A 115343-nucleotide genomic window follows, 5' to 3' on the forward strand; every position below is an offset into this window, starting at 1 on the left:
AATACTGCTGCTGCTCCGGAAAAGACTCCGCTTACGCCGTACGGTGTAAATGGTACCCAGTTCTCTGGTTTTACGTAGAATACACCAACTGCAATAAATAAGACAACAATACCAATTTTAATTAATACCATTGCGTTATTTACGCGTTTACTTTCTTTCGTACCACGTGATAATAACCAAGTTATTATTAATGTAATAACCACCGCCGGCAAGTTCACAATACCACCTTGTGATGGAATCGTTAACAGTGCTTTTGGAATTTCTAATCCAAATCCACTTATCAGGTTATGGAAGTAACCTGTCCATCCGCCAGCTACCGCTGCCGTTGTTAAAACATATACTGATAGTAACGTCCATCCCATTAAATGGGCTACAAACTCCCCGATTGTTGCATAAGAATATGTGTACACACTACCTGAAACGGGCAGTGTAGATGCCACCTCTGCGTAACATAGCGCTGCAAATCCACAAACAATTGCCGCAATCATAAATGAAAAAATAACTGCTGGACCAGCATCTCTTGCTGCTACTAATCCAGTTAATACAAGAACTCCTGTACCGATTATCGCACCAATCCCTAGCATTGTTAGGTCAAATGCCCCTAGCGTTTTCGTCAAAGTTTTACTTTTACTTTCCCCTAACAATTGCGTAACGGATTTCTTTTTAAATAGGTTGGCCACGATGTATGCCCCCTTCGACTAAGAAGAGCTAAGAGGTCTTCTCTCTTAGCTCTTATCATGTTGTATGAAATATTGTTCGATTGTTATTTAGTAAAATGCTGCTATTAGCAAGATACTGTTTCTGCTTCTAATAATTCTTTTGCACCTTTGTATTCTACACCGTGAGCTTCTGCAACTGCTTCGAATGTTACATAGCCGTCTAATGTGTTAATACCTTTTAATAATGCAGAGTTGCCTAGGCAAGCTTCTTTATAGCCTTTGTTTGCAATTTGTACTGCATATGGCACTGTTACGTTTGTTAATGCAAGAGTTGATGTACGTGGAACCGCACCAGGCATGTTTGCAACTGCATAATGAACAACGCCGTGTTTTTCATAAGTTGGGTTATCATGAGTTGTAATGCGGTCAGTTGTTTCGAAAATACCACCTTGGTCAATTGCGATATCTACTACAACAGAACCTGGTTCCATTGATTTAATCATTTCTTCTGTTACAAGTTTTGGTGCTTTTGCACCTGGAATTAATACTGCACCGATTACAAGATCAGATTCTTTTACAGCTTGTGCAATATTGTAAGGATTAGACATTAAAGTTTTCACTTGGTTACCGAAAATGTCATCTAATTGACGAAGACGTTCTGCACTTAAGTCGATGATTGTTACATCCGCACCTAGTCCAACTGCAATTTTAGCAGCATTTGTACCAGCTTGTCCACCACCGATAATTGTTACTTTGCCACGTTTTACCCCTGGAACGCCTGCAAGTAAGATACCTTTGCCGCCTTTGTTTTTCTCAAGGAATTGTGCACCAATTTGTGCAGACATACGACCAGCTACTTCACTCATAGGTGCAAGTAATGGTAAAGAACGGTTTTCTAATTGTACTGTTTCATAAGCGATAGAAACAACTTTCTTTTCAATTAATGCTTTTGTTAATTCTGGTTCTGGAGCTAAGTGTAAGTATGTGAATAAGATTAAACCTTCGCTAAAGTGTTTGTATTCACTTTCAATTGGTTCCTTAACTTTCATTACCATATCCATGTTCCAAGCTTCTTCAGCTGTATCAACGATTTTTGCACCTGCTTCAACGTACTCAGCATCTGTAAAACCAGATCCTATACCTGCACCCTTTTGAATGAATACTTCGTGATTGTTACGAACTAAATGTACAACACCAGCTGGTGTCATTGCCACACGGTTTTCGTTGTTTTTAATTTCTGTTGGTACCCCAATACGCATAATGAAATGCCCCCTTATAATTAACAGAAAAAAGGAATTCTTTTTTCTTTTTTAAATAATTAATAACTTATGTCCTTATTCTAGCATAACTTAAAAGCTATGAAAACGCTAACATACTAATTTAAAAGAAGTTTTTATATTGGGAATAGTGTAAATATAAAGAACTTTATTTTACAAGGGGTCTTCATGTTTTTTTATTATCTATCATTCTTTTCTTATGATCTATCATTCTATTTTCATTATAACCACGGAAACTACACATTCCTTATTTATTATTTGACAATAATATAACAATGTGAAAAAACAATACAAATCGCATACATATGCAATTAAAATCCCCTGTAACATTTTAGAAGTATATTCTTTTTTATATAAATCCATTTTAAATTTTCAACATATAAATGACTGCTATGAAGAGAAGAAGTTGACTTTACACTCGGTTGTTCTTGGCATGGGATAGGAAAAGAATTTGACCGCTTCTATGCACGGTCGGATGCTCTCGTCCACTTAAAAAGAAAGGTTTTATATCAGTTTTTCTATTTGCACTTATATAGTAAAAAACAGCTACCGATATTTAACCGGCAGCTGGATAACCTATGAATAACTTTGAAAATAAATCTTCCGTTGTTTCTGTAATTTTATCAAACATATCTGTTTCACTTTCTTCTTGCTCTTTCATCATTTTAATGGTTTTTTGTGCATCCACAGGATAGTCTGTAATAATCCCATCGACATTAAGCTTATAATATTTTTTAAAGCTTTCCATATCATTTACAGTCCATACATAAATGGGTTTATTTAATTTTCTTGCTGCTTTTACTAGGCGTTTATTTAACATATATTCTTCTGCCACATAGAAATCAGCCTGAACATATTTTAAATCCGCTCTGCTTGCATATAATATATATCCTACCTTTATATCTGGGTTTGCACGCTTAAATTCTTTAATGAGCGGATAGTGCAATGTTTGAATGACACATTGCTTTTCAAAGTCGTTTTCCTTAATTGTTTTTAATACTTTCTTTACAAAATCCTTTTCATTTCCATGTAGTTTCACTTCTATATTCAGTTTTATCTTGTTTTTTGCAAGCTTAATCATCTCATCAAGTGTACTAATTTTACCCGTAAATCCATCTTGGCTGAGAGTCAGTTTTTGAAGCTCATCCATCGTTAAATCTGATACTTGTACATTCGCATTCGCAAGACGCTTTAATTTCAAATCATGTATTACGGCCAATTGACCATCTTTTGTTTGTAATACATCAATTTCAGCATACTCTGCTTTTGCATCAATCGCACCTTGTAGGGCCTCTTTCGTATTCTCTACTCCTTTGGAAACATATCCACGATGTGCCATAATAACTGGCTCTTTATATGAATTCGTAATAAACGTCACAATAAAAGCAACAACCATGCCCACGGTGAAAACACCAACAATATATACACCAATAAACTTCAAACGATGCTTTTTAAAAAAACATTTATTCGCTTTTGTTTTGGAATAATCTAAGCCTTCTTCTAATAAAACATCTACAACTGGAACCTTTTGTAAATAAAGTCTTGTCAATGCCATAATATAAAACGGAGTTACAATAAAGCTAAATAAATACAATGTACTCGTCAAAAATACAGATAGAGTAGATTCTGCTAAGAGGGCAAATGTCCCTTTTGGATTCGTAAATTCATATACACCCCATAAAACTAATAAGTACATTCCCATTAATAAAACAAATACAATCCCGATCGAGATAAAAAATCCAATTAAAAAGAACAAGACTTTAAAAAAGCTTCCTTTTACCAAATTTGCACTTTTACGTGCAGCCGTACGAAATGTTTTTTCTTCTAAAACAATAATAGGTAAAACAAAGATCCACCTAAGATTCAAGTATGCAACTACAGCAAAGAAAGCATAGTAACCGACTTGTCCCATTGTCGTTTTAAACAATTCTCCTGTAATAAAATTAGGAATTTGAATTTCAGGAATTAGTGCAGATTTATACCCCATGCTTAACAGAGGTAACAATACAACCGCATACAAAACAAATCCAGGTAAGCAATATGTAAACAGAGAAGGCAAATACGTTACCGTTTTATATAAAATAGGTCGTAATTTCACCTTTTGTCGTTTATGTGCAAAATATGAAATAATAATAAGCACTGCAAACTCCGTAAAAATGAGAAAAAGTGCTAATATCGATAAAATGAAAATAGTTGCGATACCATATGGAGTTTTCAAAAAAGCTAGCAATTCATCGTTTGTCGCATTTGCATAGCCACCAAAATACAACAATTTATTAAAAATAATACCGAATAGCGGTATAAATACAATGGCTGCTAATAATTTATAAACAAGCTGAAACGCCAACACATTCCAAAAAGCAAATTGCACTGTTTGAAAGGAATGTTTCATGACTCCTGGTATAGATAGTCTTTTACGGTGTAGCATAAATCCCTCCAAATTCTAACGCTATATTTGAGATGGATTCCATATTTCTATTTCAAATCCATCTTTTTTATAATAATATATTCCGCTTAATATGAACACTCTTATACATCCCAAAAAGAGTGACAGGCACAACCCCATCACTCTTTCTCATTTTTACCACACTATTGACGGGCAGTAAGACCCCCCACTGATTAAAATTTCACCTTATTTTTTCCCTAATCCTTGTCCAAATGCTTTTAAAAAGCTAAATCCAAAGGTAATCGCTCTATTGATATCAGGATCTTTTAATACTTTAAAGAAGTCCATAACCTTTGTTTTCTTACCCTTTTTTAATTCGTCTGTTGCAAATTGTAATCCTGTAACTAAACTCGATGTCACCTGTTTTGTTACTTCTGGATCAACAGAAGATAGCGCTTCTCCTGCCCCCATCATATTATTTAATGCATTTTTTACCGGTTCACGATTTAATTGCTGGGCAGCAATTTTAGAAACATCTTCTTTTGCAGCAAGCAAACTAATTGCTGCATCTAATATGCCAGCTTGTTGCAACTGTGCTAACAATTGCATCGTCTCTTCTACCGCTTCACGATTCTCAGCTAATTGGGTTAGCAGTTCATCTGATAACTGTTGTTTCTTTTCTGCTTCTGTAATGACCTTTTTCTGAATCAATGTAATTTCTTTTGCCACGTTCTTCGCCCCCTAGTTCTGATCCACAAGTGATACGTACTGCTTTCTCTGCCATTTCTGCTGAATTTCAACACCATTTTGCGGATGACGCTTTTTATCTCTTGGGTTTGAAGCAGGAAGTGGACGATTTCCTTTTTCACGTAGTACACGCATTTTCACCATCGTTTGTTTATAAGCCGGTGTACACGTATATAGGTCTGTCGCTGTTCCTGTTAAAATATTAATCGCTTCTTCATTTACTGTCGCATGCATCGGTAAATATAACTCGTTTCCAGTCACACGATCTGTAATAAGTGCCTGTACTTTGATTTTCCCAAACGGTGATGTCAGTTCTACAAGGCCACCATCTTTCACATTCCGCTCAGTAGCAAGCTCAGGTGAAATCTCAACAAACACCTCAGAAATTTTGGATAGAATCCCCACTGATTTATTTGTCATATTTCCTTCATGGAAATGTTCTAACATACGACCATTATTTAATAATAAATCGTAGTCTTCTGGCGCTACAACTGGCGGCACCCATTCATCTAGTGAAAGACGGGCTTTTTTATCAGGGAAATTAAAACCATCGACATATAATAACGGTGTATCACTACCGTCATGACTTCCCCAGCATAAACTGTTCCATCCTTCTAAACGATCATATGTTGCTTGTGAATAGAGCGGCGCAAGTGATGCAATTTCATCCATAATTTCACTTGGGTTCTCATAATTCCAATCCCCACCAAGTGCACGTGCTACTTTTTGTAAAATCCACCAGTCTGGTTTAGAATCACCAAGCGGTTTAATAACTTCATATAAACGTTGAATACGGCGCTCTGTATTTGTAAATGTTCCCTCTTTTTCTAAACTTGGTGCTGCTGGTAAAATAACATCCGCAAAGCGCGCTGTTTTTGATAAGAACATATCTTGAACAACAAGAAAATCAAGATTTGCTAAAATATGCTGTACATGATTTGCATTTGAATCTACTAAAGCCATTTCTTCTCCCATAACATACATACCACGCAATTTTCCTTCTTCTGCTGCAAGTAGCATCGCAATGTTATTTAGCCCTGGCTCTTTCGGAATCGTAGTTCCATATGCTTTTTCAAATTTCGCACGCATTGCATCATCCGATACCGCTTGATAACCTGGAAGCCAGTTTGGTAATGTTGCCATATCACAAGCACCTTGTACGTTATTATGTCCGCGGAGTGGATATGCACCTGCACCCGGGCGACGATAGTTACCTGTTACAAGAAGTAAGTTTGAAATCGCTGCAGATGTTGTACTTCCTCCTGTATTTTGTGTAACACCCATACCCCAAAGTATACAAGTACCATCTGCTTCATATACCATACGAGCCATTTCTTTTAATGTATCTTTAGAAATACCTGTAATACTTTCCGTATAATCAAGTGTATATTTTTCTAACATCTTGCTATATTCATCAAAATTCTTCACATTTTCATCTAAGAATTTTTTATCATACCAATCTTGATCAATAATATATTTTGTCACACCAGCAAGCCATACATAGTCAGTTCCTTGGCGCGGATGAACAAACAGATCAGCACGCTCTGCCATTTCATGTTTGCGAAGGTCCGCTACAATTAGTTTTTGTTCATGTAGCTTGTGAGCACGTTTTACACGTGTTGCAAGTACTGGATGTCCCTCTGTCGGGTTTGCACCGACAACAATGACTAGTCCTGCCTCAGCAATATCTTTCACTGTCCCAGCGTCACCGCCCATACCAACAGTTTTAAATAAACCATCTGTTGCTGGCGATTGGCAGTAACGAGAACAGTTATCCACATTATTTGTTCCATATATTTGACGAGCTAACTTTTGCATTAAATAATTTTCTTCATTCGTTACTTTCGAAGAAGAAATAAAGCCAAATGCATCGCTACCATGTTCCGATTTAATATGTTGCATATTGGACGCAACAACCTCTAAAGCTTCTTCCCATGATGCTTCAACGAACATATCCCCTTGACGAATCAACGGTTTCGTAATACGGTCTTCACTGTTTACAAAGTCCCATCCGAACTTTCCTTTCACACATGTAGAAATTCCGTTTACTGGTGCGTCTGATACAGGTTGTACTTTTAAAATTTGACGATCTTTCGTCCATACTTCGAACGAACAACCTACACCGCAAAATGTACACACTGTTTTCGTTTTATTAATCTTCGTTTCACGCATTGCAGATTCAACTTCTGAAACTGCTAAAATACTACTATATCCAGGCTCTACATCCTTTACAAAATCAATCATCGGATCTAACACATCCGGTTTCAACCCCGTCATAAATCCTGCTTCCCCAAGCATAGATTTTTCCATTAATGCGTTACAAGGACAAACTGTTACACATTGTCCACAACTAACACAAGATGAATCGTTAATACTCACGCCATTATCCCAAATAACACGCGGACGATCTAAGGTCCAATCAATTGATAACGTTTCGTTTACTTGTAAGTTCTGACATACTTCTACACACTGCCCACAAGCGATACATTGGTTTGGATCATAACGGTAAAATGGATGAGTCATGTCCACTTCTTTTGCACTAACTTTCGGTTCATATGGATATTTCTGTTCTTCAATTCCCATCATATGTACCGTATTATGAACTTTACAATTACCGTTATTATTATCACATACTGTACAATACAATAAATGGTTCTCTAATATTCTATCCATTGCTTCCGTTTGTGCTTCTTTAGCACGTGGTGAATTTCTTTCGATATGCATACCATCTTCCAATTTCGTTGAACAAGCACGCAATAGCTTTCCATCTACTTCCACAATACACGTATCACAAGTTTGAATTGGATCCACCTCTGGTACATGACAAATTTGTGGATGTTCTAAATTACTTTCGTTAAATAATTGCAGTATCGTTTCTTCACCAGATGAAAGAAATTCTTTTCCATCTATGGTTACACGAACTGTTTTTTCTGCCATAGTTTCCCCTCTCCTTACAACCAACTGTACAACACAGTTTTGAATCCGTTTTCAAAACTGTGTTGTTATACATATTTTTTGAAACACTCTGTTGAAATCCTATCTTAGAAGTCGATTCTTGATGCTATAAGGTATAAAAAATGACACTATTCTACTACTCTATTATATCTTACATATACAATAATAACCAAATAATATATAGAAACTGAAAAATAAACATAAAACCTGTCTTTTTAGGTGGGAGAGAGCATCCGGCCGTGCATAGAAGCAGTCAGTTCCTTTTCCTGCCCCATGCCAAGTGAAAACAAAGAGAGAAAACAAGTAGCGGTCATCTTTTCTCTTCCTAGCAGCGACTTATATGTCGAAAAATCAAAATGGATTTATATAGATAACAGATGCTTTTATTTTTTCAATGTTTTATGATAAATAGGAAGAAAAATACATATGAAGGGAAAAATACTATGGGGTCTGTCCAAGAAACATGTAAAATGGTACGTTATCAAGCTGGAATATTCCTCGAACAAGAAGATGAAATTGTCACGGAATATCCTGTAACGATTAAATTAAACGGGGAAGAATATGTAACAGTTGTATGCACTCCAAATTATATTGAAGATATGGTAATAGGTTTTTTAATTTCTGAAGGAATTATTGCTTCTTATGAGAACATTGATGAGTTATGGATACAGAAAGACAAAGGGGTTGTCCATGTAAAAACATCACAAATCAATCCACTCTATCAAACGCTATATAACAAACGATATGTCACTTCTTGTTGCGGCAAAAGTAGACAAGGATTTGTTTTTGTAAATGATGCAGCAAAAGCAAAAACTTTACATGATATACATGTAACAATTACTCCAGAAGAATGCTTTCATTTAATGAACTCCTTACAGCAATCTTCCACTACGTTTCGTCAAACAGGCGGGGTTCATAATACCGCCCTGTGCGATCGAAATACCGTTCTCATATCAAGAATGGATATTGGACGACACAACGCATTGGATAAAATATATGGCCATTGTTTACGCAATCATATCCCCATTAAAGGGAAAATTATTGTATTTAGTGGCCGAATCTCATCTGAAATTTTGCTGAAAGTTTCTAAAATCGGTTGCGAAATTGTTCTTTCTAAATCAGCTCCAACAAAATTAGCATTACAGCTCGCTCATGATTTAGGCATTACGGTAGTTGGGTTTATTCGTAATGACTCCTGTAATATTTACACTCATCCAGAACGAGTTGAAGGATATATAATAGAAACAAAATGATTCCTGCTAAAGGAATCATTTTTTAGTTATAAAAATGTACTATATTTATTTGTTGAATAGTTAATAAAGTTAATATATAATTTCATTACATAAAGTGAATCATAAAAAATGCCTGAAGACACATGTCTTCCTCGCATATATCTACTTATTCTTTTACAAATTAAGAAAGAATAAGTACAAAATATGTTTATGAATACACAGTAGATGTTCTATCAATATAATCATCAGACTCTTACGGATTACAATCTCCTGCTTTACATAATAAAGCCGAGGATCTATTTCCCTATAGAGTGAGATAAACTGAGGAGGTTACAGCTATGGAAATTCGCTTATTAACAAAAGAGGATGCAAAAATTTATTTAAAAGTTTGTATGGAAGGATTAAAACAAAATCCAGAAGCCTTTAGTTCTTCTTATGAAGATGTGCTAAAACATGAGGATCCAGTTGCTGCAATGGCAAAACGTTTATCTAATCCTGATAAATATACCCTTGGTGTCTTTAAAGATAACGATTTGATTGGACTCGCGACTTTAGAAACAAAACCATTTATTAAACAAGAACATAAAGCAAAAATCGGCTCTGTTTACGTCTCTCCAAAAGCTCGCGGTCTTGGGGCTGGACGTGCATTAATAAAAGCCATTATTGAAAATGCTCATAAATTACATGTAGAACAACTCATGCTTGATGTTGTCGTTGGAAATGTAGCTGCAAAAAAATTATACGAGTCACTTGGCTTTCAAACATATGGTGTACAAGAACGTTCTTTAAAACACAATGGACAGTATTGGGATGAGGAACATATGGTTTTATTTTTGAATAACTAATCATACAACATATATAAATACAAATTGAAAAACCGACATAAAACCTGTCTTTTTAGATGGAAGAGGGCATCCGCCCATGCCAAGTAAAAGCAAAGAGAGAAAATCACCTTTTGTTCTTTATAATCGTGACTTATATGTTGAAAAACCAAAATATATTTATATAACTTTTCACAAAAGTACCTTTTGTGATAAAGGTGCTTTTTTCTTACAACAATGTAATGTTCCCGTCATCTTATTGAATGGTTCTATTCCCTCCTCTTCGCTATACTAAAAGTACGAAATCACAGCCAAAAGACATGAGAGATGAAAAAATAATAGAAGTAATAGAATGAAATCAGTAATTGGAGGAATAACAGATATGAAACAGCACAAACATCTTATTTTGTTCATTTGTGGTACAATAATCGTCACTTCAGGATTAGCAATTCTTCCTTGGTTTATTGTATAAAGCTTCCGTCATTTTTTGGTTCCTTCCTATACAAAAATCCCCTGTACATAGCATACAGGGGATTTTTACGTACAAATAAAAAAGCTTATTGTTTCTCAAAATAAAACAATGAGCTTTTACATTTATTATAGAATTCCGAAAAATTTATTAGTACATGTCACAATGATTAGCATAGATACGGCAATACACATCACAATAGCATTGCGCTCTTGTTTATCTTTTTGTAAACGTTCTTCTTTTTTACTCACGTGTATAGTCCCCTTTATAACAATAAAAAAAGTGTGAGATAGGAGATTTTCCTTATCCGATGCGAGGTGAATACGAAATTTCTCACTATCTCACATACACAATAGAATGGAATTGTCATTTTATAAATAAAATGACATGACGTTATGTCGCAACATAGGGTATTTTGTGTCGCTACGCTTTCTATTATAAAAAAGAGTTGTGCAAAAGTAGTGCATTTTTTATGTCAATTGCCTTAGTAGAAAAAATACACTACAATTCAATCACGTAAACAGAGTTTTTTATTATTTTCATGTAAACTATACAAAGTAGAATGAATGTTTTGAGGTGCACAAGACTATGATTAAAATCTTATTAGTAGACGATGAAGAACGCATGTTACGATTGTTAGATTTATTTTTGAGCCCACGTGGTTATTTTTGTATGAAAGCCAATTCAGGTATAGAAGCTCTTGAACTAATTCAACAAAAGAACTTCGATATCATTTTATTAGATGTGATGATGCCCAATATGGATGGATGGGATACATGTTATCAAATCCGTCAAATCAGCAATGTTCCAATCATAATGTTAACAGCTCGTAATCAAAACTACGATATGGTAAAAGGACTTACAATGGGAGCCGATGATTATATTACAAAACCTTTTGACGAACAAGTACTAGTTGCACGAATTGAAGCTATACTGCGCCGAACAAAAAAGGATGGTTTTATAAGCTTCAATGGTATTGAATGGGATAAAACCAAACATACTGTCACTGTTTACAACGAGAAAATCCCCCTTACACCTATCGAATTTTCATTACTAGGACTGTTTTTACAAAATACGAACCGAGCATATAGCCGTGATGATTTAATTGAAAAAATATGGGGATATCAAACGGATATTGAATATCGTACTGTCGACTCACATATCCGCAATATCCGTGATAAATTACGAAAAAAAGACTTTCCTGTTGAAAAATACTTAGAAACCATCTATAAAGTGGGATACAAGTGGAAAAGTGAATAAAAACAAATAGTATAGTGAAACTTTGATTAGCAAACATTTTTTATCCCCCTATTCGCTGTACTTTAAGGTAGGGGGCTTACCGTCCGAGAATAGGGGGATAAAAATTTGATAAGTGGTGAGATACCTCCCTCTAGCTATTAATGTGAAATAAAGGTGTGGTAAAAATGAATAAACTTTCCCTCAAGATCGGTACATACTTTTTAATATTAGCTCTATGTATTGAAACAATTGCTTTTGTATCTTTTTATACAAGTTTGTCGAACATGCGTATCGAGGAAGAAAAAGCCGCTCTTTTAGAAAAAGGGAAGCGCTATAGTAATTTTATTTCAAAACGTTATGGTCCACGAGCTTTTGAACATGCTGCAGCAATGGAATCACATTCTAATTCAGATACAAAGTTAGTCATAACAGACACCAATGGGCAAATCCTTTCTTCTTCTGATCCGATAACACCAGAAATGAAAAAGCAACTTGCTTACAAAATACATTGCACTTCAATAGATGGAACTTTGGTTGAGAAAAATTGGAAAACATCGAAATTTATTTCAACAGCAACGCCAATTATCATTCATAAACAAATTACTGGATATGTACATATGTTTTTAGATACCGCATTTTTAGAAAAAATGATTCTTCGCTTAGCACATCAATTTATTATTATCGGTATATTAACTCTTGTTTTAACAACAATTTCTGTATTTATCTTTTCTCGTGTCATTACCGATCCTCTTATAAAAATGAAACGTGCAACAGAAAAAATGTCAAAGCTAAATAAACCGATTAAATTAGGAATTAAACGCAATGATGAACTCGGTAGTTTGGCCAAAACCATTGAAGAATTATCTAGTGAATTAGCCTACATGAAAAAAGAACGAAATGAATTTCTTGCAAGTGTAGCCCACGAACTGCTCACACCTCTCACGTATATGAAAGGTTATGCAAAAGTGGCTAAAAGAGATTCTCTCTCTAAAGAAGAGCGTGAAGAATATTTACAAATTATTGAAGATGAGACAGATAGTGTAACAGAACTCGTTCAAGATTTATTCGATCTTGTTCAGCTAGAACAACATCAATTTATTATAAAAAAACAAAAGATTCCTTTACAGCCTTTTCTAGAACGCATGATTGAAAAAACCAAACCAGCACTTGCTAAAAAGCAAATAAAAATTAAATTTCACTGCACAGATAACCCTAATGTCTGTATGGATGAACGCCGAATGGAACAAGTGATGCTAAATTTATTACACAACGCCTATCAGCATTCTTATGAACAGTCAGTTATTACTGTACAAGCATCGCAAAATGGGAATACTTTTTCTATAAGTGTGCAAGATGAAGGAGAAGGTATTCCACGAGAAGATATTCCGCATATTTTTGATCGTTTTTATCGAGTTGATAAATCAAGAACTCGAGCTACGGGTGGTAAAGGAATCGGCCTAGCTGTTGCAAAAGAAATTGTTGAGTTACACAGCGGCTCCATTCAAGTAAAAAGTGAATTAGGAATGGGCACCGAATTTATTATTAAATTACCAATTGAATAATCTATACGTTAAATCACCAGTAGTATTCTTACTTCAAAACTGCTGGTGATATTATGTTAATAGCTAATATGTATTCGCAAATTATTAGTAAACCCATTAAAATGCTAATGGTACAAGCTGACCTTTTGAAATTATTCTTATTTCAATATAAAATGGAAATACAACTGTGAAAGATTCGGAGGGTGATATAATTGGAAATCCATGTATTAACAAAGCAAGAGGCAGAAATTTACTTAGAACTTCGTGTAGAAGGATTAAAACAAAATCCTGAGGCTTTTAGTTCTTCTTATGAAGATATTATTAATAAAGAATGTCCGATTGAGTATAAAGCACAAAAATTAGCACAGGATGAAAACTATACACTAGGTGCATTTAAAGACGGAAAATTAATCGGAGTTGCAACCCTGGAAACGAAACCATACGTAAAACAAGAGCACAAAGCGAAAATTGGTTCCGTATATGTATCTCCAAAAGCGCGCGGACTTGGAGCTGGAAAAGCACTTATTAAAGAGTGTATTGAACTTGCCAAAACACTAGAAATAGAACAAATTATGCTTGATGTTGTTGTCGGAAACGATGGTGCCAAAAAGCTTTACGAATCATTAGGATTTAAAACCTTCGGTGTACAAGAGCGTTCTTTAAAATATAACGGTCAGTACTGGGATGAAGAGCATATGGTTTTATTCTTAGATGAAGAAAAATAATAAAAAATCCTCACGTATATGAGGATTTTTTTATTATTTTTTACGATAAAAACCATGCTTTATATAACAATTGAATTGCCTCTTCAATCTCTGCCTCTGATAAAATAGCACCCCCAAGTAAAACTGTATTTTTTGGGGCGCTTCCTTCTTCATAGTACGTAGAAACCGGATATATTTTTATATCCTTATCAGATGCCCTCTTTATTAATTCTTCTTCGAACATTCCATTTCGAACCTTTAATAAGATATGTAGGCCAGAATCTTCTCCTATCACTTCCACCTTATTAGAAAAGTACCTTTCTATCGCTGAGACAAGAGCATCCCTCTTTTTTCGATAAACAACTCGCATCTTATGAATATGCTTTTCCCAATGTCCTTCGTTTAAAAACCTTCTAATGATTTCTTATAGTACAAAATGTCAAAAGAGGTCATACTAAACTTATGACCTCTTTTTATGAATTAAAAGGAATTGTCCTGTCTTCTAGCAAATACAATTACACTAACTATGAAAAATAGGAGTGTGGCAAGATGAAAAAAATTGGAACCGTGCTACTTTTCTCCTGTATCATCACTGGCTGTACCTCACTAGGGCAAAATTCCAAGGAACCGATAAAAGAAATAACCGAAATCTCTAAACCTCAAAATAATGCACCTACCTTTTTTCACCTTAGCGTCTTAAAAGATGTTTACTGGCAAGAAAGTCCATCCTTTGTAGAAGGAAAGATGCCGTTAAAAGGCATTGAAGGAAAGATTGCAGTTGCGGATAGTCCTTTCATTGCCAATGAGAAAAATAAACAGATGTGGTTCTTCCTCGATCCGCAAATGCCATCTGGAAAATTATCTATTATTGCTTTAAAACAAGGATCTACAGCACCCACTCCCGTACTCTTTCAAGATGAAACTTCCGAACAAACTTGGACCACTCCTACTCCCATTCATTCAAGTATAAAAGAATTACCTCTTCTTATGTCACTGCCTTCTCCTGGATTATGGGTATTAAATGCGTATATTGACGAGAAATATTATGAACAAATCGTTATTCATGTAGAAGAAAGTGACAAAGCTTAATTTCTTCCTTACAACAATGTAATTCTTATGTCATCTACTTCGATAGTTGTATCTCCCTCTCTCTCTTATACTAAAAATAAGAAATGCAACAACAAACAAGGAGAGATGAGAGATGAAAAAAGTGATGGATGTTGTAGTGGCAATGGTAGAGGTTTTCGTAAATGGAAAGCAAGTTGCAATGGAGTTGAATAAATAATGCAGAGCGAAATATTTATTACTAATAATATAAAACAATAAGCGGGAGTACGATTTCTTTATTGTTTAGATCTCTTATCTCACTAAAAAAGCAGCGCCCTTCTAAGAAGATGGCACTGCTTTTTTATTATTATTTCGAATAACTTGGCATTTTTGTAATTTGCGCTACTCCTGATTCAATTGCTGCTTTTGCTACTGCAGCTGCAACACTTGGGACAACTCTTTTATCTAGCGGATTCGGAATTACATAGTTTTCATTACGTTCTTCATCAGTAATGATGTTAGCGATCCCATATGCTGCAGCTAATTTCATTTCCTCTGTAACATCTGTTGCACGTACATCTAATGCCCCACGGAATATACCAGGAAATGCTAGCACATTATTTACTTGGTTTGGATAATCAGAACGCCCTGTTCCAACTACAGCAGCACCAGCCTTTAGTGCATCCTCTGGGTATATTTCTGGGATTGGATTCGCCATTGCAAACACAATTGGTTTTTCACTCATTGTCTGTACAAGTTCTGTTGTTAACACATTAGGAGCAGATACACCGATAAAAATGTCTGCTTCATGAATCGCTTCTTTTAATGTTCCACGTACATATTCGCGATTTGTTTTCTTTGCAATCTCTATTTGTGCCGGATTCATCCATGATTCATCCTCACAAACAATTCCTTCTAAACTTACTAATGTAATATGCTGCGCTCCAGCTTGTAACAGTAATTTAGCAATTGCTATCCCTGCCGAACCAGCACCATTAATGACAATTTTCACTGCATCCATCTGTTTATTTACAACTTTTAACGCATTAATAATCGCAGCTAAAACAACAATTGCTGTTCCGTGTTGGTCATCATGGAACACCGGAATATTTGTTTCTTCTTTTAAGCGCTTTTCAATTTCAAAACAGCGCGGCGCTGCAATATCTTCTAAATTAATACCTGCAAATGTAGGTTCTAAATTTTTAACAATGGTTACGATTTCATCTACATCAGTCGTTCCAAGACAAAGCGGAAATGCATCTACATTCGCAAACTTTTTAAATAAAATACTTTTTCCTTCCATAACAGGCATAGCTGCTTTCGGGCCAATATCACCTAATCCAAGTACTGCTGTTCCATCTGAAACAACTGCAACCATATTACCGCGCGCTGTATAGTCATAAGCTGTTTCTTCATCTGCAGCGATCGCTTTACAAGACTCAGCCACTCCTGGTGTATATGTCAAACTTAAATCATCTGCTGAATTCACTTCTACTTTACTTGTAATTTCAATTTTCCCTACCAATTCTTTATGAAGTAATAATGAACGTTCATTAATTTGACTTTCTAACATATAAATAAGCTCCTCCTAATTTGACAAGCTAGCTACGTTTTTACATAGCTAGCTTGTATGATAATAATTTACGAAAACATTTTTAATAAAATTGTTGCTGTTACGACCATTGCAGCACCGCCCAAACGCGTTGAAATTTGCGCAAATGGCATTAATTCCATACGATTTGAAGCTGATAAAATCGCAACGTCTCCAGTTCCTCCTAATCCGCTATGGCATCCTGTTACAATCGCAGATTCAACTGGGTACATTTTCATGACTTTCCCAACAAGGAAACCAGTCGTGATCATTGTTAATACTACTGATGCACACACCACAACATATCCAACTGAAAGAACAGCTGCTACATCTTTTAATGGAATATATAACAATCCTAAACCAACCATTAATGGCCACGTTAAGCTTGTCGAAATAAATTTATATAAGTGATATGCACCTTGCTCCATTTTTGCTGGCATTAATTTAAAGTATTTTACAAGTGCTGCTGAAAAGATCATAATGATTGCCCCTGGAATACCAATAAATTTAGAAGCAAATCCACCGAAAATAAAGAACGTACATGCAATTAATAAACCTGCTCCCATTAATGAGAAGTCAATTGGTTTTTCTGTATTTTGTTCTTTTAATAATTCATCTTGATCACCTGTTTTTACCAATGCACCATTACCGCTAAGCTCTGGTTTTTTCTCACCTAAGCGCTTCATGTATCCAGCGCTTACAATCGCAAACATATTTCCGATAACCGCTGCTGGAACAAGCTGAGATACAAATGTTGCTGATGATTGATTTAAAATGTCACTGTAAGCTAAGGAAAGTGGTAAAATACCTTCTCCGATACCACCGCTTACAATTGGTACAATGATAAAGAAGAACGTTCGCTTCATTTCAAATCCAAATAATGATCCAACTAATAATCCAACTGCAATAGAAGCGAGTGTTCCTACAACTAATGGAATAAACATGCGAACAAACCCTTGTACTAACACTTTACGGTTCATTCCTAAAACACTTCCGACTACTAAACAAGAAATATATAAATATAAAAAGTTCGATTTTTTCATTAGCATCGTCGCTGCTTCCATTGAAGCTGGATTCATCCAATTAAAAAACACTAGTAAAGATGGAATAAATAATGAAAGAATTGCTGGTCCACCAATATTTTTTAAAATCGGAATCCTCATCCCAATATCACCTAAGAAAATCCCCATGATCATAATGACTGCAAATCCACCAATCATATCAGCAGGTAACTTGTTATATACAGATGCTCCATAAATAATAGCTGCTAATACGATATATAACGGTAAAGGTATAACACCAATTTTAATATTCATGATTTTTGAAACAAAAGATTTTTGTTCCACCTCTGCTGCTTCCACGGATGATACCGCTTCCACCTTTTTTTGAATCCCCATATAGGCACCCCCTTATATTCTTATCTACAATATTAAAACGCTTTCAATAGTAAAAATAGTTTTTGTAAGTTTTGTAAGTAGTTTTGTAATTAAAAAAAGTATAAGCAGCTTATATAAGCCGCTTATACATACAAACGTATTTTGTTTTCATCGATGCACTTTAATTTACTTACTGGTCTTCCCACATGTTGATAAACCATTTTATTTTCTAAAACTCCAATTTCAGTTAAAAACATTACATACTTTCGAATAGACACCCTTGAAATTCCAACTAATTGAGCCATTTCATCTGTTGTAAATGCTTGTCCATGAAGTGATTCTATTTGCTTCCAAATTAACTGTAATGTTTGTCTTGTTAGCCCTTTTGGCAGCTCTTTATTCACATGAGTTTCTACTTTTTCTTTTTGTAAAATCAACGTATCTAATTCAGACTGGCTAATTTTTTGCTGTTCTTTCATAAAGATAAATTTTTCTCGATATGCGGTTAATGCTTCCTTAAACCTTTCAAATGTAAATGGTTTAATCAAATAATCAACAACCCCATATTGAAGTGCTTTTTTAATACTTCCCATATCATGCACAGCTGAAATCATGATAACATCAATTTCTTTTTCTTGATTCCGAATATGCAGTAGCAATTCAAATCCTGTATCTACAGGCATAAAAATATCAAGCAATATGAAATCTATAGACGATTCCTTTAATATCTCTACTGCTTCTTTCACAGAATTAGCTATATGAACAAGTTCAAACCCTCCTACTTGCTCTAAATAATGCTTATTTAACATCGCTACCATTGGATCATCTTCTACAATCAAAACTTTGATCATGTCCCTATCTCATCCCTACTTTTGTATGGTATTTCAATGGTTATAGTCGTTCCCTTCCCTAACAAAGACTCTACCTGTATATCCCCATTTATTCGCTTTAAACTATCCTTTACAAGATATAAACCATATCCTCGATTTTCTCCTTTTGAGGAATACCCTTTGACAAATAATTTGTCAATTTCTTCTTGCCGGATTCCAACTCCTGTATCTTTGACTGTGATAATCATCTTATCCTGATATTGAATAGAAATATCTACTCGCTTATATTGACAATTTATCACCGCATCTAATGCATTATCAATTAAATTTCCTACAATTGTAATGAGTTCATGAATAATACTTTCATCATATGGCTCTGGTAAGTAAGAATTTTCGCTTACAATGAGTTGTATACTCTTTTCCCTTGCGTAACTAAGTTTACCAAGCATAAATCCTGCAAATACAGGATTTTTTATTTTTCGCATCACACCACCAATTTCATATTGATGCTCCGAGACCATGTTACTAATATAGGTCTCTAATTGTTCATAATGCTTCATATGTGTAAGCCCTAATACAACATGCATCTTATTCATAAACTCATGAGATTGTGCCCTGAGCGCTTCTGCATAAAGTTGAATATCCGTTAATTGTTCTGCTAATTGCCTAATCTCTGTTTTATCACGAAATGTTGCAATAGCACCAACAATTTCTCCTTTAACATATAAAGGAACTCTGTTTGTAACAATGGTAATTCCATAAAGATTTTGTTCCTCATACAATTGTGCTTTCCCCGTTTGTAACACTTCTTTTATACATGAGTTGGGCATATACTTCTCAACATCTTTACCAATAAAATCTTCTTCGAGACCACTTTTCTTAAATAACCGTTTCGCTTCGTTATTAATTAAAGTAACTCTCGCATCTTTATCGACAGCAATAATTCCTTCTTTAACAGATTGTAACATCGTATTCCGTTCTTCTAAAATTTTTGCGATTTCGCTAGGTTCAAGATCAAATAAAATTTTCTTAATATGTCTAGCTAATAAAATAGCACCTATAATTCCAACTAAGATTCCAACACCGATACCGATATAAATAATGTATCTACTCTCTTTTATCCTCTCATGCACATTATCAGCTGAAATTCCGACAGCAACAACCCCCATTTGTTCTCTCGTTTCAGAAAAAACAGGTACAAACACTCGCATAGAGATTCCCAATGTTCCTTCTGCCATTGATACATGTTCTTTTCCTTTTAAGGCTATCCCTTCATCTCCCCCTACAAAGTGATGGCCGATTTTTTGAGGATTTGGGTGAGATTTGCGAATGCCATTCATATCCATGACCACGATAAATTGAACATCTGTATTTTTTAACAACCGATTTGTATACGTTTGAATTTCAGATATATCTTTTCTTCCTGCTAAAGCATCTATTACAAGTGGTGAATTTGCTACAATACGCGCGATTGTTTTTGCTTTTTCAGCTTGACTTTCTTCCGTCGTACGTTCGACATTATGACTAATTAATATATCTGTTACAAGTAAAGAAAGTAAAATAACAGTACACACCAGCAACGTAATCGTTTTCCATAAACTTAACAATTTTTTTCTTTTTCTCATCCCTTTATTGTCTCCCTTATTTCCTCTTTACTACACGCGAAATCTATCTTACTTATTCTTTTTTATGAATACAACACTGAACTTTAATCATGCCTCAGCAAACGGAATTTTACGAGGATTTTATCTCCCACCTATTTTTCTTTATTTTTACTGAATCTTGAGATGAGAATATTACTGTTCGCAAATAGTTAAATAAATTAATAATAAAACGAGAAATATTCATCATTGTTTTTCTCTCCTATCTCCCGATGTATAACGAAACAAAAACAAGAGAAATTCAGTATAAGAAATTATGCTGAGTTCCTCTTGTTTTTGTTAAATATAATCATCACTTTCTCTTCTTAACCCCATTTCTGTCCCATTCACTTTGAATTTTGCACATAACTAATAGCTTGACTTCCCATCTGTACCCATGCCTGTTCAAAGCTTTCGCGTGGAACACTTACACTTGCAGTATCACTAAGCGGATCATGAATATAAACTAACTCCTTATCATAACCAATAAGAAGAATACAATGTTCATTGTACGTAATAGAGACATTACCTGCATCTGTTTCCCATGTATCAAATTCATTTTCATCCAAAGGAGCATATGTTGCATTTGTAATCATAACAACTGGCTTGCCCTCTTTTACAGTTTTATAAATTTCATTTATATTTTCACCTGTTAAATCAACAACTTGATTTGGCAAGTATTTATTTGCTAACTGAAAAAGCGGTTCATGATACACACCATATCCTGATTCAGAAAAAGTATAAATATTCCCTACAAACCCTTCATGTGGATTACCGCGTACACCATCATTTGAAAAGGCAACTTTCTGTATTTCATCTGCCAGCGTCATCTTACCTACAGAAACACCTGCGTACTGTAACATCATGGCTAAGCTAGTTACTTCGCAGCCTCTATCTAACTCTGGTAACTGCTGGATAAAAGGTACATTTTGCAATAATACTTTTTCTTCATCTGCATTCCCCAGCGTCTTTTTCTTTTTTTCTTGCGCAACTGGAATGACAAGCTGATTCTTACCGCTTTCCTTTTGGACAAATTTGTTTGAGACGATTCTCTTTACATTTTCTACACGTTTAGTAACAGGCATTATGCCGCTCCTTTTCATATATACACTACTGATAAATATCCCTAATACAATCAAACATATATACACCTTCCACTTTCGTATCATTCTTCTATCTTCACGTCCTTTTTAATTCGTTAAATACGAATAAAATGCATCCGCATCTGTTTGAACCATAGGTAAAAAGACAAGTTCCTTTCCCTTTTCAGGTTGTTCCTTTTTTATTTTCTCTGTTAACTGCTCGATATTTGTATTTGTACTATCTATGCCAAGATCGTCTGCAATTTGTATTACTTTCTGCTCATTTATTTCTCTTAGCACTTGGTAAATATCTTTACCATATAAATCAATATGAAGTTCTTTTGCTTCGGCCTGAATTTTCCCCTCGTATACTTCTTGTGCCAAATCTTCTATACCTTTTCCTTTTTGAGAAATTCCAAGCTTTTCCGCTTCTTCTTTTACCTTTGTTCCATAAACCTCTTCAGCAACTTCATCTATTTTTTTTCCTTCTTTTGAAACACCGAGTTTATCTGCTTCATCATTTATTTTGATTGTATTAATTTGATTGACTAAATCGACAATGGATGTATTTTCGATCGGTATTCCTAATTTTTTTGCTTCTTGTTTTATTTTTGTTTCATAGATTTCTTCTGAAAGAGCTCCTACATCTTTTCCCTCAGTAGAGATTCCTAACTGTGTCGCTTCTTGATCAACTTCTGTTTCATGAATCTCCTTTTCTAACGTAAGCTGCTCTTTTCCATCCGTTTCAATTCCTAGTTTTTGCGCTTTCTCCTCTGTATAGGCCACATGCGTTTCTCCGTTATTCAGTTGTTCATTACTGCACTGCGAAAAGTTAGTTTTACCTTTTGACGTTGTAGAAGCAGACGCCCCTCCCATTACGCTTAAACTCATCATGCCAATAACAAATAATGACACTATCTTTTTCTTTTCCAAATTCCTTCTCCTCCTTTATGTTTTTCGTACGATCTGCCTTCCATTTTTTCCATATTATCGTAAAAGATACGCTCAATTCGGCTCGTATTAAAATCACTCATGAATATAACTATCTATCCGCAAAAAGAATACAAAGTGATTACTTTTTCTCTCTTTTGTCCTTCTCATTCTGTGTAAACTCTATTATGAAAAATATTTCTTAACTTTCCCTTAACAAAAAGACGACCTTGTAAAAACAAGATCGTCTCTAATTTCTTTATATTCTTTGATTTTTAGGTAAAATTACTTCAAAACAAGTACCTTCATTCATTTTACTCTCTACTTTTATTTTCCCATGATGTTTTTCTACAATCCAGCTGGCAATTGAAAGGCCTAAGCCAGCACCTTCTGCTTTCGTTCTTGCCTTATCTCCTTGATAAAAACGATCAAATAACTTTGGAATCTCTTCTTCTTTTATTCCAATTCCATTGTCTTTTACCTGAATCGTAATTGAACTATTGGTTTGCATGCATGCTACTTGAATCGTTCCACCCACATCAGTATATTTCATCGCATTGTCTAATAAAATTACCACCATTTGATGAATTCGTTCTCTATCACCAATAAAAGATACTTTAGATTCGATTTCCAATGTCATCTTTTTCTCTTGATACGCAGCAATCTCTGCATAAGGCTCTACTACTTCTGTTAATAATTCATCTAATGCAAATTTCTTTTTATCCATTTCAATTTGATTTGAATCCGAACGAGCTAATAATAATAAATTGGCAACGAGCTTCGATAACCTTCTACACTCCTTTGAAATTGTAGAAATATCAATTGCCTTTTCCTCTATCGTAGCGGAAGGAGACTGAAATAGTACATCCGTTTTAGATTGAATGACCGCTAGTGGCGTTCTTAATTCATGAGATGCATCAGAAACAAACTGTTGTTGCTTTTCCCAAGAATTACGAATTGGTACAAGAGCTTTTCCAGCTAAGAAAAATCCCATCCCAATTGCGCATAAACTTCCTATACTGCATCCCGCTATAAGAATTAGTAATAACGTATGCAACATATCCCTTTCTGCTGTTGTATCGCGTACAAATTGAACCGTCATTTGTCCAAATTCAGTATTACGCTGAAAAGCCAACGCTCGAAAACTCTTCCCATTGATTTCAATATCCTGAAAACCCTCTAATTGTTCTGGGAAAAACGCTAAAGCATTTTCTTCAAAAACAGGATCAACAAATTTAGGATTCTTATCTATTAGGGCTACTTTTTTTCCATGCCATAACAGTACAGTAATCCTCGGATCTCCAATACGAATATCCTTAACGGACCCTTTTGGATTAGACTTAGAATGTTTCTTCTCTTTTGCTTTAAACATTTCTAGCGAATTATCTACTCCACTATAAATACGATTATATGTATAGCCATAGATAATACTCCCTAGAACTCCAATTAATATAATAAACACTAATGAATTTAAAATTGTAAGGCGAATGCGGGTTCTTTGAAACATACTCTTATTTTTCATTGTTCTTTTAACATATATCCAATCCCGCGAACGGTTTGAATATCTTTTTGATAACCAAATGGCTCCAACTTTTTTCGTAAATGATGAACATACACTTCAACAATGGCTACCGTTGTATCTGAATCGAATCCCCAAACGCGATCAAAGATTTGTTCACGCATTAAAATCTTTCCACTATTTTGAATGAGGTACTCTAAAAGTTCATATTGCTTTAATGTTAATTTAATTGCTTCTCCATCCACTTGAATATCCTTGTCCTTTCCGAACAACTCGATTCCACGGTAGTTAATGGTTTGCTTTGTTGTTAAATTACCACTTCTTCGTAATAAAGCTCGAATTCTCGCTTTCAGCTCGGGAGCTTGAAATGGCTTTATTAAATAATCATCCCCTCCAAAATCTAATCCTTTCACACGGTCTTCCAAAGAATCTTTAGCAGTCAAAAATAAGACAGGTGTTTCAATTTTGTCATTCCGTATTCTTTGAATTACTTCAAAACCATCTATCACCGGTAACATTACATCAAGAAGTATTACATCATAAATATTTTGTAACGCCAAAAACAAACCGTCTTCTCCATTCATTGCTGTATCAACTTCAAACTCATCACATAAAATTTGTGTAATTGATTCCAATAAAGGTGCATGATCTTCTACAACTAATAAGCGCATCCCACTTTCTCACCTTTCATCAAATATAAAGTGAAACTTTAATCGGTAGTGATTTTCTTCATCCATCACTGATTATTAGTAGCCCGCGAATAGCGGGATAAATAATTACTGTTACCATTTTTCATAATAACAAAAGAGAGCAGCACAACATACTTATCCTTACTTCCAAACGATTTCCAGTCTTGTATCCGAATACTTCACCTTGCCTTGCTCCCTCTAAATCCTACGTACTTATAATAATTATATATCATTGTCTATGTAGACCTGTCATAACATGAATCATTTTCTTGCTCATTTACCATCCGTTTATATATGTACTTTATTATGAAAGCTATTCCTTAACTTTCCCTTAACAAAAGAAGTTTCAAAAAGGAGAATTTGTACCCTTACAACACCGTAATCCTCATGTCACCTAATTCGATAGTTACAAGACTTGCTACCCGCTATACTTAAAGTAAGAAATGAGACAACAAGCAAAGGAAAGATAGGAAAGCCGTATCTTTTTTACAGATACGGCTTTCTTTTATTTTTGATTTGTACGGTTCGAAATACTAATTGCCCGATCTGTTGTTTTTGCTGCTTCATCTAATGCTTCTTTACTATTTTTTCCATCATACATTGCTTCTAGCGCTTTTACAACTGCATCGCGGGATTCAGGAAATACACTAATAAGTGCACCTTGTGTTGCAACAGATGGTTTTGTTGCTTGTAACTGTTCTACCGTTACTTTTAACTGTGGATATTTTTCATATTGTTGTTTTACTAAAGGCTCATTATATGCATCTGGGTTAATAGAGAAATAACCTGTTTCCGTATGCCATTTTGCTTGTACATCTGCTTTTGTTAAGTATTTCATAAAGTCCCAAGCACCTTTTTGTGTTTCTTCTGCGACCATATTCGTCATCCATAGTGATGCACCGCCAATAACAACTCCGTTTTGTTTCACATCTTCTGGATATGGGATATATGCTACTCCTACATTAAATTTAGACGAATCAATCACATTACGAACACCTGCTGAAGAATCTAAATACATCGCAACTTGTCCAGATTGGAATGCGGCACGAACATCATCCCAACTCGCCCCATACTTTCCTAATGTACCAGCTTTATTCAGTTCATCTAATAAACCAAATACTTTTTGTCCTTCTTTTCCGTTAAATACAGCTTTTTTCGCTGCACCTTTACGCCCATTTTCTTTATCAACATATAACCCACCTTGTGTTGCCAAAAGCTCTTCAAAGAACCATCCGTAATTTAACATTGAAAAACCGTACTGTTTTACGCTTTCGCCTTCTTTAACAGTTAATTTTTTTGCTGCTTCTTTTAATTCAGCGTATGTTTTCGGTGCTTTTTCCGGATCGAGCCCCGCTTTTGTAAAGGCATCTTTATTATAAATTAATACTGGTGTAGATGAATTAAATGGCATGGAATACATTTTCCCATCAACTGAATAGTAATTCGTAATCGCTTTTTCTAATTTCGATATATCATATTTATCCTTTTTAATCCAGCTATCAATCGGCGTAATCTTTTTACTATCAATCATATATTTCGTTGTAATTTCGCTAGATTGAACGAGAGCTGGTGATTCTTTTGAAGCTGTTATATTTTTAAACTTCGTTAAAGATTCTTCATAGGAACCTTGAAATTCAGCTTTCACCTCATATTTATTTTGTGACTTATTATAATCTGCAACAATTCCATCCAACACACCTTGCGTTTTTCCACCCATTGCATGCCAAAAGCGAATAACTGTTTTATCTCCATTCTTTTCTGCGGGAGCTACTTTTTCCTTTGCTTCAGATTTCCCCTCTGTTTTACTACTTGAACAAGCTGCAGCTGATAAAGCCATCGTTGCTGCCATTATAATAACAGCACCTTTTTTCCAAAATCTCATCTCAATCCCACCTTTTCATATGTATATTTATTTAATTGCCCCTTTTGTTAAACCTTGTTGCAACTGCCTCTGACCTAAAAATAATAAAATTAAAGTCGGAATCACAATAACTGTAACTCCTGCCATCACACTGCCCCAATCTGTTGCAACTTCCTGAGATTGAAGTTGTTTCACCCCAATTTGTACGGTTCTAATTTTCTCATCATTCGTAACTAGGAGGGGCCATAAATACATATTCCATGTTGTTAAAAAGCTATATACACCTAGTGTTATAAAACTTGTTTTACAATAAGGAATGACAACACGGAATAAAAACTTCACATGGCCAATCCCCTCGATAAAGGCAGCTTCTTTTAACTCATTTGGAAGCGTCATAAAATGCTGACGTAATAAAAAGATTCCAAAAGCAGTTGCAAAGAACGGAACCGTCATTCCAGTAAATGTGTTAATCCATCCAAATTGTTGTACCGTTAAAAAGTTCGGTACCATCGTTGCTTCCCATGGGATAAGCATCGTTGAAATAAACAGAAAGAAAATAAAATTTCGTCCTTTAAAATTTAAAAATACAAATGCATAAGCAGCTAAACTTGATACAACAAGCTGCCCAATCATCACTGCTGTTGAAACTATCAGACTATTGTATAAATAAGAAAACAGCGGTACTTTCTGAAAAATATGTACAAAATTATCGAATGTAAATTGTGTCGGGAACACCCTTCTCATTTGAATGTCTTCTGGCGTCATGAACCCTAGCAAAAATGCGTATAGAACTGGAAAAAAGACCATCACTGCGCTTATGGTAAGCAGTATGTATAAAAGAATATGTTGTTTCCACTTATTCGTAATCATTTATAATGCACCTTTCTCTCTGCAAACTTAAATTGAAGTAATGTGGCAAGAAAAATGAAAATAAATAATACCATTGCCTGTGCACTCGCTGTACCAAATTGATGATTCGCAAAAGCTTCTTTATAAATAGAGTACACAATTAAGTTTGTTGCATCGTTCGGTCCACCGTGCGTTAAAATATCAATCTGTCCAAAGCTTTGAAATGCACTAATTAAAGTAACTGTTATAATAAAAAATAATGTAGGAGATAGCATCGGTAATGTAACGCGCCGAAGTTTATGTAAATAGCTAGCACCATCAATAGATGCACTCTCGTATAGAGTCGTATCAATATTTTGCAAACCACCTAATATAACTAAAAATGCAAACCCGGTATTTACCCAAACTGTTGTAACTGATACAGAAAATAATGCCCAATCTGGACTTGTTAGCCATGCAATTGCAGGAAGATTCATCGAACCAAGTATATTATTGAATAAACCGACACTCGGATGGAATAAAAATAACCAGATTACTGCGCTAGCTGCTACTGAAATTCCCATTGTTGAGGAGAATAAAACTCGAAACAAGCCTATTCCTTTTATTTTTTCGTTTGCAATTAAAGCAAGAAACAGTGCAAACAAAATACTAGTTGGAACTGTATATAATACAAAGAGTAAAGTAGATTTTATACTTTTATAAAAAGTTGGATCAGACAATAAATATTGATAGTTTTCCAGTCCTACGAAAAGATTTGCCTCACCATGAACATCTGTTAAATAAAAACTATAATAGATAGTACGAAATAATGGATAAAACAAAAAAATTGTAAATAATATGATGGAAGGCGCCAAGAATAACAAGCCTGTGCGCAAATCTTTCGTACGGCCCCATAATGCCTTTTTTCTTGAAACTTCTGTTTGAACAGGTAAATTTTCTACCTCAATCATTATTTCGCCACCGCCTTCAACTCTTCTTCGGCAACGAATCGAATCCTTTCATTTGTATCGTTATGAAAGAAACATAGTTTCTGTACTGGAAATTGCAATTTAGCTTTATCACCTTTTTTCAAAATAAGTTGTCCGATTACTTTTGCACTCCATGTTTTTTCATTTACTATAAAATTTAAAATTGTTTCATTTCCTAATACTTCTACAGATTGCAGTGTAACTTCTTGGCCATCTTCAGCTAATACGATGTGTTCTGGACGAATTCCTAAGCGCACCTTTTGTTCTGAAAACTGTTGTAAATGCCCCGAAGACAACGGGATTTGTAATCCATCAACATGTAATCCCCCCATACCTTTATCTACGATTCCATTACCAATATTCATGGATGGTGAACCGATAAAGCCTGCAACAAATTCATTTGCAGGATAGTTATATATATCGAGCGGTGTGCCTACCTGTTGTATACTCCCTTTGTTTAACACCATAATGCGATCCCCCATTGTCATTGCCTCAATTTGATCATGGGTCACATAAATCATCGTAATACCTAGTCGCTGCTGGATCTCTCTAATTTCAATGCGCATTTGTGCACGCAACTTTGCATCCAAGTTAGAAAGGGGTTCATCCATTAAACAAATTGGCGCTTGACTTACAATTGCTCGCGCCAGTGCAACACGTTGTCTTTGTCCACCTGATAATTGACCTGGTTTCGACTTTGTATATTCCGTAAGCCCTACCATTTCTACTGCTTCTATCAATCGTTTTTGTCGTTCCTCTTTTGGAATTTTCCGTATTTTTAATCCAAATAAAATATTTTCTTCCACCGTCAAATGTGGATATAAAGCGTAATTTTGGAATACCATTGATAGATTTCGATTTTTCGGTTCTAAATCATTTGCAACATTTTCGTTAATAAGTAACGCCCCAGAAGTAATTTCTTCTAAACCTGCAATCATTCGCAATAATGTACTTTTCCCACACCCAGAAGGACCAACTAGAACAAAAAATTCACCTTTTTGAATCTGCACCGACACATTTTCAACTGCTATTTCCTTTGAATTCTTATAAACTTTTGACACATCTCTTAGTTCAATCATCAGTTTGCGCTCCTTTTTTGTTCTTGTAACCATACTTCACAACGGCTTATTAACCTGCTTTACCTGCAATCTCCGCCTCTTCTTACGTTTGAATGAAGCTTCCTGCAATAATAGGAAAAGCCACCTTCTCTACTAGTTATTTTATAAAGGAAGGGTTCCTGAAATATTGATTTCCCTCAGCTTTTTACGTATTTCTAATATGCATGCAGGCAAATTTAAAACACCAATCTACATAGAACAACCTTCTTCTCGCTTAACCCCTATAAACTAGAGTAAATGTAAGAAATATAAATAGATTGTTATATGTAAGCAGGTGTTCTCAAATGTTCTCTACCCTAGTTACGTTGTTACCTTTACTATATTACTTATTTATTAAGTTAGTTTTGATGATTTGTTAACAAGATGTTAATCACATGTTAATATTTTTTTGTTTTTTTTTACAATTTTCACCACATTAATTATTTATTTCTCACTATAAAGTTAGTTATTTCTTTTCTTACAGCGACACAAATTAAATAGAAATAATTTATAAAAATACTAAATTTCCCAAAAATACTTTTTTCCATATTTTTTCTATAATAATATATAATATGATAGAATTTTATAAATTTATGAAAAGATTAAGAGGCGATATGGGATGAAAAGGTATATTAAAATAAAAGGTATTGGTGTATATGTTCCAAAACGAAAAGTAGATTCTTTTGAAATAGATCGTATGTTAGGAGTCTATGAAGGCTGGACTTTAAAAAAAGCTGGAGTGAAAACGAGATACTTTGTCGATGAGGAAACTTCTTCTTATATGGGAGCTGAAGCTGCAAAAAAAGCTGTAGCAGATGCGAATTTAACATGGAAAGATATCGATTGTATCATCTGTGGAAGCGGAACAATCCAGCAGGCAATTCCTTCTACTGCATCACTTATTCAAGAACAACTTGGGCTACAGCATTCTGGTATTCCATGTTTTGATATTAACTCAACATGCTTAAGTTTCGTAACAGCACTTGATACAATTTCTTACGCAATTGAATGCGGGAGATACAAAAATGTGGTTATCATTTCTTCTGAAATTTCTTCTGTAGGATTAAATTGGGGACAAAATGAAAGTAGCATTTTATTCGGCGATGGCGCAGCGGCCGTTGTTGTAACCAAAAGTGATCACACTTCTTCCATTATAGCTTCTCATATGGAAACGTATAGCTCTGGCGCACATCTATCGGAAATTCGCGGCGGGGGAACGATGATTCATCCTAGAGAATATAGCGAAGAACGAAAAGAGGATTTTTTATTCGATATGAATGGCAGAGCTATTTTCAAATTGTCCTCTAAATATATGTTAGATTTTATCGAAAAACTACTTATGCATACAGGTTATTCGTTAAATGATATCAATTTAATTGTTCCACACCAAGCAAGTGGACCAGCTATGAAACTAATTCGTAAAAAGCTAGGTGTCGATGAGGATCGCTTTATGACTATTTTTGAAGACTATGGGAATATGATTTCTGCATCCATTCCGATCGCTCTTTTCGAAGCAATTAAACAAAAGAAAGTGCAACGCGGAGATAAAATATTATTACTAGGTACTTCTGCTGGGCTTTCTATCGGAGGCATTCTCCTTGAGTACTAAGAAAACAGTATTAATTACTGGCGCACGCGCACCAGCAGCATTGCATTTATGCAGGCTGCTTAAGAAAAACGGACATACCGTCATTATTGCAGATAGTATTCCTTATCCATTAAGCAAAGTTTCAACGAGCACTGATCATTTTTATGAAATTCCTTCTCCAAAATGGAAAACAGATGAATGTATCTCTGCACTACAATTAATTATTCAAAGTCATGATGTAGATTTACTTATTCCTACTTGTGAAGAAATATTTTATATATCCAAACATAAAGAGAAATTAAGCCGATTTTGTCATATATTTGTAGACGAATTTCAAAAACTTGCATTACTTCATAATAAGTGGGAATTTATTCAGTTCGTAACGAAATTAGGTTGGCCAGTTCCTGCAACATATAGAACAAATAACGAACAAATCATACAGGAAATGATTCAACAAACATCACCCGCCACTCCTTTTGTGTTAAAGCCTATTTTCTCTCGTTTTTCTGACAAAGTAGCGTTTATTACAAAAGAAGATATTGAAAAAGGCATCACGATGGACAAGCAAAATTATATCATTCAAGAGTTTATAAAAGGAACGCAGCATTGCTCCTACAGTATTGTACAATCTGGGAAGGTATTAGCTCACTCTGTTTACAAAACGGAATTCACGGCGGGCTTAGGTGCTACTATTGCTTTCGAGCATATTAACCATCCAAAAATTGACCAATTTGTTGAACATATCGTAAAGGAGCTAAATTTCTCTGGGCAAATCGCCTTTGATTTTATCATTCCAGAAGATGGAGACGCTATTCCGATTGAATGTAATCCACGTACCACAAGTGGATTACATTTATTCGACGAAGAAGTAGTATCCGCTTTTTTTGCTAAAAAGGTGAACAATATGCGCATTCCTAAGCACAACTCCCAATGTGCAATTCGATTAGCAATGCTTTTATACGGAATTCCTTACTTAAAAAGCAAACAAACACGTAAACGATGGTGGAAAGTCCTATGTTCCTATCCAGATATTATTTATAGTCGCTCTGATAGAAAAACATTTTTTTATCAGTTTTATAGCATGTATAAATTATGGCATGAAAGCTATAAACATGGACGGACTATTTTGGAGCAAACAACATATGACATATCATGGGACGGTGAAAATTTATGAAAACGCTAGTAACTGGAGGAACTGGTTTTCTGGGACAAAAACTTGCTTTTCGATTAGCGAGTATGGGTTATGAAGTAACAGCAACCGGGAGAAATAAGACAATCGGAAAATTATTAGAGCGAAATGGAATTGAGTTTGTCTATTGCCCTCTTGAAGACAGGCATAGTGTTCTACAAGTTTGTAAAGATAAAGACTATATCTTTCATAGCGGTGCCCTTTCTTCTCCTTGGGGCAAATATAAAGATTTTTACAATGCGAATGTATTAGGAACAAAGCATATTATTGAAGGAAGTCAAAAATCTGGTATAAAACGCCTCATCCATGTATCAACACCGAGTATTTATTTCTATTATGATGAACGACAAGATGTAGTAGAAAATGCGAAACTTCCTGATACATTTGTAAACCATTATGCGAAAACAAAGTACTTAGCTGAGCAATCTATTGATCAAGCATTCAATCATGGTTTACCTGTTATCACGATACGCCCACGTGCTTTATTTGGTCCAGGAGATAACGCCATTCTCCCGCGCCTTATTAAAGTATGTGAAAAAGGCGCTCTACCAAGAATCGGTACAGAAGATGTACTCGTCGATATTACCTATATCGATAATGTTGTAGATGCCTTACTTCTTTGTATGCATTCACCTAAACATACATTAGGTCAAAAATATAATATAACAAATGGTGAACGTGTAAATTTATATGAAGTAATTGAGAATGTGATGAAACGCCTTGGTAAAGAGGTTCAATATAAAAAGATTTCCTACAAAACCGCTTTTACAATTGCCGCTATACTAGAAGGTATTTCAAAAACCATTTTACTTGGAAAAGAACCTATTCTCACAAAATATACGGTTAGTGTACTTTCAAAAAGTCAGACTTTAAGCATTGATAAAGCTCAAAAAGAACTAGGCTATGCTCCGAATATCAGCATAGAAGAAGGAATCACAAAATTTGTAGAATGGTGGAAAACACAATGAAAATCAAATCTTTAAAGCTATACGATACAGGATATTGTACACACCCTGAAAAAGTTGCATATTCCAAGGGAAGTTGGAGACAAATTCGCTTTCCAGCTACAGTGGGGTTACTTCAACATCCAAGCTTAGGTTATATCTTGTTTGATACCGGATATGCTCGGCACTTTAAAGAAGCAACAAGAAAATTTCCTTACTCTGTATACGCTAAACTTACCCCTGTTCATTTTACAGAGGAGCAATCTATTAAACAGCAACTACTTCTTGATGGCATCCAGCCAGAAGAAATTAAATATATTATTCTTTCTCACTTTCACGGTGACCATACAGCAGGGCTACCTGACTTTCCGAAAGCAAAAATACTAACCTTCGCGAAAGCTTATGAAGATATAAAAAAGAGAAGTAAATTTGGTGCTCTATTAAAAGGTTGCTTAAAAGACACATTACCAATTGATTTAGAACAACGGCTGACATTCATTGATCAAATCCCGCCATCAAGCTTACCTCCTACATATGGAAAATTTGAAGAGGCTTATGACGTGTTTGGTGATGGTTCATTGCTCGCTGTTGATTTAACGGGACATGCAATTGGACAATTTGGTGTATTCGTCCATTTACATAGTAATAAAATTGTTTTTCTTTGTGCAGATGCAGTGTGGCTAAGTAAAACGTATGAAAACCTTGTATTTCCAAGTAAGATCGCCAATCTTTTAACTGGGGATGCAAAATCTTATCGTCTCAACATTGAAAAATTACATCATTTATCGCAAATATCACCTGAAATTGAAATTCTTCCAACTCATTGCGAACGCACATGGAATCAAATTAAAGCAGGGGTGTACTATGAATAAATTACGAATTCTCCAGCAATATTTGAAAACAAAATATCGCTTACGATTTTCAAATCGCGAACAATTGGAACAATTTCATAAACAACAAATAAAAAAACAACTTTTGTTCACTCTAGAGATGTCTCCTTTCTATCGCCAGTTATATACACCTTTTTCAAAAGAAATCGAAAAAGGGAACTTGGCTGCACTCCCTCTCATTAATAAAGAGGTAATGATGGAAAATTTTGATACATTAAATACAGTTTCTATTTCAAAGAAAGAAGCCTTTCATGTGGCATTTGAGGCTGAAAAGACCCGGAATTTTTCTCCGACTATTCGCAATATAACTGTTGGGCTATCATCAGGCACTAGTGGAAATCGCGGAGTTTTTCTCGTTTCTGAGGAAGAACAAACGATGTGGGCTGGTTCTATTATCGGTAAAGTACTTCCTTCTAGCATTCTACATAAACACACTATCGCTTTTTTCCTACGAGCGAACAGCAATTTATATGAAGCGACAAAAAATAAGCGAATCTCATTTCATTTTTTTGATTTACTAGATTCGTTTCAGCAACATATCGCTCGACTAAATGAAGTAAATCCATCTATTTTAATTGCACCTCCTTCTATGTTGCGAAAAATCGCTCATTGGCAACAAGAGGGACTTATTATGATTTGTCCCAAAAAAATTATCTCTGTAGCAGAAGTACTTGAAGATATTGATGGAGAGTTTATCAGTACAATTTTTCAACAAACAGTACACCAAATTTACCAATGTACAGAAGGCTTTCTTGCTACAACATGTAAACATGGTACATTACATATCAATGAAGACCTCGTTCATATTGAAAAAGAATACCTAGATCAGGAAAGAGGGATATTCGTTCCTATTATTACTGATTTCATGAGGAAAACACAGCCTATAATCCGCTACCGTCTCAATGACATATTAATTGAGAAAAAAACAACATGCGCCTGCGGCTCTCCCTTCTTAGCCTTAGAACGAATTGATGGTCGATGTGATGATATATTTATTGGGATAAGTGAATTGGATAAGAGTGAGATATCTATTTTTCCTGATTTCATCCGAAGAGCAATTATGTTTGCATCTAATGAAATTCAAGAATTTAAAGTGATTCAGCACAGCACAGACAAAATTGAGATTAAACTTAAAGTACCACCTGAACATTTCAAATCATGTAAATCTATCGTAATACAGGAGCTACATACACTATGGGACACTAAAAAATGTGTTGTACCACACTTTTTCTTTTCACATTATGATATTCAGTTATATGATAAAAAATTAAAAAGAATAGAAAACCTTATAAAGCATGGTGAGAATATATGATTAAGCTACATGATATTCATTCTCTACACAGCATTGACTGGACCACAAAACGAGATGGAGCATATGTAAGAGACAGCTTCCTACCACTCTTACAAAATGGCATTACAGCATTTATTGAAAATGTTAATACTCAACTTTTTCTATTAGAAATTGATGATCTTGTATTACCAGTTACTGTTAATCATGAGGAGTTTGATAATTCATATGTATGTTCTCCTTATACACATTACATATCCTATGCGCTAGAAGAGTTATGGGAATTAAAAAAACCGTGGTTAGAGAAGTTACTAACCTACCCAATTCATCTTATCGGAAGCTGGCTACGACGAACGAATATTAATAAAGTAATTATAGTAAATAATTGGATGCTATCAACAAATCTTTACCATTCTATCAATAAACAACAAATCGAACAGATTACGAATTTACTTATTGAGAAATTTCCAGAGCATACAATTTTATTCCGTTCTTTAAATAGCGAATTATACCCTACAATTACACAAGCATTGTCTACTGTAGGTTACAATAAAATTATGTCTCGTTCTATATATTTATTTAATCCAAAAGACTATAAAAAAATGAACCGAAAAGCACGAAAAGACTTATTAAATGATAAAAGTTTATTAAAGAAAAGTAATTATGAAATAATTACGAATGAGGAGTTAACAAAAGAGGATATTTTACAGATTTCCGAGTTATACAATCAACTATATATCGAGAAATATTCCGATCATAATCCAATGTTTACACCAGCTTATTTATGGAATGCACTTCAGCATCATTTATTTGAGATAAAAGTTATAAAAAAAGAGGGGATAATTGATGGTGTCATTGCTTACTTTATTAGAGATGGAGTTATGACAACTCCTATACTTGGCTATGATACAAACTCTGGTCAGCAACAAGGCTTATATCGTATTCTTTCCCTCCTTATTACAATGGATTCTATCGAAAAAAATTTAATTTGTCATTGTAGCGCTGGGGCTGGAGAGTTCAAACGAAATCGTGGTGCAAAACAGCAGATTGAATACAGCTATATATATAATGACCATTTGCCACATAAACAACAAAAAGTCTGGAGAATCTTAAGTTGGATATTAAATACATGTATAGAACCGATGGCAAAAAAACATCAGTTTTAAACACAAAAAAGAGATAAGATTTCCTCCTTATCTCTTTTTTCACAATCTATATAAATCCATTTTGATTTTTCAACATATAAGTCACGGCGACGAAAAACAAAAGATGACCGCTACTTGTTTTCTCTCTTTGTTTTTACTTGGCATGGGGCAGGAAAAGGACCTGACCGCTTCTATGCATGGCTGGATGCTCTCTCCCACCTAAAAAGAAGGGTTTTATGTCGGTTTTTCAATTTGTATTTATATATATTATTCTGTAGGTTGCTTGATAATTTCATTTGCTCCTGCTACCCTTAGCATATTTGCGATTTCTTTAAAACCTCGATTTTCCGCATGCTCTAGTGGCGTAACGCCGTTTCGATCTGCCATATTTACATCTGCCCCATGATCAATGAGTAACTGAACAATTTGTTTATGATTTTCACTGCCATTTCCAAGAACAATTGCTTCTAGTAATGCCGTCCAACCAAGATCATTCCTATAATTCACATCGATATCCGTGCGACCTACTAGCTCTTTTACAACTTCCACATGCCCTCTTTCAGCCGCTGGAATGAGTGCTGTTCCACCATGACGATTCGTTTCTCTAATATTCGTGCCTGCATCAATTGTTAGTTTTACAATATCAACATAGCCCTCTTTGCTCGCATAAAGGAATGGATTTTCTTTATTTTCATCTGGAAATTCAATGTCTGCACCTGCATCGATCAATGCTTTCACTGTCTCAACATGATTATGATATGTCGCTGCCATTACAGGTGTTTCTCCTTTATCCCCTGATACATTTATGTTAGCTCCATCTTTTATTAATTTCATAACTGTTTCTGTATCGCCTAGTGTTGCAGAAAGTAATAATTGCTTATCCATTAAATTCATATTCTTTTTCTCTTTGTTCTCTTCTTCCTCTTTATGCGTCTTCTCTTGTTTTTTTTCATTTTTCACTTGAACCGGTTTAGATTCAACCTCTTCTTGCTTCTCACAAGCTACTATCATAATGAAAAGCCCTAATAACATAAATAATAAAAAATTTTGTTTCCTCACAACTACAGCTCCTATGAAAGATAATGTTTTTTTAACCATCCCTTCATCACATGTAACAACTCTTCTTCAATAGATTTATCCATAAGCCCCTTATATTCCTTCATTAATCGAATCATTGTATGCTTATGTTCATAATTTCTTAAAATATGGTTCATGTTCGGAATGATATGCCACTCTGCTTCACCATTAACATATGAAGCAATCAGTTTAGCATGCTCGGGTGGCACTTGTATATCACTGTCTCCCGTAATTGCTAAAACAGGACATGATACTTGCTCTAAATATGTAACTACATTATATTGTAACTGTTCTCTTAGCCATTTTGCATTCACTTTCGTACCTTTTATCCATATAACAGCTTTTGTTGAATGTTGTACCTTTTTCACCAGTACTTCATTTTGCTTTCTCATACGCCGCGGGATTTTCAACATTTTAGATAAACATCCTCTGAATCCTGACGCTATTTCTAACTCGTTAGCAACTTTATCTATTTGTCTTTCTAAGAGCGATTTAGATGGTTCTGCTGCACCAGCAAGTAATATTAATCCCGCAACTGATTCTCTTACGTAGACAGCTGGTGCAAGCAAAGCTCCCTCACTATGCCCCGCGATAATAACGCGTTTCGGATCTATTTGCGGATGATCCTTTAAAAATCTAATCCATAAAGCAGCATCATCAATAAAATCTGTTACCCCTGCTTTATAGTAATTCCCCTTACTTTTATGAGTACCACGTTTATCATAACGAAGCACTGCAAATCCTAAAGAGGTAAAATAATCAGCTAATTCCTTATATAAGTTTAACTGTAAACGACCTGTATTTCCATCACGATTTTCCTTCCCAGTACCACCAATCAACATAATAACTGGATATGTTTCTGAATAATATGTAGGAATTGTTAATGTTCCTTGAAGTGTAAAAGTACTTTCAATTGTCACAAACAGTTCTTTCCCCATTTCTATTCGCCTCTCATTCTTTTTCAGGAATGATAATCGTTGCAATCGCTCTTCTTTCCTACTATATTCTATGCCTATATTATCAAAAGTAAGAACAGGTATATAATCCAAACAGCTGTTGAATCATTTTCAACAGCTGTTTGGATTATATGAAAAAAATCTATTTTATTACTTACGATGAAGCTGCAATAATTGTAATATCAAGTTTTCCGTATTTCCATCATCTCTTATTTCTTGTGTAACCTTTCCATCTTCCATAAAGAGAATCACATCTCCAATATCTGCTGCTACATCCATCATATGTGTAGAAAAAACAATGATTGTACCACTTCTCTTTATATCTTTTAATAATGTAACAAATTCATTTACCCAATATGGATCTAAACCATTTGTTGGTTCATCTAATAGTAGTAATTTAGGCTTGGCGAGCCACGCTTGTCCAAATAAAAGCCTTTGTCTCATTCCTTTTGATAGTCTGTGTAAACACTCGCTTTGCTTCTCTTCTAATCCAAGTAATGCAATTACTTCCTGAACTCTCTCTTTTCCAACCTTTCGAAAAGCTGCATAGAATGATAGAAACTCTTGTACAGTCATAGATTGTTGCGCATGAAAATCATCTGGCATATAACCAATTTCAGCTACATATCGCCTTCTATTTTTATGCAATTCTATGTCCTGTAACCTTACTGTTCCAGATGTAGGTGAAGAGATTCCTGCTAATATATTAAGGATCGTACTTTTCCCCGCTCCGTTTCCACCGCATAGTACAATACATTCTCCATCTCTACCGTATAGCGAAGTAGGAAATAATGCCGTTTTCTTTTTATACTGCTTACAAATTCCATCAATTTGCAATACCGTCATTGGTTTCTTCTCCTTTCTAGTCGCCAAACAGCTAATAATAAGAAGATTACTGTATAGATCACACTATACATAAAAAGAATGATAACTACTGTCCCACTCTGAAAAAACATCACAAGCTGATCATAGGATTGTCCAAATACTGCCCCTCCCCCTAATTGAATAACAAATATGATTCTTAGCAGTTCAGCCGGATTACAAAACACAAAAACTTTTATAAGCGACGCTATCATCGTATATGGAACAAGATTAAGAATACTAATTACTGCCGTAGGCCACATCATAATGAGTAAAAACCAAACTGCAATTGAAATTGCTAACGCTTGCCACCTTGTCAAAGAAAATGCACCAATTGTTATACCTAAAACTATAAAAAAGAATATGAGAATAATAGAAAATAAGTAAATTGCTAGTATCCAGCTACTTTTAAACATACTTCCACTTAATAATCCAATCATTACACTACTTCCAAAGCTAAGTGTAAAAAGAATAATTTGCGCTATAAATTGACCAGCAATCTTTCCTATTACATATGAGGATGTAGTTAAAGGATATGTACACAGAAGCCGCCATTGTCCATTTTCCATCTCATTTGCAATTGAAAATGATCCTGCGATTAACATAAATAAAGGGATAATGTATAAAATTAAGTTTAAAATTGTTCCCATTGTGTTCGTATATCCCGCTAAGGATGGTACATTCCGTTCCATCAAAAATAATAAAGAAAGTATTACAATCCAAAGTAATAAAAATGTATACGAAGACTTTTCTCTTACTGTTCTACGCCACTCTGAATAGCATATATTCCACATATCATCACCCTTTTTATAGAAAAAGACAACCGCCTAAGGTTGTCTTTTATCCAGCTATTTGTAGGCTATAAAGCCTCTTTCCATTTTATTTTATATTAATGGGAGTGCCCTGAGTTATTCTCTTTCCCATGTTCCTTCTTCATTTTCCCCATCATTTCTTTATTCATTTCCCATTTATGATCCGTTAACTCTTTATATGAAAAGACTTTTCCAGCATGTTTAGATACAAAGTTTTCAGCATCTTTTTTCTCTTTAAAAGAAATTACATTGTATGCCATTGGCGTTTTAATTGTTTTATCATACACATAAGTAGCTTTATCTAATGAAATCCAATCCTTTGTATGATAATCTCGAACAAATTTTTCTTGTGTTTTTTCATTTTTATGTTCGTCCATCCATTTATACATACAACCAATGTCATCAAATTTTAGCGCTTTACCATTTTCTAAAATAACTTCCGTTGCGAATTGATTATCCATTACTGCCATATTACAAACATCACACTTATCATTTTTTTCATCGACCGCGACTGGCTCTGCGCCCTTCTTTCCACACCCTACCACTGCAAATACTAGGCACATACACATAACAAATACAACATGTTTTATTTTCATCAATATTTCCTCCCTAAAAAGAATAATATACTCCCCATAAGCAACATACTTACACTAATAATCCAAGCTTCAAATTGACTTTCTGTACCTCTTTCTATCTTCGAAAACTGCATACTCATACTTGGTTTATAATCAATTAACATCGATTCATCTGGAATTTTGATTAAATTTTGTAAAACAAGCATCCCAGGCGAATGAAAAAACAACTGGTATTCAGGAATATCCTGCGTTAAAACTAAAAAAAAAGAATCAGCCTTATAAGGTAATGCACTAATACCTGTATGATTTAAATCTACTTTTAAAGCACCATCCCAATAATTACGATGAATTACATTATTCGTGCTTTTCGTAGCTTGTGATCCATTGATATTACTTAAAAAGGTATTCTCAGCTATTTCATTTTCATTTGCATTTTTTAATTGCACTCCAATAAAGTTATTTGTAACGATGTTTTTTATAATTCGATTATCTTTCGCCTTTTCAACATACATTCCCACTCTATTGTTAGTAACTTGATTCTGCATAACTTCCGTTTCTATCGAATCGTACAAAAGTAATCCTTGCGCATGAACATTTCTTCTATTATTGATAAATTGATTTCCCTTTACAGTCGTTCTTTTCGTACCCATAATCATCGCACCAGTTATATTATATTGTGATATATTATTGCTCACATTCGTACCATCAGAATACATAAGGTGAATACCATAACGAGATTGCCTAATGGAATTTCTTAATATTTGATTATTATCACTTTGCTCTAAATAAATCCCATCCCTTACATTTTTCATTCGAACATTTTCAATTTGATTCCAATGGGACTTCCATAAATCAATTCCATTACCGTTAGCTTCTCCTAGAATACTGCTATTCTGGATTTTCGTATTTTGAGTACCTTCCAACTTCATCCCAATTTGCTGTGTACGAATTTCTAAATCAGTGAAATTATGCCCGGTTCCTGCAACATATACAGCGGCTGTTCCCTCTCTTTTCTTACACTGCTCTATTTTTAGTCGTTTAACAGTAACATTTTCCCCATTCACCTTAATAACAGGTTTATTACCACAAAAACGAATCTTCGTATTTTTCTCTCCTTCCAACGTAATAGGTTTTGATATTTCAATCGTTTCATTATACATACCATTTTTTAGCTTTACAGTTCCGTACGCAGGAGTATCATCAATTTGTGATTGAATTGTTGCTTCAGCATGAATACGAAATGGGATACAAAGTAATACAAAAAATAAGAGAAAAGAAAATCGAATCATTTTCATATGTAATTCCTTTCTCTATCAAATTCTATTCACTTACTCATTTAGGAGAATACCAAAGATTTGTGTGAAATTTGTGTGAGATTTGTGAAAAAACAATGCATCTTTTGTAATAAATGGAATTTCCACTAATAAAAAAAGATGTGCAGCAATTTCTACACATCTTCTATCATTCGCAGCCAGTAATCAATAAATCATCTTCTAACTTAAGTAACAATGTATCCATATCAATTTCCTGACCAACCTCTATATTTACAGATCGTATATGACCACTAATTCCCACTGCTACTTTCTCCAGTGTTCCGTCATTTTTTCGAATCGTCATTAATTTTTCCCATTCATATACGTAAGAGGATTCATCAACGAAAATCTCTTCAACTCTTCCTTTATATGAACTATAAATCTCTTCAATCATTGCTTTCATTCAAAATCTACTCCCTACTTCACGCTTCTCTATTTTCTCATCTATTCTATCACTCCTGCAATAAACGCATTATATTTTTAAAAATTCAAAATAAAACTCATGAATAAAATGAACAAAATAACGATTATGCGTTTAATAACGTTATTTTCCTAATTATTTACCATACATACTCCCTTTCTTCATCACTACTATCTCCCTGATTCAGCCAATAATCCCCATCCACTAAATCAAACATTTCAATAGCAGTTATTTCCTGACAATTAGCATGTTGCAATACCATTTTCATCGGCTGTAAATCATCATCCCAATTAAAATGTAATACAAAAGCATGTAACAATTCCGGCGTATTTAATTGAGTCAAATAAGCATTTACTTCAGCAGGTTCTCCTTACAAATAACCTTTTTTACAGAAAATACTGATATCTACAAATAGATTAAGCTCTTTATCAGTAAAAAAGGATACCTCACAAAGATCAATTAAGCTTATTCAAATGTTAAAAGCTAAGTAAAACTAACATATTTATTGTACTCGTATATCTACTTCCTACACAAGAAATCCCAACTGAAATGCTGTATTACGTTATCTAATTCTATACTTCCTTCAAGCCGGTTCTCTTATCTCTTTTTCTTATTTACAGCATCCCATATAAATACAAACGCTAAATTTTATTTATTATAAAATACCAAGTAAAATAGAAAGACACGGTTATAAGAAAGTAGGGCGAAAAATGGAGTCAAAAGAACTTTTATTACAGGAAATCGCAATCATTGAAAAATGGGAGAAAGAACAGGAAGATCTTTGGTTCTTTGAAAAGTGGGGGAAAATCCCATTTACTATTCTTGATAAGTTAACTCCAAAGTTTATCCATAAAAAAATTAATATTTTACTAGATGAGCTCATTCAATATCTCAATTCTGGAAGTAAATATTTAATTCATCCACAAACAACAATAAAGAAATTTGAAAACGCAGCTTCTTTAGCAGATGTTCAAAAATCCCTTTTAAGTGAGATGGATACAATCGTTGATAAAATTATCGAAAATAGAAAATCTGTCGCAACTGCACAAGGGGCCACAACTGGTTTTGGTGGCATTTTCACCCTCGCAATTGATATTCCAGCTGTTTTAAGCATGTCACTAAACATTTTGCAAGAAATTGCAATTTGCTACGGTTATAATCCTGAAGATATTCAAGAGAGATTATTTATCGTAAAATGCTTACAATTTTCCTCGTCTGATATTGTAGGGAAACAAACCATTCTTCATGAATTAAAACATTTTGATGCTCGTGTCAATCACGACAATAGTATGTCCCAAATTAAATCATGGCGCGAAGTGTTTACTGTATATCGTGACAATTACGGTTGGAAGAAGCTATTTCAGATGATTCCCATTGCTGGTATGGTTTTTGGTGCTTATTTAAATCGAAAAACGATTGAGGAAATTGCTGAAGTAGGTAAGATGCTTTATAAGAAAAGAAGGGTACTAGATAGACTAGAAGGAATGAAATACATTTCTAAATAGTGTCTAAAAAGGTTGGCTGGTGCAAAGATAAAATAAAAGGGAATATACTATAATTGGAAATATTAACGGTATAAAAAACACTAAAGTAACTGAAAGAAAATAAGATATTATTTCCTTTCAGATGTTTCACCTTTCTAATTTTATAAAAAAGAAAAAGCACCTCACTCTTAACAAGGTGCTTTAGCAATTATACTTTTTATCCCGCATTAACGGGCAGTAAGACCCTTCGGAAAAAGCAAAGAAGTTAGGTGAGAGCTGAACTGCCCGTAAAAATCCGATTGGTGAGGGATGATAATCAGTGAGGGGATGAAGACCCCCCACTGATTAAAGTTTCACTTTTTTATACACGTACAGCTGTACCACTTACAGCAACCATTAACATTCCATCACGAACGACCTCGTAGTCTACATCAATACCAACAATTGCATTTGCACCTTTTTGCTTCGCAAGTTGTTTCATTTCTTCCATTGCAATATCACGTGCTTCTTTCAATTTACTTTCATATGCACCAGCACGGCCACCAACAACGTCACGAACAGAAGCAAATAGATCACGTACGATATTTGCCCCCATAATTGCTTCACCGTTTACAATATCGATATACTCAATAATTTCTTTTCCTTGAATAGTTGAAGTTGTTGTTATAATCATCACTGACACTCTCCTATAATATCTAAAAATTTACTAGTATTTCTTATACCTTTATTATCACATTGAAATAATAAATGGACTATCTAATAACCTTACATAAAGATGACAGTTTTGTAAGATTACATGGGTGAGGACTGATAATCAGTGGCAAACTCTTCATCCCCACTGATTATCAGTCCTCACCAACCAGAATTTCACAGGCAGTAATACCCCACTCTTTATTTTTAGGCAGGAGTATTACTGTCCGCGTAAATAAAGAGATACACTTAACTTTTATTAATTGTTACCGCACGTAGCTTTCAAATATGCATAGGTCGCTAAGTTTTCTAGATGAGTTAGAACATCTACTAGTAAGATTAACTTCATCATAGCTAACAAATCTTTCATTTTTCTCTCATAAATGTTACAAAAGTCTTTCAACCGTATTATTTCTTTTCTGATGCAATGGGAAGAGTAAACCAAAATTCACATCCCTGTTTCCCATCTGAACGATCTTGAACACCAATTTCTCCTTTGTGTATTTCAACTAGTGATTTCGCAATGGCGAGTCCAAGTCCAGACCCTCCAGATTGTGAACTTCTTGATGGGTCTGTTCTGAAAAAACGTTCAAATATACGTAATTGATCATCGTAAGAAATCCCTTCCCCTTCATCACGCAAGGTGAATGTAACTTGCTGTTTCTGTTTATTTCCCTCTACAATTAACTCGATTGTTCCAAATGTAGGGGAATGCCGAATCGCATTATGTAACAAATTACTAATAACCCGCACTATTTTACATGGCATAATCCAAAGTCGTGGCAATGTATCCGAAACGTGCAATTGCAAATCGATACTTTTGTCCTTCAATAAGATCGCATGGGAATCTAGTACTTCTAATAGAATGCTGTCCACATGTGTTAAACTGGGGTGAAAGGCTCCTTGTCCAAGTTCTAACTTAGAAAGCTCAAACAAATTATTAATTAATCCACTTAATCTTTGAATTTCGTTTAGGATTGTCGTTAGATACTGCATTTTCATATTAGGATCTTCAATTAAACCATCTTGTAACGCCTCTATCATCAATTGTATGCTAGCCATAGGGGTTCGTAAGTCATGGGAAATATTCGCAATTAGTTCTGTACGTGCTTTTTCTCCTTGTTCTAACTTAGTAAAGCTTTCTTCTAATTTTTTAGCCATTTGTTGAAAAGCTGTCGCTAATTCTTTAAACTCTTCTGGTTCTTTCCCGATTATATACATCGTTTCAAAGTGTCTATCACTAAATTGTTTCGTTAATGCAATTAAATTTTGAATAGATCTCATAATAGGACGTGTCATTAACCAGTAAATAATCGTTGAAAGAATCATTGCTACCATCACAATTCCTATTAATAATTTTGTTTGTTCCGGTCTAAGTAACATTCGCCTTTCACTGTACCAAATAAAAATTAACATGATACTTGTACTTAATAGATTCATCAATAACAATTGATTACGTAATTTCATGCTTGACTTCCTTCCTCTGGCTCAAAACGATAACCAATACCCCAAACTGTATGAATCCAACGGTTCTTTGTTGTATGCTTCTCCAATTTTTCACGTAGACGACTCATTAATACAGTTACTGCATTTGTGCACCCTTCATACTCAAAATTCCATATCTGTTCCAAAAGTTGAGATCGTGAAAATACTTGTTTTGGATGTTTTGCCATTAGATAAAGCACCTCAAATTCTTTCACTGTTAACTCAATTTCATGTCCACAAACAAATACACGTCTTTTCGTTGGATCAATCTTCAAATCTAGGAACTCTATCATTTCTGATACAGGTTCTTTCTCTTGTATCGTTGCTTGATTTCCTCTTCTTAATATAATTTGCACCCTTAATACTAATTCACGAGGTGAAAACGGCTTTGTCACATAATCATCCGCGCCCATTGTTAATCCTAAAATCCGATCTCTTTCTTCTCCTCTAGCGGTTAACATAATAATAGGGACATTAGAGTATTGGCGAATTTCCTCACATAATTCCCAGCCATCCTTTTTCGGCATCATCAAATCTAAAATAATTAAATCTGGTTGATATTGCTGAAATGCATTCCAACCTTCTGTTCCGTTTACAGCGGTGTATACTTCATATCCTTCTCTTTCCAAGTACCGTTTACATATTTCTCGGATATTATCTTCATCTTCTATGATTACAATTCTTTTTTTCATACATTAACTCTCCTCTGTTCCTTATAAAAACTGCGATAACAGCACACTAAATAAAGTGAAACTTTAATCAGTGGGGGATCTTACTGCCCGTTAATGCGGGATAAAAATACATGATTTTTATTATACTTTTACGAAATAATGCTGATATAAATAGCCTTCCTAAGATATTTCTCGCTTCTTACCATCTTTAAAGAATGTTAAAAATAAAAATGGAGTTGCACATAATTTTTATATCACATTAACAATTCTGTTTATATAACTATAAAAATCATCTGAGTTACGCTATACACAACAGTCCATCCTATTTGTAATCTCACTTGAATAGAAGTAGCTTTTTCAAACGCTATATGAAGTTCAAATTCCCATATTAAATTAATTCCGTTTCTCTAACGCTATTTTCAATCCTTTTTGAAATTGTTCGATATCAGGATTAATTCAAAATACTTCCTCCATTGAAATGAGCTTGTTTAGTAAAATATTAATCTTTCCATACTTGTATATCTTTGCTTTCAATTTCCTCATCTTTCTAATCCTCCTAATGTTCCTGTAGCAAGTTGTGTAACGAATTATAATTAAACACATTTTAATGTAGTTTAACACACAATCATTTCTCCATTAATCTAAATTTACTTTATTTCAATTAAATTTAACACATTGAAAGAAATAACATAATTGTATGCAACAGAAAAGATATCTTTAGCCTTGATATTATTCAATTTCTTTATTTTTAGGAATCGATCTTGTTGTTCCTATAATGTCTTTTTATATGAATACGTTACAATTAATTACTGATATAATGAAATATTGCTACATTTACATTTACTCAATTACTAACACCTCCTATCACCGGAATATATATACAGATAGGCAGATAGATTCAATCAAAAATTGATTATACTGGGGTTATCTCTTTGTTCTTCATCTGAATCTTTATTTGAATTTACCAATCATATATGGGGATTATTTCTTTCCAAAGCATTAGGTGGCATGAGTGCGGCATGTATGATGCTAGCGAGATTCTGGTGCGAGAAATTTATAAAGCCTTGACATACTGATACTATCAATCTAAAAAAGGACATGATCAGTATGAAAAAGAAAAATTGATTTACAGAATCAACCTGTCCAAACTAGAAAGAATTCATCCATCAATTGTTTGCACTTATATCATCAAATATAATTCCGCTAGAAATATATGCGCTATTTTCGCTTTGCATTAGAGCCTAAAAAGGCCCCTAATACTAGAGGCCTTCCTTCGTTATTTTTCACTTTTCTCGTTTTCTTCCACTACTTGCACAACAGGCTTCTCAATCACCGCCTGCTGCACAGCACCTTTTCCAGCAAAACTTTCTAATAGTTCTTTTAAATCAATACCAGAAGAAGCTTTTAATGTTTCTTGCATCGTTGCCATTAGATCAGTCGCATATCCTGCCACTTTTCCAGCTCCGCTGTTTTTGCCACCGCCGCCTGTATCCACAACAGTAATCTTATCAATGTTACTAAGTGGGCTTGCAATTTCTTTTGCGTAGCTTGGAAGCATTTTAAGAACCATATCCATAATTGCCGCTTGCCCATATAATTCGAACGCTTCCGCAATTTTTTGCTTCGCTTCCGCTTCTGCTAAACCTTTTAACCTAATAACATCCGCTTCCGCTGTACCTTGCGCTTTTTGAACTTCTGCTTTTGCTTGCCCTTGTGCCTTTTCAATTTCGGCTTTTGCTAAACCTTCTACACGCACCTCTTCCGCACGTGCTCTTGCCTCTGCTTCAATCTTATATTGATCTGCATCTGCTTTTTTTATTTGTTTTACTTTTTCCGCTTCCGCTGATTGTTCAACTGCATAACGATCTGCATCTGCTTTCTTCTTTACTTCCGCGTCGTATTGTTTTTCACGACGCGCAATTTCTTTTTCTTCTAATTCAATTTGCTTTTCACGCTCAATGATTTTAACGCGCATTTGCTCTTCTGTAACACCTTGTTGTGCTTTTGCTTGTTGTAATTCATAAGAAAGGTCCGCATCGGCACGTGCTTGCTCTTGCTCTCTCTTATATGATTGTACTTTTAATTCTTTATGCTTTTCAGCCTCAGCAATTTGTGCATCACGTTGATATTCAGCTTCTTTTGCTTCTTTCTCCGCACGAGCTTTTTCAATACGTGCTTCTTTTTCACGCTCTGCATTCGCAATTGTTGCATCACGTTTCACTGTTGCGATTTGCGGTTGACCTAAAGCATCTAAATAACCATTTTTATCCATGATTTCTTTAATCGTAAAGGAGACAATACGAAGCCCCATTTTCTTCAAATCTGTCGAAGCAACTTCATGTACTTTTTGTGCAAATTGCTCTCTATTACTATAAGCATCCTCCACTGTCATTGAAGATAAGATAGCACGTAAATGGCCTTCTAATACTTCTTTCGCTTCAACTTTTAACTCTTCCGTTTCTTTCCCTAAATATTGTTCAGCTGCTGTAGATACTTCTTCAATTGTTGAACCTACTTTAATAATAGAAACACCATTTACCGTAACTGGCACCCCTTGCTTTGTATACGTATCACGTGTTCCAACTTCTAATTTATAGTTTAATAAACTAAGAAGTTCTGCTCGTTGCATAATTGGTACAACAAACGTACCGCCACCACGAATAATTTTAATTTTTTTACCATCATCTGTTGTGACAACGTTTTTCCCGTCACCAAGCCAGTTCCCTGTTACAATCAGCGCCTCATCAGGACCAACTGTACGATATTTTGTGATAAACACCAAAATAAGTAAAAGTAAGATTGCAAGTAATATACCACCGATAATTAATGGAATCATTCAAATTCCCCCTTATAACTTTGGTTTTTTTAAAGAATAAGCGATGTTCTGTACAAGCAAAACACCATCTTGAACTTCCTCAATCATGACCTCGGTTCCTTGTAAAATATCTTTCTTTCCAATTGTCTTAGCTGGTATCGCATTACTTCCAAATTGTGAAGAAACTAATACTTCTCCAAATCCTTCTTTCGGGATGGTAATAATCACTTCTCCTTTGCATCCAACAAATTCATCCATACGTTGCACTGTATTTTGTTCAGCTTCTGCAATTGGTTTTAAAATCAATATTTTCATTAGAAAAACTCCAATAAAAGATATGCCGAAAGAAAGACTAAAAATAACAATACTATTCCAAGTAAATAAATACTCTCCTATATAACTAAAACCACAGAGCATGGCAAAGAAACTGAGCAGCAACGTTACAATAGATGTAGATCCACCTCCGAAGCTAAATATGGATTCAAATATATCTCCAAAAAAGATGTAAATAACAGTAAGTACGGTAGCAATAATAAATCCATATAAATAAATTGTCTCAAGCGGATAACTCAACAATGTCATGCCTTATCCCCCTTTCATCATTACCTCTCTCTTTGTTATATGTATGCCTCACCTCTTCCGAATTATTTTTCCTAATTTTCAGTTATTTAATCTTTAAAGAAAAACCTGTACGACAGGCTGCTTAAAAAAGAACAGGAGGAGCCTATGGTGACAGGCTCCTCCTAGAAAATAACCGTTATATTGTATATTTATATAATATACTATTTTACATAAAAAGTAAAGTTATATAAATATTTCTACTTCAATTTTTTCCCTTTTATTACACATGAATGAATATTCTATTAATAAAAAACCCCTTAAAAAAGGGGTCACGCCATTCTCTCACCCGATTCTTCTTTAAAGAAGCTCTTCATTGCGTGGAATACATCAGCCTTTTGCTTTAAGATATAATATCTAAAATTCTCATCTTTAATATTTTTATAGGCTGACATAAGCGTACTGTGACGATTATACTGGTTTAGTTAGCAGGGGTATACCCGGACAGTTTAAACATTAACTCTTGACGATATGGTTTGTCTTCTAAAATTGTTTAATGCATTGTTTAAATTCTGTGTCACTACACTTTCATTCCAAGTCCGCCAAAATCTAACCGATTCTGAGTTTGGTTTTAAATGTGGCTCTCGAATCTTAATACGACTTGGTAACAAGCATGCATCTCCCACAACTAGTCCTTCTCCAATTCCTAAAGTAGGCAGTATATCTTGAATACCTCCTAAATTTTCAGGTAATAAATTACATACAGCATTTTTATCCGCTTGATTTGCCAACCTCAGAGCAATCACATTACTACATTGACTCATTATCGTCGTGTTTAACTCTGAAGGTCGTTGACTTACAATTATCAAACTTAAACCATATTTTCTTCCTTCTTTTGCAATTCTCTCAAAATGAGCTAAAGCTCTTATTCCAGCTGCATCTGCTAAATTCCTTGAAGGAATATACAAATGAGCTTCATCACATACTAATGCAATAGGATGTCTTTCTTCATAAATCGACCATTGTTGAATTTGAAAAATAAGTCTAGCTACCAAACTAATAACTATCGGCAAAATATCTGAAGGGACTTCTGAAAAGTCGATAATTTTAACTCCCTCATTCCCTTGTCCAGTTGGTTTCATCAATTTATCTACTAATTGATCTAAATAATTTGAAGACAATTGGTTATCCCTTAAATTAAATAAAAAACCATATCTTCTATCACTTATTTTTGATTCTAGTCTAGGAATAAATCTATTAAACTTACCATGAAATGGCCCATTTACTTCCCGATTATTTGCCCCTGTTACTTTTTGAGTATTCAGTTCTTTCAATTTGCTAATAACATCGTTTATTCTATAAGCTACCGGACTATCGATTGTAAAGGTTGCTAACTCTTCTTCCATACCTTCTTCTTGTAAAACCTGTTTTTTTGCCTCAATAACTGTATTAGAAAATGCCATTGACTGGTTAGGAGCATTTTCATCACTTCTGTCTAAAATCAACGCCAGCATATCTTCATATCCTAATAACCAATAAGGCAAATACAAAAGATTTTCATCAGAGGATTGAAGATCTCCAGGTCCAACTATTTTCAAAAACTTAATATTAGGATGTCCTGACAACGGACTATATTCCCCATGTAAATCAAAAACAACCATGTTAGATGAATTTAGCATGGCAACTTGCTCAATAATTTGAGCCGTTGTCCAAGACTTACCTGAACCTGTAGAACCAACTATCATAGCATGCCTTTGAAAGAAAGCATCTCCATCTAAAATAGCATTTGCATCTTGTGCCATTGTATACGTACCTAATGTTAATGGATTTTCAACTGAAGTCGTTTCATCTGCAATTAACCCTGTAAATGCTGATAATCTCTCTCCAATAAGAAGAAAACATTTAGCCCCTATTTCTGGTAATGTCTCAACAGCCCTACTAAATGTGGCTCTTTCTCTTCCCCCACCTGGTCCCTTTAACGTTCCCAGAGCATTTATATGAACTACATTATCATGAAAAACAACATATTCATCTTCATCATCATCTAAAGGTTCAAAATTAGCTTCAGAGCTTAAAACCCTATCTATTCTTCCAATTAGTCTTACATTAGCGTTAGATGTATGTATAATAACAAATCCATTTACATTGATTCTTTGCAAATTTCCTTCATCAACTACAGATACTGTTACACTATAACTATCAACCTTATTCACACTTCCTATACTTTCTTCCTCTTCAATATTAAAAAGTCTTTCATAAGCCATTTTCTTTTTCACTCTCCCCAAATAGTTTTAAGTAACCCCTTTAGAGACCAGATATCGATATGGTCATACGTTTCCGGCTCAACTTTATCACTAATAATAAAACTTCCTTCTCCACTTTCTTCAATAGCCATATAATTTCTTATTTCTTTTTGTTCCATCATTTCTTTAAAAGAAGGGGTTAAAGATTTAGTCAAAATTAATTTTGGTATAGTGCTATTTCTTAGAATAGGGGTAAATTTCCCCTGAATATGGATATCATTGAAACCAAATCCTAAAAATACAATAGCTTTCACTTTTTGAATACTTTCTTCCATTTCAACAAGTACACGATTATATGGCTCAAGATGTGTCTCAAGATATTTCCCTATTCCAGGAGTTACAATTACTGGTGTTATACCCATATTTATCAATAAAATATCATCACTAGGAGCTAAATTTGATAATTTTACAACTGATTTATCAGGAAGTTTAAACCAACATAATGAACCATGAGGCTTATAAATTTTCAAATGTTTTATGCTATCAAACTTTGGAGTCCTTCCTCCTCGAATAACCCTCTTCATCTTAGAACCAAATGTTTTAGAATCAATTGTTCTAGAGAATGAACCACTATTAAATCCATCCCAAACTTCCCATCCTGAATAAGCAGCAGACCATTCAATTAAATGATCATAATTAGTTGTAATAATATCAATACAATTATTAGTTGAATGCTTATATCTCTCAAATACTCTAACAAAACCTATTAAATCTTCATTACATATAATTTTTAATAATGCTTCACGTTCATCATTAGAAATACATTTCCAAGTAGTCTGGACAATTGCATTTGTTAATTTTTCTGGAACATTTCCTCCTAATGATTGCAAAGCCTCTTCTAAACCTTTATCGTCTTCCAAGGAATGAACAAATGTCTCCCATAGGGCATTCTCTTCATCTCCAAACTCATCTGTACAAACATGCTTGATAAGGTATTGTCCCAACTGCCACATTCCAGATATACCAGCACCACATGATGTACCACTACCAACAACAAAAAGAGGAGCTTGTTCAAAGACATCTTCTACATATTTGGTGTACTCCATCTCTCTAATTCCTCTCTCTTAATTCTCTATAACACCGAATTGATATTCGTACAAAAAAATAATTATCTATAACAATATTTTATCCATTTATTTTCAAATATGATAGTTATTTCTAATGCTTACATTTTTAATAAATACAAATTTTTTATGACTATGTACCCAATTACCGAAATACTTCATTCTCAACATATTTTTTTACACCTTATTACCGACTATGTTTACTTCCTAAAATTAATGTACATAATAATAAACAAAAACAAACCCTTTATCCTTAAGATATAGGCTCTTTCACAAGAGCCTCAAACTCGGTGATTGGGGATGTGTGGTATACCACTACCTCCCAATCACCGAGTAAAAGCAAAATTTCTATCTACAGTTCCACCTAAAAACCGATATCACAAACAATAAAAAACAGCCACCAATCTTGATAGCTGTTCTACAAAATCAAGCTGATTTGATTCTTTACATCACGTTTCGAAAAATCTGTGCGTAATTGTAATGAAATATCATACTCATTACGCTTTTTATTCTCTTTAACAGATACAGACTGAATTAGAGGTAGTAAAAATCTTCTTTTATCCATGTCACTTATTTCTTGAAGTTTTACATCATCTTGAAATACTTCGTTCAAGGTATGTAGCCATGTTTCTTTACTTTTCTCAACTTTTTCTTTGAGAGTAATTTGCTTTTTAAACTCGTTTATTTGCTGTGTTATTGTATCTAATTTTCGTTGTACATCTAAACGATAAATAGCTAAAGACTTCAAAAGACGCTTATCATCATTATTTTTCATACGTTGTTTGAGTTCTTCTGTAATATTTTGAAGTTTGATGGTGTAGTTTTCATACAGTTGTTGATGCTTTTGAATGTTGTGGTTTAATTCCTTTATTTCATGCTGAATTTTTTTTTCTATAGCACGATACACATTATGAAAACCACTTACTTTCACATCAGTAAGGGTTTGATTTACTACTTTATCATGAAGGAGGTCTGCATCTACTCTTACTTTACAGTTAGAACAGAAATAAATTTTTCCACCATATTTTTTATTTGTAGAACTTACTGTCTGTTGGTTCTTTGTTCTCATTAATGCATGACATTTTTCACAAGAAAGCAATCCTTGAAGTAAAAAACTCGTTTTGTAATGTTTAGGTACCATATTTCCACTACGTTTCTCTGAATATATACGCCAACATGCTTCCCATGTATTTCGTGGAATGATTGGCTTTACATAATGATTAGGTGCTTCAATCCAAATATCTCGCGCATTTAGTTTTCCATCGGTTTGTCTTCGCCATGATATCAAACCACAATAAAAAGGATTTAGCACAATCGCCTTTATATTTTCTTTACCCCAACCTTTTCCACGGCGGGAACCCTTAGGAAATGTATTAGCAATGTACTGAAAACCGTGACCTTTTAAATATAAGCTGAAAATTTCTTTTACATAACCAAGCTCTTCGGGGTATTCAATAAAATGCCCACTATTCTTATCATATGTGTAACCAAATGGTGGTTTTCCACCAAGCCATTTTCCTTGTTTTGCTTTGTTTTCTAGTCCCGATCGTGTTCTTGCAATAATGGTATCTACTTCATATTTAGTAAAACCATCTTCCATGAGTTTTACAATCAAATCATTATCAGTATTGTACACACCCTCAGTCGAACTAATAATAATAGGAATACCAAGTGTCTTCATGACAATACGAATGGTTTGATGTTCAAGAGGATCTCTGGCAAGACGATCACTTTTATAAACAATTACAAAATCAAATTCTTGTCGTTTCGCCGTTTCGAACATGTTTTCAAGTTCTTTTCTACTGGTGAGTTTATTTTTACGAGCTGAAACAGCCTTATCAAGAAAGGAATGAGTATGAATACAATCATATTTACGAATCACTTCCATAACAGAATTCATTTGCATATCCATGTCTTGTTTATCTGTAGAATGTCGTCCGTAAAAAGCAGCCTTCATATTTGGCTTTAATATATGGGAGAGCTTCATGGTGTCAACACCTCTTGAGTTCGTAAAAATGGGTGTTTAAAAATAATTTCACATTGCTTCCCATCAATATTTACTTGTTGTATTAAATCTTGAAAAAAGAAGCCTAATTGCTGATTATCCTTTATCTCGTCATAGGATAACGCCATAGAGCATTCATACTTGTTTATTTTTTTACGTAATTGTTCTAAATTACTTAATTCTTGAATGACCTGTTCTTTTTTTTGCTTGTATTTTGCAAGTTCGTCATACAACGTCATGATTTCAATTTCATTCTGTTCCTTACGTTGTATTTCTATTTCGTGATACCACGTATCTACTTTAGCAATCAATTTTTCATTTATAAACTGGATTTTCTTTTCAATAGTTTGTATTTTTCGATTCACTTGTTTCTTAGCATTTTGTTCATATCGCTCAAATAACTCATGAAAATGGGAAGTAAGTAGGCTATGAAAATATTCCTTACAGCGTTCAAAGACTAGCGGTTCGATTACACTTCTCAGAACATAAACAGAAGAATGATTTAAGCATTTGTATTTTAAGTTTTCTTTTTTTCTAGCCCTAACTTTTTGTAATGATCCATTGCATTCCGAACAAATTAGCAATCCCTGTAATGGAAAAAATACTTGTTCAAATACATAATCTTGATTAGTTTTTGGAGGAGATAAAATGGCAACAGTACTACATGCTTTCTTCCATATATCTTTATCAACAATAGAAAGTTTTTCATATTTACTAGTGACGTCTTCACCAAAAATAGTCATTGTGCGTAATCCAACATATGTTGGATTCAATACAATTTTCCTAATATCCGTAGAGGTCCAAGACTTTCCATTTCCCTTTAACCCCAGCACATTACAAAGTTCTTTTAGAGATTCATACTTCTCTGCTACAAGTTCTTGAAAAATCATTTTTACTATTTGTATTTGTTCATCAACTAGTTCAATTTCTTTTGTTTCTTTATTCCATTTGTAACCATATGGAAGACGTCCAGGATTTTTCCCACTTTGAAAATTAGTTTTTAATGTTTGCTTTAAACGTTCAATAATTTGTTCACCTTCACGTTGAGCCATGCCCGCCATAATTAATTCGAGATATTCACCAATCGGTGTATAGTACATCGGTGGCTCATTTGGTGCAGTTAAAACAACATTTATATTTTTATTTCTTAGTATTTGGTAAATTTCATAATACTCCATTACATTTCGAGCTAGTCGATCTCGTTTAAATAAAAATAAGGTTCCTACATTGTTATTCTTGATATCTTGCAATAATTTTTGTAAAGCTGGTCTTTTTTTCAAACTTACTTTTCGAGCTGATATTGCTTCGTCAATATACTCTTCATCAATAATCAAAGCCATATCGATGGAGCGAGTAAGAACTGAATTTTGCTGCATTTCAATAGAATTTTCTTGTAAATCAATTGAACTTCGATAGTATGCAACGGTCTTCAATTCAAGCCCTCCTCTCATGGTGTTCTATTTACACTGTATGTATAAAAAATGTTTGCTAGTCCTTTTCGACTGCTTTTGTTAATTCTTTCTTAACAATTTCTATATAGGCTTCAAACCATCTTTTTGCCGATTCTGGATCGTGAACATAACTAACTGATGTGATTGTAATTTCTTTTTTCTTTTTCATTATTTTTATCCCTTTCAATAAATTGTCGGAGGTTAATTTTATGATAAATGAACTTGGTAAACACATTCGTACACTTCGTAATCAAAAAGGAATTGGATTGAACACATTTGCAAAACAACTTGGTGTATCACCTGCTTATTTAAGTAATCTTGAAACAGGAAAGACAGATACTATTCAACTTTCACTACTACAAAAACTGCAAGACGAACTTCATCTCATTACAATGGATAACTTTTCATTAATACAGGATGAAACAAAATATAGAATTGCTCGGGCAAGCGCTCTCTTACATATCTTGATACAACAGAATGAAGCATTTGGATACTATCTATTAGAAACCTTAGAAAAAGGTATTTATCTATCTCAGGTATCACCTACCTCCAATAACAATGATCAGGATTATTATTTACAAAACTAAAAAGACTATTCACAATAAAAAACAATTGTTTATGTTAATGAATAATTTAAAACAAAAAAGAAGAGCATATCTCTTAAGAAAAGAGAATGCTCTTTTTATTTTTCATCTTCTTGGCAACTTACTGCCGCTTCAACTATAGACTTTAAAATTGGATTTTTCTTTTCCCATTCTTGTTGGAACCATTCTTTTTGTTCTTCTTTTTTCATTGTTGCAAGTGGTGAATGAATAATGACTTTTGTATTACCAAATTGAAATTCTTTCATCATATCCCCCCTTGCACTATATGTATGCAAGGCAAGAAAAAAGACGAACTATCATTTTCATAGGACAAGTTAGCTATACATATTCATAACAATAATAATAGACAAGCTGGTAGGTGAAACGAATGTACCGTCCACAAGAACTTGATGTATTCATCTATTTACGTAAAAGTCGAAAAGATCTTGAAGAAGAAAAAAAGGCAATGGAACATGGACAACATTACGATACACTTGAACGTCATCGTACTCAATTATTAGAACTCGCTCATAAAGAGCATCATAATATAATTGATATTTTTGAAGAAGTTGTTTCTGGTGAATACATATCTGAAAGACCTATGATGCAAAAACTTCTTCGCGAAGTAGAATCAGGTATCGCTGATGCAGTTTTAGTAATGGATTTAGATCGTCTTGGTCGGGGGGATATGGTAGATCAAGGAACTATTTATCGCGTCTTTCGCTACTCAGAAACATTCATTATTACTCCAACAGAAATTATTGATCCCAATGATGAAAACCAAGAGTTAACCTTTAGTATAAAATCTTTAATTGCTCGAGAAGAATTAAAAACAATTGTTAAACGTATGCAGCGTGGTAGAAGTGTTTCTGCAAAAGAAGGGAAATCTATCTCTCGCGTGCCAGCTTATGGATACTTACGGGATAATAACTTAAAACTTTATCCTGATCCTGAAAAAAATTGGATTATACCAAGAATTTTCGAATTAATGGCAAATGGAATGGGAAGACAGGCAATTGCTCAAGAATTAGACCGATTAGGTATTTCTCCTCCCGAAGGTGAATATTGGAATCCTTCAACTATCTCATCTATTACAAAAAATGAAGTCTATCTGGGTCACATCATTTGGGGGAAAATACGCTACACCAAACAAAATGGAAAATACATTCGTAAAAAAGTACCAAAAGAAAGATGGCAACGACACAATCATGCTCATCCCCCACTTGTATCAGAAGATCTATTTCAAAAGGCTAATATGGCTCATAGTAAACGCTGGAGACCTCCTACAATAAAAACAAAAAAGCTTTCTAATCCATTGGCAGGCATCTTATTATGTGAACTATGTAGTCACTCCATGCTTTATCAACCACGAAAAGATCGTCCTAATCCTCAAGTTCGTTGTGTTCAACCATCTTGTAAAGGTGTTCAAAAAGGGGCGTCCTTACTACTTGTTGAACAGCGCATACTTAATGGATTAAAACAGATTATTGAAAGCTTTGAGATACAAAAAAACATGGTACAAAAAAAGAACTCAAAAAATAATATTCTGCTACAACAAAGGGCTTTAGAAAAAAAAGAACAACAAATTAACGATTTACAAAAGCAAAAAAATAGACTCCATGATTTATTGGAGAATGGTGTATATGATATTGAGACTTTTTTAGAACGACAAAAATCAATTGTAGTACGTTTAAAAACTACCCAAGAAGAAATTGAACAACTTAAGCACGAAATTAAGCATGTATTAGAAAAAGAAAAACATATACATGAGTTTGTTCCCAAAATTAAAAATGTATTAGAAGCATACTATGCGACCGAAGATATAGAAAAGAAAAATCGCCTTCTTAAGTCAGTGCTTGAAAAGGTCACATATTTAAGAAAAAAAAGTTGGCAAAGAAAAGATGAATTTGTAATTGAATTATATACGAAGATATAAGCAAAACATCAGACTATTTCACACAAATATCATTTATCTTTTTGAACGTTTGAATTGAAATCTGTAAACAAAAAGGAAATTACAAAATTCAAATTCTATTGTGTGTATCATTTTACTGTTAACAGAATATTCACCGATAGTTCCTTTACTTTAATGAACTTTATTTTTATATTAACTGTATGTATTGTTAAAAGCATAGCATTAACATACCTAATAATTGAATCGAGATCCTGTTAATTAAGGATTTTTGTCAAACACTCGTAATATACTTCCTAGTCCTTTTTGTGAACATACTTTTAAAAATGTCAGACTCTCTTATACTAAGTGAATTCAAATACAAAAATAGCCAAATGCCTATACTTTAAGGCATTTGGCTTATATTATTAACTAAATTTCTTCTTAAATAACTAGGTTGATTTATAATTAGTGGCTTTTGTTTCATCGATTCTTTCTTGAATTTCTTTTAGAGCCTCAGCATAATTTTGTTCACCTACTATTTTTTTAATCTTTTCTTTATTACTTTCTGATATTTTATTATTGTAAATAAGAATCATCTTTTCATCTTTCACAGGGATTCCATTATCATCAAAAGAAACACTTATATTTGTACTCTCAGTTTTATCAAATCCAGGATTTAATTTTTCTGGAATGAACGAAGTATCTGAATTTCCATTCTCTTGTCTTAAATACACAAAATAATGTTTGTTCGTGTTTATATTTTTATTATTTGTTTCTGTAATTTTATTCTCATTAGGTGTTTTTGACATTTCTTCTTGTATGTCAGATGATTTTGTTTTTCCATTTCTTTGCTTCTCTTTAGTATCAAAGAAAAAATATCCTCCTAAGAATACAAAGCTCAAAATCACTAAACCACTTATTAAAATTAGATGTTTTTTTTGTAACAAATATATCCCCACTTTACTTAACTCAATTTATTTTTCTATTAATATTTGCTTAGTAATTTTATATTCACTTAAAATTAACAAAATACTCATTAATAAAATATCACAAATAGCTAGCACTAAACTAATTTTGAATAACAACCAACTATTGTTAGAAATAAAGAAACACGTTGTAAAGGACATTTGCCAAAAGGCTAATAAGGCAAGATAAACAATATTATGTTTTTCAAAGAAACTGTATCCAAAAATCCATTGTAACGCAAGCGATTTTTTAAACATTTCCAAATAATATATGGCAGAGAAAAAGAGTAGTACAGCCATTAACAGTAATAGTAAAGTACAATTAATGATAGTTAATTGCATCTTCTCAATATCATTTTGTACTTTCATCTCCACATTTGAATATGCAACAGATATAGGACTCCAAATACTATCAAATTTATATTTTCTAATCGTTTGTTTTGTTTTTTCAAAAGGATTATCCTCCGTACTATTTTTAGTATAGTACCCATATCCCATAGCAATTGTACTAGCTATATAATTTTGTTCAAATTTATTCGTTAAAATCACAGAAATTGGATCTGTAATTTCATAATTTGTATCTTCAGCCATTTGTGATGTAAATGTAAAATAAGATTGATTATTTTTGACATATAATATATTTACGTCAACTGAATCAGGATTCTCTTTGTTTAACATCTTTGAGTAATCTTTTTTTACTGTTTCTTTTATCTCTTTTTGCTGTTTGGTATATCTTTCAGGTACTAATACTGTTATTTCAGATTTGTTTGGTGATGGCAATTTTATTTTCTTATTATGAATATCATATATTGGATTTAAGGATAAATAGTTATTATTAATTACGACCTGCCTTCCTTCAGTTCCCCAAGGATTAGGATCTAATTCTGGAATTTTTTGATTTAGATAATAATTGGATGGGGATATATATATGGCTCCTTGAGTTTCTAGTTCTTCATATAATTGCTGAAATCGAGCCAATCCATTCTCATCGTTGATGTCAATTGTATTATCAGTACCGGCCTCAATTCCTAGAAATGAATAATTCTTCAGTATTTTCCATTTGCTTTGTTGATCAATTGTTTTTTTCAGTTCTATAAATGTAGCAATACCTTGTTGTAAACCTAGAATTAGAAATATAGCTAATAAGAAACGAGTAACAAGATTGGTATAAAAAAATAATTTCATAGGCTTTTTATTTTTTATCATTTGCGAGATATTTATAGTTTTAGTTCCAATCCAAGTAATAATTAAAATTACTCCTATAATTAAGAATAGGAACATAATATTTTTTATCCAAAAATTTAAAAATGGTATTAGTTTTTGATATTCATTATAAGATTGTAGATATATTAATAATCCTATACTTACTAGAATCCAAGAACTTAAAATGATTTTTCCGTATCTTTGGAGTAAATACATTCCAATGTGGAAAAAACTATCTCCATGCATAGATTGAATAGCAATAGCCTTATAATTATTCATGACGTCATAAGTTATAGAAAGTAATAGTAACAAACATAAAACAAAGCATGTAGTGTATATCATACTTTGATATGGATATTCATTGGAAGAAGTAGGGGAATTTTTTTTTGTTATTTTTAATGAAAATCCATAGTCTGTAGCAATTTCTTCAAATTTTTTAACACTTTTAGTATTACTTAGAGTATATACGCCTTTAATATCTCTTACTTTTTCTGCCGCAATCATTGGACGAATTTCTATTGGATCGAAGTTGTGGAAAATTTCCAATTGACCAACTTGATTTTTGTCGTGAGTTGGTATAGTAGAAAGGAACACATTTGAATCACTATTTTGATCTAAAAATTTTCCTTTCTTTAATTTCATATTTTGAAAATATGTATTGGAATCATATAATGCGACATAATATACAAGTTTCTCTTTTTTATTTGCTCCAGTCTCTTGTGACATTCTTTGTAAATTCACCTTAGCTTGCTTAGAAATCTCGGTAAGCATTTGAAAATTTTCTAATTTACTTTTAGAAGTGTTGCCTCCTTTTATCTCCACATCCCAATTCTCATGAGAATGATTTCTATCATAATTAAAGGATTGGAACTCTAAATATTCAAACTGCTTAATCGATAAAAAGCTCACAATTGTAAAAGTAATAGTACATAGAAGAAATATTAATTTTTTCATATTATAACCTTTCTCTTATAATTGAATGATTCTTGAAAATAGATAAGATAAAGAAGTATCATGCGTTACTACAATAATTGTTTTTCCTTGATGATGTAATTTTTGAAATAAAGAAACAATAATATCACGATTTTCACTATCTAATGAACCTGTTGGTTCATCCGCTAAAATGATGCTGGGATTTTTAAGTAACAATCTAGCAATTGCAATACGTTGTTGTTCCCCTCCGCTTAAGGTATGTACTTTTTTTTCTCCATACTTCATAAGCCCCACTTCATTTAATGCGGAATATATTGCTTCTTTTTTTTGTTGCTTACTCATTTTCTTATGTTTTAGTGCAATTTCTAAATTATTATTTACTGTTTCATTATCTATCAACGCATAGTTTTGGAATATAAATCCAATCTCGTTGCGCAATAAATGCCTTTTAGTCTTTTTAGAGTCTATGCTTCTGCCAATTATTGAAATTTCTCCGGAATCTGGTTTTTCCAATGTACCAATTATATTTAATAATGTAGTTTTCCCCTGACCACTCTTCCCATATATTCCAATAAAATCACCTGCTTTTACTTCTAAATTAAAGTTATTAAAAATAGTCTTATCAAGAAAAGTTTTATTCATATTCTTTATTTGAATCATTGAATTACTCCTTAAATAATAGTTTTAAGGGGATTTATATGTTTATATAAATCCCCTTGATAATTAAAGTATTATAATTTAGTTAATATACTTTTGATAAGTTACATTATATGGGCCATTATATGGTAGATGTTTTACAGCAGCTTTTCCAGGAGGCGCAATTGTACTTCTATAATTTACATTCGCACGTGTAATTCCTGAAGAATGATTAAAAATACTATGTCCATATACAGAATAATGAAACATTCCATCCTTATTATAACCATAAGACCAACTTTCCTTAGCAGATGCTGTAATAGGTACTAATGCTCCTACAGCTAACATGGATGACAACGCAAAAGTAATCGCTTTCTTTTTCATTTTATTTCCACCTTCCAATTTTTGTATTTTCCATTTCTAGTATATAATAACATAATTTTATAATATTACAATATATTAATTATTTTTTCCTAATTAAAGTGCTTTTATTTAACTACCAAATTACATTCAAATTTTTTCTTGTATCTGTTTATTACCTCTAATTAAGTAGCTGGTAATCTAATTTCATAAGCTAACACAGAAATTCATCAAACAACTAAATTTTACGATAAATGGTATATTATAACAATGTCATTATTCTAAATATGCAGAATTGCATATTTAGAATAATACGTATAATGAGCTCAATCAAACATTGCTACATAAAAAAACTAGCTCCTCTTATAGGAACTAGCTCCTTATCCACATTCATAAAAACATATAGCTTATTAAACTGTCCATTTTATAGGGTACAGTTCATCATAGGAAATAGCCTTTATATACATTATTATAAAGTTTTACTTTCATCCCAGGAACCATCTACTCTAAGATAATAAGATTTTCCATTGTCAGTAATCCAACCGTTTGCTAACATCTGACCTGAGGTATTCATATAATACCATTTATTATTATCTTGAACCCAGCCAGTTTTCATTACACCCGATCCATCCATGTAATACCAATTTCCTTTATCTTGAACCCAACCAGTTTTCATTACACCCGATCCATCCATGTAGTACCAATTCCCTTTATCTTGAACCCAACCAGTTTTCATTACACCCGATCCATCCATGTAGTACCAATTTCCTTTATCTTGAGCCCAACCAGTTTTCATTACACCTAGTGACTCATAAAAACGCCATTGATTTTTACCATCTAAAATCCACCCCATTAAATCAACGCCTGGAATAACAGAATAAAAGCTATCTATATCAGGAGTCCATACAAGATAATGGTCCTGTGGAGTTGCTAACCATTCATCATGAACAATCGCTGTACGATACCATACCTTTTCTGCAGGATCAAATATTTCTTCATAACCAACGCCTGTTACAGCATGATTATTGTAAATAGGGTGTGTTTGAGTTGTGATAATTGCCGGTCTATTTTTATCAATTTCTTTTTTATATTCTTTAAAAATGTTTGGATTTACAGGTTTATTCTTATATTCTTTAATCGAAATAGAATATTTCCCTGTTTTGTTCCAATATTCTTTCGCACCAGCTATACCATTATGACCAAATGAATTTCCTTGAGCATCCGTTTTCATTAGTTTCGGGAAGGTATCAAGAATATAGGTTTCATAATCTGTTCGATTGCTTTTTAAACGTGGAAATCCATTGTTTGCCCAATAAACAGTAACATTTGCATAGGCTGTAGGTAAACATCCGTGAGTCCATTCAAAGTCTGGAACATTTGATATATATTTATGGTTAAAATTAGGTATACTCCCTTTTTGCATTAGATTGTTTGCTTTATACAAGCTTTTGTTTTTAGTAGAAATAGATTCTGAATTAGATAATACATTAACGTTTTCAAGAGCTTCTTGACTTAATTTTTTATTAGTATTTAGGTCTCTATATGAGTTTTCATTAGTAGCTTTCTGAAAATACGAAAGTGGTCCTACATAAATACTATTCCCTTTATCTACACCGTAATAAGGGTTATTCCCCTTTCTTGTAGACTCTAATACACCTGGAATTTTATTATTCGCACTTACAATAATAAATCCATTCTCCTTTTGAGATTGATATACAACAAACAAATACGCTGTTAATTGTTTATGTGTATCATATAAGGCGCGATCTAATAGTAATTCACTATCTTTCCAATTTGAATCCGAATTTTTTTTAATAATTCCAAAGTAATTCTTTGCCTGCTGAGTAGCTTTCTCTAGAGGAACAATATGTTCATTCTCTTCAGCATGAACATTTATCACAAAAAAGAACAAAACAGCTACAAACATTAAAATACTATAAATTTTTTTTTGCAACTTAAACATAATAAAACTCCTTTTCTATTGATTTACAATTCTCGAATATAATATAACAATTTTTAGAAAAAGAGCAATTATTTTTATATACAAATTTACATATAAAGAAATATGCATTATAAATATATAGAAAGAAAAAAAAGGAGGGTATGTATATGTGGAAAAGGTTATTCCTTATTTCTTGCATCTTATCAATGTTTTATTTATCAAGTGGTGGTACTGCTTTTGCACAAACTGTTCCATCAAATGAGATGACTTCAAGTTTTTCTTATATTTTAAAAAGGAATGCACTGATTATGGCATATGCAGCTGAAAAAGCTAAAGAAGAGGGAACATTTCCTACAAGTGTAGGATTAGCCTTTGCAGAAAAAGTAAGACCTGGTGGTGAATGGGATTATAAAACCAAATTAGGAAGAAAAAAACAATATATCTTTAATGGTTATTTGATGAAAGGTGAAGATTTAGGAAATATACATTTTGGATATGTTGCAAGAGCAGCTACGATACCAATCGAATTAATAGCGACTGCAGAAGGAGCGGCACTTATATATCATGGCGATAAATATAAAGGCTGGGCTGATTCATATTTTGATCAACCAAATGATGAAGCCGGTAGAGCACAGGGAGTAATGTTCTGGGATAACAAGACACTTCCAGACCCTTACGGTCCACCACCACCACCTGTAAAGCCTTTTGAATCGGCTAAAGAACAACCAAAATTTAAAGCTCTAACTATCAAAGAAAAAACTGAAATTAAAGCAGATATACAACGTATATCTAAAGAATTGTTGAAATAAATATAAAAGTTTGTTTCTAAAAACTATATATTACTATACAAAAAGCTGGTTCCTAATTTAGGAGTCAGCTTTTTGCATAATAATCTTGGATGAATTACATCTCCATAAATATGCAATTATGCATATTCATGGAGATGTAATTGCTATAATATACCATTTTACCTAAAATATTATTATATTATGAATAAAGGAGATACGATATGAAACCTATTATTAAAGGATTAAGTATGGGAGTTTTAGCAATGAGTCTCTTTCTACCTTCTAGTACCAGTTTTGCAGCACAAAATATTGAAAATACTGGTGCATTACTAGATGACCCATATAAAGATACTGAGGAAGCGAGAAAATTATATGAACTGGGAAAAGAAGCAGATAAAAAGATACAAGAAAAAGAAAAAAAACAACTTCATCGTATGAAACAACCAAATGATGATTATGTTATTCCAGTAGAACAGAATAAACAAGTAAAATTTTATTATTGTGGACCAGCTTCAGTACGACAATCCTTAAGTTTTCATAAAACAGATAGTGGTATAGGTCTTTCTCTTCCTTCTCAAGAAAAAATTGCTTTTACTGCTGGAACAGACAATATGAAAGCTTCTACATCAGCGGGACTTGCAAAAGCCATAAATCAGTATAGGCATGACTTTGATTTTGCCGATACTCCTTATAAGCTAGGAGATATAGAAGGTTCATCCAATCCTATTGGATTATTAAAATCCCGTGTTAAGGCATCTATCAGCTCCCGAACAAATGCCCCTATTTTATTAGTGGAAACAGAAAACATGAATCGCTATAGTAAGGCACCGAAAAATTATCGTCATTATGTTACTGTTAGTGGGTATTTTGGCTCAAGAAATGCAATGCGAATTGTAGATGCAAATCATATTGTTGCTAACGGAACTGCTTTTGGCGGAACTTACGAGGAAAATATCGGAAATGGAACTACTAAAGGTGTTGGAAAGGCTGTTCTTATTGCAGATAAAAAGGGCGGTAATGCTGCAATGTTATGGTAAAAAGAAGTCTTTTTTTATCCATTAGTTTAATATGCTTTACAATATTGAGTGCATGTAATGTAACTAAAGATACTTCTAAAGGTATTAGCAAAATAGAACAAGAAAAAACAGGAATATTCACAAAATTTTCACCTGATTACAATCGTTTTTATTTACCATCTAGTTCCAATAAAGTAATGTATATGACTGTTGATGATGGCAGTAAGTCCGGTATGCCAAATAAATTAATAGAATATGATTACGTAAATAAAGAGGTAAAAGAAGTCTTCCAATCGAAATTAAAAAGTCCTAATATGCAAGGTCAGCAAGCTAACAAGGATTGGATATTATGGACTGATACGGATGAATTCGGTAGTCAATCCATTTTATATGTAAAAAACATACATAATGGTAAACACAAAAAATTATATGAAACAAACGCACCAATAGATGCTAACTTGTATCAACATTTTGTAACTTGGACAGAAATTGATCCTATTAAAAAGTTAGGTTATATAAAAGTATATGATTTGAAAAATGATACAGTAAAAACGATTGCTACGACAAATTCGTATGATTCAGCTTATTCCGTGAGTCATATGAATCAAGGGAAATTAGTGTATTCAGATGGAGATGGTAATACAACTAACTTATACTTATATGACCTTAAAAGTGGCGAAACACTTGTGTATCCTATTCCTCACAAATTTATTAACAATATTCGAATTATAGGAAATAAAATTTTCTATGCTACTTTTCCATCACCAGATCAGTGGTATCCAGAATCCTACTTTATTGTGAATATGGAAACTAAAGATGTTAAACCTTTTCAATTAGATGGAATTGATGGCGATACCAATAATAACATTGGACTAATGTATGCATTTCAAGACTATATGGTTTTTCAAACAAGTACTCAGCAAGTATGGATATACAAATTACAAGATGAGGGATATAAAAAACAGAAGTTAGATGTTTCCTATCCATTTCAAACGTCGATGTCAGAAGGACTTGACATAAATATTATATGCGAAAAAAAAGGAAGCGATTCTCGTTATATTATGTCTCTTGCAAGTAAAGATGTAAATACAACATTTCAAAAACTACCTATAGAACCGTATAAAACCAATTAATCAAGATTAATTGGTTTTATACTCCTACTTCTAAGGTTATGTTTTGATGCAAAAAATGAAAGAGTATAGGGAAGTACATCTTCCTAATAAATTAATCTTTTTTTATTATATATATTAATTCTATTCTTACAAAAGGGCTACAACTGTGTCAAAAAATCTTTATCATTAGGTATAAATCTTAAAACATCTTCATAACAACGAAATAGATATAATGAAACACCAAAATAAGCTATCCTTTCTATAATTATGCGGAAAGAATAGCTTATTTTAATATTTTCAGGTGCAATACTCCATTTTCTCAAAAAATCCAAACCTCCTGATCTCCTATCTGCCTTTCAATAACTAATAGTTAGATGTACATTTCATTTTCTTTACAAAAAAACTTTTTGAGACAATTAAATACATCTCTCTTATTCTTCAATATATAATACCTAAACCTTTCATCAGTAATGTCTTTATAAACAGAAAAAAGGGTAGATGATGAACGATTGTACTGGTTTACTTCCCCATACCCAAACATATTACATACCTTCATCAATTCTTGCACAAGCTTCACACACCGAGCATTATCTGATGTTAAGTTATCTCCATCTGAAAAATGAAATGGATAAATATTATAGCGTTCCGGTGAATACTTGCCATCTATAAGCTCAAGTGCTTTTCTATAAACAGAGGAACAGATTGTTCCACCACTTTCTCCTTTTGAGAAAAACTCTTCTTCTGTCACGACCTTCGCTTCTGTGTGATGCGCAATAAACTCTATATCTACCGTTTCGTACTTTGTACGTAAGAATCTTGTCATCCAAAAGAAGAAGCTACGCGCCATATACTTTTCCCAAATCCCCATTGATCCGCTCGTATCCATCATTGCTAATACGACAGCTTTGGAATCTGGCTTCAACACTTCATTCCATGTTCGGAACTTCAAATCTTCTTGACGAATTGGATGAAAAGCAGGCTTTCCATTCATCGCATTTCGTTTATAAGCTGATATCATCGTCCGTTTTTTATCAATATTTCCCCATAATCCTGTTTTTCTAATGTCATTAAATTCAATATGTTCAATACGATTTTCATCCATTTCTTTCCGCTTTAAATTAGGCAGCTCTAGCTCTTTAAAAAATACTTGCTCTAATTCTAAAATTGATACTTCTGCTTCATAATAATCTTCTCCAGCTGTATCCCCTGCACCTTGCCCTTTTCCTGGTCCTTTTTGCTTTTGACCACCTGACCCATCTCTTGCAACCACATCGCCAACTTTACTATCACCAGTTCCTTGCCCAACATGTTTATTCTTATCGTAGTTATATCTAATTTTATATTCATCTAAAGACCGAATTGGTATTTTTACAACGTCCCTACCATTAGACATCACGATATTTTCTTCTGTCACAAGGTCTGGTAAGTTATTCTTAATTGCCTCTTGCACCTTTTCTTGATGGCGTTTTTGATCGTCATGTCCTTTGCGATGGAGGGACCAGTTTTCCTGTGAAATTGTATAATTTGGTTGATTTTCTTCGCCCATCTTTTTCCCTCCTTACTGTAATTTTCCTTATTTTCTCTAATAAACAGTAATATACGAATTTGAGGTTATGATGTAGCAACAAGAATCGTTAAAAAGTATCTGTTCATTAGAACTTACTTTTTCCATAATCATAAGGCACCCATAGCTTTTTTACGTATTGCTCCGAACTTCCTTAACAAAAACTTTGACATTCACTTTAAATTGAAATTTCTTTAGCTGATAAGAAAGAAACACAATTCATTGTTGCACACTTTTCCACTCTGCAACATATTGTATTGTGTTGGCTTTTTCTATATGAATGGTTGGTTACTCTATCATATGCGTATTGTAAAAATAATTGACAATAAATTCATGAAATTGCACCTTAATTTATTATGTTTGGACAAGTCCATACATAAAACGAGGCGTTCACTAGTAAAATCCCATTACTTCAATTAGATATATAAATTCACTTTAGTGTTTCGACATATAAGTCGCTCACGCGAAGAAGAAAAGGTGAATTCACTCGTTTTCTCTTTCTGTTCTTACTTGGCATGGGACAGGAAAAGGATTTGACCACTTCTATGCTTGGCTGAATCCTCGCTCCCAACTAAAAAGAATAGGGGTTATGGCGTTTTTTTAGCCTAAATTTACATAGATACAAAAACGCTGCCTCTGCTTTCATTAGAGACAGCGTTTTATTATCAAACTATCGATTCAACAAGCTACCTACATAGCGAAGTAATTCATTTGCTGATGAAGAATTATAGCCATGTTCATCGATTAAGCGTGCTACAACATCATTAATTTTCTTCAGCTGATTTTCATCTGGTGTTTTCGTGGATGTTGTAATTTTCACAATATCTTTCAAATCAGCAAATAATTTTTTCTGGATTGCTTCGCGAAGGCGTTCATGTGAGTTATAATCAAAACGTTTTCCTTTACGAGCATAAGCAGAAATGCGTATTAAAATTTCTTCTCGGAACGCTTTCTTTGCATTTTCTGAAATACCAATTTGCTCTTCAATAGAACGCATCAGCTTTTCATCTGGACTCATTTCTTCACCTGTTAATGGATCACGTAATTTTGATTTATTGCAATATGCCTCAACGTTATCTAAGTAATTATCCATAAGCGTCTTAGCTGATTCTTCATACGAATACACGAATGCTTTTTGTACTTCTTTCTTGGCAATTTCATCGTACTCTTTCCGTGCTAATGAAATGAAATTCATATAGCGCTCCCGATCTTCATTACTAATAGATGGATGTTGATCTAACCCATCTTTTAATGAACGTAACACATCAAGCGCATTAATCGATGGTACTTCTTTTCTAATAATAGTAGAAGAAATACGGTTAATGACATAACGCGGATCAATACCACTCATACCTTCATCCTGATATTCACGCTGCAATTCCTCTACATCAATTGCATTGTAACCTTCTACCATTTCTCCGTCATACAAACGCATCTTTTTGATTAAATCAATATCCGGGCGCTTCGGATCCTTCAAGCGTGTTAAAATCGTGAACATTGCTGCGACGCGAAGTGTGTGCGGCGCAATGTGTACATTGGCAACATCGCTTTCATGAATCATCTTTTCATAAATATGTTCTTCTTCACTCACCCGTAAATTATATGGAACCGGCATTACAATAATCCTTGAATGTAACGCCTCATTCTTCTTGTTAGAAATAAAGGAGCGATACTCTGTTTCATTCGTATGGGCTACAATTAATTCATCTGCTGAAATAAGTGCAAATCTCCCCGCTTTGAAATTCCCCTCTTGTGTAAGAGATAATAGATGCCATAAAAATTTCTCATCACATTTTAACATCTCTTGAAATTCCATCATACCACGGTTTGCTTTATTTAACTCTCCATCAAAACGGTATGCACGTGGATCTGACTCTGAACCATATTCTGCAATTGTAGAAAAATCAATACTCCCTGTTAAATCTGCAATATCCTGTGATTTTGGATCTGAAGGACTAAATGTACCAATTCCTGTCCGGCGATCTTCCGAGAAGAAAATACGTTCTACAATTACATCTTCAATTCTTCCTCCATATTCTTTTTCTAAACGCATCACATTTAATGGTGACAAATTCCCTTCAATTCTTACACCATACTCACCGTAAAAATCATCACGTAAATGATGTGGTATTAGGTGAAGAGGATCTTCATGCATTGGGCAACCTTTTATCGCAAAAACGGCTCCGCGATCTGTACGCGAGTATGTCTCTAATCCTCGTTTTAACATAGTAACTAACGTTGATTTCCCACCACTAACTGGCCCCATTAATAATAAAATACGTTTTCTAACATCTAAACGTTTCGCAGACGGATGAAAATATTCTTCTACAAGACGCTCTAATGCTTCTTCTAATCCAAATAGCCGATTGCTAAAAAAATTATATTTTTTTCTACCCTCTACTTCTTCAATGCCAGCATCTTTAATCATATTGTAAATGCGAGAGTGTGCAGTTTGAGCCACCCATGGTCGTTCTTTAACAAGCTCCAAATATTCCGCAAACGTACCTTCCCATTGTAAACGTTCTTCTGCTTCTCGATGCTGTTCAATTTTCTTTAGAATATCCATTATAGCTCCTCCCCCATCTCCTTGTTCAATCGGATTATTATAAAAGGTATGCGAGGATGTCCTTAAACATTCTTTAAATCAAAATGAAATCTTCTACAAACATTATAAATTTCATCCCAAAGTTAAAAGAAAATTCGGTATAATAAAAATACCGGGGAACTTGTTCTCCATTCTTACAGGATATATCTTCTTTACTTCCATAGAATCTACATAAACTTCAGATCAAAATTATTTTAAATAAAATATGAAGAAGGAGGTCCCACATGAAATTATTATTAATTTTAGGTGTCTCACTTACATTTCTTACTGCAATTTTCACTTCAGGATATAATGATAAACCAGGTACAAACAAAAAGTGATGGGCCTAAGCCCATCACTTTTTGTTTGCTATTACATTTAAATTTTAATATACAATCTCTAAATCTAAACCTGGATAATTTTGTTGGCGGAATGCCTCATAAATTAAAAGCGCTGCTGTATTGGATAAATTTAAAGAACGCACTTTGTCAGTCATTGGAATACGTAAACAATGATCGAAGTTTTCTTCAATTACGTTTGCTGGCAATCCGTTTGTTTCTCTTCCAAATACAAAATAATAATCTTTCTCTACCTTACTATAATCAAACGCTGTATGTGCTTTTTCACCATACTTTGTTAAATAGAAAAATTCACCGTCTTTATTTTTTTCATAAAACTCTTCAATCGAATCATAATACGTAATTTTTACGTGCTGCCAATAATCTAGGCCGGCACGTTTTAACATTTTATCATCCGTTGAAAATCCTAATGGCCTAATTAAATGTAATTCTGTCCCAGTAGCTGCACAAGTACGTGCAATATTCCCTGTATTTGCTGGAATCTCTGGTTGATATAAAACAACATGTACTCCCACGTTATAGTCACCTCAATCTTTTGTCTACTACGTATTATACCACTTGAGTGAAAAATCTCTACCCATTAATAATATGAAAAAATTTATATTTCATTTGCGGCGTATATTTGCTGGAATCTTCATAATTCCAATAACGCATACGACTATTAGCAGAATGAGCATTTACAAGCGGCATACCGTCCGCATCTTTTGCTACAACTATCGTTGTATGATTCCATCTACCATCATCTTCAAAATCATAGACAATTACATCACCCAGTAGAAGATCTCCTGGACTTTCTACCGCTTTAGCACGTAGTCCTGTTGTAGCCCCTGATAAATACCAATAAAATGAATGAGCAACTGCCCAGCTCCAGCTCCACTGATTCTCCCTTTGCCACCATCCTTTACGAATGTTAGGATACCCAGTCATTGGTGTTTCACCAATATGCAGACACTGTGAAATGAAATTCGTACAATTATCAGGAAAATTACGATACGCCGGGTTTCGATCATCCCACCAACGCTCCGCATATTTGACAGCTTCTAAGCGATTATATTGATACGAATCATACTTTCCTTTCGTTATCTCACGCTCTAACATTTCCCCTTGGACCTTTTCTTCTTTCACTGTAATATCTTTATCTTCTACAATACGCCCATCTTTCAGATAAACACGCCGTTCTAATTGTTCTTCTTCCATGTAGAATAATTCATGATGATGAACTAAATATTTCAAATGAACTTGATAATCTACTTCTTGATATTGCTTACTATTCCATTGTCTTATAAAAGATACGTCTGCTGTTGCCTTTACAACCTCAGCATCACGTTTTTGAAACAAATTTCTTTTTCGCTGTAATACTTGTAGTAAATCAGCAGGAATCTTATCGACACCTACACGTTTATTTGTAATATACGCTAAAAATTGTTGCATCTGTTGTTCAAGCTGTTTCTTTACCAACATAGGCCTCTCCCCCCCATATTACACAATATGAAAAAAAGAGGTATTATCTACTGTTTTTTCTCAGCTAACATTTCAAGACCACGATTCATTTCATGAAGAACTTCTTCATCCTTTTCACGTTCCATCGCCTTTTCAATCGCTTCTCCTACACCTTCACCACCGATTTTCCCTAGAGCCCATGCTGCTGTCCCACGAATTACGGGTCTTGGATCATCTTTCATAACACTAATTAAATCCGGAGTTGCTGTGGTTTCCTTGAAATGAGCAAGGGCTAAAATTGCATTTCGTTGCAATGGTTTTTTCCCGCGCCATGACCCCGACATAATACCGTATTTTTCTTTGAAATCTCGGTTACTTATCGTTAATAATGGCGTTAACAGTGGTTTCACAAGCTCTGGATCGGGTTCCATTTCTGGATGATTATGAAAATCCTTCCCTCTGTTCTTTGGACAAACTGTTTGGCACGTATCACATCCGTAAATACGGTTTCCAATTTTATCCCGATATTCTTCTGGAAGAAATCCTTTTGTTTGTGTTAAAAAAGCAATACATTTTTTTGAATCTAATTGTCCTCCTTGTACAAGTGCACCAGTTGGACAAATATCAATACACTTTGTACAGCTTCCGCACTGGTCTTCTATTGGTTGATCCGGCGGGAATGGTACATTCGTAATCATTTCTCCTAAATACACATAAGAGCCAAATTCTGGCGTAATAATGGAACAGTTTTTACCACTCCATCCAATACCAGCACGCTCTGAAACAGCACGATCACTCAATTCTCCCGTATCTACCATTGATTTCACTTCTATATCAGGAAGCTTCTCAATTAAATACGCCTCTAATTTTTGCAAGCGATCCCGCAAAACAAGATGATAATCTTGTCCCCAAGATGCCCGGCAAAAAATACCACGTCTTTCTCCTCGTTTACTTAACGGTGCATTTTTCAACTTTGATGGATACGCTAATGCAATTGCAATAATTGATTTTGCTCCCGGCAATAGTAACTGTGGATTTGTTCTTTTTTCAATATCAGGTTCTTCAAAACCAGACTGATAATTTAATTGTTGCTGCTGAATTAAACGCTGTTTTAATTCTTCAAATGGTGAGGCACTCGCAAAGCCTATTTTATCTATTCCAATTGTTTTACTATACGCTATAACATCTTGCTTTAATTGCTCAAAATTCATGCTTTGCCTCCTTCTACGATGAATACATATCCTCATCAAACAAGTAATCACCTACTGATGGTTAGCAATCCACTTCGTAATCATAGTCCTTAATTCTATTTTCGCATAAAATCTTCATTTCCAAACATTAAAAAACGCAATGCCTCGTTTATCCTAGAAACGAAACACTGCGTTGATCACAATTTATTATGAGAATATGAAATAATATCTGGAGCGGGTGAAGAGAATCGAACTCTCGACCAGAGCTTGGAAGGCTCTTGTTTTACCACTAAACTACACCCGCAAATATGAAAAAACATAAGATATTGAAATAACTTATGTAAAATAGTATAGCATGTAATAAAAGCCCAAGCAAGAATTTTATCGAAAAAAGTCGAAAAGTGATGAATAATCATCACTTTTTCAATTCTTTATCGATTGCCTTTTTCATACTATCATAATCAGGATTTGAAAGATTCCCATTTACATATACTGAAGGAGCACCTTGTACTTTTAATTTTTGTGCACGATCGTAATCCTTACGTACTTTGTCTTGGGTTTCTTTGCTATGTAAATCTTTTTTAAACTGTTCTATATTAACTTTCGGAAGTTTTTCCTTCACTATATTAAGAAGCAGTTCTTCTGTAATCCATTCTTCAGTATCTTTCTTCTGAATTTGATAAATTTCATCATAAAATGTCCAGAAAGATTCTGAGTCTTGTTTATAAATCGCTTCACCAGCCGCTGCACCTAAATTAGAATCTTTTCCAACAAACGGAAAATTAATGGAATAAAACTGGACTTTCCCTTTATTAATATACTCCTCTTTTAAACGAGGTAATACTGTCGTATCCCAAGTTCGACAAGCTGGACATTTAAAATCCCCAAATTCAACAACCTTAACGGGTGCATCTTCCTTACCTAAAGATTGCTGCGTGGAATAAGCAAACATTTCATTCCCTTTATCTTTTTTGTCATTTATGATACTGTACGCAACTGTTCCAATTACAATTAACACTGCAATAGAAAAAACAATACCAAGAGCCATGATTTTATTTGATGATTTCATATACATTCCTCTTTAAATTCATATTCTGTATACATTGTTGTACACATTACACATGATATCAATACTTTTATACATCATGCAATGAACACGCTCACATAATTTCCGAAAACACAACAAATGTGTCAATATTGTGTCTCTTCTTTGGCAGTCTTATTCAAAAAAAAGTGAAGTTCCCCTATGGAACTTCACTTTTAACTTACCGCTTTTTCACGAGCTACTTTTTGCAATGAATGCTGAGTTAAAATGTCATGACGAATTACTAATTTTTCACTAATTGCTTGCACATATTCATCATGACTAATATATCCTTCTCGTTCCATTAATTTCAAAACAACATTTCGTCTTTCTACTGCTTTGTCATAATTTTGAGCAGGAGAATAATAAGCAGGAGCTTTCACAACAGCAGCCATCATTGCACTCTCACTTAATGTTAATTGATTTACCGTTTTGCCAAAGTATAGCTTGGATGCTTTTTCAATCCCCCATGCACCTTCTCCGTAATAAATATTGCTTACATATAATTTCAAAATCTCACCTTTAGTAAATGTTCGCTCAATTTTTTTTGTATAAAAAACTTCTTTCCATTTACGAGAAAATGTACGTTCATTAGATAAAAAAGCATTTTTGGAAAGCTGCTGTGTAATTGTACTTCCGCCCTGTACAATACCACCAGCTTTTATATTTTCAATAGAAGCTCGAACAATTGCTATATAGTCTAAGCCGTTATGGTGATAAAACCTTTTATCTTCTGTCGCAATAAATGCGTGAGCCAGAGATTCTGGTACCTCTAATTTAGCAGGTACATGTAGCTTACTAATATCACTTCTTTCAATCATTACATTTCCTATGAATAATAATGTACAACTAAGTAGTAATAATAAAATAATAGCTTTATAAAGAAACTTTGTAATTGGATTGAATGAAACTTTTTGATGATAGTTAACTTTAGATAGTACTCGTTCTTTCATTATGCACACCTCTTTTCCTTACAACCATATAATCTTTACATTAAGAATACTGTTTCTCAAAGCAATCCCCAATTGATTTCTCTTACACTTACCTTACAATGTTGTAAGCTATAAAATACATATTCTAGCAGAAAAAGTAGCAAACTTCTATATACATTCAACTTAAAAAATGACATAATCCTCTTCTTTTTAGTTGGGAGAGAGAATCTGATCATGTATAGAAGCGGTCAGTACTTTTTTTATCCCCATGTCACGTGCAAACAAAGAGAGTTTGTTTGCATAGCCGCGACTTATATATTTGGAAATCAAAATGGATATATATATTCAGATGAATCGCTTTAAAAATCACATATCCATCCTTCTTCTATTATATCACCTGGCATATTTTCAGATTTAGCTGGTTCCCCCCTAAAATTTTTCTACAGCATTTCTAAAGAAATTAATACAATAATACAATTTGAGCAATATAAACATATTACCAAACAAACGTTCCTGTAATCAATATGTATTTACTATATATATCCTACTACCTTACCTAGTTTCACCGATTACACATCATACTAGACACTTTTACTTACATAATATAAGAAAAGAGACCTTCTGTTATAAATAACAAAAGGTCTCTTTTTTATATATTATTCACCTAAATCAACATTGTGGTACACTTGTTGAACATCTTCTAAATCTTCCAATGCATCAATCATTTTTTCAAATTGTACTTGTGCATCTTCTGGAAGTGTTAAATCATTTTGTGCAAGCATTGTTAGCTCAGCAACTGTAAATTCAGTAATACCAGCATCCTTAAGCGCTGCTTGTACCGAATGGAACTGATCAGGTTCAGCATAAACGATAACTGCTTCCTCTTCTTCTAGAATATCACGCGCGTCTACATCTGCTTCCATTAATATTTCAAGCACTTCATCTGCTGTTTTTCCTTCAAGCCCAATAACAGCAGTCGCATCAAACATATATGCTACTGATCCATTCACACCCATGTTACCGCTATTTTTACTAAATGCAGCGCGTACATCTGCTGCAGTACGATTCACGTTATTTGTAAGTGTATCTACAATTACCATTGATCCGTTTGGTCCAAATCCTTCATAACGAAGTTCGTCATAGTTTTCTTCTGAACCACCTTTTGCTTTTTCAATTGCACGGTCAATAATTGTTTTTGGTACACTGTACGTCTTTGCACGCTCTAATACCACTTTTAAAGCTTGGTTTGATTCTGGATCTGGTTCACCCTGTTTTGCCGCTACATAAATCTCACGTCCAAATTTAGCGTATACGCGGCTTGTATTTGCATCTTTTGATGCTTTTTTTTCTTTAATATTATTCCATTTACGGCCCATACTGTTCCACTCTCTTTCACGTTTAAATCTACATAAAAATATTAATATGAAATACAATGTTTATTCAACACTTTTTCAAAATAAATACAAAAAGTTCATTATTGATTCGCATTACTGACATAATATAAATCAATATAATTTTGTTCATTCACCAAATTATATTATACCTTAAATTCATAATTCATTACGAATTTAACACTCAAATAACATGATTTGACAATGTACATGAAAAAAGCCTCCTAAAATGGAAGCCTACTTTTACAACCCATTATTTTGGTTCTGAAAGGTCTCCAGATTTCGTTAATAATCTAGCAATTCATCTCCAAATTTATTTAATACAAAGTGCGTTTCCTCATAATGCGCATGATTTGGTTCATCGGACTCTCGGACTCACTGCCGATTACGATGCACGGTTTTAATGCGTGGTGCGAACGGTGAGAATTGCTCGTAGTGTTAACTTTTGTTCAGTTAGTACCGATAATGGAATGACTGATACTATAAGAGGTTTTCTTTGTGTTTATAGCAATACGTAAATAAGACCGCCTCTTTTACAAGAACGGTCGTACAAAAAACATTTGCTGGAGGTTGCTACGAATAGCTTAAGATATTTTCTTTAGTTATTGTGGACAAGAATTTTTACGTTTATTCGCAAAAAAAGCAGGCAACTGATTAAGTCCCCCGTTACGTTCTTACACGACACGGAGGAGAGATTGCCCCGTTTTGAAAGAGTGAAGCCGAAGGGAAGTCGGCTTGCAGATAGTATACGCAATACAAAAAAAGATTATTCAAAGAGGAGGAATTAGAATAATCTTTTTATCCTCCTTCCTTATTCTGAAATTAACGTCCGGTCCACATATCCTGTACAATTCCGTTTTTGAATAATTCATATGGAAAATAACAATACCCTTCATCTCCCCATTCTGTCCCCCAGCTGTTTCGAATAATCACAACTTTTTTATCATCATCATACCCAACAGCACATACAGCATGTCCTGCTGGGTGTCCATCTTCTATAATTACATCATCAGTTCCTGAGATAGGTACGATTCCAGTATTTCTTACCTCATCAGAGTGATAAAAGGCATTTGTAACTAGAAAACCAAGAACTACTGGAAGTCCATGCGCCAGTGCAGATTTTAATCGTGGTAAATCTTGCACACGACTATATTGCCCAATCCGATAAAGTAATGCATCATTTTCCGATTTCGAGGATGGTGTATCACGAAAATGCTCTATTTGGTAAGGGTAATCTTTCTCAGGACAGACTCCCAGCTTTTCAAGTACACTCATCCCATCTCGCAAAATAGCTCCATTATCGTTTTGAATGTCTCCCTCTATTTCTCGTTCATGATAATATAGATATAAGCGTGATAATAGAACAAATGGGCGTCCCGATTGTTTTAAGAGATACTCACGTAATCCGGATACAATAGCGTTTGCTGTACAAGAACCAAGTTGACCTTGCTGTACAACATCTGACATTCGCTCTCGAAGATCCACTTGAGTTGGAAGATCCTCCTCATTACTAAAAAGATAACTTTGAAACATTTTATCTCGTAAATCGATAGGGTCTTTCCTTACATTTAGGTATTTAACAATATCCTTATTACTAGTAAGGCTAAGAATTGATTCTTTTGAATTCATATTTAAACATTCGTCCTTTCCTTATAGACAAAGTCATTCAATATATATCCTTAACATATACATTGGAAAATATGTATCCTATAAAAGAGAGTCTTGGTTATACTTTGACTTCCTCGTATAAAAAAAGACGAGTAAAGCCAACGAGAATGGTGGTCACTTACGATAATTAAACGCGGGGCTCCGTAGGATTCTCTACTGTGAACAACAGATAATTCGCGATCATTTAACACGTTCCTTCGTCTTACCACAACTACGCCTCCACACTCAACGTAAACGATTTGCTCGCACGATTCGAGTTAATATAGTCATCTAAGAATTCAACGTCTATAAACACAAAAAAAGCACTCCTTACCGAAGTAAGAAGCGCTTAATATGTACGATATAATCAATCCGAAGACAAATAAAAAAGACGATTACTCGTCTTTTTGATACCGATGGTCGGGGTCGAACCGACACTCCCGAAGGAACACGATTTTGAGTCGGTTTTTTCCGTTATATCATTATTTATTATCATTTTTCACAGTCATATTAAGTAATTCTACAGTTAATTGCAGGGTGTTACAGTTAGCCTGTTCACACGACTACTATATACTTTACAGTATAGTTCTAGCAGGCGAGATTTTCAATATATTTTTTCTACTATTATATAACCACTCTTCTCCTTATATATCTGTTTCTAATGTAAGTTGATAAGTGTTGGAAGCTTTCCCTTGTCCTACCGTAACAGACAGTAGCCCCTGTTCTTTCAGTCCTTTTATTGCCTTTGATGTTGTATTACGATTAGCCCTTAAATAGTCCTGTAACTGGTTATAAGATAACTTTACTGGTGCTTTATCAGCTTCTAATTCTTTCATGATATATAGTAACAATAGTTCTGTTTTATCTAAGTTAGTCCGTTTAAAAAACCCCATTAACAACTCTTCCCTTTCCTTTTTCCCATAAATTATAATTAATTGTAAAGTATATTAATAAATTACAGTATTTATGGTACAAATTAATTACTATAAAATCAACAAAAAAATCAAAACCTCTTAACACTTTATCTTCTTCCTTCTTTTAATTTACTCAAGTAAATATTCAAACAAATGTTGAGAAATATTGAAATTCAATTTCTATTATATTTTATTCTTGCTATCATTATTTATAAGAATATTCAAAAAAGGAGAGGGGATTTCATGAACATTCAAATGAAGGGGAATGAACAAATTTCAAAGCTACTAAATGACTGGTATCAGGCTATACTACAGCACCAAGTAGAAAAAGCAAAACCATTTAAACAAGAGATTGAGGACAAACTTTCCAATAAACAGGAAGACGAAAATTTATTATTATATTATTCATTATTAAACTTCAGATATAAAGTACTGGCAGATGGACTTAACATTACAAAAGATAGTTTTAATGAAATTAACTCCTTTGATATACCTGATAACAGCTTTCTATCCTATTATTATCACTTCTTCAAAGCAATTCACAGCACCATTCTTGCAGACTACAATGAAGCAAAAGAACATTTTGAGAAAGCTGAAAAATTTTTAATGTATGTACCTAATGAATTAGAGAAAGCTGAATTTAATTATCGTTTAGCTTCATTTTACTATCAAATCTATAAACCGCTTTTAGCTATTGACCACATACGAGTAGCAAAAGATATATTTTCTAAACATGCGGGCTATGAAATCAATGTAGCTTTATGTGATAACATTTTTGGGTTATCTTGTATAGATTTAAGACAATTTGAACAAGCCGAAGAAAACTTTAACGCCGCCATAGATATTCTAAAAAATAAAAATGAAAGAACATTGTTACTACGTGTTAGAAATAACATCGGACTATTGTATGCAAATCAAAATCTGTCTTCTTTAGCAATTCGTCACTTATCAGAAGTTACGGAAAACATACCAAATCATTTTAAAGCCCTATATTTACAAGCAGATGAAAATTTAAAATTAGGTGAAACAGAAATTGCATCTCAACTCATTGAAAAAGGTTTAACTATCTGCAATGAATTAGGGAATAAGGAATATCAATACCGTTTTACAATTCTAAGAGAAATGAACAACACATCTAACACTACAGAGTTAGAAACTGCTGTATTAGCAGGAGTTTCATACTTTAAAAAAGAAGAATTATGGGATTGTATTGAAGAATATGCAGAACGACTAGCGAATAAATTTTATGCAGAGGAAAATCATGCGAAGGCTAGTAAATATTTCTACATTAGTAATGAAGCAAGAAAAAAACTATTAGCTAAAGGGGCGTTAAAGTAATGAAAAAGATTGGATTAACAATAACAGGATTAGCGTTAGCTGGAATTATGACTTTTAGTGTTAACAACATTCCAGGATTTTCGGCATTAAACAAAGGTGACACACCCGCACCACAAAGACCTGATTTAGCATTAAATATAGGTGATACTCCTTCACCTGCCGATAATAGAGGTGATGGTGGTTCATCATCTTACGCAGATGGAAATACTAGTATTGTAAGTAATGAAGCTGATGGCGACACTGGTGCATCTGCCTATGACCACGGAAGACCGCCTGCACCTACAAACACACACGGCGAAACAATAATTTAATTAAGTAAAAAGAACGTTACCCTTAAAAGTGCGTTCTTTTTTATCGAAATTTAACCTTGAAAGGACTGAACAACGAAAATGTTTGACGGACTAACAATAGAGACAATAGGCAAGTTTTCACCTGCATTCACTACAATTATAACCACCTTACTTATACCAGCTGTATTATATAGTTTTAATCAAGTTTTAATAGCGGCAACAACTAAGGAAATTGATAAATTGTATTTAAATAAAGCCGCACAAGTAAAATTGAATTTTTGGAATGTGGTTTTATCTACATTGTTAGGTGCTTTTTTATATCTATTTGCTGCTGTGTTTTTTAACTTTGGAGTATATGATAACCTTAATAAAACTTGGAGTAACAGCGAAAAAGTTTGGTACATCGGAGGAACTTTAATTATTAGTGTTATTCTATTATTTGTACTATATTTTCTGTTTTTGTTTTCCCTGCATAAAAACAAGAGGTTTAATATTGTTCTTAAGGTTTTAATTTTCCTTCAAACCATAAGTAGTGTAATTATTTTTTCCTATCTCATTACTACTCAAATTTTTAGGAAGTGGAATTATGAGATGATACCTTCCATAATACTTCTTATTTTAATTTTTGCATGTATACAAACCACAATGAATAACCTTACAAGAAATAAGAAACCTTCACAATATATTATTAATATAGTAGCCGAAGAAAAGTTAGAAAGTTTAATCCACGGTTATGCACTCGATGAAAAAAGAACAGTGTGTTTTGTAGAAGGTATAAAACCCGATGAAGTTTTTTATGTATGTGATTTTTCATCAAAGGTTTTTGTAAAGCATACAAAAAAATCTGAAGAACATGTGACTGCTAATCAAACAACGCCTATTGCCACTAACAGCACTACTTTGTAAACAACATATTTCCTCTCACTAAAGAGTACTTCCAAATTTTCAATAAACAAAAAAGGGTACAAGCCGTTAAGCCTGTACCCCGTTTTATTTATTTTCGTTTTACACATTTCAGTATTTTATTTGTTTATTCTACTACAAATTCCTTTAAAGACCATTGAGTATATAATTTTTCGACTTCTTCTTATAAATAAATACCTTTTTCATTAAAAACCTCCCATAGAAGCCACTGTTCATCAGCTTCTTTTTCATTTTCTTTATGTGCGGCTACCAATATCATAAATTCTCTGAAGTGCTTCTCGGCTTGTTTAAAACATTTATTAGCTTCTTCTTTCAAACTTTCTATAAACTCTAATTTTAGAACTTGTACAGATTTCCCGTTAATTAATTCAAATAGTCCTTCTTCCTTTTCTTCCCATTCAATTTTGTTAAACTCCATTTTTAAGTACCCCATTTCATTTTGTTTGTTATAAATAGGTAGTACCGTATTGTCACTAAATTAGGACAAACAAAAAAGACACCCGTTAAGGTGTCGTTAATTTAAAAGTGTCTTTGCTTCTGCACATAGCCCTGCGTCAATAAGAGTAAGGAACTTATCTATTAATTGATTCTTATGTGATTCAGGTGCTTGTTCAAGAAGTTCTATCATACTCTTATACGCATTGCATACTTCCGTAAGTGTATATAAAACTTCTTCAGCATTCATACCCACCTTTTGTGCTTCTTCTACTATATCGTCCACATAAAAAGAAGGGTCTTTGTCCTCCATTTCATATAACATATCAGCTAATGAATCCCTGTCTAGTACTGTTTCATTATCAAGATTGTAAACGGGGAAATTAAAAGCTGCTGCTACTCGTTCTTGAATTAAGGTAACTATAATCTTGTTTATCATGTAATAACCTCCCCTTTTTATTTTCCATAAGGCTGTTTTCGAAAAGATTGTTGCTTCTAGTTTGGCTATCTTCTTCAACTAAAGCCCCGTTAGTTCAATAAGAAAAAATTATCTGTGATTATTAAAGTGGCCCACCTTCAAAACCAATAGGCCATCCATCGTCTTTAAATTTTACTTTATACTGAAACTCAAAGGGACCTTCATAAATAAAAGCTAAACTAAACCCTGAAAATATATAATCGTCAAAATTAACCATCTTTCCAAAACATATTGTGGATAGATAGTAGTTCTTCATTTCTTGATTAGGGAAAAATTTCTGTAAATATTTTAATGCACAGCTTATATGTAGATGGAGTTCATCGAATATTTTTTCTGCCATTTCGATAATCTCCACATCAGGATTTTCATTATTCCCTTGAATAATAATCCCCACATCTTCCCATTCTCCGATATTAATACTGTATAACCACTGTTCTTGAATGAGATACTTCTCATTTTCGTATACAGGGGGATTAACTAGGTTTAATTTTTTTACCTCATCTTTAGTTAACGGTTTAGCAAGAATAAGCTTTTTATGCAAAATGTCTTTGATATTAGAGACAATATATTTAGATTTATTTAATTCTAAAGAGTCCATTTTCCACCTCATAAAGTATAAAATAAAGTAAATTTCCAATTAATTATAACATCATCCTTCTTCAACTATCCTGCACCGTTAGTTGAATAGCAACAATCTTTTCGAAAACAGCCTTCCATAATTATCTTTTCTTTGTATTCCTCTTTTAAATTCATTTACTTTTTCTTATGCTTTATTCAATTTTTCAATATGTTATAAAAAGTCATCCGCTTTTTTCTTATGACTTTTCATTCATTATATCCCTTGTTTTTAATTTAATGGTAGTAAGATGAAAATATCCTAGCTAAAGAAGCAATTACATTTTCCCAAACATCCGCCATTCCGAGGTAATCAAAATTACCAAAAATGTTGTATGATTTTTTAAAAGAGTCGCTAAAAGCGAAATACAAAAAACTTGAACCACTCTTCCTCATTACTATAAATCTTTATTAATCTCTACTAGCAACTGTTAATAATTTAGAGAAGACTGCTAAGACGGCATAAAAATAGACGTACAGCAATTCGACCCTTGCCGTACGTCTTTCCGTTCATTATGCCGATAGGACTTTTTTAGATTTAACGGCATGAGGTGAACAGTGCTAACGCTTAAAGAAGTAGCAATTTTATTATATCCAATATGCAAAATACTTACCAGTCCAAGTTTCCCAACCGATTTCTATATGTATAAAGCACAAGACAGGCACATATAGAGGGCGGCGTCCCCCTGTGTACCCCTTCCTTCAAAATAAAAGAAATATATTAATCATTAGCATTCAACCTAACGTATCTAACATCTTCATACATTGGCTTCAGTGTTATTTCATGTTTACTTTATTCTTATTATCATGCTTATACATTGCCTTGCACTATGTGTGTCTACTTGTATGCCTATGCCTGACTATAGTACTAACTTTGTGCCTTGTGTAACATACCTATTGTCTACTGTTGTCCTTCTTCCTCCTACCTTGTTTATCCTTCCTGTGCCACTATGTGTGTGTATCAAGTACTACGGCTTTACGATACTGATAGTATGGGAATTTTATCATTGCCTACCACACATATGTATATGATTAATTTCCCTACTGTATAGGTAGGGTACTTAACTAGCCTAGCATAATAGCCCGTCACTCCTGTAACGAAAGGTATACTTACCGCACACTTTTTTCTGACAATTATAATCCTAGTAAATACAGGACTTTCTTTAAAAGAAAAGTGTAACGAAAGGTTGTAACGAAAATAAAACAGTGTTACTATAGGTGTAACGAAATAAATACATAGTAATTACGTTACACTTTAGGGGGCTATAAAAAATGGATAAGTTAACACAATCTGAAGAAAAACAAGGTACTGTATACGGCTACGCCCGTGTTTCTACAGCAGGACAAAACTTAACTACACAACGCCAATTATTAAGACAGTACGATGAAAATATTAAATTAGTAGAAGATAAATCTACAGGTAAGAATACGAAACGTGAAGGACTACAAAAATTAATAAATACGTTACAGGCTGGGGACACCCTTGTAATTACCCGTATTGATAGAATAGCCCGTAATGTAAAAGATTTACTCACATTAGCGGAACAGCTAGAAGAAATGGGGATAAACCTTGTTATTTTGGATTTAAAGGGGGATAGGGTTAACACATCTACTACTATGGGGAAATTTATGTTAACCGTATTAGGGGCTGTTGCTGAAATGGAAGTAAATATGTTAGATGAAAAGCGTAAAGCTGGTATGTTGGCAGCAAAAGAAGCTGGTAAACACATTGGAAGAAAACCTGATTTAGATATAAACAATGCAAGTGTACAAGAAGCTATCCGCAAGTATAAAAAAGGCACACTTCCAGTAACACTAATTTGCGAACAGCATAATATTAACCGTATGAAATTCTATAGATTGCTTAAAAGGCATGGAATTACTAAGGACTAGGTGACAATAGTGACAAATATTATAGCCCCTCTATTTTTGTGTAGGACGGTTTTCTCGTGTTTCAGTAGTACTTTAATTACTAATACCTTATTAATACCTTTGTTCAGTTATTTTAAGAAGACAGGAACACATATTGTGATTATCCTACTTATCACAGGGGACGTAAAATGCCCCTAACACGAATAGCAGCAAGCCTTCAGTCACCTATAATTCCTGTGAAAAAATTATCAATCTTCACAATAAACGGTGTACGCAAGCAGTTTTAATTTAATAATTTCAGCTGTTATCCTTACTTTATTTGTCAATAAACAATTACTTTTCATAGAATACTTAATATTTTTCAGTACAAATAGTTTCCATGTGCTTTCTTTTTTCTGTAAATGTCACTTCATATGCTTGTGCACTTTCACTATAGTATTCACAATGTTGTTGGATTTTTCCTGAATCTCTCCATTGAATATATAAATACTCTCCTTTTGGTTCATCTTTAAATACAACATACGCTACAGTTCCTTTAATCCTATCCGTATTCCTTTTCATATCATACTTTGATTCGATGGACATAATATCAACTTCCTTGTATCCCTTTTCTATAAGATATTTTTTAGTGTCCTTTACCATTAAATACTTACTAATAGGATTACCATGCAATACAAAATAAAAGATAATTGGAATAATAACGATAATAATAATCAAAGTAATTCCAATATTTTTTTCATTTACTGCCCCTCTTCTATATTTGATTTTACACTTCAGTAAATATATTCCACTATTAATAATTGCATTCCTTTTTGTGTTTCCATTAATGCTTTTATACATAACCAATAAAAAAATGCCCTTTCCATTAAAGGAAAAAGCATTTTCATTACAGTATATTCAATTCTTCCAGTAATTCAGCTTCTGATTTTTCTTCTTTTACTACTGCACTAACTTCCTGCTTATCTACCAATAAGCCATATGTTTTTAACAGTAACTCAAGATATTTAACATGGCTGCGTGTATTCCCGTCTAATGCCTTCTTACGTAAAATATCTAATGTTTCAACTAAATACTCACCATGAACAGATAACGCCAACTGTTGCTTATAGTCTATAAACTCCTTATTCTTCTTCCAATTTGTAATGGTATTAAAATGTACTCCTACTTCTTCAGCAATACTTCTTAATGTTCGTTCTGGCTGATATACCCTTAATTCTACTGCTTGTTTTTGTTTATCACTTAATGGCATTGTTTTCCTCATAAATAAACCTCCCAATGTATGTTTCTTTCCATTTAAATAAAAGACTTTGTTAAACTTTGGTTTTGATTTTAATCAAAGAAAAAAGACCGAAATGAGTCAGTCTTTTTGTATGCCTTATTAAACTAAGCACCCTTTAGTAGAACAAGAAGAAATTAGCTTCTGTTTGAATCATCAATGTCTGAGTTTAATGAACTCTCCCACCAAGCATCTTTTTTCCCATTTAAGTAATTATTAATTAGATTCCTGAACGGATAAGGTTGTAAATTTCTATCATCTAAATCTTTTCTATCACACCAGAAGAACTCAAGGTGTGATTCAATAGACTCTGGATTAGAATTTATAAGCACCTCATTACTTTTAACCTCAAACACTTGATTTATTTCACAATGTAATACTCCGCCTTTCTCCCATTTGTGTTCAACTACTCCAAGAAAACTCCCTACTGTACAATTTATGCCTAATTCTTCTTCAACCTCTCTTATTAATGCATCTTTAGCACTTTCGCCAAATTCTATATGACCTTGGATAGGCTACACTGAACTAGACAAAAAAATTAAGGTCAAGTAGACTACAACTAATATATTTGAGGAGAATCTACTATGACGAACAATAAAAGAGAAAGAAGAACCTTTACAGCGGAATTTAAGCACCAAATGGTTCAACTGTATCAGAATGGTAAACCAAGGAAAGACATCATTAAGGAATATGGATTAACACCATCATCATTGGATCGATGGATCAATCAAAATCATACGTCTGGCTCGTTTAAAGAGAAAGATAATAAGACCGCTGAACAACTAGAGTTGGAAGCGTTGAGAAAACAAAACAAACAACTTCTTATGGAAAATGATATTTTAAAGCAAGCAGCGCTGATACTAGGACGAAAGTAAAAGTAGTGAAGAATAACCTACATAAATACTCAATATCAGCAATGTGCAATGTCCTACAATTATCAAGAGCAACGTATTATTATGAAGCCAAACAAGCACAAGATACAGTAGATGAATTGTCACCACTCGTGAAAGAAATCTTCCGAGAGAGCCGTCAGAACTATGGAACACGAAAGATAAAAGTAGAACTAAAAAAGGTAGGATATGTGATTTCACGTCGCCGTATTGGGCGAATCATGCAGAACCAAGGTTTAGTATCGAACTATACGATTGCACAATTTAAGCCGAAGAGAGTTAGCTGTAACGAAGAAAACATTTCAAACGAACTCAATCGTCAGTTCAACCAACAAGAAGAGCTGGCTGTAGTCGTAAGTGATTTAACATACGTCCGTGTGAACAAAAAGTGGAATTACGTATGTTTATTAGTCGATCTCTTTAATCGAGAAATCATAGGCCATAGCGCAGGCCAAAAGAAAGATGCCGAGCTTGTTTCACAAGCTTTCGCAACGGTGAAAACAAACTTAAATCGGATTACCTTATTTCATACAGATCGAGGAAATGAGTTCAAAAACAAGCTGATCCATGACACGTTAGAGACCTTCAAAATCCAGCGTTCATTAAGTGCGAAAGGCTGTCCATATGATAATGCGGTAGCGGAAGCAACCTACAAAATCTTTAAAACAGAGTTCGTTCGCGATCGTCATTTCACAAGTTTAGAAGAATTGATTTTAGAATTGAACGACTACGTAAACTGGTTTAACAATGTTAGAATCCATGGCACATTAGGCTATTTGAGCCCTGTTCAGTACAGGCAGGAGCACCTTAAAAAAATTGTCTAGTTTCGTGTTGACACACCACCTCCTGGTAAAAAAGTGTTTGTATATCCTCTAGCTTGTGCAAGCAATATTTTATTATCTTTTAAAAAGACTCCTCTTACTAAATGGTGAAATGGTTTTTGCAAAATATATTCCCTCCAACTCATAATTTATTATGTAAATATATTTATTCTTTAAAAACACTCAAATACCTGTCTTTTTCTTATTGAATTAACCTGCCCGTTAGTAAAAATGAGTATCAACATTCACCTTTAACATCACCAAATAAACAAGGGCGGTGGAAATTTCCATACTCCTAATATAGTTAATTAATGTTATAGCGGTATATTCCGCCCTAACGGGCGTGACTGCGGATACGGCTTCCGCCTTCACCTTGTCTACTATTTGATAGTTTCCTTAGCTAATATTTCTAGTACTACTATGAATAGTGCCGCTATAACAGGGAAAGGGGCGTTAGTCCCTTTCCCTGTTATGCGGTATGTTTTTTGTTTTTATTTTGGTTAAGTACAGTAAGTTAAAATTAATGTGAAAGACTAAGAGATAATCACACTAGTAAAAAGCACCTCAATCCCTTGTGGCAGTAAGGTTCAACCTCTATTTAACATGGTGTACAAAAGGCATAGTATATCATTAAAAAGGTGCACGAAACGCATAGTATTATTTCTTACTCTTCACAATAAAATCAGCAATTAACATTTCATGTACTTGTAAGCTGTGTTCCCTTTCACTTATTCTTCGCATTAATAACAGATTAGCCTTGAAGTGATATTCTTTGTCACCTTTTCTAACTTGTGCGAATGCGTATAGTGTCCCGTATTTCTCATGTTCAAAGGTAACTCGTCTGATTTTTTGTAATACTTTGTTGGTATCAGCTACACCAATAATTGTAGATATTTGTTTCAAGTTAAGCGTGTCAATCTTTTCTAGCTGTCTTTCATTTGGATTGCTAGCAAGAATATTGTGTCCATATGTTACATAAGGCAATAAAAAATAGACCGTTGAGAGGTCTTTTGCTTTAACTTTTGCGTCACGTAATGCACGTATGCTTTTTATGATTAGCTTAATATTATCTTTCACCTGACTGCGTGGCACTTTTCCTCTAAAATGGTAGATAGGGTTCATGCAGTAAACTTTATCTTCATTTAGACATAGCACGCCCTTTTCAGTTAATTTACTGATAACATCTTTTGTTTTACGTGCCTTTAAATTCAAAATCCCTTGAAAGTCTTTAACCTTAGTAAACGGTGTTTTAGTTGTTCCTAAAGTGCCGTCATATCGTAAATACGACTGAATTATGAGTAGATAGCCTAATGTCGTATCGTCCATACTTTCAATTAACTTTGTAATTTCTTTCATGTTAGTATTGGTAAAGCTGTCACCTTCAGATTTGAAACTTTTTTTATCATGTTCACGCTGTTCTCTCTTCAATGCGTCTAAATTTGCTAACTCACGTAAGCGTGAATTTGTAGTAGCTACGTGGAAAGCTTCACTTAAAATTGTCATTCTAAAATTCCCCCTTAGTTGTAAACAATGTCGTGTAGTACGAGATAGCAAACATTCATATATGGTTCATACAGTTGCATTAATCCTAAATCACATAATTCTTCTGCTACTTCAATTAACTTTTCTAACGTGTCAACAAATGCAGAGTACTTCCCTTCTTCTAGTGTTACTTCCTCTGTAAATACAGAAATAAAGTTAATTTGCTTTGCGAAAGATTTCAGGTCTTCAAATGAATAAAAACGCCCTTCAGTCTGTTCCTTGTGCAGAATTTCAATAAGCAAGGTCACGTGTGTGTCGCCAATATCGAAACGATTTTTTAAAGATGTTAGATTTTTCATGAATAGTCCTCCTTGTATAAAATGTTTTGCTAAATAGGTAGTACCAAAGTCACAGACGTTTAGGACACAAATGTATGTGATTAATAAAAAAAGACAGCCCTCGCAAATGGCTGCCTTCATTGTGTTACGTATAGAATTATTTTTAATCGTTACCTTCTTCACTCGGATTTCTACGATTTACGGCACCTAAAGAAGCCGCAGTTGTTTCAGAATGTTGTAACATTGTAGTAGGTAGGGTGTTAAATGGAACTTTAGGACTTTCTAATACTCTACCATACCCTAGAAATTCATTTGTGTGCTTACCTACCATTTTATAAGCATGGTCACGTTTCTGTGCTTCAGCCAAAATAGGGGTAGCCCTTTCAATTGCTTCTGCATGTTGTACCTTCATTTCTTTATTTACAGCCGCAATAGCTGTCAACATATCATACAGTGTTTGCTGAATATCCTGTGTCATATTGTAAGCTGCATGCATAGCCAACTTATCTTTGCCTTCAGATTCTTTTAATAATGGAAAGTATTTTGCTTTCACGTCTGCAATTTGCTTTTCAGTTTCTTCTAATACAGTGTTAATTGTAGATAATTCCATAACTAGTACAGCATAATCCTTCTTAGCTTCAATAAGTTGTCTAGCGGTTGCCTTCTCTTCTTGCTGTTTTAACAAGTTTTCAGTCATTAGCGTTTGGTACTTTGTTTTTTCATCTAACAATTCCGCACGCTGTTCTTCCAACTTCTTTACTTCAACTTCATATGCCTTTAAAACTTTTTCAGTTTCCTTGTACAGTTTCATACCCTTTACTGCCGCTTCTACACCAGCCGCATCAACTTTTAACAATGTCATTAATGTTCCTCCTTAAATTTTGTACCCACGTACTTTTTTTATATCAACCGCCCGTTTGAATAACTCGATTTCCTCATTAGAAATTCGTAGGCGTCTAAACCCGTCCTTCAATTTACTTTGCAAATTAACCGTAATGTCCATATATCCCGATTCTAGATGTGCAATACATGTCTGATGGACACCGCAAATATCCCCAAATTCTGATTGAGTCTTGTTTCTAGACAACCGTGCTAATTTAATTATTTCTCGTGTAATTTCATGGTTGTATGTACCACGTTTCAATGCTTACGCCCCCTTGTACTATTGATTTAATAACCGTATGCAAAAGAAAAAGAGGACGGTAATAACCGCCCCCTAACTAAAAGGAGAAATACAATACTTCTTTAAACATAACAGCCATGGAAGGAGAAAGTACCAAGCTGAAGTAATCCAGTACCTTATTCCTCCCTTCATTTATATAGGTATGAAACACCCTCCAATTACAGGCTGCAATTAATAATTTATTAAATAAAATTACCGCACCTCATAAACAATAGGGGTTTCTATGTCCCCTTCTGTCAGGCGTATTTAACCATATCAGTGGTCTTTTCAGGTTCTAAGTTTATTCCATTAACTGCGTGCTACTTTTCTTATTCAAAAAGTATTTTGTTGCTTTATAAGTCACTGGAATACCAATCATTAAAGATAACACACACAATGCAAAAACTTTCGTTATGTAGTAAGCCGCCTGAATAGATAAGGAAACGCATAATCCTGTTAATATCTCGTTACGCTATTCCCCCGTTTAAATACGTTCTTTTAATTCCTTCTCATTCATCATCAACACCTCATTTTGAAGCAGCATGAGGAAAATTATTTTTAACATAGTTTTTAATACATGACTCCGAACAAAAGAAAGGAAAACTTTTAGAACGAATGTTGATATAAGTTGAACTCAACGAATAATAATAGCCGCCATCTTTACTACTAATCTTTTCGTCGCATTCTACACATCGGAACGACCAGTTCCTTTTTAAGTTCTTCCTGAACTCCGATTTATGAATGCTACTCATGCAATCGTCATACGCTTCTTGATTATGAAATTGTTGAGTTTGTATATTAACCTCTTTAATAATATCCGAACCAAATTCCGCCATGTTAAATAATCCCTTAGCCAATTCCTTTAACTTTTCAGAGGGCATTGCATAGCCTAATCCATCTCGTAAGCATACTCCATTTATTTCAGGTATAAAAGTAAAGTCATATTGTTTCATCATAAATACTTTTGTTTCACACTTTTCCATGTTACCGTTCTTTCCTTTTACAAGATAACGGTTTGTATCTGATAGCAGGTCGACATTTACGTCCATCGGCTTTTTGTTATTCATGATAAATTTTTCTCCCTTGCAAATCTTTTAGCTTCTCATTAATGACTGTATTATGCTTCTACTAATTTTCGTAAATAAGTTGAGTACTTCCATTCCCCAGTTTTACCAGTTTAAAGAATCCTTGGTTTTCAGCCTTTCTAACTGCGGACTGTATTTGAAATTCTGTCGTTTCAGGGTGTTTTCCTATAATTTTTTTTATAATTTCATCTTCTGTATATATACCTTTATACGCATAAGTCATAAGCATTACTAATATCCCTAAATCAGTAAGAGAAAAACCATACTTATAGTAATTATTCATTAATTCGGTTGGTATAGGCGTACTTCCTCCTTTATCTAACTCACCTTGTCCAACCAACTCTTTCCCTCGTTCTAATTGAGATAGTAAATCCTTTGAAAGCAAGTAAACATCAATTATTCCTTTTCCTAAGTCCGTAATGTAACTTTCTTTCTCATACAAACTATTTAATGCATCCTTCACTTTCTTTTTTGAAAGCCCTGTACGTTTACTAATCATGTCTACTCTTATTTTCACATTAGAATTGTTAGAAGTGTGTGCAACATAGCAAAGATACGTATACACTAGTAACTCATCTATTTCTATACGTCCTCGTTCAAAATCAATAAATGGTATAACTGGCACTGAGAATGTTTTACCTTTAGTAAAATTAAATTCTATCTTATCGCCCGATTCATCAATCATACTGTTAGTACCATGTAAAATATATTCTGTAAAGAATAGTAACAACGTTTTCTTAGCATTACTACTCATTCTTTCATCTGAAAAAATCCCCTCACTTAACTCACCAGTAATATTAATATCCTTAACTGTCACTAACTTTCTCCCCCTATAAACCATATTTACCCTTTACCATATTTACCCTTTACCATATTTACCCTTTACCATATTTACCCTTTACCATATTATACCTCCACAAAAGATAACTTTCAGTATATTCTTTCAATAAAAACCTCCTTGATTTATGCCGTCTGTCCTTCATCATGGGATGAGGGTACAGGACAACGGCTAGGGCATAGAATGACTACCTTATATCACAAAAACAAGAAAGTTAATGTGACATAAAGCAGACGTTCATTGTCACTTCTCATGGTCTATCGGGTTAAGGAATCCGTATAGTAACACCTCGTTTGAACACTAGATTTTCACCTACAACGAACTTTTAACACGTCATGCTTGTCCAACATGCTGAAAAATTTAGGAAAGGAATTGTACTGCTGACATATCCTTAATTACTCGTAACCTAATATTATCTTTCTTATTCGTTGCTACCTGTACCGTAGTACTCCAAGCAACCACCAAACTGATTATGTGCGTTCTCCACATAGACTAGACACAAGCAAACGAGGAAAGCTTCTAACGTGCCTACGAACCCATTTTCTGACGTTGGCTGGTTCTCACCTGTTCAAGTATTTATCGTGGTGTTAGGTCATTCCCACTTTCGGAAATTACCTCCATAGTTCTTAAAAAAGACAATAAGAAACTAAACCTCTTGTACACCAATTTTAAAAAATGGTATAATACAAGGGCTGAATGAAGGATTATCCGTTATTTAGTTTTACAGCTTAAATTTTAACTTCGGTCACCTATTGCAGTAGGTGGCTTTTTTCTTTATATATACCGTTTATTAAGTACCTTTAACGGCGAAAATTCTTTATGTCTTTCCCTTACGTCATTGCCAAATAGGTTAACATATGTTTTAACAATCTCCATGTTGGTGTGTCCTAATATAGCTTGTAATTCAAATATATTTGCCCCTTGCTGTACGCTTAACTTCGCAAACGTATGACGAAAGGTATGTGGACTACAACGCACATCTTTTATTTGTGCCATGTTGCCATATATAGATATTCGCTGCTGTATTCCCCTTCTAGTAAGCCGTGTACCATCAACAGTGACGAATAAAGCATTACTTTCAACATAACCTCGAATCGCAATATATTTTTTCAACTGGTTTTTCATATCCCTTTGTATAGGCACTTGTCGTTCCCGATAACTTTTGGCATTACGAATTACAAGCAAACTATCTTCCCAGCGAATATCCTTTACTGATAGCCCCACCAGTTCATTTACACGTATTCCTGTTTCAAGCATTAACATCATAATTGTGTAATCCCTAACGCCAGTAAACGTCCTTAAATTAGGCTGACGAAACAATTTATTAAGCTGTTCCTTTGAAAAAGTGGGAATGATTCGTTTTCTGTCTTTCAACAACTTAATGTTTTCCATTGGATTTCTAGGAATGTGCTTCTGTTTGTATAAGAAGTTGTAGAAAGCACGTAATGCACGTAAACGAGTGTTAATAGAAACTACCTTAATTCCCCTATAATTTTTCATGTAAAGTATTACGTTTTCTTTAACATGTTCTTCTGTCATGTTGTAAGGCTTTAGAATAGAAGCGTCTATTTCTTGTTCTGTTAATAAATTTAGAAAAGCTTGTAACTCATTTAAATAATATTTAATGGTAAACGGTCTAAGATTTCTTAATTCACAGTCCTTCACAAACAAAGTGATAGCTTCATCAAACGTTTCAACATAAGATTTACTTTGTTTTTTAATAACAGCTAATTCACTTTCATCTAAAGTGTTTTTTCTTCTAGCCAAAAGTTAACCACCTTTCTTTACCTGTGAACACGACCAATGAATACGATTTTAAAAGTGGATTTTGCAGTAAAAAACATCTCTGAAAACACAAAAAAACGCCTTCCTACAAACTGTAGAAAGACGTTTTAAACGTTGCTATTACTTAATTCTTCTGTAATTTACGATAAACATTTTAGATACCGATGGTCGGGGTCGAACCGACACTCCCGAAGGAACACGATTTTGAGTCGTGCGCGTCTGCCAATTCCGCCACATCGGCATAATAAGAAAGGCGGCAACCGGATTTGAACCGGTGGTAAAGGTTTTGCAGACCTCTGCCTTACCACTTGGCTATGCCGCCATATTAAATTAATTTGGAGCGGAAGACGGGATTCGAACCCGCGACCCCAACCTTGGCAAGGTTGTATTCTACCACTGAACTACTTCCGCAAAAATGGCTGGGCTAGCTGGATTCGAACCAGCGCATGACGGAGTCAAAGTCCGTTGCCTTACCGCTTGGCTATAGCCCACCGAAGTTTTAATTCATTATATGCAAGTATTAACTACTTTATTTACAAACGTTAAAAAATAAAAATGGGGCGACTGATGGGAATCGAACCCACGAATGCCGGAGCCACAATCCGGTGCGTTAACCACTTCGCCACAACCGCCATGTTATGTTTTGGCAGGGGTAGTAGGAATTGAACCCACACTGGAGGTTTTGGAGACCTCTGTTCTACCTTTAAACTATACCCCTATATAAAATGTAAATGGTGGAGGGGGGCAGATTCGAACTGCCGAACCCGAAGGAGCGGATTTACAGTCCGCCGCGTTTAGCCACTTCGCTACCCCTCCGAAACTTACATGGTGCCGGCTAGAGGACTTGAACCCCCAACCTACTGATTACAAGTCAGTTGCTCTACCAATTGAGCTAAGCCGGCATATTTAGTTAAAATGGTGGCTCGGGACGGAATCGAACCGCCGACACGAGGATTTTCAGTCCTCTGCTCTACCGACTGAGCTACCGAGCCAGAAATAAATGGCGGTCCCGACCGGGGTCGAACCGGCGATCTCCTGCGTGACAGGCAGGCATGTTAACCACTACACCACGGGACCATTTGGTTGCGGGGACAGGATTTGAACCTGCGACCTTCGGGTTATGAGCCCGACGAGCTACCGAACTGCTCCACCCCGCGACGATACTATTCATATGTTATATATGGTGGAGGATGACGGGATCGAACCGCCGACCCCCTGCTTGTAAGGCAGGTGCTCTCCCAGCTGAGCTAATCCTCCAAAAGTGGTGACCCGTACGGGATTCGAACCCGTGTTACCGCCGTGAAAGGGCGGTGTCTTAACCACTTGACCAACGGGCCAAAAATATTATGGCGGAGAGCAAGGGATTCGAACCCTTGATACGCTTGTGACGTATACACGATTTCCAATCGTGCTCCTTCGGCCAACTCGGACAGCTCTCCAATCATGGCTCCGCAGGTAGGAATCGAACCTACGACCGATCGGTTAACAGCCGATAGCTCTACCGCTGAGCTACTGCGGAATAATATTAGCCTGGCAACGTCCTACTCTCACAGGGGCAAGGCCCCAACTACCATCGGCGCTAGAGAGCTTAACTTCCGTGTTCGGTATGGGAACGGGTGTGACCTCTCTGCCATCATTACCAGACTACATTCACTCGAGACAAACATTATTATACTTGATTGATTAAAAAAGTCAATAAGTTTTTTATGTTCTCTCAAAACTAGATAACATTTGCTTCATATTATATGGTTAAGTCCTCGATCTATTAGTATTCGTCAGCTCCACATGTCACCATGCTTCCACCTCGAACCTATCAACCTGATCATCTTTCAGGGATCTTACTAGCTTACGCTATGGGAAATCTCATCTTGAGGGGGGCTTCATGCTTAGATGCTTTCAGCACTTATCCCTTCCGCACATAGCTACCCAGCTATGCCCTTGGCAGAACAACTGGTACACCAGCGGTGCGTCCATCCCGGTCCTCTCGTACTAAGGACAGCTCCTCTCAAATTTCCTACGCCCACGACGGATAGGGACCGAACTGTCTCACGACGTTCTGAACCCAGCTCGCGTACCGCTTTAATGGGCGAACAGCCCAACCCTTGGGACCGACTACAGCCCCAGGATGCGATGAGCCGACATCGAGGTGCCAAACCTCCCCGTCGATGTGGACTCTTGGGGGAGATAAGCCTGTTATCCCCGGGGTAGCTTTTATCCGTTGAGCGATGGCCCTTCCATGCGGAACCACCGGATCACTAAGCCCGACTTTCGTCCCTGCTCGACTTGTAGGTCTCGCAGTCAAGCTCCCTTATGCCTTTGCACTCTACGAATGATTTCCAACCATTCTGAGGGAACCTTTGGGCGCCTCCGTTACACTTTAGGAGGCGACCGCCCCAGTCAAACTGCCCACCTGACACTGTCTCCCGGGTCGATAAGACCCGTAGGTTAGAATTTCAATACAGTCAGGGCGGTATCCCACCAGCGCCTCCACCGAAGCTAGCGCTCCGGCTTCAAAGGCTCCCGCCTATCCTGTACAAACTGTACCAAAATTCAATATCAGGCTACAGTAAAGCTCCACGGGGTCTTTCCGTCCTGTCGCGGGTAACCTGCATCTTCACAGGTACTATAATTTCACCGAGTCTCTGGTTGAGACAGTGCCCAAATCGTTACACCTTTCGTGCGGGTCGGAACTTACCCGACAAGGAATTTCGCTACCTTAGGACCGTTATAGTTACGGCCGCCGTTTACTGGGGCTTCAGTTCAGAGCTTCGCTTACGCTAACCCCTCTCCTTAACCTTCCAGCACCGGGCAGGTGTCAGCCCCTATACTTCGCCTTACGGCTTCGCAGAGACCTGTGTTTTTGCTAAACAGTCGCTTGGGCCTATTCACTGCGGCTTTCCGTTAAGAAAGCACCCCTTCTCCCGAAGTTACGGGGTCATTTTGCCGAGTTCCTTAACCAGAGTTCTCTCGCACACCTTAGGATTCTCTCCTCGCCTACCTGTGTCGGTTTGCGGTACAGGCACCTTTTATCTCGCTAGAAGCTTTTCTTGGCAGCGGGGAATCAAAGACTTCGCTCCATAAGGAGCTTCCCCATCACAGCTCAGCCTTCACGATAAGCGGATTTGCCTACTTATCAGCCTAACTGCTTGGACGTGCACAACCAATCGCACGCTTCTTCTATCCTTCTGCGTCCCTCCATTGCTCAAACGATAAAGAGGTGGTACAGGAATATCAACCTGTTGTCCATCGCCTACGCCTGTCGGCCTCGGCTTAGGTCCTGACTAACCCTGAGCGGACGAGCCTTCCTCAGGAAACCTTAGGCATTCGGTGGACGGGATTCTCACCCGTCTTTCGCTACTCATACCGGCATTCTCACTTCTAAGCGCTCCACCAGTCCTTACGGTCTGACTTCACTGCCCTTAGAACGCTCCCCTACCACTGATACCATAGGTATCAATTCGCAGCTTCGGTGGTGTATTTAGCCCCGGTACATTTTCGGCGCAGAGTCACTCGACTAGTGAGCTATTACGCACTCTTTAAATGGTGGCTGCTTCTAAGCCAACATCCTAGTTGTCTAAGCAACTCCACATCCTTTTCCACTTAATACACACTTTGGGACCTTAGCTGGCGATCTGGGCTGTTTCCCTCTTGACTACGGATCTTATCACTCGCAGTCTGACTCCTAAGGATAAGTCATTGGCATTCGGAGTTTGACTGAATTCGGTAATCCGATGAGGACCCCTAGTTCAATCAGTGCTCTACCTCCAAGACTCTTACACTTAAGGCTAGCCCTAAAGCTATTTCGGGGAGAACCAGCTATCTCCAGGTTCGATTGGAATTTCTCCGCTACCCACACCTCATCCCCGCACTTTTCAACGTGCGTGGGTTCGGGCCTCCATTCAGTGTTACCTGAACTTCACCCTGGACATGGGTAGATCACCTGGTTTCGGGTCTACGACCACGTACTAAACGCCCTATTCAGACTCGCTTTCGCTACGGCTCCGCCTCTTCAGCTTAACCTCGCACGGGATCGTAACTCGCCGGTTCATTCTACAAAAGGCACGCCATCACCCATTAACGGGCTCTGACTATTTGTAGGCACACGGTTTCAGGATCTCTTTCACTCCCCTTCCGGGGTGCTTTTCACCTTTCCCTCACGGTACTGGTTCACTATCGATCACTAGGTAGTATTTAGCCTTGGGAGATGGTCCTCCCAGATTCCGACGGAATTTCACGTGTTCCGCCGTACTCAGGATACATTCAAGAGAGAACGAAGTTTCGACTACGGGGTTGTTACCCTCTGTGACGAGCCTTTCCAGGCTGCTTCGTCTACCTCGTTCCTTTGTAACTCCGTATAGAATGTCCTACAACCCCAAGAGGCAAGCCTCTTGGTTTGGGCTAGATTCCGTTTCGCTCGCCGCTACTCAGGAAATCGCATTTGCTTTCTCTTCCTCCAGGTACTTAGATGTTTCAGTTCCCTGGGTCTGTCTTCCATACCCTATGTATTCAGGTAAGGATACCATACCATTACGTATGGTGGGTTTCCCCATTCGGAAATCTTCGGATCAAAGCTTACTTACAGCTCCCCGAAGCATATCGGCGTTAGTCCCGTCCTTCATCGACTCCTAGTGTCAAGGCATCCACCGTGCGCCCTTTCTAACTTAACCAAACTAAAATTAAAAAATATGAGCTACACTGTTATCTAGTTTTCAAAGAACATACATTTATTTCTGAGAGATAGTTCTCTCAAAACTGAACAAAACGAAACACGGAAACTTATATTGATGAACAGCGTTCATCAATTCTCCATAGAAAGGAGGTGATCCAGCCGCACCTTCCGATACGGCTACCTTGTTACGACTTCACCCCAATCATCTGTCCCACCTTAGGCGGCTGGCTCCAAAAAGGTTACCCCACCGACTTCGGGTGTTACAAACTCTCGTGGTGTGACGGGCGGTGTGTACAAGGCCCGGGAACGTATTCACCGCGGCATGCTGATCCGCGATTACTAGCGATTCCAGCTTCATGTAGGCGAGTTGCAGCCTACAATCCGAACTGAGAACGGTTTTATGAGATTAGCTCCACCTCGCGGTCTTGCAGCTCTTTGTACCGTCCATTGTAGCACGTGTGTAGCCCAGGTCATAAGGGGCATGATGATTTGACGTCATCCCCACCTTCCTCCGGTTTGTCACCGGCAGTCACCTTAGAGTGCCCAACTTAATGATGGCAACTAAGATCAAGGGTTGCGCTCGTTGCGGGACTTAACCCAACATCTCACGACACGAGCTGACGACAACCATGCACCACCTGTCACTCTGCCCCCGAAGGGGAAGCCCTATCTCTAGGGTTGTCAGAGGATGTCAAGACCTGGTAAGGTTCTTCGCGTTGCTTCGAATTAAACCACATGCTCCACCGCTTGTGCGGGCCCCCGTCAATTCCTTTGAGTTTCAGCCTTGCGGCCGTACTCCCCAGGCGGAGTGCTTAATGCGTTAACTTCAGCACTAAAGGGCGGAAACCCTCTAACACTTAGCACTCATCGTTTACGGCGTGGACTACCAGGGTATCTAATCCTGTTTGCTCCCCACGCTTTCGCGCCTCAGTGTCAGTTACAGACCAGAAAGTCGCCTTCGCCACTGGTGTTCCTCCATATCTCTACGCATTTCACCGCTACACATGGAATTCCACTTTCCTCTTCTGCACTCAAGTCTCCCAGTTTCCAATGACCCTCCACGGTTGAGCCGTGGGCTTTCACATCAGACTTAAGAAACCACCTGCGCGCGCTTTACGCCCAATAATTCCGGATAACGCTTGCCACCTACGTATTACCGCGGCTGCTGGCACGTAGTTAGCCGTGGCTTTCTGGTTAGGTACCGTCAAGGTGCCAGCTTATTCAACTAGCACTTGTTCTTCCCTAACAACAGAGTTTTACGACCCGAAAGCCTTCATCACTCACGCGGCGTTGCTCCGTCAGACTTTCGTCCATTGCGGAAGATTCCCTACTGCTGCCTCCCGTAGGAGTCTGGGCCGTGTCTCAGTCCCAGTGTGGCCGATCACCCTCTCAGGTCGGCTACGCATCGTTGCCTTGGTGAGCCGTTACCTCACCAACTAGCTAATGCGACGCGGGTCCATCCATAAGTGACAGCCGAAGCCGCCTTTGAATTTCGCACCATGCGGTGCAAAATGTTATCCGGTATTAGCCCCGGTTTCCCGGAGTTATCCCAGTCTTATGGGCAGGTTACCCACGTGTTACTCACCCGTCCGCCGCTAACTTCATAAGAGCAAGCTCTTAATCCATTCGCTCGACTTGCATGTATTAGGCACGCCGCCAGCGTTCATCCTGAGCCAGGATCAAACTCTCCAATAAAGTTAGTTTGTCTAGCATCTAAAATAAAAATTGACGTTTCACGTTGTTTGTTTCGTTCAGTTTTCAAAGAACTCGTTTGCCGCTCAATGGCGACTTCCTTATGTTAACATCTTCATTTTTCGATGTCAACTAAGTTTTTCAATTTCTTTTTTCGCTTTCTGCCGTTTCGCATCAGCGACGGTTATTAATATATCATGCAGTTTATACATGGTCAATACTTTTTATAAAAAAATTTCACATCCCGTTTATTTCTTTCTTTCATCATTTTAACAAACCCCACTTCTTTTAAATCAAAAATTCGAAATTTTATGTTATATTATTCCTATAGGAGCGTGATGGGAATGGGGATTAAATATTCGAACAAAATCAATAAAATTCGAACCTTTGCATTAAGTTTAGTATTTATCGGACTCTTCATTGCATACTTAGGCGTGTTTTTTCGCGAAAATATTATTATTATGACCATTTTTATGATGGTTGGCTTTTTAGCAGTTATCGCTAGCACCGTCGTTTACTTTTGGATTGGCATGTTATCTACAAAAACCGTACAAATCATTTGCCCAAGTTGTAACAAACCTACCAAAATGCTCGGCCGAGTAGACGCATGTATGCATTGCAATCAACCCTTAACGCTTGATCGTAATTTAGAAGGAAAAGAGTTTGATGAGAGGTATAATAAAAAGAGCTATAAAGCATAAAATGGAGTTTATATAACAAAGAAAGAGGTCGACGGTTACGTCGACCTCTTTCTTTGTTATATATTACGCCTTATGACATTCTGGACATACGCCATAAATTTCTAAACGATGACTATTAATAACAAAGCCGGTTGTTTTCGCAGCTTCATCTTCAAGTTTTTCCAAACCTCCATAAGGAAAATCAACAATCTTACCACATTTTTCACAAATTACATGGTAATGCTGACTTGTAACATAATCAAATCTACTTGAAGCGTCTCCATAAGTTAATTCCTTAACAAGCCCAACTTCTTTAAATACACGTAAGTTATTATAAACCGTTGCAACGCTCATATTTGGAAACTTACCTTCTAACGCTTTATAAATTTCGTCCGCTGTTGGGTGCGTCATAGATTCCACAAGGTACTCTAAAATAGCATGACGCTGTGGAGTAATGCGTACACCCGTATTTTTCAGCATTTCTAGCGCTTCTTTTAATTCTTCTTCGACCACCGTCATGCACCCCGATTCTATACGGATTATTATTTTATAATTCTTATAAAGAGTGTACTCCTTTTCTTGTCAATCGTCAATATTTCTACTATAACTGTGAAGTTTATTTTTCATCTAACCTTATTCTTATGTATATTTGTCCCTCCTTTATACATTTACATAGAAAAAAGTGCGAAATAATCGCACTTGGAATACTATCATCTGAGGAGGTATGCCCTACCCTTTTAATGTATGAAACATCAGCACAAGTGTATAGACATATGCCTCATATTAATTACATCATAATAAATTCCCCTTCAGTTCTTGCTTATGCAGAACCTTAATCTAAATAAGAAAGGATGTCTTCGATATGCCCTTTTACTTTTACTTTACGCCATTCTTTTACTAGTTCACCATCTTTATTAATAAGAAACGTAGATCTTTCAATTCCCATGTATTCTTTTCCGAAATTCTTTTTCAGCTTCCATACATCATATAGTTCCGCCACTTTATGATCTTCATCTACTAAAAGTAAGAATGGCAAATCATGCTTTTCAATAAATTTCAAATGTCTATTCACTGGATCTGGACTTATACCAAGTATAACCGTATCTTTTTCTTGAAATAATCCGTATGCATCTCGGAAATCACACGCTTCTGTTGTACAACCTGGTGTCATATCTTTCGGATAAAAATATAGTGCTACATTTTTCCCGTGAAAGTCCGATAGCTTAACCTGCTTTCCGTTACTTCCTTCTAGTGTAAAATCCGGTGCCATCTCTCCTACTGCGACCATCTTTATCACTCCTTGTCTTTTCCTTCTACTATAACAAATGTTATCTCATTTTTCATTGTCTATCACTGTTCGAACTACGAATGCAAACGGCAGTGTATATCCAATCAACGCTTCAATAATTGCAATCCAGCGTCCGATTCCAACAGGAGTTACATCACCATATCCAACAGATAATAAAGTAACCGCACTAAAATATAAGCATACTTCTACCAGTTGGAAAGAATGGACAGTTAAACTTTCTCCGTCTTCTCTTAAGACGGCAAATCCACTTTCCTCTAATACAACATAACTTAATCCAAATGCGATAAGCACCGTTGTGTAAATTAGAAATAATGAAGTTAGGTTATACAAGGAAAAGAAACGCTTCGAATCTGAGTATGAGCTCCATAATATTTGAATACTCCTTAACACAGCAATGGCTGAAATTAATAAAATAAGTCCCCATAACATGTCCTCCACCTCATCCTATATGTATGAGGACAAAGAATAATTTATCCCACAGTAGATGAAACTTGTATATCCGTCGTTAGTTTCCCGCACCGCGGTATTTCTTCACTCCAAAATTCCAAAACGTGATTGCAATTGTAAAACAAATTACACCAACAAACGGTGTCGCAAACGCATAACTGTTCCATTCTGTCTTTCTAAGAAAATACGCCGCTGGATATACACCAACAAATGCAAATGGTAAGACAAACGTTAAAACAAACCGGATCACACGGTTATAAATATTTACAGGATATCGCCCATAATTCCCAATGTTATACATCAATGGCATAATAGAGCTTTTCGCATCTGACCAAAAGCCGATACTTGCAAGCGTCACAAATATCCCGCCATATACAAGGGCACCTCCAGCTACCATGACCAAGAAAAGAAAGAAATCGTACCAATAAAAGGATAATTGAAGCTGCACTGACGCATATCCCATTACAATAATCCCAGTAACTGCACCAATCAAAGACTCCAGTTCCATTCGCTCTAATATAATTTGGAATAAACTATGAATCGGTCTTGTTAAAACACGATCCATTTCTCCCTTAATAATGTATCGATCATTAAAATCCCATATATTAAAGAAAGCAGAAAAGATAGCAAATGGTACTAAGAAAAAGCCATAAATAAAAATCACTTCTTCTCGACTCCATCCCTTTAATGCTTGTGTATGTCCGAAAACAACAAGAATAAAAATTAAGTTAACAGCTTGGAGTAGTAAATCAGATACTAATCCAACGATAAAATCGCCGCGATACTCTAGTTTAGTTTTTATATATTGGCTTGCATATTGCAAAAACAGTTTTATATACAGCATCTCATCATCCCCCTTGTACAATTAGGCGTTTTCTCGCCGTTTTCCACATCAGCACAATTGGAACAATAAGTACGACTGCCCAAATCATTTGAAATAATAAAGCCTGATACAACTTACTTCCTTGTATTCCTTCAGAGAAAATCATACTCGGAATATAACTGATTGCTTGAAATGGCAAAAACACCATTGCTTTTTGTGCCCATAGAGGATAAAAGCTAATGGGTAGTAATAAACCTGAAAATAAATCAATAACCACACGTTTTGCATACATAATTCCACTATTATTAAATAAGAAAAAAGTAAGCATGCCTGTCATTAAATTAATTTGCGTATTAATAATAAAACTGAAAACTAACGACAGAAAAAAATATAACCACGTTTGAAAATTGGTTGTAATTTGCAATGAGAATAAAAGTGTAACAATGATCATACCGGGAATAGAAAAGAATGCAAAACGGAAGATCCCCTCTCCAAGACCTTGCATAACTTTCATTCCTAAGTAGTTATATGGACGAATTAATTCAACAGCTACACGTCCCTCTTGAATTTCCATCGCAATTTCTCTGTCAATATTATTAAAATAAAAAGCGCGAGCCATCCACGCGATGGCAATGTAGGTTGTCATTTGAGAAATCGATAAACCTTCGATATTCTCTTTCCCACTGTAAATAGCTTGCCATAAAAAATAATACGCTCCGATGTTAATCGTATAAATTAAAATTCCACTATAGTAATTTGTCCGATAAGCAAGCATCATTAAAAAACGAACACGAATCATTTCAATATACTTACCCATGAATCATACCCTCTTCATAAATATTACGGATAATTTCTTCTGTCGACACTTCATTAATTTTTAAATCTTTAATTTGAAAAGCTTGGACTACTTTGGAAATAAGCATAGAAATTATAACTTCTTCATTGGGTATTTTCGCAATCCATGTATATTCTTCTTTCCCTTGTGACCAAACTACATGATTATCCGGCATTAGCATTAATAGTTGTTGATATGAAACTGGTGCTGTAAATTGAAAATGTATTTCTTTTTCTGCTCCCCACTGCGAACGAAGCTTTTCTAATGATCCATCATACATAATGCTTCCTTCATCCAGCATAATGACGCGTTCACATAACGCTTCAATATCAGTAATATCATGTGTTGTTAATAAAATTGTTGTTTTATAACGTTCATTCATTTCCTTTAAAAACTCACGGATTTTTAATTTTACGAGAACGTCTAGCCCAATCGTTGGTTCATCTAAAAATAAAAGCGGTGGATTATGAATTAACGCTGCTGCTAATTCACAACGCATTCGTTGACCAAGCGACAATTTACGCACCGGTTTATCTAGCAATGGTCCAATATCTAGTGTTTCAATGACATGCTCCATATGTTCCTTATACTGCCTATCAGATACACCATACACTTTTTTTAATAAACGAAATGATTCTTGTACCGCAATATCCCACCAAAGCTGTGAACGCTGACCAAATACAACACCAATTGTTTTCACAAACTCTTCTCGCTGTTTATGTGGATTCATGCCATTTACTGTAATTTGACCAGACGTCGGTGTTAAAATTCCGGTTAACATTTTAATTGTCGTTGATTTACCCGCACCATTCTCACCAATATAACCAACCATTTCACCTTGATTTATAGTAAACGAAACATCATTCACTGCTGGCACTATTTTATAATTACGATTTAATAAATCGCGAAACGCACCTTTTAAACCAGAGCGGCTTGAATATGCTGTAAATTCTTTACGTAATCCTTGTACTTCAATTACCGATTTCATAATCGGGCCCCCTTCCTCGATACCACAACGAATAGTTTACCCAACTGCCCTTCCTATCACAAACAATACGTCTTTTTGAAAAACATGTTAGAATAATACATAGATTTTTGTAAGGAGATGAATTGTAGTGAATTTCACAAAATCAGAAGCATTACATAAGGAAGCGTTAGAACATATCGTTGGTGGTGTTAACAGTCCTTCTCGTTCTTTCAAAGCAGTTGGTGGCGGTTCACCTGTTGCAATGGAACGCGGAAAAGGTGCTTATTTTTGGGATGTAGATGGTAACAAATATATCGATTATTTAGCAGCATACGGTCCAATCATTACAGGACACGCTCATCCTCACGTAACAGAAGCAATTAAAACAGCAGCTGAAAATGGTGTTTTATACGGAACACCAACAGCACTAGAAGTAAAATTTGCAAAAATGTTAAAAGAAGCAATGCCTGCTTTAGATAAAGTTCGTTTCGTAAACTCTGGTACGGAATCTGTTATGACAACAATTCGTGTGGCTCGCGCTTATACAGGTCGTACAAAAATTATGAAGTTTGCTGGTTGCTACCACGGTCATTCAGACTTAGTTCTTGTAGCAGCTGGTTCAGGTCCTTCTACTCTTGGTACTCCTGATTCAGCCGGTGTACCCCAAAGTATCGCTCAAGAAGTTATTACCGTTCCATTTAATAACGTAGAGACATTAAAAGAAGCACTCGATAAATGGGGACATGAGGTAGCAGCTATTCTTGTAGAACCAATCGTTGGGAACTTCGGAATTGTCGAACCTAAACCTGGCTTCCTAGAAAAAGTAAATGAGCTTGTTCACGAAGTTGGCGCACTAGTTATTTATGATGAAGTAATCACAGCTTTCCGCTTTATGTACGGCGGTGCTCAAGACTTACTTGGTGTAACACCAGATTTAACAGCACTTGGTAAAATAATTGGCGGAGGTCTTCCAATCGGTGCATATGGTGGTAAAAAAGAAATTATGGAACAAGTTGCACCGCTCGGCCCTGCTTACCAAGCTGGTACAATGGCTGGAAACCCAGCATCTATGGCAGCTGGTATTGCTTGCTTAGAAGTACTGCAACAAAAAGGTGTATACGAAAAATTAGATGAACTTGGAGCAATGCTTGAAAAAGGAATTTTGGAACAAGCTGCAAAACATAGCATCGATATTACAGTAAACCGTCTAAAAGGTGCGTTAACTGTATACTTCACTACAGATACAATTGAAGATTATGACGCTGCTCAAAATACAGATGGAGAAATGTTCGGTAAGTTCTTCAAGCTTATGCTCAACGAAGGAATTAACTTAGCTCCATCTAAGTATGAAGCATGGTTCTTAACAACAGAACATACAAAAGAAGATATCGAATATACAATCGAAGCTGTCGGTAGAGCATTTGCTGCTTTAGCGAACGCATAAGAAAATACATACTCAAAAGAAAAAAATAGAGGCCACCCTCTATTTTTTTCTTTTTTCTATTTCATAAATTACACATCAATAGTATAATTATTCATAATTATCTGTTTTATATTGGGATTCATATTAATTATTCTGTTGTTTATAAGGCAATATACGCCTCGAATAATTAGATTATTCTTAACTTTATAATAGAGGGGGGATTGACGGATGCCTAACAATACAAATAAATGGACACCGTCTTTATTTCGAAATTACGCAAATGCAGAACACGATGCGTGTGGAATCGTTTCCGTTATGGAAAAACAAAATGTTCCAACAAAAGAAAACATCGATCTTTGTATACAATCACTGGTAAAAATGAATCACCGTGCTGGCTTTATTAATGGAGAAGGCGATGGTATTGGTGTTCATATCGACTTACCGAAAGCCCTTTGGAAAGAAAAATTTAAAAATAGTGGATATAATCCAGCGATTGTGGACCATCCCCACTTTATCGTTGGACATTTTTTTCTAAACAAAAAAGAAAATCCTACTCTTTTAAAGAACAGTATTCGTAATAAATTAAACAATAAAAATTTCACCGTTCTCTTCGAAAGTGATGATGTTATAAATTCTGATGCACTTGGTCCTCTTGGCAAACAAGAAGAACCTTTATTTTGGCAAATTGCCATTCTTTCAGAAACAAAAAATGAAGCCATCGATCAAGTACTATTCTCTTTAACAATTGAAATTGAAGAAAATACAGCAATTCATGTTGCTTCATTAAGCCACGACCATGTTGTATACAAAGTTCTTGGCGCTGGCGATACACTTGTTGCCTACTATGATGATTTACGGCATTCACTTATTGCATCAACAATGACACTTGGACATAATCGCTATTCTACAAATACATTATCTAATTTTTTTCGCGTGCAACCATTTAGCATCCTTGGACATAATGGTGAAATTAATACAATTTCCAAGTTACGTGATCAAGCCGAAATGATTGATGTACCACTTACTGCTGGAGGCAGTGATTCTCAAGATTTAAACCGCACCTTAGAAACACTTCTCGTTCACTACAACTACAGTCTATTTGAAGCAATGGATATATTATTTCCACCAATTATTAATGAGATTAAATTATACGAGCCACATATGCAAGATTTATATACGTATATTCGTGAAGCATGGGGACATTTCGCCCAAGGGCCGGCCGGCATTATTTCACGTTATAAAGATGAAGCTGTTTTTAGTGTAGATTCACTTGGTTTGCGACCAGTTTGGAAAGTAGAAACAGAAAGTTCCTATATCTTTTCTTCTGAACCAGGTGTCGTATCACCATCTGAATATGTAGCAGAACCAAAGTCACTTGCTCCCGGAGAAAAAGTAGGTTTGAAGTGGAATAAACAAGGTGCCCTCGTTCTCTACGAATATGAAACATACCAAGAAGAAGTATATAAACGCATGAAACAACGTATTAATTTTTCAGATTATCATTTCAACTTATCTATTCCAGCTATGGAAAAGGTCGAAGGGCTATCTAACCTCTCTCAAGTTGAAACAGAACAATATGTAGCTTTCGGCTGGGATCGCGAGCATATCCAACTTCTTGAACAAATGGCAACAAAAGGTGTTGAACCAATTCGTTCACTCGGCCATGACGCCCCTCTCGCTGCACTTGATACAGACAGACGAAACATTGCCGATTTTATAAAAGAAAGTGTTGCTGTTGTTACAAACCCAGCAATCGATCGCGACCGAGAAATTGAACACTTCTCTACACGCACAGTACTAGGAGAACGTCCTAGCTTGTTTAGTGGTGAGCAGCAAACTTTTGTTACCGAACTTTTGTCACCGATTATACTAGAAGGTAATTTAGCACAATCAATTTCAGAAGATTTAGAAACCATTTCATATGAACAACTTGTAAATCTATTTGCAATTCATAGCACAGTTTACAAGTTATCTGTTACCTTTCCAGCATCAGAAACTTTACAAGATGCATTAAATCGAATTAGTGCCGAAGCTACAGCAGCTATTAAAAAAGGTGCTTCTCTCTTATTACTTGATGATGCAAAAGCTCATCAAAATGAACACTTGTGGATCGATCCACATTTGATTACAGCTAAAGTACATCAAGAACTAACTGAGCACAAATTACGCCGAAAATGCTCCATTGTTATAAGATCCGGCGCTCTCCGTTCTTTACACGATATTGTTACACTGTACGGACTAGGTGCAGATGTTATTAATCCATATTTAATGTTCGCAACCGTAAATGATGGGACAACGATACCAATTTCTAATTTATATAAGGCGCTAAACAAAGGTCTTGAAAAAGTCATTTCAACTATCGGTATCCATGAACTGCGTGGTTACGGCCGTCTCTTCTCTTCAATTGGTTTACACGAAGAAATTGCAAACATACTACAAATTACAAACTTTTTAGGATCACGTACTGTAGCATTTTCACTTGAATCTTTAGCAGAAGACGCTAAAATCCGGGCACTTGATTATAACAACCCAAAAGTTAGAATGCGAAAAACGTTTCATATATTCCCTCGCATTTGGAAAGCAATTGGTGATGTGGCAAAAGGGAATGCTTACGATAATTATCGGGAGAAATTAGCTGAGGTAGAAGATAAGAATCCGATTGCAATTCGTCACCTTGTCCAAATGAAAGAAGCCGAGCAACCAGTGCCGACTGAGCATGTTTCAATTGGTGTAAAAAATCATGACTTGCCGTTTATTATTAGTTCGATGTCATTTGGATCTCAAAATGAAATTGCATTCCGTGCTTATGCAGAGGCAGCAGACCGTCTCAATATGATTAGTTTAAACGGTGAAGGCGGAGAAATTAAAGATATGATTGGTAAATACCCACATACACGCGGCCAACAAATTGCATCAGGACGTTTTGGGGTGAATGCTGAACTGTTAAATTCATCAAATTTAATTGAAATCAAAATTGGTCAAGGAGCAAAACCTGGTGAAGGGGGACATTTGCCTGGATCAAAGGTAACTTCTAAAATTGCAGAAGCTCGTAATGCAACAATTGGTTCGGATTTGATTTCTCCTTCCAATAACCATGATATTTACTCGATTGAAGACTTAGCACAAATGATTACTGAAATTAAAACAGCCAATCAACTTGCAAGAGTCGCGGTCAAAGTTCCAGTTGTCCCTAATATCGGAACGATCGCTGTAGGAATCGCAAAAGCTGGTGCTGATTTTATTAATATTAGCGGCTTTGATGGTGGAACAGGTGCCGCTCGTATTCATGCACTGCAACATGTAGGCCTTCCAGTTGAAATCGGAGTAAAAGCTGCACATAACGCTCTATTAGAAGCAAATATGAGACACAACGTAGAGATTTGGGCAGATGGTGGTATCCGCAGTGTAAATGATGCACTTAAAATTATGCTTCTTGGTGCAAACCGTATTGGATTCGGTACTTTATCCATGATTGCAATCGGTTGTACAACGTGCCGGGGCTGTCACTTAGATACATGCCATGTTGGTATTGCAACACAAATCGAATCCGAAGCGCAGGCAAAAGAACATGGACTACGTCGCTTCGTTCCGCGGCAATTTGAAAATGCTGTAGAAGGTTTATTGCACCTATTTACTACTTTCGGAACAGAACTTAAACGTTTAACAGGTGGACTCGGTTATACGAACTTACAAGAAATTGTTGGTCGCTCTGATTTGCTAGAACAAACGCGAGGCACAGAACTATTAGATTTACAAAATTTATTACAAACATTAGACAGTACATCCTACATGATAACAGGAGCAGCCCAGCAACAACATTATGCAACAACTGATTCTTTCCAATCAAAAGAGCTAGTTGGTGTTGGTGTGGAGCAACGCGTAATGGGTGGTCTTGAATCATGCTACCGAGTCCGCAGTAAATTATATGACAACAATACTCTGGAACCAATTACACTAAAATACACAAATGGTTCCGTTCCTGGAAACGGATTAGGTGCCTACAATAGCGAAAACTTATTTATTCACGTCAATGGTGGTGCACAAGATGGCATCGGAAAAACCTCATTTGGCGGTGGCATTTATATCACAAAAGCAAGAGGAAAAAATGGAACATACTATAACGGTTCTGTCGGAAAAGGATTCGGGTATGGTGCACAAAAAGGAACTTTATATGTGCAAGGTAACGCTGATGCACGTGCTGGCATCCGCTTATCTGGAGCAGATATGATCATCGGGGGAAGAATAACAAAACCACTTCGAGAAAAAGAACACGGGAATCTCGGTGTTCATGCAAATATTAAAGGCTTTGCTTTTGAATATATGACAAACGGTCGCGCACTCGTTCTTGGTGATCCTGGCCCATGGATTTGTGCAGGTATGACTGGTGGTGTCGTTTATTTACGCCATCAACCTAAACTTGGTTTAACAGAAGCTGCTTTGCGAAGAAGAATTGCAAAAGGAGCGAATGTAACATTACGTGAACTTAGCAAAAACGGGGAATCAGACATCACAGAATTATTATTAGACTACGTTCGTGTATTAAATGAGCATAAACAATATGAAGAAGCTGCTCTCTTAACACCATTATTAGAGGACATTCAGTCTCACTTTTATGAAGTCATTCCGAAAAAAGAGCAAGCAGATCCATCTATTTCGACTGAATAATTTCCATTTGCTTAAAATTGACTAAGTGAGCATCACATAGTAATCTATAATAACAATTTGAAAACCTGCTGAAATTCAGCAGGTTTTTTCACTAAAAAAGGAGGATAAAGAGAGCCGAGCAGTTCGAGGCGCGGAAGCCAGGAGGATACGGAGTGTAGCTTATACTACATGAGTACCGGACTGGCGACGTAACGAAGAAATGCGACAGCTATCTTTACCGGACTTTTTGAACATCACTAAAATATGGGTTCAAAAAGGAGGATAAAGAGAGCCGAGCAGTTCGAGGCACGAAAGCCAGGAGGATACGGAGTGTAGCTTATACTACATGAGTACCGGACTGGCGACGTAACGAAGAAATGCGACAGCTATCTTTACCGGACTTTTTGAACATCACTAAAATATCACTTGCTAACATATTGTAATGAATGTATAGTATCATGTTGTACATTCATTATGACAAGAGAGAAAGGATATTAAAAAGGGTATGAAACTTGGTGCTCGCATTTTAAAAACGGGTATTGCCATTACATTAGCTTTATTTGCTTGTACTCTGTTCCAATTACCGAGTCCAG

At 35.0% G+C, this 115343-nt stretch carries 99 protein-coding genes, 16 tRNA genes, 3 rRNA genes and 2 pseudogenes (2 of these 120 cut by a window edge); 27 read left to right on the forward strand and 93 right to left on the reverse strand.

Annotation, left to right across the window (positions count from 1 at the left end):
- The 5 genes from MHH45_RS13315 to fdhF form a co-directional block, all read right to left on the reverse strand.
- A protein-coding gene (locus MHH45_RS13315) for an amino acid permease (RefSeq protein ID WP_016113064.1) crosses the window boundary here: on the reverse strand, positions 1-680 show its beginning. Its footprint begins 736 nt before the window's first position; 680 of the gene's 1416 nt are visible here — the first part of the coding sequence; the start codon lies at positions 678-680; the stop codon falls past the left edge of the window.
- 104 nt (positions 681-784) lie between these two features.
- Positions 785-1918, reverse strand: coding sequence for an alanine dehydrogenase (gene ald, locus MHH45_RS13320; protein WP_016113063.1), 1134 nt, complete (start codon positions 1916-1918; stop codon positions 785-787).
- 574 nt (positions 1919-2492) lie between these two features.
- Entirely contained in the window at positions 2493-4364 is a 1872-nt protein-coding gene (locus tag MHH45_RS13325; RefSeq protein ID WP_016113062.1) for a glycerophosphoryl diester phosphodiesterase membrane domain-containing protein, read from the reverse strand.
- Positions 4365-4568: 204 nt separating this feature from the next.
- Positions 4569-5051 (reverse strand): DUF1641 domain-containing protein, encoded by a 483-nt coding sequence (locus tag MHH45_RS13330; protein WP_016113061.1) that lies wholly within the window; start codon positions 5049-5051, stop codon positions 4569-4571.
- A 12-nt stretch (positions 5052-5063) separates the two neighbouring features.
- Entirely contained in the window at positions 5064-8006 is a 2943-nt protein-coding gene (fdhF, locus tag MHH45_RS13335) for a formate dehydrogenase subunit alpha (RefSeq protein ID WP_016113060.1), read from the reverse strand.
- A gap of 461 nt (positions 8007-8467) precedes the next feature.
- Here fdhF and fdhD point away from each other — a divergent pair, with 461 nt between their 5' ends.
- Entirely contained in the window at positions 8468-9277 is an 810-nt protein-coding gene (gene fdhD, locus MHH45_RS13340) for a formate dehydrogenase accessory sulfurtransferase FdhD (RefSeq protein WP_016113059.1), read from the forward strand.
- A gap of 317 nt (positions 9278-9594) precedes the next feature.
- Positions 9595-10101 (forward strand): GNAT family N-acetyltransferase, encoded by a 507-nt coding sequence (locus MHH45_RS13345; RefSeq protein ID WP_016113058.1) that lies wholly within the window; start codon positions 9595-9597, stop codon positions 10099-10101.
- Positions 10102-10674: 573 nt separating this feature from the next.
- Here the strand turns inward: MHH45_RS13345 and MHH45_RS13350 are convergent.
- Positions 10675-10797: a hypothetical protein gene (locus tag MHH45_RS13350; RefSeq protein WP_077294981.1), complete on the reverse strand. Its 123-nt coding sequence runs from the start codon at positions 10795-10797 to the stop codon at positions 10675-10677.
- A 337-nt stretch (positions 10798-11134) separates the two neighbouring features.
- Here MHH45_RS13350 and MHH45_RS13355 point away from each other — a divergent pair, with 337 nt between their 5' ends.
- The 3 genes from MHH45_RS13355 to MHH45_RS13365 all read left to right on the forward strand — a co-directional run bounded on the left by MHH45_RS13355 (position 11135) and on the right by MHH45_RS13365 (position 14051).
- On the forward strand, positions 11135-11806 hold the full coding sequence (locus MHH45_RS13355) for a response regulator transcription factor (RefSeq protein WP_016113056.1): 672 nt from the start codon (positions 11135-11137) through the stop codon (positions 11804-11806).
- Positions 11807-11970: 164 nt separating this feature from the next.
- Entirely contained in the window at positions 11971-13347 is a 1377-nt protein-coding gene (locus MHH45_RS13360) for a sensor histidine kinase (protein WP_016113055.1), read from the forward strand.
- A 191-nt stretch (positions 13348-13538) separates the two neighbouring features.
- Entirely contained in the window at positions 13539-14051 is a 513-nt protein-coding gene (locus MHH45_RS13365) for a GNAT family N-acetyltransferase (protein WP_016113054.1), read from the forward strand.
- 40 nt (positions 14052-14091) lie between these two features.
- Here the strand turns inward: MHH45_RS13365 and MHH45_RS13370 are convergent.
- A pseudogene (locus tag MHH45_RS13370) lies at positions 14092-14454 on the reverse strand (PLP-dependent aminotransferase family protein); the annotation flags it as partial.
- Between the two features lie 125 nt (positions 14455-14579).
- Here MHH45_RS13370 and MHH45_RS13375 point away from each other — a divergent pair.
- Positions 14580-15119 (forward strand): DUF4871 domain-containing protein, encoded by a 540-nt coding sequence (locus MHH45_RS13375; protein ID WP_016113052.1) that lies wholly within the window; start codon positions 14580-14582, stop codon positions 15117-15119.
- 325 nt (positions 15120-15444) lie between these two features.
- On the opposite strand, the gene MHH45_RS13380 is transcribed toward MHH45_RS13375, so the two are convergent.
- From MHH45_RS13380 to MHH45_RS13435, 12 genes are all read right to left on the reverse strand, one after another.
- Positions 15445-16650 carry an NAD(P)-dependent malic enzyme gene (locus tag MHH45_RS13380; RefSeq protein WP_016113051.1) on the reverse strand — a complete coding sequence of 402 codons (1206 nt, stop codon included), beginning with the start codon at positions 16648-16650 and terminating at the stop codon, positions 15445-15447.
- Between the two features lie 68 nt (positions 16651-16718).
- Positions 16719-18065: a 2-hydroxycarboxylate transporter family protein gene (locus MHH45_RS13385; RefSeq protein ID WP_016113050.1), complete on the reverse strand. Its 1347-nt coding sequence runs from the start codon at positions 18063-18065 to the stop codon at positions 16719-16721.
- A gap of 122 nt (positions 18066-18187) precedes the next feature.
- Complete coding sequence (locus tag MHH45_RS13390) at positions 18188-18895, reverse strand: response regulator (RefSeq protein WP_016113049.1); 708 nt, start codon at positions 18893-18895, stop codon at positions 18188-18190.
- Positions 18892-20499 carry a sensor histidine kinase gene (locus tag MHH45_RS13395; RefSeq protein WP_016113048.1) on the reverse strand — a complete coding sequence of 536 codons (1608 nt, stop codon included), beginning with the start codon at positions 20497-20499 and terminating at the stop codon, positions 18892-18894. Before MHH45_RS13395 ends, MHH45_RS13390 begins: the two co-directional genes overlap by 4 nt.
- 362 nt (positions 20500-20861) lie before the next feature.
- Positions 20862-21683 (reverse strand): C39 family peptidase, encoded by an 822-nt coding sequence (locus MHH45_RS13400; RefSeq protein WP_170927947.1) that lies wholly within the window; start codon positions 21681-21683, stop codon positions 20862-20864.
- 21 nt (positions 21684-21704) lie between these two features.
- The gene (locus MHH45_RS13405) at positions 21705-22490 is read right to left on the reverse strand and encodes a hypothetical protein (RefSeq protein ID WP_044880782.1); all 786 of its coding nucleotides are present in this window, start codon (positions 22488-22490) and stop codon (positions 21705-21707) included.
- Between the two features lie 295 nt (positions 22491-22785).
- Positions 22786-24048 (reverse strand): sensor histidine kinase, encoded by a 1263-nt coding sequence (locus MHH45_RS13410; RefSeq protein ID WP_016113045.1) that lies wholly within the window; start codon positions 24046-24048, stop codon positions 22786-22788.
- Complete coding sequence (locus MHH45_RS13415) at positions 24045-24716, reverse strand: response regulator transcription factor (RefSeq protein WP_016113044.1); 672 nt, start codon at positions 24714-24716, stop codon at positions 24045-24047. The genes MHH45_RS13410 and MHH45_RS13415 overlap by 4 nt, the downstream gene beginning before the upstream one ends.
- Positions 24717-25239: 523 nt before the next feature.
- Positions 25240-26616 (reverse strand): ABC transporter substrate-binding protein, encoded by a 1377-nt coding sequence (locus MHH45_RS13420; RefSeq protein ID WP_016113043.1) that lies wholly within the window; start codon positions 26614-26616, stop codon positions 25240-25242.
- Between the two features lie 27 nt (positions 26617-26643).
- Positions 26644-27465 (reverse strand): carbohydrate ABC transporter permease, encoded by an 822-nt coding sequence (locus tag MHH45_RS13425; RefSeq protein ID WP_088094196.1) that lies wholly within the window; start codon positions 27463-27465, stop codon positions 26644-26646.
- A complete protein-coding gene (locus tag MHH45_RS13430) occupies positions 27462-28394 on the reverse strand; it encodes a carbohydrate ABC transporter permease (protein ID WP_016113041.1) in 933 nt (310 codons plus the stop codon). The genes MHH45_RS13425 and MHH45_RS13430 overlap by 4 nt, the downstream gene beginning before the upstream one ends.
- Positions 28394-29491 (reverse strand): ABC transporter ATP-binding protein, encoded by a 1098-nt coding sequence (locus MHH45_RS13435; RefSeq protein WP_016113040.1) that lies wholly within the window; start codon positions 29489-29491, stop codon positions 28394-28396. Before MHH45_RS13435 ends, MHH45_RS13430 begins: the two co-directional genes overlap by 1 nt.
- A 637-nt stretch (positions 29492-30128) precedes the next feature.
- Here MHH45_RS13435 and MHH45_RS13440 point away from each other — a divergent pair.
- From MHH45_RS13440 to MHH45_RS13465, 6 genes are read left to right on the forward strand one after another with little or no spacing between them, the layout of a single operon-like run.
- Positions 30129-31118 (forward strand): beta-ketoacyl-ACP synthase III, encoded by a 990-nt coding sequence (locus tag MHH45_RS13440; protein WP_088094197.1) that lies wholly within the window; start codon positions 30129-30131, stop codon positions 31116-31118.
- Positions 31108-32271, forward strand: a complete 1164-nt coding sequence (locus MHH45_RS13445; RefSeq protein WP_016113038.1) for an ATP-grasp domain-containing protein — start codon at positions 31108-31110, stop codon at positions 32269-32271. The genes MHH45_RS13440 and MHH45_RS13445 overlap by 11 nt, the downstream gene beginning before the upstream one ends.
- Complete coding sequence (locus tag MHH45_RS13450; RefSeq protein ID WP_016113037.1) at positions 32268-33254, forward strand: NAD-dependent epimerase/dehydratase family protein; 987 nt, start codon at positions 32268-32270, stop codon at positions 33252-33254. Before MHH45_RS13445 ends, MHH45_RS13450 begins: the two co-directional genes overlap by 4 nt.
- Positions 33251-34102 (forward strand): MBL fold metallo-hydrolase, encoded by an 852-nt coding sequence (locus MHH45_RS13455; RefSeq protein WP_016113036.1) that lies wholly within the window; start codon positions 33251-33253, stop codon positions 34100-34102. The genes MHH45_RS13450 and MHH45_RS13455 overlap by 4 nt, the downstream gene beginning before the upstream one ends.
- The gene (locus tag MHH45_RS13460) at positions 34095-35432 is read left to right on the forward strand and encodes a F390 synthetase-related protein (protein WP_088094198.1); all 1338 of its coding nucleotides are present in this window, start codon (positions 34095-34097) and stop codon (positions 35430-35432) included. The genes MHH45_RS13455 and MHH45_RS13460 overlap by 8 nt, the downstream gene beginning before the upstream one ends.
- Entirely contained in the window at positions 35429-36574 is a 1146-nt protein-coding gene (locus MHH45_RS13465; protein WP_016113034.1) for a hypothetical protein, read from the forward strand. Before MHH45_RS13460 ends, MHH45_RS13465 begins: the two co-directional genes overlap by 4 nt.
- Positions 36575-36820: 246 nt before the next feature.
- On the opposite strand, the gene MHH45_RS13470 is transcribed toward MHH45_RS13465, so the two are convergent.
- The 8 genes from MHH45_RS13470 to MHH45_RS13505 all read right to left on the reverse strand — a co-directional run bounded on the left by MHH45_RS13470 (position 36821) and on the right by MHH45_RS13505 (position 42911).
- Positions 36821-37651: an ankyrin repeat domain-containing protein gene (locus MHH45_RS13470; RefSeq protein ID WP_098116753.1), complete on the reverse strand. Its 831-nt coding sequence runs from the start codon at positions 37649-37651 to the stop codon at positions 36821-36823.
- Complete coding sequence (locus tag MHH45_RS13475; protein ID WP_016113032.1) at positions 37624-38568, reverse strand: alpha/beta hydrolase family protein; 945 nt, start codon at positions 38566-38568, stop codon at positions 37624-37626. The genes MHH45_RS13470 and MHH45_RS13475 overlap by 28 nt, the downstream gene beginning before the upstream one ends.
- A gap of 168 nt (positions 38569-38736) precedes the next feature.
- A complete protein-coding gene (locus MHH45_RS13480) occupies positions 38737-39432 on the reverse strand; it encodes an ABC transporter ATP-binding protein (RefSeq protein ID WP_016113031.1) in 696 nt (231 codons plus the stop codon).
- Positions 39429-40241 (reverse strand): ABC transporter permease, encoded by an 813-nt coding sequence (locus tag MHH45_RS13485; RefSeq protein ID WP_016113030.1) that lies wholly within the window; start codon positions 40239-40241, stop codon positions 39429-39431. The genes MHH45_RS13480 and MHH45_RS13485 overlap by 4 nt, the downstream gene beginning before the upstream one ends.
- Positions 40242-40336: 95 nt before the next feature.
- Positions 40337-40855, reverse strand: a complete 519-nt coding sequence (locus MHH45_RS13490) for a nitrous oxide reductase accessory protein NosL (protein WP_003195015.1) — start codon at positions 40853-40855, stop codon at positions 40337-40339.
- Positions 40855-42129, reverse strand: coding sequence for a right-handed parallel beta-helix repeat-containing protein (locus MHH45_RS13495; protein ID WP_016113029.1), 1275 nt, complete (start codon positions 42127-42129; stop codon positions 40855-40857). Before MHH45_RS13495 ends, MHH45_RS13490 begins: the two co-directional genes overlap by 1 nt.
- A gap of 166 nt (positions 42130-42295) precedes the next feature.
- Positions 42296-42550 carry a hypothetical protein gene (locus MHH45_RS13500; protein ID WP_016113028.1) on the reverse strand — a complete coding sequence of 85 codons (255 nt, stop codon included), beginning with the start codon at positions 42548-42550 and terminating at the stop codon, positions 42296-42298.
- Positions 42551-42707: 157 nt separating this feature from the next.
- Positions 42708-42911 (reverse strand): DUF4274 domain-containing protein, encoded by a 204-nt coding sequence (locus MHH45_RS13505; RefSeq protein ID WP_033670995.1) that lies wholly within the window; start codon positions 42909-42911, stop codon positions 42708-42710.
- Positions 42912-43278: 367 nt separating this feature from the next.
- Here MHH45_RS13505 and MHH45_RS13510 point away from each other — a divergent pair, with 367 nt between their 5' ends.
- Positions 43279-44073, forward strand: coding sequence for an EcsC family protein (locus MHH45_RS13510; protein ID WP_016113027.1), 795 nt, complete (start codon positions 43279-43281; stop codon positions 44071-44073).
- A 340-nt stretch (positions 44074-44413) separates the two neighbouring features.
- Here MHH45_RS13510 and MHH45_RS13515 read toward each other — a convergent pair whose 3' ends face one another.
- The 11 genes and pseudogenes from MHH45_RS13515 to MHH45_RS13565 form a co-directional block, all read right to left on the reverse strand.
- A complete protein-coding gene (locus tag MHH45_RS13515; protein ID WP_016113026.1) occupies positions 44414-44725 on the reverse strand; it encodes a heavy metal-binding domain-containing protein in 312 nt (103 codons plus the stop codon).
- A 425-nt stretch (positions 44726-45150) separates the two neighbouring features.
- On the reverse strand, positions 45151-46209 hold the full coding sequence (locus MHH45_RS13520; RefSeq protein ID WP_016113024.1) for a sensor histidine kinase: 1059 nt from the start codon (positions 46207-46209) through the stop codon (positions 45151-45153).
- The gene (locus MHH45_RS13525) at positions 46206-46919 is read right to left on the reverse strand and encodes a response regulator transcription factor (RefSeq protein WP_016113023.1); all 714 of its coding nucleotides are present in this window, start codon (positions 46917-46919) and stop codon (positions 46206-46208) included. Before MHH45_RS13525 ends, MHH45_RS13520 begins: the two co-directional genes overlap by 4 nt.
- Positions 46920-48174: 1255 nt before the next feature.
- On the reverse strand, positions 48175-49734 hold the full coding sequence (locus MHH45_RS13530; RefSeq protein WP_016113022.1) for a flotillin family protein: 1560 nt from the start codon (positions 49732-49734) through the stop codon (positions 48175-48177).
- A 12-nt stretch (positions 49735-49746) separates the two neighbouring features.
- Positions 49747-50295, reverse strand: coding sequence for a hypothetical protein (locus MHH45_RS13535; RefSeq protein WP_016113021.1), 549 nt, complete (start codon positions 50293-50295; stop codon positions 49747-49749).
- 308 nt (positions 50296-50603) lie between these two features.
- Positions 50604-50756 (reverse strand): annotated as a pseudogene (locus MHH45_RS13540) (sporulation protein YhbH); the annotation flags it as partial.
- Positions 50757-50780: 24 nt separating this feature from the next.
- Positions 50781-52547 carry an ATP-binding protein gene (locus MHH45_RS13545; RefSeq protein ID WP_249922715.1) on the reverse strand — a complete coding sequence of 589 codons (1767 nt, stop codon included), beginning with the start codon at positions 52545-52547 and terminating at the stop codon, positions 50781-50783.
- Positions 52544-53620, reverse strand: a complete 1077-nt coding sequence (locus MHH45_RS13550) for an SIR2 family protein (protein WP_088094200.1) — start codon at positions 53618-53620, stop codon at positions 52544-52546. The genes MHH45_RS13545 and MHH45_RS13550 overlap by 4 nt, the downstream gene beginning before the upstream one ends.
- Positions 53621-54056: 436 nt before the next feature.
- A complete protein-coding gene (locus MHH45_RS13555) occupies positions 54057-55625 on the reverse strand; it encodes a recombinase family protein (protein WP_088094201.1) in 1569 nt (522 codons plus the stop codon).
- Positions 55622-57076 carry a recombinase family protein gene (locus MHH45_RS13560; protein ID WP_088094202.1) on the reverse strand — a complete coding sequence of 485 codons (1455 nt, stop codon included), beginning with the start codon at positions 57074-57076 and terminating at the stop codon, positions 55622-55624. The genes MHH45_RS13555 and MHH45_RS13560 overlap by 4 nt, the downstream gene beginning before the upstream one ends.
- Positions 57077-57131: 55 nt before the next feature.
- A complete protein-coding gene (locus MHH45_RS13565) occupies positions 57132-57263 on the reverse strand; it encodes a hypothetical protein (RefSeq protein WP_283936160.1) in 132 nt (43 codons plus the stop codon).
- Between the two features lie 40 nt (positions 57264-57303).
- Between MHH45_RS13565 and MHH45_RS13570 the strand changes: the two genes are divergently transcribed.
- Positions 57304-57681, forward strand: a complete 378-nt coding sequence (locus MHH45_RS13570) for a helix-turn-helix domain-containing protein (RefSeq protein ID WP_088094203.1) — start codon at positions 57304-57306, stop codon at positions 57679-57681.
- 95 nt (positions 57682-57776) lie between these two features.
- On the opposite strand, the gene MHH45_RS13575 is transcribed toward MHH45_RS13570, so the two are convergent.
- On the reverse strand, positions 57777-57944 hold the full coding sequence (locus tag MHH45_RS13575) for a hypothetical protein (protein WP_018765635.1): 168 nt from the start codon (positions 57942-57944) through the stop codon (positions 57777-57779).
- Between the two features lie 122 nt (positions 57945-58066).
- Here MHH45_RS13575 and MHH45_RS13580 point away from each other — a divergent pair, with 122 nt between their 5' ends.
- Positions 58067-59614 (forward strand): recombinase family protein, encoded by a 1548-nt coding sequence (locus MHH45_RS13580; protein ID WP_088094204.1) that lies wholly within the window; start codon positions 58067-58069, stop codon positions 59612-59614.
- Between the two features lie 407 nt (positions 59615-60021).
- Here MHH45_RS13580 and MHH45_RS13585 read toward each other — a convergent pair whose 3' ends face one another.
- From MHH45_RS13585 to MHH45_RS13605, 5 genes are all read right to left on the reverse strand, one after another.
- Positions 60022-60519: a hypothetical protein gene (locus MHH45_RS13585; protein WP_088094205.1), complete on the reverse strand. Its 498-nt coding sequence runs from the start codon at positions 60517-60519 to the stop codon at positions 60022-60024.
- A gap of 27 nt (positions 60520-60546) precedes the next feature.
- Entirely contained in the window at positions 60547-62694 is a 2148-nt protein-coding gene (locus MHH45_RS13590; protein WP_088094206.1) for a DUF1430 domain-containing protein, read from the reverse strand.
- Between the two features lie 15 nt (positions 62695-62709).
- Positions 62710-63333, reverse strand: a complete 624-nt coding sequence (locus MHH45_RS13595; protein ID WP_088094207.1) for a putative bacteriocin export ABC transporter — start codon at positions 63331-63333, stop codon at positions 62710-62712.
- A 78-nt stretch (positions 63334-63411) separates the two neighbouring features.
- Complete coding sequence (locus MHH45_RS13600) at positions 63412-63693, reverse strand: hypothetical protein (protein ID WP_088094208.1); 282 nt, start codon at positions 63691-63693, stop codon at positions 63412-63414.
- Between the two features lie 445 nt (positions 63694-64138).
- Positions 64139-65632 carry a C39 family peptidase gene (locus tag MHH45_RS13605; RefSeq protein WP_088094209.1) on the reverse strand — a complete coding sequence of 498 codons (1494 nt, stop codon included), beginning with the start codon at positions 65630-65632 and terminating at the stop codon, positions 64139-64141.
- Between the two features lie 146 nt (positions 65633-65778).
- On the opposite strand from MHH45_RS13605, the gene MHH45_RS13610 reads away from it, so the two are divergent.
- The 3 genes from MHH45_RS13610 (at position 65779) to MHH45_RS13620 (ending at position 68548) form a co-directional block, all read left to right on the forward strand.
- Positions 65779-66420, forward strand: coding sequence for a polymorphic toxin type 44 domain-containing protein (locus tag MHH45_RS13610; RefSeq protein ID WP_170927948.1), 642 nt, complete (start codon positions 65779-65781; stop codon positions 66418-66420).
- A gap of 200 nt (positions 66421-66620) precedes the next feature.
- Complete coding sequence (locus MHH45_RS13615) at positions 66621-67436, forward strand: C39 family peptidase (protein WP_088094211.1); 816 nt, start codon at positions 66621-66623, stop codon at positions 67434-67436.
- Positions 67437-67480: 44 nt separating this feature from the next.
- A complete protein-coding gene (locus MHH45_RS13620; protein WP_140386068.1) occupies positions 67481-68548 on the forward strand; it encodes a hypothetical protein in 1068 nt (355 codons plus the stop codon).
- 349 nt (positions 68549-68897) lie between these two features.
- Here the strand turns inward: MHH45_RS13620 and yhbH are convergent, their stop codons facing one another.
- From yhbH to MHH45_RS13675, 11 genes are all read right to left on the reverse strand, one after another.
- Complete coding sequence (gene yhbH, locus MHH45_RS13625) at positions 68898-70073, reverse strand: sporulation protein YhbH (RefSeq protein ID WP_088094213.1); 1176 nt, start codon at positions 70071-70073, stop codon at positions 68898-68900.
- Between the two features lie 688 nt (positions 70074-70761).
- Entirely contained in the window at positions 70762-72657 is a 1896-nt protein-coding gene (locus MHH45_RS13630; protein ID WP_088094214.1) for a PrkA family serine protein kinase, read from the reverse strand.
- Positions 72658-73060: 403 nt separating this feature from the next.
- Positions 73061-73549 carry a tRNA (uridine(34)/cytosine(34)/5-carboxymethylaminomethyluridine(34)-2'-O)-methyltransferase TrmL gene (gene trmL, locus MHH45_RS13635; protein ID WP_016113018.1) on the reverse strand — a complete coding sequence of 163 codons (489 nt, stop codon included), beginning with the start codon at positions 73547-73549 and terminating at the stop codon, positions 73061-73063.
- Positions 73550-73607: 58 nt separating this feature from the next.
- A complete protein-coding gene (locus tag MHH45_RS13640; protein WP_088094215.1) occupies positions 73608-74495 on the reverse strand; it encodes an amidase domain-containing protein in 888 nt (295 codons plus the stop codon).
- Between the two features lie 47 nt (positions 74496-74542).
- Positions 74543-75685, reverse strand: coding sequence for a tRNA epoxyqueuosine(34) reductase QueG (gene queG / locus MHH45_RS13645; RefSeq protein WP_016113016.1), 1143 nt, complete (start codon positions 75683-75685; stop codon positions 74543-74545).
- A 209-nt stretch (positions 75686-75894) separates the two neighbouring features.
- A tRNA-Gly gene (locus MHH45_RS13650) sits at positions 75895-75968 on the reverse strand.
- A gap of 111 nt (positions 75969-76079) precedes the next feature.
- A complete protein-coding gene (locus tag MHH45_RS13655; RefSeq protein ID WP_140386070.1) occupies positions 76080-76733 on the reverse strand; it encodes a DsbA family protein in 654 nt (217 codons plus the stop codon).
- A 191-nt stretch (positions 76734-76924) separates the two neighbouring features.
- On the reverse strand, positions 76925-77701 hold the full coding sequence (locus MHH45_RS13660; RefSeq protein WP_016113014.1) for a transglycosylase domain-containing protein: 777 nt from the start codon (positions 77699-77701) through the stop codon (positions 76925-76927).
- A 635-nt stretch (positions 77702-78336) separates the two neighbouring features.
- The gene (locus MHH45_RS13665; RefSeq protein ID WP_016113013.1) at positions 78337-79056 is read right to left on the reverse strand and encodes a YebC/PmpR family DNA-binding transcriptional regulator; all 720 of its coding nucleotides are present in this window, start codon (positions 79054-79056) and stop codon (positions 78337-78339) included.
- Positions 79057-79893: 837 nt separating this feature from the next.
- Positions 79894-80700, reverse strand: a complete 807-nt coding sequence (locus tag MHH45_RS13670; protein WP_088094217.1) for a C1 family peptidase — start codon at positions 80698-80700, stop codon at positions 79894-79896.
- Positions 80701-81362: 662 nt separating this feature from the next.
- Positions 81363-81611: a winged helix-turn-helix domain-containing protein gene (locus MHH45_RS13675; protein ID WP_088094218.1), complete on the reverse strand. Its 249-nt coding sequence runs from the start codon at positions 81609-81611 to the stop codon at positions 81363-81365.
- Positions 81612-81875: 264 nt separating this feature from the next.
- Between MHH45_RS13675 and MHH45_RS13680 the strand changes: the two genes are divergently transcribed.
- The 3 genes from MHH45_RS13680 (at position 81876) to MHH45_RS13690 (ending at position 84166) form a co-directional block, all read left to right on the forward strand.
- Positions 81876-82970, forward strand: a complete 1095-nt coding sequence (locus tag MHH45_RS13680) for a response regulator aspartate phosphatase (RefSeq protein WP_088094219.1) — start codon at positions 81876-81878, stop codon at positions 82968-82970.
- On the forward strand, positions 82970-83281 hold the full coding sequence (locus MHH45_RS13685) for a Phr family secreted Rap phosphatase inhibitor (protein WP_088094220.1): 312 nt from the start codon (positions 82970-82972) through the stop codon (positions 83279-83281). The genes MHH45_RS13680 and MHH45_RS13685 overlap by 1 nt, the downstream gene beginning before the upstream one ends.
- A 78-nt stretch (positions 83282-83359) precedes the next feature.
- Entirely contained in the window at positions 83360-84166 is an 807-nt protein-coding gene (locus tag MHH45_RS13690; RefSeq protein WP_088094221.1) for a hypothetical protein, read from the forward strand.
- A 181-nt stretch (positions 84167-84347) separates the two neighbouring features.
- Here MHH45_RS13690 and MHH45_RS13695 read toward each other — a convergent pair whose 3' ends face one another.
- The 3 genes from MHH45_RS13695 to MHH45_RS13705 all read right to left on the reverse strand — a co-directional run bounded on the left by MHH45_RS13695 (position 84348) and on the right by MHH45_RS13705 (position 85695).
- On the reverse strand, positions 84348-84602 hold the full coding sequence (locus MHH45_RS13695; protein WP_088094222.1) for a hypothetical protein: 255 nt from the start codon (positions 84600-84602) through the stop codon (positions 84348-84350).
- A 96-nt stretch (positions 84603-84698) separates the two neighbouring features.
- Entirely contained in the window at positions 84699-85058 is a 360-nt protein-coding gene (locus tag MHH45_RS13700) for a hypothetical protein (RefSeq protein ID WP_002094682.1), read from the reverse strand.
- Positions 85059-85179: 121 nt separating this feature from the next.
- Entirely contained in the window at positions 85180-85695 is a 516-nt protein-coding gene (locus MHH45_RS13705; RefSeq protein WP_088094223.1) for a hypothetical protein, read from the reverse strand.
- A 1289-nt stretch (positions 85696-86984) separates the two neighbouring features.
- Between MHH45_RS13705 and MHH45_RS13710 the strand changes: the two genes are divergently transcribed.
- A complete protein-coding gene (locus MHH45_RS13710) occupies positions 86985-87605 on the forward strand; it encodes a recombinase family protein (protein ID WP_088094224.1) in 621 nt (206 codons plus the stop codon).
- A 330-nt stretch (positions 87606-87935) separates the two neighbouring features.
- On the opposite strand, the gene MHH45_RS13715 is transcribed toward MHH45_RS13710, so the two are convergent.
- The 3 genes from MHH45_RS13715 to MHH45_RS13725 all read right to left on the reverse strand — a co-directional run bounded on the left by MHH45_RS13715 (position 87936) and on the right by MHH45_RS13725 (position 89372).
- Complete coding sequence (locus MHH45_RS13715) at positions 87936-88424, reverse strand: DUF3139 domain-containing protein (protein ID WP_249922717.1); 489 nt, start codon at positions 88422-88424, stop codon at positions 87936-87938.
- Positions 88425-88470: 46 nt separating this feature from the next.
- Positions 88471-88845, reverse strand: a complete 375-nt coding sequence (locus MHH45_RS13720; RefSeq protein ID WP_249922716.1) for a phBC6A51 family helix-turn-helix protein — start codon at positions 88843-88845, stop codon at positions 88471-88473.
- Positions 88846-88997: 152 nt separating this feature from the next.
- The gene (locus MHH45_RS13725) at positions 88998-89372 is read right to left on the reverse strand and encodes an NUDIX domain-containing protein (RefSeq protein ID WP_088094226.1); all 375 of its coding nucleotides are present in this window, start codon (positions 89370-89372) and stop codon (positions 88998-89000) included.
- Between the two features lie 72 nt (positions 89373-89444).
- Between MHH45_RS13725 and MHH45_RS13730 the strand changes: the two genes are divergently transcribed.
- Positions 89445-90574, forward strand: a protein-coding gene (locus MHH45_RS13730) for an IS3 family transposase (RefSeq protein WP_088093830.1) whose coding sequence is annotated in 2 segments (ribosomal slippage) — positions 89445-89700 and positions 89700-90574 — 1131 coding nt in all. Because the reading frame shifts where the segments join, the coding sequence is not laid out codon by codon here.
- On the opposite strand, the gene MHH45_RS13735 is transcribed toward MHH45_RS13730, so the two are convergent.
- The 26 genes from MHH45_RS13735 to MHH45_RS13860 form a co-directional block, all read right to left on the reverse strand.
- Complete coding sequence (locus MHH45_RS13735; protein WP_283936153.1) at positions 90571-90696, reverse strand: hypothetical protein; 126 nt, start codon at positions 90694-90696, stop codon at positions 90571-90573. The two genes, MHH45_RS13730 and MHH45_RS13735, sit on opposite strands and share 4 nt — an antisense overlap.
- Before the next feature lie 532 nt (positions 90697-91228).
- Positions 91229-92074, reverse strand: coding sequence for a hypothetical protein (locus MHH45_RS13740; RefSeq protein ID WP_088093829.1), 846 nt, complete (start codon positions 92072-92074; stop codon positions 91229-91231).
- 14 nt (positions 92075-92088) lie between these two features.
- Positions 92089-92412, reverse strand: a complete 324-nt coding sequence (locus MHH45_RS13745) for a hypothetical protein (RefSeq protein ID WP_088093828.1) — start codon at positions 92410-92412, stop codon at positions 92089-92091.
- A gap of 142 nt (positions 92413-92554) precedes the next feature.
- The gene (locus MHH45_RS13750) at positions 92555-93253 is read right to left on the reverse strand and encodes a DNA repair protein Rad50 (protein ID WP_088093827.1); all 699 of its coding nucleotides are present in this window, start codon (positions 93251-93253) and stop codon (positions 92555-92557) included.
- 12 nt (positions 93254-93265) lie between these two features.
- Positions 93266-93535 carry a helix-turn-helix domain-containing protein gene (locus MHH45_RS13755; RefSeq protein WP_088093826.1) on the reverse strand — a complete coding sequence of 90 codons (270 nt, stop codon included), beginning with the start codon at positions 93533-93535 and terminating at the stop codon, positions 93266-93268.
- A 545-nt stretch (positions 93536-94080) separates the two neighbouring features.
- A complete protein-coding gene (locus MHH45_RS13760) occupies positions 94081-94620 on the reverse strand; it encodes a hypothetical protein (protein WP_088093825.1) in 540 nt (179 codons plus the stop codon).
- Between the two features lie 61 nt (positions 94621-94681).
- The gene (locus MHH45_RS13765) at positions 94682-95455 is read right to left on the reverse strand and encodes a hypothetical protein (protein WP_088093824.1); all 774 of its coding nucleotides are present in this window, start codon (positions 95453-95455) and stop codon (positions 94682-94684) included.
- A 795-nt stretch (positions 95456-96250) separates the two neighbouring features.
- Positions 96251-97243: a tyrosine-type recombinase/integrase gene (locus MHH45_RS13770; protein WP_088093823.1), complete on the reverse strand. Its 993-nt coding sequence runs from the start codon at positions 97241-97243 to the stop codon at positions 96251-96253.
- A 177-nt stretch (positions 97244-97420) separates the two neighbouring features.
- Positions 97421-97502: transfer RNA gene (locus MHH45_RS13775), tRNA-Leu, on the reverse strand.
- A 10-nt stretch (positions 97503-97512) separates the two neighbouring features.
- Positions 97513-97583, reverse strand: a tRNA-Cys gene (locus MHH45_RS13780).
- 14 nt (positions 97584-97597) lie between these two features.
- Positions 97598-97672: transfer RNA gene (locus MHH45_RS13785), tRNA-Gly, on the reverse strand.
- A 5-nt stretch (positions 97673-97677) separates the two neighbouring features.
- Positions 97678-97752: transfer RNA gene (locus MHH45_RS13790), tRNA-Gln, on the reverse strand.
- 65 nt (positions 97753-97817) lie between these two features.
- Positions 97818-97893, reverse strand: a tRNA-His gene (locus MHH45_RS13795).
- Between the two features lie 12 nt (positions 97894-97905).
- A tRNA-Trp gene (locus MHH45_RS13800) sits at positions 97906-97979 on the reverse strand.
- Positions 97980-97993: 14 nt separating this feature from the next.
- Positions 97994-98077, reverse strand: a tRNA-Tyr gene (locus tag MHH45_RS13805).
- 10 nt (positions 98078-98087) lie between these two features.
- Positions 98088-98163: transfer RNA gene (locus MHH45_RS13810), tRNA-Thr, on the reverse strand.
- Between the two features lie 14 nt (positions 98164-98177).
- Positions 98178-98253, reverse strand: a tRNA-Phe gene (locus tag MHH45_RS13815).
- A 9-nt stretch (positions 98254-98262) separates the two neighbouring features.
- Positions 98263-98338 (reverse strand) — tRNA-Asp (locus MHH45_RS13820).
- Positions 98339-98341: 3 nt separating this feature from the next.
- Positions 98342-98418, reverse strand: a tRNA-Met gene (locus MHH45_RS13825).
- Positions 98419-98442: 24 nt separating this feature from the next.
- Positions 98443-98518, reverse strand: a tRNA-Val gene (locus MHH45_RS13830).
- 5 nt (positions 98519-98523) lie between these two features.
- Positions 98524-98598: transfer RNA gene (locus tag MHH45_RS13835), tRNA-Glu, on the reverse strand.
- 10 nt (positions 98599-98608) lie between these two features.
- Positions 98609-98700 (reverse strand) — tRNA-Ser (locus MHH45_RS13840).
- A 5-nt stretch (positions 98701-98705) separates the two neighbouring features.
- Positions 98706-98780 (reverse strand) — tRNA-Asn (locus MHH45_RS13845).
- 9 nt (positions 98781-98789) lie between these two features.
- Positions 98790-98905, reverse strand: a 5S ribosomal RNA gene (gene rrf / locus MHH45_RS13850).
- Between the two features lie 101 nt (positions 98906-99006).
- Positions 99007-101928, reverse strand: a 23S ribosomal RNA gene (locus tag MHH45_RS13855).
- Between the two features lie 145 nt (positions 101929-102073).
- Positions 102074-103625: ribosomal RNA gene (locus MHH45_RS13860) — 16S ribosomal RNA — on the reverse strand.
- Together the 16S, 23S and 5S rRNA genes with 15 tRNA genes alongside form the textbook arrangement of a ribosomal RNA operon.
- A gap of 341 nt (positions 103626-103966) precedes the next feature.
- Here MHH45_RS13860 and MHH45_RS13865 point away from each other — a divergent pair.
- Entirely contained in the window at positions 103967-104323 is a 357-nt protein-coding gene (locus MHH45_RS13865) for a YgzB family protein (RefSeq protein WP_016113001.1), read from the forward strand.
- Between the two features lie 63 nt (positions 104324-104386).
- On the opposite strand, the gene perR is transcribed toward MHH45_RS13865, so the two are convergent.
- From perR to MHH45_RS13895, 6 genes are all read right to left on the reverse strand, one after another.
- Positions 104387-104815, reverse strand: a complete 429-nt coding sequence (perR, locus tag MHH45_RS13870; RefSeq protein ID WP_170927936.1) for a peroxide-responsive transcriptional repressor PerR — start codon at positions 104813-104815, stop codon at positions 104387-104389.
- A 319-nt stretch (positions 104816-105134) separates the two neighbouring features.
- On the reverse strand, positions 105135-105590 hold the full coding sequence (gene bcp / locus MHH45_RS13875) for a thioredoxin-dependent thiol peroxidase (RefSeq protein WP_016112999.1): 456 nt from the start codon (positions 105588-105590) through the stop codon (positions 105135-105137).
- 45 nt (positions 105591-105635) lie between these two features.
- Positions 105636-106040, reverse strand: a complete 405-nt coding sequence (locus tag MHH45_RS13880) for a potassium channel family protein (RefSeq protein WP_016112998.1) — start codon at positions 106038-106040, stop codon at positions 105636-105638.
- Positions 106041-106116: 76 nt separating this feature from the next.
- On the reverse strand, positions 106117-106902 hold the full coding sequence (locus MHH45_RS13885; protein WP_016112997.1) for an ABC transporter permease: 786 nt from the start codon (positions 106900-106902) through the stop codon (positions 106117-106119).
- A 4-nt stretch (positions 106903-106906) separates the two neighbouring features.
- Positions 106907-107698, reverse strand: a complete 792-nt coding sequence (locus MHH45_RS13890; protein WP_016112996.1) for an ABC transporter permease — start codon at positions 107696-107698, stop codon at positions 106907-106909.
- Positions 107691-108704: an ABC transporter ATP-binding protein gene (locus tag MHH45_RS13895; RefSeq protein WP_016112995.1), complete on the reverse strand. Its 1014-nt coding sequence runs from the start codon at positions 108702-108704 to the stop codon at positions 107691-107693. The genes MHH45_RS13890 and MHH45_RS13895 overlap by 8 nt, the downstream gene beginning before the upstream one ends.
- Before the next feature lie 127 nt (positions 108705-108831).
- On the opposite strand from MHH45_RS13895, the gene hemL reads away from it, so the two are divergent.
- The 3 genes from hemL to MHH45_RS13910 all read left to right on the forward strand — a co-directional run.
- Positions 108832-110127 (forward strand): glutamate-1-semialdehyde-2,1-aminomutase, encoded by a 1296-nt coding sequence (gene hemL / locus MHH45_RS13900; protein ID WP_016112994.1) that lies wholly within the window; start codon positions 108832-108834, stop codon positions 110125-110127.
- 207 nt (positions 110128-110334) lie between these two features.
- Positions 110335-114771 carry a glutamate synthase-related protein gene (locus MHH45_RS13905; RefSeq protein WP_016132534.1) on the forward strand — a complete coding sequence of 1479 codons (4437 nt, stop codon included), beginning with the start codon at positions 110335-110337 and terminating at the stop codon, positions 114769-114771.
- A gap of 484 nt (positions 114772-115255) precedes the next feature.
- Positions 115256-115343 carry the 5' end (the start) of an aromatic acid exporter family protein gene (locus MHH45_RS13910; RefSeq protein WP_016112992.1) on the forward strand. It continues 1001 nt past the right edge of the window, so 88 of the gene's 1089 nt are visible here — the first part of the coding sequence; it begins with the start codon at positions 115256-115258; its stop codon lies beyond the right edge, outside the window.

Origin of the sequence: Bacillus sp. FSL K6-0042 (assembly GCF_038006685.1) — a bacterium.
GTDB lineage: Bacteria > Bacillota > Bacilli > Bacillales > Bacillaceae_G > Bacillus_A > Bacillus_A pseudomycoides.

Bases quoted from the DNA above. Each gene is read 5' to 3' on its own strand.
- ald (WP_016113063.1), bottom strand. From the start codon at position 1,918: ATGCGTATTGGGGTACCAACAGAAATTAAAAACAACGAAAACCGTGTG.
- MHH45_RS13325 (WP_016113062.1), bottom strand. From the start codon at position 4,364: ATGCTACACCGTAAAAGACTATCTATACCAGGAGTCATGAAACATTCC.
- fdhF (WP_016113060.1), bottom strand. From the start codon at position 8,006: ATGGCAGAAAAAACAGTTCGTGTAACCATAGATGGAAAAGAATTTCTT.
- fdhD (WP_016113059.1), top strand. From the start codon at position 8,468: ATGGGGTCTGTCCAAGAAACATGTAAAATGGTACGTTATCAAGCTGGA.
- MHH45_RS13345 (WP_016113058.1), top strand. From the start codon at position 9,595: ATGGAAATTCGCTTATTAACAAAAGAGGATGCAAAAATTTATTTAAAA.
- MHH45_RS13355 (WP_016113056.1), top strand. From the start codon at position 11,135: ATGATTAAAATCTTATTAGTAGACGATGAAGAACGCATGTTACGATTG.
- MHH45_RS13360 (WP_016113055.1), top strand. From the start codon at position 11,971: ATGAATAAACTTTCCCTCAAGATCGGTACATACTTTTTAATATTAGCT.
- MHH45_RS13375 (WP_016113052.1), top strand. From the start codon at position 14,580: ATGAAAAAAATTGGAACCGTGCTACTTTTCTCCTGTATCATCACTGGC.
- MHH45_RS13380 (WP_016113051.1), bottom strand. From the start codon at position 16,650: ATGTTAGAAAGTCAAATTAATGAACGTTCATTATTACTTCATAAAGAA.
- MHH45_RS13385 (WP_016113050.1), bottom strand. From the start codon at position 18,065: ATGGGGATTCAAAAAAAGGTGGAAGCGGTATCATCCGTGGAAGCAGCA.
- MHH45_RS13390 (WP_016113049.1), bottom strand. From the start codon at position 18,895: ATGATCAAAGTTTTGATTGTAGAAGATGATCCAATGGTAGCGATGTTA.
- MHH45_RS13395 (WP_016113048.1), bottom strand. From the start codon at position 20,499: ATGAGAAAAAGAAAAAAATTGTTAAGTTTATGGAAAACGATTACGTTG.
- MHH45_RS13400 (WP_170927947.1), bottom strand. From the start codon at position 21,683: ATGATACGAAAGTGGAAGGTGTATATATGTTTGATTGTATTAGGGATA.
- MHH45_RS13405 (WP_044880782.1), bottom strand. From the start codon at position 22,490: ATGATGAGTTTAAGCGTAATGGGAGGGGCGTCTGCTTCTACAACGTCA.
- MHH45_RS13410 (WP_016113045.1), bottom strand. From the start codon at position 24,048: ATGAAAAATAAGAGTATGTTTCAAAGAACCCGCATTCGCCTTACAATT.
- MHH45_RS13415 (WP_016113044.1), bottom strand. From the start codon at position 24,716: ATGCGCTTATTAGTTGTAGAAGATCATGCACCTTTATTGGAATCAATT.
- MHH45_RS13420 (WP_016113043.1), bottom strand. From the start codon at position 26,616: ATGAGATTTTGGAAAAAAGGTGCTGTTATTATAATGGCAGCAACGATG.
- MHH45_RS13425 (WP_088094196.1), bottom strand. From the start codon at position 27,465: ATGATTACGAATAAGTGGAAACAACATATTCTTTTATACATACTGCTT.
- MHH45_RS13430 (WP_016113041.1), bottom strand. From the start codon at position 28,394: ATGATTGAGGTAGAAAATTTACCTGTTCAAACAGAAGTTTCAAGAAAA.
- MHH45_RS13435 (WP_016113040.1), bottom strand. From the start codon at position 29,491: ATGATTGAACTAAGAGATGTGTCAAAAGTTTATAAGAATTCAAAGGAA.
- MHH45_RS13440 (WP_088094197.1), top strand. From the start codon at position 30,129: ATGAAAAGGTATATTAAAATAAAAGGTATTGGTGTATATGTTCCAAAA.
- MHH45_RS13450 (WP_016113037.1), top strand. From the start codon at position 32,268: ATGAAAACGCTAGTAACTGGAGGAACTGGTTTTCTGGGACAAAAACTT.
- MHH45_RS13455 (WP_016113036.1), top strand. From the start codon at position 33,251: ATGAAAATCAAATCTTTAAAGCTATACGATACAGGATATTGTACACAC.
- MHH45_RS13460 (WP_088094198.1), top strand. From the start codon at position 34,095: ATGAATAAATTACGAATTCTCCAGCAATATTTGAAAACAAAATATCGC.
- MHH45_RS13465 (WP_016113034.1), top strand. From the start codon at position 35,429: ATGATTAAGCTACATGATATTCATTCTCTACACAGCATTGACTGGACC.
- MHH45_RS13470 (WP_098116753.1), bottom strand. From the start codon at position 37,651: ATGGTTAAAAAAACATTATCTTTCATAGGAGCTGTAGTTGTGAGGAAA.
- MHH45_RS13475 (WP_016113032.1), bottom strand. From the start codon at position 38,568: ATGGGGAAAGAACTGTTTGTGACAATTGAAAGTACTTTTACACTTCAA.
- MHH45_RS13480 (WP_016113031.1), bottom strand. From the start codon at position 39,432: ATGACGGTATTGCAAATTGATGGAATTTGTAAGCAGTATAAAAAGAAA.
- MHH45_RS13485 (WP_016113030.1), bottom strand. From the start codon at position 40,241: ATGTGGAATATATGCTATTCAGAGTGGCGTAGAACAGTAAGAGAAAAG.
- MHH45_RS13490 (WP_003195015.1), bottom strand. From the start codon at position 40,855: ATGAAAATAAAACATGTTGTATTTGTTATGTGTATGTGCCTAGTATTT.
- MHH45_RS13495 (WP_016113029.1), bottom strand. From the start codon at position 42,129: ATGAAAATGATTCGATTTTCTTTTCTCTTATTTTTTGTATTACTTTGT.
- MHH45_RS13500 (WP_016113028.1), bottom strand. From the start codon at position 42,550: ATGAAAGCAATGATTGAAGAGATTTATAGTTCATATAAAGGAAGAGTT.
- MHH45_RS13510 (WP_016113027.1), top strand. From the start codon at position 43,279: ATGGAGTCAAAAGAACTTTTATTACAGGAAATCGCAATCATTGAAAAA.
- MHH45_RS13515 (WP_016113026.1), bottom strand. From the start codon at position 44,725: ATGATTATAACAACAACTTCAACTATTCAAGGAAAAGAAATTATTGAG.
- MHH45_RS13520 (WP_016113024.1), bottom strand. From the start codon at position 46,209: ATGAAATTACGTAATCAATTGTTATTGATGAATCTATTAAGTACAAGT.
- MHH45_RS13525 (WP_016113023.1), bottom strand. From the start codon at position 46,919: ATGAAAAAAAGAATTGTAATCATAGAAGATGAAGATAATATCCGAGAA.
- MHH45_RS13530 (WP_016113022.1), bottom strand. From the start codon at position 49,734: ATGATTCCATTAATTATCGGTGGTATATTACTTGCAATCTTACTTTTA.
- MHH45_RS13535 (WP_016113021.1), bottom strand. From the start codon at position 50,295: ATGACATTGTTGAGTTATCCGCTTGAGACAATTTATTTATATGGATTT.
- MHH45_RS13550 (WP_088094200.1), bottom strand. From the start codon at position 53,620: ATGGAGTACACCAAATATGTAGAAGATGTCTTTGAACAAGCTCCTCTT.
- MHH45_RS13555 (WP_088094201.1), bottom strand. From the start codon at position 55,625: ATGAAGCTCTCCCATATATTAAAGCCAAATATGAAGGCTGCTTTTTAC.
- MHH45_RS13565 (WP_283936160.1), bottom strand. From the start codon at position 57,263: ATGAAAAAGAAAAAAGAAATTACAATCACATCAGTTAGTTATGTTCAC.
- MHH45_RS13570 (WP_088094203.1), top strand. From the start codon at position 57,304: ATGATAAATGAACTTGGTAAACACATTCGTACACTTCGTAATCAAAAA.
- MHH45_RS13575 (WP_018765635.1), bottom strand. From the start codon at position 57,944: ATGAAAGAATTTCAATTTGGTAATACAAAAGTCATTATTCATTCACCA.
- MHH45_RS13580 (WP_088094204.1), top strand. From the start codon at position 58,067: ATGTACCGTCCACAAGAACTTGATGTATTCATCTATTTACGTAAAAGT.
- MHH45_RS13590 (WP_088094206.1), bottom strand. From the start codon at position 62,694: ATGAAAAAATTAATATTTCTTCTATGTACTATTACTTTTACAATTGTG.
- MHH45_RS13595 (WP_088094207.1), bottom strand. From the start codon at position 63,333: ATGATTCAAATAAAGAATATGAATAAAACTTTTCTTGATAAGACTATT.
- MHH45_RS13600 (WP_088094208.1), bottom strand. From the start codon at position 63,693: ATGAAAAAGAAAGCGATTACTTTTGCGTTGTCATCCATGTTAGCTGTA.
- MHH45_RS13605 (WP_088094209.1), bottom strand. From the start codon at position 65,632: ATGTTTAAGTTGCAAAAAAAAATTTATAGTATTTTAATGTTTGTAGCT.
- MHH45_RS13610 (WP_170927948.1), top strand. From the start codon at position 65,779: ATGTGGAAAAGGTTATTCCTTATTTCTTGCATCTTATCAATGTTTTAT.
- MHH45_RS13615 (WP_088094211.1), top strand. From the start codon at position 66,621: ATGAAACCTATTATTAAAGGATTAAGTATGGGAGTTTTAGCAATGAGT.
- yhbH (WP_088094213.1), bottom strand. From the start codon at position 70,073: ATGGGCGAAGAAAATCAACCAAATTATACAATTTCACAGGAAAACTGG.
- MHH45_RS13630 (WP_088094214.1), bottom strand. From the start codon at position 72,657: ATGGATATTCTAAAGAAAATTGAACAGCATCGAGAAGCAGAAGAACGT.
- MHH45_RS13640 (WP_088094215.1), bottom strand. From the start codon at position 74,495: ATGTTGGTAAAGAAACAGCTTGAACAACAGATGCAACAATTTTTAGCG.
- queG (WP_016113016.1), bottom strand. From the start codon at position 75,685: ATGAATTTTGAGCAATTAAAGCAAGATGTTATAGCGTATAGTAAAACA.
- MHH45_RS13655 (WP_140386070.1), bottom strand. From the start codon at position 76,733: ATGAAATCATCAAATAAAATCATGGCTCTTGGTATTGTTTTTTCTATT.
- MHH45_RS13660 (WP_016113014.1), bottom strand. From the start codon at position 77,701: ATGAAAGAACGAGTACTATCTAAAGTTAACTATCATCAAAAAGTTTCA.
- MHH45_RS13665 (WP_016113013.1), bottom strand. From the start codon at position 79,056: ATGGGCCGTAAATGGAATAATATTAAAGAAAAAAAAGCATCAAAAGAT.
- MHH45_RS13670 (WP_088094217.1), bottom strand. From the start codon at position 80,700: ATGAATTCAAAAGAATCAATTCTTAGCCTTACTAGTAATAAGGATATT.
- MHH45_RS13675 (WP_088094218.1), bottom strand. From the start codon at position 81,611: ATGGGGTTTTTTAAACGGACTAACTTAGATAAAACAGAACTATTGTTA.
- MHH45_RS13680 (WP_088094219.1), top strand. From the start codon at position 81,876: ATGAACATTCAAATGAAGGGGAATGAACAAATTTCAAAGCTACTAAAT.
- MHH45_RS13685 (WP_088094220.1), top strand. From the start codon at position 82,970: ATGAAAAAGATTGGATTAACAATAACAGGATTAGCGTTAGCTGGAATT.
- MHH45_RS13690 (WP_088094221.1), top strand. From the start codon at position 83,360: ATGTTTGACGGACTAACAATAGAGACAATAGGCAAGTTTTCACCTGCA.
- MHH45_RS13695 (WP_088094222.1), bottom strand. From the start codon at position 84,602: ATGGAGTTTAACAAAATTGAATGGGAAGAAAAGGAAGAAGGACTATTT.
- MHH45_RS13700 (WP_002094682.1), bottom strand. From the start codon at position 85,058: ATGATAAACAAGATTATAGTTACCTTAATTCAAGAACGAGTAGCAGCA.
- MHH45_RS13705 (WP_088094223.1), bottom strand. From the start codon at position 85,695: ATGGACTCTTTAGAATTAAATAAATCTAAATATATTGTCTCTAATATC.
- MHH45_RS13710 (WP_088094224.1), top strand. From the start codon at position 86,985: ATGGATAAGTTAACACAATCTGAAGAAAAACAAGGTACTGTATACGGC.
- MHH45_RS13715 (WP_249922717.1), bottom strand. From the start codon at position 88,424: ATGTATAAAAGCATTAATGGAAACACAAAAAGGAATGCAATTATTAAT.
- MHH45_RS13720 (WP_249922716.1), bottom strand. From the start codon at position 88,845: ATGAGGAAAACAATGCCATTAAGTGATAAACAAAAACAAGCAGTAGAA.
- MHH45_RS13740 (WP_088093829.1), bottom strand. From the start codon at position 92,074: ATGACAATTTTAAGTGAAGCTTTCCACGTAGCTACTACAAATTCACGC.
- MHH45_RS13745 (WP_088093828.1), bottom strand. From the start codon at position 92,412: ATGAAAAATCTAACATCTTTAAAAAATCGTTTCGATATTGGCGACACA.
- MHH45_RS13750 (WP_088093827.1), bottom strand. From the start codon at position 93,253: ATGACATTGTTAAAAGTTGATGCGGCTGGTGTAGAAGCGGCAGTAAAG.
- MHH45_RS13760 (WP_088093825.1), bottom strand. From the start codon at position 94,620: ATGAATAACAAAAAGCCGATGGACGTAAATGTCGACCTGCTATCAGAT.
- MHH45_RS13865 (WP_016113001.1), top strand. From the start codon at position 103,967: ATGGGGATTAAATATTCGAACAAAATCAATAAAATTCGAACCTTTGCA.
- bcp (WP_016112999.1), bottom strand. From the start codon at position 105,590: ATGGTCGCAGTAGGAGAGATGGCACCGGATTTTACACTAGAAGGAAGT.
- MHH45_RS13880 (WP_016112998.1), bottom strand. From the start codon at position 106,040: ATGTTATGGGGACTTATTTTATTAATTTCAGCCATTGCTGTGTTAAGG.
- MHH45_RS13885 (WP_016112997.1), bottom strand. From the start codon at position 106,902: ATGCTGTATATAAAACTGTTTTTGCAATATGCAAGCCAATATATAAAA.
- MHH45_RS13890 (WP_016112996.1), bottom strand. From the start codon at position 107,698: ATGGGTAAGTATATTGAAATGATTCGTGTTCGTTTTTTAATGATGCTT.
- MHH45_RS13895 (WP_016112995.1), bottom strand. From the start codon at position 108,704: ATGAAATCGGTAATTGAAGTACAAGGATTACGTAAAGAATTTACAGCA.
- MHH45_RS13905 (WP_016132534.1), top strand. From the start codon at position 110,335: ATGCCTAACAATACAAATAAATGGACACCGTCTTTATTTCGAAATTAC.